The 115,343-nt window shown below is 53.8% G+C and carries 99 protein-coding genes and 1 other RNA gene (2 of these 100 only partly in view); 13 read left to right on the top strand and 87 right to left on the bottom strand.

Features of this window, described 5'->3' with window-relative positions; genetic code table 11:
* The 6 genes from MKY86_RS22630 to MKY86_RS22655 form a co-directional block, all read right to left on the bottom strand.
* Nucleotides 1-578 carry the 5' portion of an ABC transporter permease gene (locus tag MKY86_RS22630; RefSeq protein WP_076075891.1) on the bottom strand. The gene continues 370 nt to the left of window position 1, outside the view, so the window shows 578 of its 948 coding nt (coding positions 1-578); the start codon lies at nucleotides 576-578; its stop codon lies off the left edge, out of view.
* A 3-nt stretch (nucleotides 579-581) separates the two neighbouring features.
* The gene (locus tag MKY86_RS22635) at nucleotides 582-1,514 is read right to left on the bottom strand and encodes an ABC transporter permease (RefSeq protein WP_076076346.1); all 933 of its coding nucleotides are present in this window, start codon (nucleotides 1,512-1,514) and stop codon (nucleotides 582-584) included.
* Nucleotides 1,515-1,738: 224 nt separating this feature from the next.
* Entirely contained in the window at nucleotides 1,739-3,457 is a 1,719-nt protein-coding gene (locus tag MKY86_RS22640) for a peptide ABC transporter substrate-binding protein (protein ID WP_076075888.1), read from the bottom strand.
* Nucleotides 3,458-3,607: 150 nt separating this feature from the next.
* The gene (locus MKY86_RS22645; RefSeq protein WP_305954367.1) at nucleotides 3,608-3,967 is read right to left on the bottom strand and encodes a DUF3397 domain-containing protein; all 360 of its coding nucleotides are present in this window, start codon (nucleotides 3,965-3,967) and stop codon (nucleotides 3,608-3,610) included.
* A gap of 33 nt (nucleotides 3,968-4,000) precedes the next feature.
* Nucleotides 4,001-4,981 (bottom strand): ketopantoate reductase family protein, encoded by a 981-nt coding sequence (locus tag MKY86_RS22650; RefSeq protein WP_076075886.1) that lies wholly within the window; start codon nucleotides 4,979-4,981, stop codon nucleotides 4,001-4,003.
* Between the two features lie 137 nt (nucleotides 4,982-5,118).
* Nucleotides 5,119-5,766 (bottom strand): RsfA family transcriptional regulator, encoded by a 648-nt coding sequence (locus MKY86_RS22655; protein ID WP_036724294.1) that lies wholly within the window; start codon nucleotides 5,764-5,766, stop codon nucleotides 5,119-5,121.
* Nucleotides 5,767-6,112: 346 nt separating this feature from the next.
* Between MKY86_RS22655 and MKY86_RS22660 the strand changes: the two genes are divergently transcribed.
* Both MKY86_RS22660 and MKY86_RS22665 read left to right on the top strand, forming a co-directional pair.
* Nucleotides 6,113-6,349 carry a DUF2626 family protein gene (locus MKY86_RS22660; protein ID WP_036724295.1) on the top strand — a complete coding sequence of 79 codons (237 nt, stop codon included), beginning with the start codon at nucleotides 6,113-6,115 and terminating at the stop codon, nucleotides 6,347-6,349.
* A gap of 172 nt (nucleotides 6,350-6,521) precedes the next feature.
* Nucleotides 6,522-7,658, top strand: coding sequence for a coiled-coil domain-containing protein (locus MKY86_RS22665; RefSeq protein WP_340827521.1), 1,137 nt, complete (start codon nucleotides 6,522-6,524; stop codon nucleotides 7,656-7,658).
* On the opposite strand, the gene MKY86_RS22670 is transcribed toward MKY86_RS22665, so the two are convergent.
* Both MKY86_RS22670 and MKY86_RS22675 read right to left on the bottom strand, forming a co-directional pair.
* On the bottom strand, nucleotides 7,650-8,882 hold the full coding sequence (locus MKY86_RS22670; RefSeq protein ID WP_076075883.1) for an extracellular solute-binding protein: 1,233 nt from the start codon (nucleotides 8,880-8,882) through the stop codon (nucleotides 7,650-7,652). The genes MKY86_RS22665 and MKY86_RS22670 overlap by 9 nt on opposite strands.
* A 398-nt stretch (nucleotides 8,883-9,280) precedes the next feature.
* The gene (locus MKY86_RS22675) at nucleotides 9,281-10,612 is read right to left on the bottom strand and encodes a PhoH family protein (RefSeq protein WP_036724299.1); all 1,332 of its coding nucleotides are present in this window, start codon (nucleotides 10,610-10,612) and stop codon (nucleotides 9,281-9,283) included.
* A gap of 106 nt (nucleotides 10,613-10,718) precedes the next feature.
* Here MKY86_RS22675 and MKY86_RS22680 point away from each other — a divergent pair, with 106 nt between their 5' ends.
* Nucleotides 10,719-11,294 (top strand): YhcN/YlaJ family sporulation lipoprotein, encoded by a 576-nt coding sequence (locus MKY86_RS22680; RefSeq protein WP_076075880.1) that lies wholly within the window; start codon nucleotides 10,719-10,721, stop codon nucleotides 11,292-11,294.
* Nucleotides 11,295-11,328: 34 nt separating this feature from the next.
* Here MKY86_RS22680 and MKY86_RS22685 read toward each other — a convergent pair whose 3' ends face one another.
* The 6 genes from MKY86_RS22685 to MKY86_RS22710 all read right to left on the bottom strand — a co-directional run bounded on the left by MKY86_RS22685 (nucleotide 11,329) and on the right by MKY86_RS22710 (nucleotide 16,956).
* Nucleotides 11,329-11,781 carry a pyridoxamine 5'-phosphate oxidase family protein gene (locus tag MKY86_RS22685; RefSeq protein ID WP_036690242.1) on the bottom strand — a complete coding sequence of 151 codons (453 nt, stop codon included), beginning with the start codon at nucleotides 11,779-11,781 and terminating at the stop codon, nucleotides 11,329-11,331.
* Nucleotides 11,782-11,881: 100 nt separating this feature from the next.
* Entirely contained in the window at nucleotides 11,882-12,985 is a 1,104-nt protein-coding gene (locus MKY86_RS22690; protein WP_076075877.1) for an LCP family protein, read from the bottom strand.
* An 87-nt stretch (nucleotides 12,986-13,072) separates the two neighbouring features.
* A complete protein-coding gene (locus MKY86_RS22695; protein ID WP_036724304.1) occupies nucleotides 13,073-13,369 on the bottom strand; it encodes a YlaH-like family protein in 297 nt (98 codons plus the stop codon).
* Nucleotides 13,370-13,521: 152 nt separating this feature from the next.
* Nucleotides 13,522-15,366, bottom strand: coding sequence for a translational GTPase TypA (typA, locus tag MKY86_RS22700; protein ID WP_036724305.1), 1,845 nt, complete (start codon nucleotides 15,364-15,366; stop codon nucleotides 13,522-13,524).
* A gap of 255 nt (nucleotides 15,367-15,621) precedes the next feature.
* Nucleotides 15,622-16,134, bottom strand: a complete 513-nt coding sequence (locus tag MKY86_RS22705) for a hypothetical protein (protein WP_076075875.1) — start codon at nucleotides 16,132-16,134, stop codon at nucleotides 15,622-15,624.
* A 162-nt stretch (nucleotides 16,135-16,296) separates the two neighbouring features.
* Complete coding sequence (locus MKY86_RS22710) at nucleotides 16,297-16,956, bottom strand: TerC family protein (RefSeq protein WP_036724307.1); 660 nt, start codon at nucleotides 16,954-16,956, stop codon at nucleotides 16,297-16,299.
* 183 nt (nucleotides 16,957-17,139) lie between these two features.
* Here MKY86_RS22710 and MKY86_RS22715 point away from each other — a divergent pair, with 183 nt between their 5' ends.
* The gene (locus MKY86_RS22715) at nucleotides 17,140-17,829 is read left to right on the top strand and encodes a TerC family protein (RefSeq protein WP_076075872.1); all 690 of its coding nucleotides are present in this window, start codon (nucleotides 17,140-17,142) and stop codon (nucleotides 17,827-17,829) included.
* Here MKY86_RS22715 and thiI read toward each other — a convergent pair.
* The 6 genes from thiI to MKY86_RS22745 all read right to left on the bottom strand — a co-directional run bounded on the left by thiI (nucleotide 17,811) and on the right by MKY86_RS22745 (nucleotide 22,533).
* Nucleotides 17,811-19,052: a tRNA uracil 4-sulfurtransferase ThiI gene (gene thiI, locus MKY86_RS22720; protein ID WP_076076341.1), complete on the bottom strand. Its 1,242-nt coding sequence runs from the start codon at nucleotides 19,050-19,052 to the stop codon at nucleotides 17,811-17,813. The two genes, MKY86_RS22715 and thiI, sit on opposite strands and share 19 nt — an antisense overlap.
* Before the next feature lie 57 nt (nucleotides 19,053-19,109).
* On the bottom strand, nucleotides 19,110-20,261 hold the full coding sequence (locus MKY86_RS22725) for a cysteine desulfurase family protein (protein ID WP_076075869.1): 1,152 nt from the start codon (nucleotides 20,259-20,261) through the stop codon (nucleotides 19,110-19,112).
* Nucleotides 20,262-20,375: 114 nt separating this feature from the next.
* Nucleotides 20,376-21,086 (bottom strand): lytic transglycosylase domain-containing protein, encoded by a 711-nt coding sequence (locus tag MKY86_RS22730; protein ID WP_076075866.1) that lies wholly within the window; start codon nucleotides 21,084-21,086, stop codon nucleotides 20,376-20,378.
* Between the two features lie 154 nt (nucleotides 21,087-21,240).
* Nucleotides 21,241-21,651, bottom strand: coding sequence for a hypothetical protein (locus tag MKY86_RS22735; RefSeq protein ID WP_076075863.1), 411 nt, complete (start codon nucleotides 21,649-21,651; stop codon nucleotides 21,241-21,243).
* A 13-nt stretch (nucleotides 21,652-21,664) separates the two neighbouring features.
* Entirely contained in the window at nucleotides 21,665-21,880 is a 216-nt protein-coding gene (locus MKY86_RS22740) for a DUF1540 domain-containing protein (protein WP_076075861.1), read from the bottom strand.
* 155 nt (nucleotides 21,881-22,035) lie between these two features.
* Nucleotides 22,036-22,533, bottom strand: coding sequence for a YpuI family protein (locus MKY86_RS22745; RefSeq protein WP_036724316.1), 498 nt, complete (start codon nucleotides 22,531-22,533; stop codon nucleotides 22,036-22,038).
* Nucleotides 22,534-22,820: 287 nt separating this feature from the next.
* Between MKY86_RS22745 and MKY86_RS22750 the strand changes: the two genes are divergently transcribed.
* Nucleotides 22,821-24,692, top strand: a complete 1,872-nt coding sequence (locus MKY86_RS22750; RefSeq protein WP_076075858.1) for a S8 family peptidase — start codon at nucleotides 22,821-22,823, stop codon at nucleotides 24,690-24,692.
* A gap of 17 nt (nucleotides 24,693-24,709) precedes the next feature.
* Here MKY86_RS22750 and pdxR read toward each other — a convergent pair whose 3' ends face one another.
* Nucleotides 24,710-26,143, bottom strand: a complete 1,434-nt coding sequence (pdxR, locus tag MKY86_RS22755) for a MocR-like pyridoxine biosynthesis transcription factor PdxR (RefSeq protein WP_076075855.1) — start codon at nucleotides 26,141-26,143, stop codon at nucleotides 24,710-24,712.
* Nucleotides 26,144-26,239: 96 nt separating this feature from the next.
* Here pdxR and MKY86_RS22760 point away from each other — a divergent pair, with 96 nt between their 5' ends.
* Nucleotides 26,240-27,454, top strand: a complete 1,215-nt coding sequence (locus MKY86_RS22760; protein WP_076075853.1) for an aminotransferase-like domain-containing protein — start codon at nucleotides 26,240-26,242, stop codon at nucleotides 27,452-27,454.
* Between the two features lie 421 nt (nucleotides 27,455-27,875).
* Here the strand turns inward: MKY86_RS22760 and rnpB are convergent.
* From rnpB to MKY86_RS22945, 37 genes are all read right to left on the bottom strand, one after another.
* An RNA gene (rnpB, locus tag MKY86_RS22765) (RNase P RNA component class A) lies at nucleotides 27,876-28,291 on the bottom strand.
* A gap of 63 nt (nucleotides 28,292-28,354) precedes the next feature.
* Nucleotides 28,355-29,470 (bottom strand): Nif3-like dinuclear metal center hexameric protein, encoded by a 1,116-nt coding sequence (locus MKY86_RS22770; RefSeq protein ID WP_076075850.1) that lies wholly within the window; start codon nucleotides 29,468-29,470, stop codon nucleotides 28,355-28,357.
* Nucleotides 29,446-30,225: a tRNA (adenine(22)-N(1))-methyltransferase gene (locus tag MKY86_RS22775; protein WP_076075848.1), complete on the bottom strand. Its 780-nt coding sequence runs from the start codon at nucleotides 30,223-30,225 to the stop codon at nucleotides 29,446-29,448. The genes MKY86_RS22770 and MKY86_RS22775 overlap by 25 nt, the downstream gene beginning before the upstream one ends.
* Nucleotides 30,222-31,046 carry a hypothetical protein gene (locus tag MKY86_RS22780; protein WP_036724394.1) on the bottom strand — a complete coding sequence of 275 codons (825 nt, stop codon included), beginning with the start codon at nucleotides 31,044-31,046 and terminating at the stop codon, nucleotides 30,222-30,224. Before MKY86_RS22780 ends, MKY86_RS22775 begins: the two co-directional genes overlap by 4 nt.
* A 139-nt stretch (nucleotides 31,047-31,185) precedes the next feature.
* Nucleotides 31,186-32,319, bottom strand: a complete 1,134-nt coding sequence (gene rpoD / locus MKY86_RS22785; protein WP_036690273.1) for an RNA polymerase sigma factor RpoD — start codon at nucleotides 32,317-32,319, stop codon at nucleotides 31,186-31,188.
* A gap of 40 nt (nucleotides 32,320-32,359) precedes the next feature.
* A complete protein-coding gene (gene dnaG, locus MKY86_RS22790; RefSeq protein WP_245368119.1) occupies nucleotides 32,360-34,195 on the bottom strand; it encodes a DNA primase in 1,836 nt (611 codons plus the stop codon).
* A 24-nt stretch (nucleotides 34,196-34,219) separates the two neighbouring features.
* Nucleotides 34,220-34,699 (bottom strand): YaiI/YqxD family protein, encoded by a 480-nt coding sequence (locus MKY86_RS22795; RefSeq protein ID WP_076076338.1) that lies wholly within the window; start codon nucleotides 34,697-34,699, stop codon nucleotides 34,220-34,222.
* A 175-nt stretch (nucleotides 34,700-34,874) separates the two neighbouring features.
* Nucleotides 34,875-36,956 carry a glycine--tRNA ligase subunit beta gene (gene glyS / locus MKY86_RS22800; RefSeq protein WP_076075845.1) on the bottom strand — a complete coding sequence of 694 codons (2,082 nt, stop codon included), beginning with the start codon at nucleotides 36,954-36,956 and terminating at the stop codon, nucleotides 34,875-34,877.
* A complete protein-coding gene (gene glyQ, locus MKY86_RS22805; RefSeq protein ID WP_036724333.1) occupies nucleotides 36,949-37,836 on the bottom strand; it encodes a glycine--tRNA ligase subunit alpha in 888 nt (295 codons plus the stop codon). Before glyQ ends, glyS begins: the two co-directional genes overlap by 8 nt.
* Before the next feature lie 446 nt (nucleotides 37,837-38,282).
* Nucleotides 38,283-39,038: a DNA repair protein RecO gene (gene recO / locus MKY86_RS22810; RefSeq protein WP_076075839.1), complete on the bottom strand. Its 756-nt coding sequence runs from the start codon at nucleotides 39,036-39,038 to the stop codon at nucleotides 38,283-38,285.
* A gap of 36 nt (nucleotides 39,039-39,074) precedes the next feature.
* On the bottom strand, nucleotides 39,075-39,218 hold the full coding sequence (locus MKY86_RS22815) for a YqzL family protein (protein ID WP_076075837.1): 144 nt from the start codon (nucleotides 39,216-39,218) through the stop codon (nucleotides 39,075-39,077).
* 110 nt (nucleotides 39,219-39,328) lie between these two features.
* Nucleotides 39,329-40,219, bottom strand: coding sequence for a GTPase Era (era, locus tag MKY86_RS22820; RefSeq protein ID WP_036724337.1), 891 nt, complete (start codon nucleotides 40,217-40,219; stop codon nucleotides 39,329-39,331).
* Nucleotides 40,220-40,744: 525 nt separating this feature from the next.
* The gene (locus tag MKY86_RS22825) at nucleotides 40,745-41,059 is read right to left on the bottom strand and encodes a hypothetical protein (RefSeq protein ID WP_340827522.1); all 315 of its coding nucleotides are present in this window, start codon (nucleotides 41,057-41,059) and stop codon (nucleotides 40,745-40,747) included.
* A 215-nt stretch (nucleotides 41,060-41,274) separates the two neighbouring features.
* Nucleotides 41,275-41,694 carry a cytidine deaminase gene (locus tag MKY86_RS22830; protein ID WP_076075831.1) on the bottom strand — a complete coding sequence of 140 codons (420 nt, stop codon included), beginning with the start codon at nucleotides 41,692-41,694 and terminating at the stop codon, nucleotides 41,275-41,277.
* Nucleotides 41,695-41,873: 179 nt separating this feature from the next.
* Nucleotides 41,874-42,269, bottom strand: a complete 396-nt coding sequence (locus MKY86_RS22835; protein WP_076075828.1) for a diacylglycerol kinase family protein — start codon at nucleotides 42,267-42,269, stop codon at nucleotides 41,874-41,876.
* The gene (gene ybeY, locus MKY86_RS22840; RefSeq protein WP_076075826.1) at nucleotides 42,269-42,769 is read right to left on the bottom strand and encodes an rRNA maturation RNase YbeY; all 501 of its coding nucleotides are present in this window, start codon (nucleotides 42,767-42,769) and stop codon (nucleotides 42,269-42,271) included. The genes MKY86_RS22835 and ybeY overlap by 1 nt, the downstream gene beginning before the upstream one ends.
* Complete coding sequence (locus MKY86_RS22845; RefSeq protein WP_076075823.1) at nucleotides 42,741-45,020, bottom strand: HD family phosphohydrolase; 2,280 nt, start codon at nucleotides 45,018-45,020, stop codon at nucleotides 42,741-42,743. The genes ybeY and MKY86_RS22845 overlap by 29 nt, the downstream gene beginning before the upstream one ends.
* Before the next feature lie 17 nt (nucleotides 45,021-45,037).
* On the bottom strand, nucleotides 45,038-46,009 hold the full coding sequence (locus tag MKY86_RS22850) for a PhoH family protein (RefSeq protein WP_076075820.1): 972 nt from the start codon (nucleotides 46,007-46,009) through the stop codon (nucleotides 45,038-45,040).
* A 15-nt stretch (nucleotides 46,010-46,024) separates the two neighbouring features.
* Entirely contained in the window at nucleotides 46,025-47,206 is a 1,182-nt protein-coding gene (gene yqfD / locus MKY86_RS22855; RefSeq protein WP_076075818.1) for a sporulation protein YqfD, read from the bottom strand.
* Nucleotides 47,203-47,496, bottom strand: a complete 294-nt coding sequence (gene yqfC / locus MKY86_RS22860; RefSeq protein WP_036690297.1) for a sporulation protein YqfC — start codon at nucleotides 47,494-47,496, stop codon at nucleotides 47,203-47,205. Before yqfC ends, yqfD begins: the two co-directional genes overlap by 4 nt.
* Nucleotides 47,497-47,677: 181 nt before the next feature.
* Nucleotides 47,678-48,271, bottom strand: coding sequence for a hypothetical protein (locus tag MKY86_RS22865; RefSeq protein WP_076075815.1), 594 nt, complete (start codon nucleotides 48,269-48,271; stop codon nucleotides 47,678-47,680).
* Nucleotides 48,272-48,287: 16 nt separating this feature from the next.
* Complete coding sequence (gene floA / locus MKY86_RS22870; protein ID WP_076075813.1) at nucleotides 48,288-49,289, bottom strand: flotillin-like protein FloA; 1,002 nt, start codon at nucleotides 49,287-49,289, stop codon at nucleotides 48,288-48,290.
* A gap of 36 nt (nucleotides 49,290-49,325) precedes the next feature.
* A complete protein-coding gene (locus tag MKY86_RS22875) occupies nucleotides 49,326-50,663 on the bottom strand; it encodes an NfeD family protein (protein ID WP_076076335.1) in 1,338 nt (445 codons plus the stop codon).
* 202 nt (nucleotides 50,664-50,865) lie between these two features.
* Entirely contained in the window at nucleotides 50,866-51,309 is a 444-nt protein-coding gene (locus MKY86_RS22880) for a GatB/YqeY domain-containing protein (RefSeq protein ID WP_036724349.1), read from the bottom strand.
* Nucleotides 51,310-51,324: 15 nt separating this feature from the next.
* Nucleotides 51,325-51,498, bottom strand: coding sequence for a 30S ribosomal protein S21 (gene rpsU / locus MKY86_RS22885; protein ID WP_005547957.1), 174 nt, complete (start codon nucleotides 51,496-51,498; stop codon nucleotides 51,325-51,327).
* A 142-nt stretch (nucleotides 51,499-51,640) separates the two neighbouring features.
* Nucleotides 51,641-52,000: a histidine triad nucleotide-binding protein gene (locus MKY86_RS22890; protein WP_076075810.1), complete on the bottom strand. Its 360-nt coding sequence runs from the start codon at nucleotides 51,998-52,000 to the stop codon at nucleotides 51,641-51,643.
* A 1,047-nt stretch (nucleotides 52,001-53,047) separates the two neighbouring features.
* Nucleotides 53,048-56,740: an AAA family ATPase gene (locus MKY86_RS22895; RefSeq protein ID WP_076082527.1), complete on the bottom strand. Its 3,693-nt coding sequence runs from the start codon at nucleotides 56,738-56,740 to the stop codon at nucleotides 53,048-53,050.
* A 1-nt stretch (nucleotide 56,741) separates the two neighbouring features.
* Entirely contained in the window at nucleotides 56,742-57,923 is a 1,182-nt protein-coding gene (locus MKY86_RS22900; protein WP_076082528.1) for an exonuclease SbcCD subunit D, read from the bottom strand.
* Nucleotides 57,924-58,492: 569 nt separating this feature from the next.
* Nucleotides 58,493-62,683 (bottom strand): UvrD-helicase domain-containing protein, encoded by a 4,191-nt coding sequence (locus MKY86_RS22905; protein ID WP_076082531.1) that lies wholly within the window; start codon nucleotides 62,681-62,683, stop codon nucleotides 58,493-58,495.
* Nucleotides 62,680-66,240 carry a helicase-exonuclease AddAB subunit AddB gene (gene addB / locus MKY86_RS22910; RefSeq protein WP_076082533.1) on the bottom strand — a complete coding sequence of 1,187 codons (3,561 nt, stop codon included), beginning with the start codon at nucleotides 66,238-66,240 and terminating at the stop codon, nucleotides 62,680-62,682. Before addB ends, MKY86_RS22905 begins: the two co-directional genes overlap by 4 nt.
* Nucleotides 66,241-66,768: 528 nt before the next feature.
* Entirely contained in the window at nucleotides 66,769-68,754 is a 1,986-nt protein-coding gene (locus MKY86_RS22915) for an alginate lyase family protein (RefSeq protein WP_076082536.1), read from the bottom strand.
* Nucleotides 68,751-69,086 carry a cupin domain-containing protein gene (locus MKY86_RS22920; RefSeq protein WP_076082538.1) on the bottom strand — a complete coding sequence of 112 codons (336 nt, stop codon included), beginning with the start codon at nucleotides 69,084-69,086 and terminating at the stop codon, nucleotides 68,751-68,753. Before MKY86_RS22920 ends, MKY86_RS22915 begins: the two co-directional genes overlap by 4 nt.
* A 77-nt stretch (nucleotides 69,087-69,163) precedes the next feature.
* Complete coding sequence (locus MKY86_RS22925; RefSeq protein WP_076082540.1) at nucleotides 69,164-70,582, bottom strand: ABC transporter substrate-binding protein; 1,419 nt, start codon at nucleotides 70,580-70,582, stop codon at nucleotides 69,164-69,166.
* A gap of 145 nt (nucleotides 70,583-70,727) precedes the next feature.
* Complete coding sequence (locus MKY86_RS22930) at nucleotides 70,728-72,335, bottom strand: response regulator (protein WP_076082542.1); 1,608 nt, start codon at nucleotides 72,333-72,335, stop codon at nucleotides 70,728-70,730.
* A gap of 9 nt (nucleotides 72,336-72,344) precedes the next feature.
* Nucleotides 72,345-74,099, bottom strand: a complete 1,755-nt coding sequence (locus tag MKY86_RS22935; RefSeq protein WP_076082544.1) for a sensor histidine kinase — start codon at nucleotides 74,097-74,099, stop codon at nucleotides 72,345-72,347.
* A 64-nt stretch (nucleotides 74,100-74,163) separates the two neighbouring features.
* The gene (locus tag MKY86_RS22940; RefSeq protein WP_081751106.1) at nucleotides 74,164-75,045 is read right to left on the bottom strand and encodes a carbohydrate ABC transporter permease; all 882 of its coding nucleotides are present in this window, start codon (nucleotides 75,043-75,045) and stop codon (nucleotides 74,164-74,166) included.
* A gap of 21 nt (nucleotides 75,046-75,066) precedes the next feature.
* Entirely contained in the window at nucleotides 75,067-75,957 is an 891-nt protein-coding gene (locus tag MKY86_RS22945) for a carbohydrate ABC transporter permease (protein WP_076082546.1), read from the bottom strand.
* Nucleotides 75,958-76,031: 74 nt separating this feature from the next.
* Here MKY86_RS22945 and MKY86_RS22950 point away from each other — a divergent pair, with 74 nt between their 5' ends.
* The gene (locus MKY86_RS22950) at nucleotides 76,032-76,163 is read left to right on the top strand and encodes a hypothetical protein (protein WP_340827523.1); all 132 of its coding nucleotides are present in this window, start codon (nucleotides 76,032-76,034) and stop codon (nucleotides 76,161-76,163) included.
* A 572-nt stretch (nucleotides 76,164-76,735) separates the two neighbouring features.
* Here the strand turns inward: MKY86_RS22950 and MKY86_RS22955 are convergent.
* Nucleotides 76,736-78,139 (bottom strand): class I SAM-dependent rRNA methyltransferase, encoded by a 1,404-nt coding sequence (locus MKY86_RS22955; RefSeq protein WP_076082548.1) that lies wholly within the window; start codon nucleotides 78,137-78,139, stop codon nucleotides 76,736-76,738.
* A gap of 100 nt (nucleotides 78,140-78,239) precedes the next feature.
* Here MKY86_RS22955 and MKY86_RS22960 point away from each other — a divergent pair, with 100 nt between their 5' ends.
* Nucleotides 78,240-79,229, top strand: coding sequence for a Na/Pi cotransporter family protein (locus tag MKY86_RS22960; protein ID WP_076082550.1), 990 nt, complete (start codon nucleotides 78,240-78,242; stop codon nucleotides 79,227-79,229).
* Nucleotides 79,230-79,377: 148 nt separating this feature from the next.
* Entirely contained in the window at nucleotides 79,378-79,755 is a 378-nt protein-coding gene (locus MKY86_RS22965) for a SpoIIAA family protein (RefSeq protein ID WP_036732199.1), read from the top strand.
* 121 nt (nucleotides 79,756-79,876) lie between these two features.
* Here MKY86_RS22965 and MKY86_RS22970 read toward each other — a convergent pair whose 3' ends face one another.
* The 13 genes from MKY86_RS22970 to MKY86_RS23030 all read right to left on the bottom strand — a co-directional run bounded on the left by MKY86_RS22970 (nucleotide 79,877) and on the right by MKY86_RS23030 (nucleotide 91,902).
* Nucleotides 79,877-80,047 carry a hypothetical protein gene (locus MKY86_RS22970; RefSeq protein ID WP_340827524.1) on the bottom strand — a complete coding sequence of 57 codons (171 nt, stop codon included), beginning with the start codon at nucleotides 80,045-80,047 and terminating at the stop codon, nucleotides 79,877-79,879.
* A gap of 138 nt (nucleotides 80,048-80,185) precedes the next feature.
* Nucleotides 80,186-82,432: an Ig-like domain-containing protein gene (locus MKY86_RS22975; protein ID WP_076082552.1), complete on the bottom strand. Its 2,247-nt coding sequence runs from the start codon at nucleotides 82,430-82,432 to the stop codon at nucleotides 80,186-80,188.
* A gap of 210 nt (nucleotides 82,433-82,642) precedes the next feature.
* Nucleotides 82,643-83,992, bottom strand: coding sequence for a tRNA (N(6)-L-threonylcarbamoyladenosine(37)-C(2))-methylthiotransferase MtaB (mtaB, locus tag MKY86_RS22980; RefSeq protein ID WP_076082554.1), 1,350 nt, complete (start codon nucleotides 83,990-83,992; stop codon nucleotides 82,643-82,645).
* 3 nt (nucleotides 83,993-83,995) lie between these two features.
* Nucleotides 83,996-84,760 (bottom strand): RsmE family RNA methyltransferase, encoded by a 765-nt coding sequence (locus tag MKY86_RS22985; protein WP_076082556.1) that lies wholly within the window; start codon nucleotides 84,758-84,760, stop codon nucleotides 83,996-83,998.
* Nucleotides 84,761-84,923: 163 nt separating this feature from the next.
* Nucleotides 84,924-85,607, bottom strand: coding sequence for a site-2 protease family protein (locus MKY86_RS22990; RefSeq protein WP_076082558.1), 684 nt, complete (start codon nucleotides 85,605-85,607; stop codon nucleotides 84,924-84,926).
* A 2-nt stretch (nucleotides 85,608-85,609) separates the two neighbouring features.
* Nucleotides 85,610-86,668 carry a 50S ribosomal protein L11 methyltransferase gene (prmA, locus tag MKY86_RS22995; RefSeq protein ID WP_076082561.1) on the bottom strand — a complete coding sequence of 353 codons (1,059 nt, stop codon included), beginning with the start codon at nucleotides 86,666-86,668 and terminating at the stop codon, nucleotides 85,610-85,612.
* An 82-nt stretch (nucleotides 86,669-86,750) separates the two neighbouring features.
* The gene (locus tag MKY86_RS23000) at nucleotides 86,751-87,332 is read right to left on the bottom strand and encodes a DNA-3-methyladenine glycosylase I (protein WP_076082563.1); all 582 of its coding nucleotides are present in this window, start codon (nucleotides 87,330-87,332) and stop codon (nucleotides 86,751-86,753) included.
* A 111-nt stretch (nucleotides 87,333-87,443) separates the two neighbouring features.
* On the bottom strand, nucleotides 87,444-89,108 hold the full coding sequence (locus MKY86_RS23005) for a DUF4179 domain-containing protein (protein ID WP_076082566.1): 1,665 nt from the start codon (nucleotides 89,106-89,108) through the stop codon (nucleotides 87,444-87,446).
* Nucleotides 89,068-89,565: an RNA polymerase sigma factor gene (locus MKY86_RS23010; RefSeq protein WP_445669938.1), complete on the bottom strand. Its 498-nt coding sequence runs from the start codon at nucleotides 89,563-89,565 to the stop codon at nucleotides 89,068-89,070. The genes MKY86_RS23005 and MKY86_RS23010 overlap by 41 nt, the downstream gene beginning before the upstream one ends.
* A 248-nt stretch (nucleotides 89,566-89,813) precedes the next feature.
* A complete protein-coding gene (locus MKY86_RS23015; protein WP_076082579.1) occupies nucleotides 89,814-90,725 on the bottom strand; it encodes a methyl-accepting chemotaxis protein in 912 nt (303 codons plus the stop codon).
* A gap of 110 nt (nucleotides 90,726-90,835) precedes the next feature.
* Nucleotides 90,836-91,195 (bottom strand): hypothetical protein, encoded by a 360-nt coding sequence (locus MKY86_RS23020; RefSeq protein WP_076082581.1) that lies wholly within the window; start codon nucleotides 91,193-91,195, stop codon nucleotides 90,836-90,838.
* Between the two features lie 122 nt (nucleotides 91,196-91,317).
* Nucleotides 91,318-91,497, bottom strand: coding sequence for a YfhD family protein (locus MKY86_RS23025; RefSeq protein WP_036732220.1), 180 nt, complete (start codon nucleotides 91,495-91,497; stop codon nucleotides 91,318-91,320).
* A 45-nt stretch (nucleotides 91,498-91,542) separates the two neighbouring features.
* A complete protein-coding gene (locus tag MKY86_RS23030; RefSeq protein ID WP_076082583.1) occupies nucleotides 91,543-91,902 on the bottom strand; it encodes a hypothetical protein in 360 nt (119 codons plus the stop codon).
* Between the two features lie 574 nt (nucleotides 91,903-92,476).
* Between MKY86_RS23030 and MKY86_RS23035 the strand changes: the two genes are divergently transcribed.
* Complete coding sequence (locus MKY86_RS23035) at nucleotides 92,477-96,550, top strand: S8 family serine peptidase (protein ID WP_083685570.1); 4,074 nt, start codon at nucleotides 92,477-92,479, stop codon at nucleotides 96,548-96,550.
* A 420-nt stretch (nucleotides 96,551-96,970) separates the two neighbouring features.
* On the opposite strand, the gene dnaJ is transcribed toward MKY86_RS23035, so the two are convergent.
* The 4 genes from dnaJ to hrcA form a co-directional block, all read right to left on the bottom strand.
* Nucleotides 96,971-98,098, bottom strand: a complete 1,128-nt coding sequence (gene dnaJ, locus MKY86_RS23040) for a molecular chaperone DnaJ (RefSeq protein ID WP_076082587.1) — start codon at nucleotides 98,096-98,098, stop codon at nucleotides 96,971-96,973.
* A gap of 118 nt (nucleotides 98,099-98,216) precedes the next feature.
* A complete protein-coding gene (dnaK, locus tag MKY86_RS23045; RefSeq protein ID WP_076082589.1) occupies nucleotides 98,217-100,064 on the bottom strand; it encodes a molecular chaperone DnaK in 1,848 nt (615 codons plus the stop codon).
* A 73-nt stretch (nucleotides 100,065-100,137) separates the two neighbouring features.
* On the bottom strand, nucleotides 100,138-100,725 hold the full coding sequence (gene grpE, locus MKY86_RS23050; protein WP_076082592.1) for a nucleotide exchange factor GrpE: 588 nt from the start codon (nucleotides 100,723-100,725) through the stop codon (nucleotides 100,138-100,140).
* Between the two features lie 50 nt (nucleotides 100,726-100,775).
* On the bottom strand, nucleotides 100,776-101,807 hold the full coding sequence (gene hrcA / locus MKY86_RS23055; protein WP_036732236.1) for a heat-inducible transcriptional repressor HrcA: 1,032 nt from the start codon (nucleotides 101,805-101,807) through the stop codon (nucleotides 100,776-100,778).
* A gap of 211 nt (nucleotides 101,808-102,018) precedes the next feature.
* On the opposite strand from hrcA, the gene MKY86_RS23060 reads away from it, so the two are divergent.
* Nucleotides 102,019-102,735, top strand: coding sequence for a hypothetical protein (locus MKY86_RS23060; protein WP_076082594.1), 717 nt, complete (start codon nucleotides 102,019-102,021; stop codon nucleotides 102,733-102,735).
* Between the two features lie 100 nt (nucleotides 102,736-102,835).
* Here MKY86_RS23060 and MKY86_RS23065 read toward each other — a convergent pair whose 3' ends face one another.
* From MKY86_RS23065 to gpr, 6 genes are all read right to left on the bottom strand, one after another.
* The gene (locus tag MKY86_RS23065) at nucleotides 102,836-103,345 is read right to left on the bottom strand and encodes an N-acetyltransferase (protein WP_143803842.1); all 510 of its coding nucleotides are present in this window, start codon (nucleotides 103,343-103,345) and stop codon (nucleotides 102,836-102,838) included.
* A gap of 74 nt (nucleotides 103,346-103,419) precedes the next feature.
* The gene (hemW, locus tag MKY86_RS23070; protein WP_076082596.1) at nucleotides 103,420-104,604 is read right to left on the bottom strand and encodes a radical SAM family heme chaperone HemW; all 1,185 of its coding nucleotides are present in this window, start codon (nucleotides 104,602-104,604) and stop codon (nucleotides 103,420-103,422) included.
* A 143-nt stretch (nucleotides 104,605-104,747) separates the two neighbouring features.
* A complete protein-coding gene (gene lepA / locus MKY86_RS23075; RefSeq protein ID WP_076082609.1) occupies nucleotides 104,748-106,559 on the bottom strand; it encodes a translation elongation factor 4 in 1,812 nt (603 codons plus the stop codon).
* A 225-nt stretch (nucleotides 106,560-106,784) separates the two neighbouring features.
* On the bottom strand, nucleotides 106,785-107,282 hold the full coding sequence (locus MKY86_RS23080) for a hypothetical protein (RefSeq protein ID WP_076082611.1): 498 nt from the start codon (nucleotides 107,280-107,282) through the stop codon (nucleotides 106,785-106,787).
* 30 nt (nucleotides 107,283-107,312) lie between these two features.
* Nucleotides 107,313-108,686, bottom strand: coding sequence for a stage II sporulation protein P (locus tag MKY86_RS23085; protein ID WP_076082613.1), 1,374 nt, complete (start codon nucleotides 108,684-108,686; stop codon nucleotides 107,313-107,315).
* 195 nt (nucleotides 108,687-108,881) lie between these two features.
* Nucleotides 108,882-109,892, bottom strand: coding sequence for a GPR endopeptidase (gpr, locus tag MKY86_RS23090; RefSeq protein ID WP_036732245.1), 1,011 nt, complete (start codon nucleotides 109,890-109,892; stop codon nucleotides 108,882-108,884).
* A gap of 180 nt (nucleotides 109,893-110,072) precedes the next feature.
* Between gpr and rpsT the strand changes: the two genes are divergently transcribed.
* Nucleotides 110,073-110,345, top strand: coding sequence for a 30S ribosomal protein S20 (gene rpsT / locus MKY86_RS23095; protein ID WP_036732246.1), 273 nt, complete (start codon nucleotides 110,073-110,075; stop codon nucleotides 110,343-110,345).
* Between the two features lie 182 nt (nucleotides 110,346-110,527).
* Here rpsT and holA read toward each other — a convergent pair whose 3' ends face one another.
* The 5 genes from holA to MKY86_RS23120 form a co-directional block, all read right to left on the bottom strand.
* Nucleotides 110,528-111,547: a DNA polymerase III subunit delta gene (holA, locus tag MKY86_RS23100; protein WP_076082615.1), complete on the bottom strand. Its 1,020-nt coding sequence runs from the start codon at nucleotides 111,545-111,547 to the stop codon at nucleotides 110,528-110,530.
* 309 nt (nucleotides 111,548-111,856) lie between these two features.
* Nucleotides 111,857-113,113: a zf-HC2 domain-containing protein gene (locus tag MKY86_RS23105; RefSeq protein WP_076082617.1), complete on the bottom strand. Its 1,257-nt coding sequence runs from the start codon at nucleotides 113,111-113,113 to the stop codon at nucleotides 111,857-111,859.
* Nucleotides 113,110-113,661 (bottom strand): RNA polymerase sigma factor, encoded by a 552-nt coding sequence (locus tag MKY86_RS23110; protein WP_036690462.1) that lies wholly within the window; start codon nucleotides 113,659-113,661, stop codon nucleotides 113,110-113,112. Before MKY86_RS23110 ends, MKY86_RS23105 begins: the two co-directional genes overlap by 4 nt.
* Nucleotides 113,662-113,854: 193 nt before the next feature.
* Entirely contained in the window at nucleotides 113,855-114,115 is a 261-nt protein-coding gene (locus MKY86_RS23115) for a hypothetical protein (protein ID WP_076082620.1), read from the bottom strand.
* A gap of 168 nt (nucleotides 114,116-114,283) precedes the next feature.
* On the bottom strand, nucleotides 114,284-114,925 hold the full coding sequence (locus MKY86_RS23120) for a bifunctional 2-keto-4-hydroxyglutarate aldolase/2-keto-3-deoxy-6-phosphogluconate aldolase (RefSeq protein ID WP_036732253.1): 642 nt from the start codon (nucleotides 114,923-114,925) through the stop codon (nucleotides 114,284-114,286).
* A 340-nt stretch (nucleotides 114,926-115,265) separates the two neighbouring features.
* Here MKY86_RS23120 and MKY86_RS23125 point away from each other — a divergent pair, with 340 nt between their 5' ends.
* Nucleotides 115,266-115,343 carry the 5' portion of a sugar kinase gene (locus tag MKY86_RS23125; protein WP_076082622.1) on the top strand. The gene runs 876 nt beyond the window's last position, so 78 of the gene's 954 nt are visible here — the first part of the coding sequence; its start codon is at nucleotides 115,266-115,268; the stop codon falls past the right edge of the window.

A 115,343-nucleotide genomic window follows, 5' to 3' on the forward strand; every position in this document is an offset into this window, starting at 1 on the left:
CAGGACATCGTAATCCAGCCCGTTATCGTTAGCGCCAGGATAATGGTACCCAGACTTGGTTCAAGTACAACCAGCAACAGGATAACTACCAGCAGGTATGGAATGGAGTACAGAATTTCAGAGATTTTATTCATAATATTGTCTACACGGCCACCGAAGTAACCCATGATTCCGCCGTAGATAACCCCGATGAAAAGGTCAATGGCAGCAGCGGCAAGGCCGACAATCAGCGAGATACGTGCACCGTACCAGGTACGGACAAAGATATCGCGTCCCAGATCATCTGTACCAAACCAGTGAGCGGATGATGGGGGCTTATTCGTGTTGAGCAAATCGTTAGAGTAGTAATTGAACTTTGAGAAGAACGGCGCAAAAATTGCAGCCAGTACGATCAGTCCAAGAACCCCCAGCGCGGTCATTGCCATTTTATTCTGGCGCAGACGCTCCCAGGAATCCCGCCAGGCGGACAGACTTTCACGCTGAATGACTTCAGCCTGCCGTTCATCAACTCCGACCTTACGGAAATCTTCCGGTTTCAGGTTCGCATCCTGCGATACCAAGTTTTTGTCAAAAGCCACTCGTTAGCCCTCCTTTCCGCCAGATAGTTTGATACGCGGATCTATGAACACATAAGCAATGTCAGTGATAAACCGTGCTACCATAAGCAGTACACCATAGAAGATCGTAATCCCCATAATAACGGTATAATCGCGGACACCTATCGCTTCGACAAATTGCTTGCCGATCCCGCCGACACCGAAAATCTGCTCAATTACGACCGAACCGGTTACGATGTTAGCTGTCATAGGTCCCATATAGGTTACCACCGGCAGAATTCCGTTACGCAGCACGTGACGGCTCAAGATAGCTGCCCAGCTTAGGCCTTTGGCCTTAGCCGTCTTGATGTAATCCGCATGCAGGACCTCCAGCATACTGGAGCGCGTCAGCCTCGCTATGAAGGCTATAGGCTGCGCTGATAACGCGGTTACCGGCAAGACATAATACATCGGCCCTTTGAACCCGGAAACGGGGAACATGTGGAACTTGTAAGCAAACACATATTGCAGGAGCGAGGCGACTACAAAGCTCGGAACCGCAATCCCCAGCACCGCCAGCACCATTGCTGCACTGTCAATAAACTTGCGGTGATAGAGTGCCGCCATCATGCCGAGAAAGACTCCGACAATAACCGACACAAGAATTGCGATAAGCCCCAGCTTCAGAGACGCCGAGAATGTCTGGCCGATCAAGTGTGTTACATCCTGATTCAGACGCTTCATGGATACACCCAGATCACCCTGGGCAATTTCACCCAAATACTTGAAATACTGATGATAGAGCGGCTTGTCCAATCCATATTGCTCGTATAAACGCGCTTTTATTTCTGGTGGAACCTTCTTTTCAGAAGTAAACGGGTCCCCCGGAATAGCTTTCATCAGAAAAAAGGTCGCTGAAATCAGCACAAATAGCGAGACAACCATATAGAAAAACTTATTGGCAATATAACGAACCATCCCCATCAACACCTCCTTTAACTTTTTTGAGACACATAATTAGATTTTATGAAAAAATTGACCATTTGTCTAATTTCTTATTTTGTAAGTTCGTGAAATCTTTAACAAAAAGCCTGAAATGCAAAAAAAAGGGATATATATGGAATTCCACATATATATCCCGAAGTGTAAAACTCCCTTCAGACTATCACTATTCAGTTCATAAACTGAAGGTTTTGCATTTCTTAGTGCTCAAGCAGGTAAGCACGAGTGAAGTCAATAGCACCGCTGAAGTCAAGAGTTACACCTTTGAGGTACTCTTTAGTCAGGGAGTTGTTAGTGTAGTAGTAGAACGGAATCAGGATCATGTCATCCTGAATGATCATTTTCTCAGCCTGTGCAAACAATTCTTGGCGTTTTGCCAGGTCAGAGCTTGTTTTGGCTTCGTTAATCAGCTTGTCATATTCAGGGTTAGCGTAACCAGTATCATTGTTACCGCCGCCTGTTACCCACATATCCAGGAAGGTCATTGGATCATTGTAATCCGCAGTCCAGCCGGCACGTGCGATCTGGTAGTTCAGGTTCTGGCGGTTGTCGATGAATACTGCCCACTCCTGGTTCACAGTGTTTACAGTGATACCCAGAGCCTGTTTCCACATATCAGCTACAGCCAAAGCGATTTTCTTGTGGCCTTCACTTGTGTTGTAAGACAATTCAATTGGTGGCAGCTCAGTCAGACCTTCTTCAGCCAGACCTTCTTTCAGCAATGCTTTGGCTCCTTCAATATCTTCTTTGAAGTAGTCGTCTTTAACTGCAGTACGGTATTCACCGTCAGCGCCCGCGATACCTGGAGGTACATACCCGAATGCTGGAAGTTGTCCGCCCTGTGCTACGTTGTCAATCAGCGATTGACGGTTAATAGACATTGCAAGAGCTTTACGGATTTTTACATTGTCAAACGGTTTTTCAGTGATGTTGAATTCATAGTAGTAGGTACTTGCGATACCTTTTCTCTGGAATTCTTTAGGGAACTCTTTCTGTACGATTGGCACTTGTTCTTGCGGGATTTCACCGTGAGGTGCACCAGCGCGGTCAAGCTCGCCGTTCTTGTAGCTCAAGAGTTCAGTTGCTCCACTGTTAACCAGGGAGAAGTCGATTTTAGCCAGCTTGATGTTGGCAGCATCCCAGTACTTATCGTTCTTGCTAACTTGCAGGGATTGGCCGGTAGTCCACTCAGTCAGTGTGAACGCACCATTAGTGATCATAGTGTCTTTGCTTGTAGCCCATTTAGCATTACCCTCAACGGATTTGTGTACAGGGTAATAAGTATAGAAGGACAGAAGTCCAAGGAAGTAAGGAGTTGGTGCTTTCAGCGTAACTTCAAGAGTTTTCGCATCTACAGCTTTTACGCCCACTTGACTGAAATCTGTAATTTTCTTTCCATAATATTCTTCAGCGTTCTTCAGGTAGTACAATTGATAAGCGTAAGGTGCAGTAGGATCTGTGTTAGGGTCGAGCACGATTTTCCATGCGCGAACAAAGTCAGCAGCTTCTACAGGGTCACCGTTGCTCCACTGCGCATCACGCAGGTGGAACGTATATACCAGTCCGTCAGCGGAAATATCCCACTTCTCGGCAATTCCTGGCTCAGCTTGGCCAGTTTCATCATTCATGCGGGTCAAGCCTTCATACATTGTCTTCAGGACGGTGTTGGCTTGGCTGTCCTGAGCTTGTGCAGGGTTAAACGTAGGTGGTTCTGCAGTCAGGTTGACTCTAAGTGTCTGGTCAGCAGCCAGCTTCTCGTCACCTGTTGTTCCTGTGTTCGTGCCGCCCTCTGGTGCAGTCGTCGCCGCTGCATTGGTGCCGCTGTTCGCATTGTTCTTGTTTCCGCCGCAGCCAGCAAGCACTGTGCCGATCACCAGAACTATTGCGATCATGAGCAATAGACTTTTACTCTTCTTCATCTAGCAGTTCCCCCTAAATAGAATGTGGTATATGGTTTATGATTATACAACCAGTGGTCAAAAAAATCTAGAGCAATATTTTCTGAAAACGACTTTTTTTTAATTCTTTAAAATTTTGTGACGTTGACGCTTCACCGGAGCAGTGGAACGTTACATCGCTTGTGATATGTATTGAATGAGGCCTACAACCATAAATAATACGTAACCTACGCCCAGGAAAAAGAAAGAAAGCCGCCACACAGCACGAAGTAACCGTTTTCCGTCCACCCCTCCTTTGAGGCGGTTTTGCGCGCCGCCAATCAGTCCGGCGGATATTAATACAATAAGTAGTATAAGAAAGAATCCAAAGGTTGAGTCAAAAATAATATTAAAGAGTCCCGAAACTGACAGCAATAAAAATAAAGTAGTTACGTCCATCGCCAGCATCATCGTTTTCCTCTTATCATGCCTCAGCCCGATTCCTGCGAAATACACAATCAAAAAAGGAACAATCGGAATAACGCTTAACACGCCGAACGAATTCCGGAGAAATTCCAAACAGCTTCACCCCTCCCTCACAGTCATGCCTTCTACCAGTCCGCAGATCCAGCGGTGCAGCGGAGCCTGAACGCCCTGCCGCAGCCCCATATTCACAATGCTTCCGTTAATCCAGCGGATTTCCGTCTCCCTTGCAGCAAGTACATCAGCCAGCATCGATGATGTATTGCCCGAGGTCGCACGGCATACTTCAAGAATCGCTTCCCAGGCACCCTGCTCTAGGGTAATCCCGCAGGCCTCGAATATCCCGATTGCCTCTGTATACAGTTCCTTCATAAGGTGTACACGTGCAGAGGAGGCCAGCAATTCGCCGTTCTGAACCCGCCAAATGGCGGTTAAAGGATTAATTACAGCATTGATCAAGAGCTTCCGGTAAATGATGGTATCCACTTCTTTCGACAGAGAAGCGTGAAATCCTGCTGAGGCAAGAGCTTCTATGAAACTAATTATCGCCGCAGGCTCAGATGCCTGCCGGTCAATTTCATGAATATTTATAGGAGAGCTGCTCTTCCCTATACATATTTCCCCTTTGCCGGCATGAATAACCTCTGTTAATGTTTTCCTCTTCGCCGCCTCTGTCGTTACAGCCGCCCAGATGGATGATTGCGGCAGCAGCCCCCTGAGCAATTCCAGATGTCCGCAGCCGTTCTGAAAGCCTATGATTACAAGCTCCCTGTCTCTGAGCGGCAGGAGAATCTCAGGCAGAGCCTCATGAAGCACCTTCTGCTTGACCGTTAACAGCGTAACCTCCCCGGGCTCGGTGAGCTGACACTGTGTATATTCTTCTACCGGTGCAGCGGAGAAGCTCCCGCCTGGAAGCTGTGTTGCCTCCCTGCCATCTTCATAGCTGACAGTCAGCCCCCGTTCGGATAGTGCCCTGCTCTGCTCTTCCCCCCTGCACCATATCCGTACTTCAGCCCCACCGGCGATCAGCCGCCCTGCAAGCAGCAGCCCCAGTGACCCCGCACCTATCACATCTATTCTCACTAACCCTGCCCCCTGCCATGCCAAGCTCCAATAATTTTCCTAATTATATCCTGCTTGTCTCTGCAAAAGCAAAACAAAAAACCCTGCTAATCCGTTGCTGTTACGCACTCGGACGCAGGGCTCGCTGCATAATTCTTCTATTCAATCCGTTCCAGGTTTCCGTTCGCATCCATTTTGAAGCGGGGCTTCTCTTCATCCTCTTCATTAAGAAAAGCCAGCCTGCGGGCACGGTCCATAATCTGGATCAGTGCCTTGTAATCATCATTGACCACACGGTAATCGCTCTGGGCAAGATTAACCTCTCTGGATAAGCGTTCATTCTCCACTCTCAGCTCTGAAAGCTCTTCTTCCTTCTCCCGCAGATCGCGCTCCAGCATCTTAAGCTGTCTTCCAGCCTCCTGAAACGTTCCTTTCCATTGCCGCAAAAAGCGGATGACGGCATCGATGGACAAGCTGTTCTCGCTTAATCCTTCGCTGCGGCTGTAGTCTTCCTCAATGTCACCGAGAATCAGTCCGGCTACCTGCGCCCCGCGCGAAGCAGGCTGTTTTTTCAGATAGCTCCGTTTCTGGCGCTGGCCTTTGGCAATACCGATGGCATCCTCGTAGCTTTTGCGCACGCAGCTGTTCCAGCGGAAACCGCAGGCAGCCGACGTTCTGCCGATTTTTTCACCCACCTCTTCAAAAGCAGCAAGCTGTGTGCTGCCCTCGCGGATATGACGCAGCGTTATTTCTGCCAATATCAGATCATCTTCTGCACTCCAAGCATCCTGTCTAACGGCTGTCATAAAGCCTAACCCTCCTAACAACATCATGAAATAACCATCTTCAGAACCGGCAGCTCCGCCGGGTAGTGAATAGGGATAAAAGCTGCTTACTCCATTTCTATGCCTCTATTAGAGTTCATAGAATCTATTTGATACTAATTTGTATTGCCAATTTGTCTGCACCTCATACTACCTTTGCTATAAATTCTCTTTTTCGAAACAAAAGGCTTGTGTCAATAATAAAAATCATATTTTTTATGAAATTTTGTATTTTTTTCAATGAATTCGTTTACAGTGTTTTGGAGAGCCGTTATAATAAAGCTAAAGCAGCTGTTAGCCGGATTCATATTGGAAGGGGGACCCTCTCTTGGACCGCATGTTTCGCGTATTGGGATTTTTTACACTTACCATCGGACTTATGGCTTTTGCCGGCAATCTCACGGAAATGGCCCTGTTATTCTTTTTGCAAACCGCTTTTTTTGTGATTTTGGGGTACATGAAGTTTACGGAAAAGACCTACATCCTGCTCTTTTGGGGGTATATGATCCTGACGTTTACGGGCTTCAGCTATTGGACGATATTTGAGATGGAATTGCCGCTCTAACGCATATATATAGAAATGAACGGATATGCCTTCTTGATTAAGGGAGCATTTCCGTTCTTTTTGTTTGCAAAATTGTAGTTCGGGGAGATGCAAAACGGGGTATGATATTTTAACAGGCTGAAACATATTAATAGTACATACCTGTCTAACTCTGTTCAAGGTGGTGGTGCAAGTGTTATCCCGTAATACAGTTCGCCGGTTATTCGCAGCAATATTGATCCTCACCTGCATCGCTATGCCGCCGGCTTCTCCGGTCTATCTGTCCGCCGGTTCCGGCTCCACTTCAGGAGTTAGCGCTCCTCCGCCCTCTATGCCGGATGATGAAGAGACCCGCAAGCTGCTGGAGCAGACGCTGTCCTCTGCAGAGCTTGAACGTGAGATTGCCCGGATTACTGCAGAACAACAGACGCTGGAGCACAAAGCCGCTGAGCTGGAGGAGCAAGCTGCTGCCAAGCAGAGTAATATCGCGGATCAGCAGGAACGGGCAGGTGCTGTTGTGCGGGCCTATTATATGGGGGAACGGGATGGACTTCTTACCGCATTCCTCTCCGCCAAAAGCATCAGCAGGCTAATCGCTCTATTCGATTATTATGAGATTATTATGGGGCAAGACCGGAAGACGCTCACGGAATACGAGACGCAGTACAAGGATTTGAAAAGCACACTCACGGCCGCCCGGCGCAGCAGTCAGGAGCTGGCAGAGCTCAAAACGGCGCTCGAAGAGCAGCAGAAGCGTGTGCTTGCCTTAGATAAGGAGATTGCAGGCGGGATTCAGGCCAGTACAGATCCTCAGAGTATGGAGCGACTGCTGGAGGAATTCAGTAAATATTGGGAGAATATCGGACTGCATGAGGTGCGGAAGTATTTCAAAGCGCTGGCTTCTGCGATGAAGCAGCTGCCGGAGTTCGTCCAGAGCCGGGATGGCGTGCTGGTGCGCAAGGGGATGACCTATAATCTGGCCCTGTCCGAAAAGGATCTGAATGAGTTCCTGGTAACCCAGAACCCGCTGTTCCAGGATTTCCGGTTTGCGTTCAAGGACAATTCAGTCTCGGCAACGGGTAAAAGCGGGGGCTTGTCGCTGTCGCTGACCGGCCGCTATACCATACAGCAGGAGCCTGTCAACGGCTTGATGTTCCATGTTGATCATGTGGTATTCAATGGCCTGGAGCTGCCGGATACCACCCGCCAGGCTCTGGAGGAAGAATTCGATCTCGGCTTCTATCCGGCGAAGATTGTCTCCTTCCTGCAGGCCACCGAGGTCTCAAGCTCGGACGGCATTCTGCATGTGAAGCTGTCCCTCTCATTCTAAAGGAGACTTTACCACCGCTTCATAAGCAGCGGCATTCAGCTTGCCTGTTAACAAACCAAGCGCCGCCTCCGCCTTCCAGCTCCACTCTGCCTCAGAGCCGGAACTGGGGGTGTTATCCTCTGCAAGGAACCATCCGGCTTCCATTGGCAGCTTCCCAATCTTGGGCTGAGCTGAGCGGTACAGCTCATCCAGTGCCGGCAGACGGTCCGTGTTCTCCAGCCATTCCAGCTGGGCCGTGCTTGAAGTCACGTGGGCGAGCCATTTGACCGCAGCTTCCGGACTGCCGGATTGTGCAGGAAGGGCAAAAAAGCGGCTGTGAATACCCTCGTAGCTCGGTATGCCCTCCTGCTTCTTCGGCATCTGCACCGCCAGCGTCGAATTCCCGTGCTTCTCCCACTCCGAGAGCGGCACAGCTGCCACCGCAAGCTTCCCATCCTGCAGCAGTTCCCAGATCTCCTTATTGAACCGGCTGGTCAGATACAAATAGCTGCGCGCCGCTTCTGTCCACTGAGCCTGCTCAAGGCTGGCGGAGAGCAAACTGCTGCCCATGCTATGCAGCACGGCCGCATATCCGTACGGATTCTGCGTATCCATAGCCAGCAAATAACGCTTCTTCTCCGGGTCCTCCTTCAGCCGGCCTAGCAGCATATTCCACTGCTCCAGGCTTGCGGGCACCTCCGCAAAACCCATTCCGGCGAGCCGCTCCGGCGAATACACAAGGACATAGGGATCGATATCCAGCGGCACTCCCCAGTTATATCCGTTCCACTGCATCTGCGGAATCAGCATCGTAAGCGGCGTGCTCCCGGGAACACTTTGGTAGATATCTACAGGCAGCAAATAGCCCCGGGTCGCCAGATCATAAATGCTGTGGCCGTCCAGCATCACGATATCCGGGCTTGTCCCAATGGTTAGTTCATCACGCACCTGTGCTCCCCCGTCTTCCGCCTCTACATTCTTAAGGATCACGCTGACTCCGCTGGATAAAGCGTACTCTTTGCTAATCTGCTCCAATACGCTGAACTCCTCCGTACTGAGTGAGACGCGGATCTGGAGGCTCTCGATTTCTCCTGCTTCCCCTGAAGGAGGACGCTCTGATTGGTCCAGCGGCTGTCTGGGCGGATAGCTTCCATGATCCGTATTCAGCTCCATGCTGGGTGACAGGCTTGTCAGGGCCAGCAGCAGAACTGCAAACAGCAGCCAGTAATTTTTGCGTTTCAGCACATGCGCTCTCTCCTTCAGCGTTTCTTATTCCTCATTTTAGCAGAGATGCAGGCGCTTGTCTTGGGTTGTGAAACCGTTCTCTTTATATAGAAGGAAACGGCGGGATGGGAGCACCTAAGGAACATGGTAGCAAGTTGGCGGTAGCCGCACCTACGGTGATTATTTGGACTTCCGGCCGCTGTTGTATACAGATTTCTTGATCCAAACCGCTGTTCGCGGTTGAAATCCCTATACAAAGGCGGACGCTCCCGCTCCTACAGTTCCAAAATTCCCCTCCGGTGCTGTCGCCTTATTGCTTCAGCTAACCACAGAAACTCCCTTCCCGCCGTAAGGGGGAGGGCATACAAAAGCCGGGAGTGGTTAGCTCCCGGCTTTTAATGGTAGTTGGTTTCAGAAGGTTACAGCAGATCGGCTGCCAGCTGGGCCAGATGCGAACGCTCACCCTTCTCAAGAGTGATATGTCCGCTGATGCCCTGCTGCTTGAACTTCTCAACGATATAGCTGAGTCCGTTACTCGCCGCATCCAGATAAGGGTGGTCAATCTGCTCGGGGTCACCCATCAGGATCACCTTACTGCCCTCGCCGGCCCGGGAGACAATCGTCTTCACTTCGTGGCGGGACAGGTTCTGCGCCTCATCAATGATAATGAACTGCGACGGGATGGAGCGGCCGCGGATATAGGTCAGCGCCTCAACCTGGATACTTCCCAGCCCCATCAATATTTTATCGATATCCCCTGCCTTCTTGGTGTCGAACAGGAATTCGAGGTTATCATAAATCGGCTGCATCCATGGACGGAGCTTCTCATCCTTTTCTCCCGGCAGATAACCGATATCCTTACCCATCGGAACCACCGGGCGGGCAATCAGCAGCTTCTTGTATTTGTGCTCATCCTCTACCTTGAACAATCCGGCGGCTAACGCCAGCAACGTCTTGCCTGTTCCCGCCTTGCCCGTGATGGTCACCAGCGGAATATCATCATTCAGCAGAAGCTCAAGTGCCATCCGCTGCTGCGCATTCCGGGCGCTAATGCCCCATACCGCATCATTGCCCAGATAGAGCGGCTCCAGACGGGAGGCATCGCTGTTGACCTTCAGCAACGCTGATTTGCCGCTGCCGATCTCATCCTTCAGAATGACGAATTCATGCGGATACAGCGGATAGGAAAGCGCCAGCTGCTTCGTGGGCAGGAACCGGTGACTGTAATATTCATCAATCAGTGAAGGATGGGCCATCAGCGACTGGCAGCCGGAGTAGAGCTCATTCAGATCGCCGGTGCGGTCAGACAAATAATCCTCCGGCGTTATACCAAGCACATCCGCTTTGATGCGGACAAGAACATCTTTACTTACAAGCACCACAGGACTCGGGTCAGCCTTCTCGTTCTCCTCATGAAGATAATTGAGCGCGACAGCGAGTATCCGGTTGTCATTGGAGACTTCGCCGAACATCTCCTGTACCTTGACGAAGCTGCGGTGGTTAAGCTCCACCTTCAGCGTGCCTCCGTGGTCCAGTACCACCCCGCTATGCAGGTGGCCCAGCTCCCGGAGTCCGTCTAACAGACGCGATACGGTGCGGGCGTTACGGCCGATTTCATCGGCATTACGCTTCTTGGAGTCGATTTCTTCCAGGACTACAGCAGGAATGACCACCTCATTCGCCTTGAAAGCAAAAATCGAATTGGGGTCGTGCAACAGCACGTTAGTGTCCAGTACGAATATCTTTTTCATGTTATCCCCTCCACAGCGCCTGGTTTGATTGATCATACATAACTCTTTTCAGCAAGGGCAAGATAAGGTAAATCACTAATTCTCAGGCTGAAAGGAGTACGCACATATGAGAAAATCAATGTGTCTGTTACTGGTACTGCTGCTGCTGACAAGCTGCGGTATCGCTAATAAAGAGACATCACCCTCTCCTCAGGATAAACAATCAGCTGGCACTTTAAACAGCCAGGGGAACCGCGGAGTGCGGACATTGTCGGAAGATGGTACAGCCGTACAGGAGCCCACCCCGGATTCGGGACAACCTTCAGAAGGCAAGCGTGACAGCGATGTGGCACTCAAGGATCATTTTGAACAATTAGCGCGAAGAGTCCCAGGTGTGGAAGGCGTCCACTGTGTCGTCATGAACAACCTTGCCGTGGTCGGCATTGATGTGGACGGCGCCCTTACCCGTTCGCGGGTCGGAAGCGTGAAATATTCGGTAGCCGAAGCGATCCGCAAGGACCCGAGGGGCGTAAGAGTTCTGGTGACTGCCGACATGGACCTCAGCAGCAGGCTGGCCGAGATGGGCAAGCATATCTCCAAGGGCAACCCGGTCTCGGGCTTCGCCTCCGAGATGGCCGATATTATCGGCCGGATCATTCCGCAGCTGCCGGAGGATATTGAGCCGCAAGGCAATACCCGGTAGGAGCTAATTTCAAAAAAAGCCTAGTGATAGCACACTAGGCTTTTTGCATGGCGGCAAACACTTGTCCGTCCAGCTTCTCGGCCGCACGTGCATCGTATACCTTCGCATATTTCGGAGCAGATTCCAGGTGCGCACCATAGAACAGCGCATTGCGGACCGCTTCAATCTCAATATCAAAACAGCACATCTTAAACGGAACATCCGGCAACGGGTCCAGCCGAACCGCAGCATGACCGTTAATGGCATGCACCGTCCCTTCGCCAAACACAGTAATCGTTACCCTCGGGTTAACCTTCATATTGTTCACCAGTCTGGAGCGGTGGTCCACAGCCAGCCGGACAATGGAAGGGCTCACAGCATAGATCCAGGAGATCGCAGTCGACGTAGGTCCGCCGGATTCTGCATCCACAGTGTTAAGAAGAACAAACGTCTCCGATTGCAGCATAGCTAGCAGAGTTTCATTGAGCTGAGCAACGGCTTCAGACATAGTTACAGGCCCCCTATGCGGCAAGAATACATTCAATTTATTATATTATAGCACAGGACGAAACTTGCATTCAATTTACAGATTGTACCCTGCCTGCTGCTCAAGGCTGGCCTGAGACCACTGCGGCGGACACTCCGGATATCCGGTCCTGAAGGCTTTTCTTGGCTGCGTCCAGCTCCTTATCGTTAATATATACATAGGGGCTGCGCCAGGTTCCGGTTACCGGTACATATTCGACATTCTCCTTGGAAATATCCCAATACGTAGCGATCAGGCTCTTAATCTGCGCATTCTCAATATCGCTCTCCAGATTATCGTCCACCGCATCCAGCACCCGGCCGATTTTGAGAACACCGCCCAGCGACTGCATCTGAGAGATCAATGAAGTCAGTACCTCGTTCTGGCGCTTATTGCGTTCAAAATCATCCGAAGGCTTCGTCGCCGGCTTGCAGTTGGACTTGCGGTAACGCACATAATCCAGCGCTTTATCTCCGTTTAGCTTGGCCTCGCCTTTTTTAAGATTAATATTGGTGCCGTCCACACTGTCCGTGTAACACATATTGGCACTGATATTAACATCTACGCCGCCGAACTCATCCACAATATCGCGGAAGCCCTGGAAATCCAGCACGGTAGCGTAATCGACCTTAATGTCCAGATATTTGCCCATCATCTTCTTCATCTCATCCTCGGCCAGAGTCCCGGAGGTCTTCTCCTTGCTCTTGAAGCGGGAGTAAAAGGCATTGATCTTCGTCTTCTTGTATCCGCCAAGCTCGACATATGTATCGCGGGGTAATGAGACCACCGTAGCCGATTTGGTCTCCGGGTTCAAGGCCGCGACCATGATCACATCCGTCAGGTTGGACGGGTGCTTCGGACGGTTGTCCGTTCCAAGCAGCAGCATCGTCAGCGGCTTCTCCGAGGCGGATTGTCCTGCCGCAACCGGCTGGTCCACTCCGAATCCTCCGTGGTCCACCTTCCAGTACAAATATCCTGCGTAACCTAATGCTGCTATAACAGCAATCAGGAGAATGATGAGCAGCACTCTCATCAGCCGGGCGAAGAATCCGCGCTTTTTCGGTTTCCGCGCTTTTTTCTTTGCAGTTGTAGCTGAAGCAGCAGACCTCGGCTGCTGCCGGTTAGTAGTGGTGCTTCCTTGCTGGCTGTTCCTTCTGGGTGGCAAATTGCCCTTGCTTGTATTCATAATCCATTTAGTTCCTTTTCATTCAACTGGAGTTGAAGTAGATCACTTCGTAATAACTTAGACGAGCCCTGTCATCAAAAGTTGCGCCTACTGCCGTTTTGCAGCCGCTGCAGCCTTCCGCTTCTGCCGGGCCTCGACCAGGTAACGGACCCGCACAAGCAGCATCAGCCCGACCGCTACCAGCAGGCACTGAATGATCGGCAGCTTGTCATGCTGGAAGATCAGAAGCATGCCTGAGCCTGCCGCCATCATCACATACAGTACGATCTCTTTGCCGATCGGCAGCTTCTGATTGACGCGGAATACTCGATTATACACATAAGTCAGTAAGATAAAAATGACAATGTAAGCGATAACTGGATGCTCAGCGAACCAGCTTTGCATAGCCCGTCACTCCTCCCGGATCATAAGTTACGCTTACATTATATCACCCGCAGCCGTTTTATACTGCTATTAATCCCTGCAATTTGAAAGATCCCCGCCTGTAAAATGAGAAAAGCCGCCGGAATAATCCGGGCGGCTTCATTGTTATCAGCTTACGCTTGGCTGGCTTGCGCCGCCTTACGCTGCTTCTCTACACGCTCGCGCTCGCCCTTATTCAGGATCTTTTTGCGCAGACGTACAGATTTAGGAGTGATTTCACAATATTCATCATCATTCAAGTATTCAAGCGCGCCTTCCAAAGAGAAGGTACGTGGAGTCTTCATTTTTACAGTATCATCTTTGCCTGAGGTACGCATGTTGGTAAGTGCTTTTTCTTTACAAATGTTAACGATAATATCGTTATCACGGGTATGTTCGCCAACAATCATACCTTCATAAATTTCTGTACCTGCATCCAGGAAGAGAATACCACGATCCTCAACACCCACGATTCCGTATTGGGTTGTTGTGCCACTTTCACTTGCTACAAGCACACCCTGATGACGTCCGCCAACTTGGCCGCCAACCAGTGGAGCATAGCTATCAAAGGCATGGTTCATTACACCATAGCCGCGTGTCAGCGTCAGGAAGTGTGTGTTGTAGCCGATCAGGCCGCGTGCCGGAATCAGGAATTCCAGACGGACTTGGCCGGTGCCGTGGTTGATCATGTTGACCATCTCGGCTTTACGGCTGCCCAGACTTTCCATAACGGAGCCCATGCTTTCTTCCGGAATGTCAATCATGAGGCGCTCAAGTGGCTCGGATCTGACACCATCGATGTCTTTAATGATTACTTGCGGTTTAGACACTTGCATCTCATAACCTTCACGACGCATATTCTCGATCAGAATACCAAGGTGAAGCTCACCGCGTCCAGAAACGATAAACGCATCAGGACTGTCCGTTTCATCCACACGCAAGCTCACATCCGTTTCCAGTTCTTTGAACAGACGCTCACGAAGCTTACGGGAAGTTACCCATTTACCTTCTTTACCGGCAAAAGGACTGTTATTCACAAGGAAAGTCATTTGCATCGTTGGCTCGTCAATCTTAAGAACAGGCAATGCTTCAGGGTGCTGCGGATCAGCAATCGTCTCACCGATGTTGATGTCCTTGATACCGGCAATAGCCACGATGTCGCCTGCGCCGGCTTCTTCTGTCTCCACACGCTTCAGACCCTGGAAGCCGAACAGCTTCTCGATACGGGCAGTTTTGCTCTTGCCGTCACGCATAATGACTGTAACGGACTGGCCTTGCTTGATTACACCGCGGTTCACGCGGCCAATGGCGATACGGCCCAGGTATTCGTTGTAGTCCATCAGAGTTACCAGGAACTGCAGCGGCTCTTCAACCTTCTCGGTTGGAGCCGGGATATGCTCAACGATGGTTTCATAAAGGGATAGCATGGTCTCATCCTGCTTCTCAGCATTCATGCTCGATGTGCCGTTAAGCGCAGAAGCATAGACTACAGGGAATTCAAGCTGATCGTCACTGGCTTCAAGCTCAATGAACAAGTCCAGCACTTCATCAATAACTTCCTTCGGACGCGCAGCCGGACGGTCAATCTTGTTCACGACTACGATTGGGGTCAGGTGCTGTTCCAGCGCCTTGCGGAGTACGAACTTGGTCTGCGGCATACAGCCTTCATAAGCGTCAACAACGAGCAGTACGCCGTCAACCATCTTCATGATCCGTTCTACTTCGCCGCCGAAGTCAGCGTGTCCAGGTGTATCTACGATGTTAATCAGGAACTCTTTATAAGTGATTGCTGTATTTTTAGCTAGGATTGTAATTCCACGTTCCCGTTCGATATCGTTAGAGTCCATGGCGCGTTCCTGAACGTGCTCGTGCGCGCTGAAAATCCCGGACTGCTGGAGAAGCTGATCGACGAGTGTTGTTTTACCATGGTCAACGTGGGCAATGATCGCAATGTTACGGATATCTTTTCTTGAATGCATGATTTGTATCCAAATCCTCTCATTTATCAAATTAAAACTGTTTAAATTCTTAGCATGTCACGGCAGTCTCACAAAAGAAGCGCCAGGCAGAAAGCCGACGCTCCAACATTCCTTAATTTTATAGTGAAAGTACTATGAAAAGCAAGTCTTTTTCTGAAAAAAAACGTTGCCAAGTCCGCTTAAATTTTCTAATTTTGCCTCATGTCCGGCTCAGCGGTCTTGAATTGTCCTATCAGGGTGTGTAGACGATCTGTTCTACCAGCCACCGTTCCACTTCTTGCGGCTTCCCGGTCTGCCTCTTCCCAGCATCAGCCACAGTCCCGCCGCAACCAGCACAGCGCCGAGCAGATAGAGCGCACCAGTACCCAGCAGGGTGAAGATAACCAGCACTACACTAAGCAATCCAAGGATCACAGCGGCTGTAGTTAACCCTCCGGTTCTGCCTGAAGCATACAGCGAATATTCGTACAGTCCCACTGCGATCCCCAGCAGAAGAACAGGCCATAAGTATCTCATGAGGTCCCAGCCCCAGGTATTGCATAAGCCGAAGAGCAAGCCATACACCGATAGTATACCCGCAGGAATGAGTACAGATGCAGAAGCGCGGCGGGTGAAAAAGAGCACATGCAGGAACAGGCCCGGAACCAGAATGATGAGCGGCCATAAGGCCCGTCCCAGAAAACCGAACACCCCCAGCTTGCCCAGCAGAATCACGAGCCCGGCGGCGGCGATGAATACACCCAGTTTCATGTCATTTTTGGAAGACATCTTTCACCTATCCCTTCAAAATTTCGTGTCTTTATTTTATCTGATAAACGCATAAAACACCATCATTCTTCACACATCCCGGCGGGGCATTCTCGAAAAAAAAAGAAATAAGGCTGCACCAAAGCCTTCCAGCTTTTGGTACAGCCTTATTATTGCCGGTTATCAGCCTGCGGATACTTTCCTGTGCTTCAGCATGCCCGTGACAACCACAATAATGCCTAGCAGCATTGGCAGTATGGTATGAAGCGTCGGCAGCAGGAACGAAATCACCGGTCCGAATTTGGCATCCTGCAGCAGCATGTTCCCGGCGGTATATGCCAGAATATAGGCGCCGATGAAGACCAGCACCGGGAAGCGGTGCAGCCAGCCCACGATGATGCCGCTTCCCCAGACGACAATCGGAATGCTGATCGCAATCCCGATCACGATCAGCGCCAGATCCCCTTTGGCAAGCCCGGCAATCGCCAGTACATTATCCAGGCTCATGATGAAGTCTGCCAGCAGGATGGTGCGCACCGACTTCCAAACGCTGGGGCTTCCCTCAATTCTCAGCTCTTCCTCGTCCTCGAGCAGCAGCTTGAAGGAAATCCAGAGCAGCAGCATGGCCCCTCCGGCTTCAATATACGGAATCTTGAGCAGCAGCACTGCGGCGAAGGTCAGGATACAGCGCAGCGCGACTGCTCCAGCGGCCCCCCACCAGACTGCCAGCTTCCTGTGCTTCTCCGGCAGATTCTTGCTGGCCATCGCAATGACCATGGCATTGTCTCCGCTGAGCACCAGATTAATCATTAGAATTTCACCAAGCAGCAATAATGAATCCATCCACCTCAGCCTCCCTGAACTCCATGTATCTACATGTATGCCGGGGGGCGACAAGCTATGCTTCTTGTCCCGCTATTTTAAAAACTGCGCATGTACGGCCGGATTGCAGCGTATATCTATAGTCTCCGGCCGGAATGGCCGCAAGGGGAATGCAAGCCACCAAACCTATAGGAGTGACCCGGGATGAATACATCCGCTGCGGATTTCATATTATCTCTGCTGAATATCGTGTTCCTTGATCTTATTCTGGCGGGCGACAATGCCATTGTCATCGGCCTGGCCGCGCGGAACCTGCAAGGACAACGGCAGAAGCAGGCGATTCTGCTTGGCACAGGCGGTGCAGTGATCCTGCGGATTATCGCTACGATTCTTGTGGTGTGGCTGCTCAAGATTCCATGGCTGCTGGCAATCGGCGGGCTGCTGCTGATCCTTATTGCTTATAAGCTGCTGTCCGGCGGCAGTGCAGAGACAGATATTCAGGCCGGCGGAACGCTGTGGGCGGCTGTTAGGACAATTGTGATCGCCGACGCAGCCATGGGACTGGACAACGTCATTGCTGTTGCCGGTGCAGCGAATCATAATATTACACTAGTAGTGCTGGGCCTGCTCATCAGTGTGCCTATTGTGGTCTGGGGAAGTACCCTGTTTATCCGGTTAATCAACCGATATCCATGGATTATCTATCTCGGCTCAGGCGTACTCGGCTTCACAGCCTCCACTATGATTTCCGGCGAGAAGGTCATTGCCCCGTACTTCAAGTCACATCCGCTGCTGCATGTTCTGTTCATCGCCGCAGTCATTGCAGGTATTCTGGCTGCGGGACACTGGAAGCGCCGCCGGACACATTTTGCTGTTCAGAACCACTCTTCCTGAAGTCCTGCCTGCGCTGGCACTAAATCCTCCGGCTTCTCATTGCCATAAGGTGTAATGAGTACGGTCTCGGTTCCGGCAACCGCCGTATCGAGTAAGCCCTGATAGCCAGGCAGCGTCGCTTCAATTTTGTCTACAATCCGCAGGTTCGGATTCGTCGTCGGTGATTTGGGCACGAACAGTGTACAGCAATCCTCGTATGGCAGGATGGACAAGTCATACGTACCGATGGTCTTCGAAAGCTCCACAATCTCACTCTTGTCCATCATCACCAGCGGACGCAGCAGCGGCAGAGCCGTTGCACGCCCGATCACATTCATACTTGGCAGGGTCTGGCTGGCCACCTGGCCCAGACTATCGCCGGTAATCAGCGCAAGCGCCCCTTCCTTCTCCGCAAGGGCGGTAGCAATCCGCAGCATAGCCCGGCGCATGAGTGTAATAATCAGATTATCCTGCCCGATCCCGGTAAAAGAGGTCTGCACCTCCGTAAACGGAACCAAATGCAGCTTGATCACACCAGCATAACGTGACAAGATACGGGTCAAATCTACAACCTTCTGGCGGGCAAGCTCGCTCGTATAAGGATAGCTGTAAAAGTGGACGCACTCTACCTCCAGCCCCCTGCGCATGGATGACCAGCCCGCAACCGGACTGTCGATTCCGCCGGAGAGCAGCAGCATCGCTTTGCCGTTCGTTCCCAGCGGGAAGCCGCCGACTCCGGCAATATTCTCACAGAAAATAAGAGTATGACCTTCTCGAATCTCAATCTTCAGCTCCAGATCGGGAGACTTCACATCTACCAGCAGACCCGGATAACCCTGGAGCAGCGGTGTAGCTATAAGCTTATTCATCTCTATAGAGCCGTAAGGGAAGCCCTTCCACACCCGGCGCGCGCTAACCTTGAAGCTGGTTCCCGCCGCCGGAGCAATAAGGTGGAGGAAGGTCCGGCTGGCCGCAAGAATATCGCCGAATTCCGGCCGGGAGACCTTTACCGGGCTAATCGAGGCGATCCCGAATACGTTTACGAGCGCCTCTGTTAATTCTCCTGCCGGTTCACCGTTCAATTCGACGTAGATCCGCCCGAATTCCCGGGTCAGCTTCACGTTCGGATAAGGCTTCACCATCTCCTTCACATGCCGCAGTACGGTCTTCTCGAACCGGCTGCGGTTCTTTCCTTTCAGAATGAACTCCCCGAAGCGCAGGAGGAGCATATCGGCATAGTCCATGCTGCTTCCGTATCCGCCATTATGTGCTCCGCTACCTGTCTCTGTTGTTGTCATTGGTTATTTCATGCCTCCTTCTGCAATCTTCAAGGATTGAACGGCTGCCAGCAGCGCCTGCTCCAGCTGGCTCACATCCTGCTGCGTATGACTGTCCCCCAGGCTGATCCGTATGCCGCCAAGCGCAGCAGCGGTATCCCTGCCCATGGACAGCAGAATCCGGCTCGGCTCGGCTTGGCGCGAGGAACAAGCGGAGCGTGTGGCAACCGCCATCCCGAGCTCCTCCAGCCTGCGGGCCAGAACCTCCCCCTTCATGCCGGGGTAAGAGAAGTGGACAATATGCGGCGCCCCGTCCTCCATGCTGTTCAGTACAAGCTCCGGTATCCCTGCTATATAATTCTCCAGCTGCGCCTTGAGCGGACGAATCCGGTCGCTGAAGGCCTCCCGCTGTTCTCCGCTCATCCGCATGGCCTTGGCTGAAGCTACAATATTCGGCACATTCTCTGTCCCGGCGCGCTTGCCCTGTTCCTGGGAACCGCCAGTCAACAAGGGAAACAGCGTGACGCCTTCTCTGACATAGAGAATGCCCGTCCCGCGCGGCCCGCGTAATTTATGCGCGGACAGGCTGTACAGATCTGCCTGCCAGGCCTTCAGTGGAGCCTCAAGCTTCCCGTAGCCCTGCACGCCGTCTACATGGAAGAGCGTCCGGCGGTTCACCGCCTTGACCAGTTGTCCGATCTCACGCAGCGGCTGTACCGTGCCGATCTCATTATTCACATGCATCACACTCACCAGCACCGTATCCGGCCGGACCGCAGCGGCAATCCGCGAGGGTTCGACCACTCCCTGAGGGTCAGGTGCTACGAAGGTAACCTCCCAGCCCAGCTTCTGCAGCTGAAGACAGCTCTCGTAGACCGAAGGATGCTCCAGCTCCGTGGTCACAATATGCCGCCCTCTGCTCTGATACTGCAGCGCAGCACCTTTGACCGCCAGATTGTTGCTCTCAGTAGCACCCGAGGTGAATAGTATTTCCTGCGGCAGCACATCAAGCGCAGCTGCGCACACCTCACGCGCACGCTTGATCAGCTTGTCCGCCTCTTCTCCCGCCCGGTGCAGGGAAGAGGGGTTTGCGAAGTGCTTCCTCATCACCTGCTCCAGCGTCTGCACAACCTCCTCATAGGGAGGGGCAGCAGCGGCATAATCCCAATACAGCATATATCTGCGTTCTCCTTTGTTGATCAGAATTCATAACTGCTTATATGTTGCAAAAAGGATCAAACGGTCTGTCTCCCAAAAGAAGCAGGGGGCAGATTCCGTTTGATCCTTATATTATACCGCGAATTGCGCGCGGGCGCGTTCTATTTTGGCAATGTAGGCCTGAGTCTCCTTCGGAAGCCCGGAAATGTTCGCCATAAGCTCAGCATCGCTGCTGACTCCAAGCTTGTTCACCCGGCCCGGTCCGGCATTATAGGCGGCCAGCGCCATCTTCTCCTGTCCGTCATACCGCTTAAGCTGGTACGAGAGGTATCGTACGCCGCCGTCAATGCTCTGGGCAGGATCGAAGGGATCAGAGACACCCAGTCCGTTAGCCGTTCCGTCCATTAACTGCATCAGTCCCTTGGCACCGGCAGAGGATACAACATTGGGATTAAAGGAGGATTCCGTATCAATAACCGCCTTGATCAGATCAACCGGAACGCCATATTTCGCGCTGGCAGTCTGAATCAGCTGTTCATAATCCGTCGGCACGGTCTGCGTTATTTCCCCGGAAATGTCACTTTTGGGTTCTGCTGTTTCCCCAAGCTGCTGCCACAGCAGATTATCCATCGAAGAGGTACCTGCAAGAGCAACGTATGTGCTTTTATTGCTGCTGTCAGTGGCTTGAGACGTCCCGGCTGCCTGCTGAAGCATTGCAGTGAACGCCGCCGCCGAGGCACCGGTCACTCCGGGGTTCGATTTGGTATCCTCACGCTTCATGCTTGAGCTTCTCAGGTCTACCCATTTCAACTGACCGCTTGGCGCAGCGGCATTGATTGACATGCATTCATTCCCTCTTTCACGCGAAGTCTTATATTTGAACTTTACTATTTATTCACAGCAATTACTATATGCCTAAGCGAAAAAACAGACCTCAGACCTGCATAGTTAGGTCTGATAGCCTGTTTTGAAAATCGGATGTGCAGATTCAGCTGCTCTAACGGGCAAAAGGAATTAAGACAAAATAGCTTAAAGTAGATACAATCCCCAGCCCCATCGACCAGGCCCCGGCTGATTTTTGTCCTCTGGCATAGGCATAATACCCCAGAACAGCGGCAATCGGCCCCAATATAATGGACCAGATGAATAAGGATACTACACCGAAGCCCAGGCCGATATAGCCGATACTCCTGTCCTCTCCCTCTATTACGCGGCCTGTTGTCCGCTGAGCTTCGCCGCTCCGTTCCATAGTGCTCTGAAGCTGCGACGGGAGCGGACTGAGCTCGGCGGCATACTCCTCATTGTGGCTTCGGTCCCGGCGGGGGTAATCGACTCTGCTGCGCGGGCGCAGGATCACCTTTCTGCGGGCGGAACGGTCCACTTTGGGTTCATCATTCGGATTATCCATAAGGGCCTCCTTCTCAGGCGTTCGGCTTGAACGTCAGACAACAGGTTGCGGACGAGGTTCCGGCATGATCATGATGATTACCCGCCGTCAGCTCCTCTGCGTATTCCTCCATGTAACGGCTGCCTGCATGCTGATCGATCTCAATGACAATTTCCTCGGCACGGCACAGGTTCTGTTCTCCCCAAAAATGACAGTTGCTTACACTACACTTCACAAGCGGTTTTGTCATAATGATCACCTCGTCATGTATTATGCCCGCTGTGAATTCTGGATATGCGGCTAAGGGCTCCCTGCCTTAAGACGACAAAAAAGACCGCCCCAAGCAGCCATATCGGCAGTTGGGACAGTCTTTTACAGAAATAGAAATATAGACCGGAGAATGGATTACACCTGATTCTGCATCCGCTTCTCTGTCAAATAATCATTCTCATAATAAGTCAGATCATCGCGCAATTCTTCATAGACCTTGGTAATCTCCATAATGATATCGCGTGCCGGACGCACAGGCTTCTTACGGAAACGGATCGCATCCTGACCGGTATAAGCGTAACGTCCATCCTCCGAATAACTCTCATTCTTAGGATAGAAGAAGTTATTAACTCCTAGATGATATACATTATATAGCGCTTTTTGCGCGAAAGGTTCATCGAAGGTAGCGCGGCGCAATGCAAGCCCAAGCTTCTCATAAGACATTTCCGAGAACACCAGCAGATGGCGGAGATCGGACAAGAACCCCCGATAGAAATGCAGCGTTTCTTCATCCTCTTCGGTAACAAGCTGCGGAAGTGCATGCTCATTCAGGAACAGTTCCATTTTGTCGATAACGGATTTAAGCTTCTCTCTCGTCGATTCACACAATTTCTGCACACTTACTGCTGACATGGCGGTTGCTCCCCCTTATTGTTCCTTGCATTAGTAGTTGTTAATGACACTTAGACATTGCAGTTGTACTCTCTTGATAGTATCACAAAATCTCCTAAGCCTCCACCGTACGGATACCGGAAAAGAATCCTTCTTCTAAAAAGAAAAGTACAAGCCCCGGAAGGCGCTTTCTTTTTGATATTAACATAAAACCAAGGACGGCGGTAGCCTTTTCGTAAGATGAATAAAACCAGCTTCAGCTCCGAACCCTAACAGGTATATGAAACGACAAGGAAGGAGCGGAAATCATGTCACGTAAAAATCTAACCATCGCCGGTATAGTCACTGCCGCGCTGACCGTACTGCTGCTCACCTTCGCCCTGCGGCCGGAAGGCAGCGGCGGCACCCTTCGGCAAGCGTCTGTGCCTAATCCCGCTCAGGAAAAAGTGATCAAGAAAACCACCCTTGTGCAGGATGTAGCGGCCACTGACAAATTGAACCGAGTCGATGTGCACAGACATCTGAGCACACTGCTGGCCGATATGCATCATGCTTCCCCTGAAGCTATCTCAGCTTATGCCGAGAGCCTTCAGCAGGGGCACGGGCATATTACCATGCTGATGATGGTTGATTTCAACACCCGTAAGACAACCACCTTCAAATCTGCGCTGCCGGAAGGAACCGACCAGGAGAATAAGCAGCTGCTTCATTATCTGAACACCGCCAAATCTGCGATTAAAGGCCACCAATCCTATGAATCCCCCTCGTTCATCATCGGCGACAAAAAGTATTATTTCGTGGCCCAACGAAACCGGGAGGGACAAGTGGCTGTCATCGCTCTGATTAACCAAAAGATTCTGGACCGCGTTGCGCTGCATCAGCTGAAGAATCTGCGGCTCATTCCGTACCCGAAGGAAGGCAAGTACCGGGTAGAATCCGTCCATGCCGATACCTTGAAGGACATCACGGTCAAGACTGGACATGACAATGAGAATGCCAGCCATTACTACGAGAATGAGATCGTCGTCCGCTTCCCGAATGGACATCCCACAGCGGCACAGCTTCAGACCATCGCTGCCGATATCCGCTGCAAGGAGCCGCGCAAGCTGGGGTATGCCTATATTTTCCGGTCAGACAAGATGAGTTACTCCCAGCTCAAGACTTACTTCGCCAATAAGTGGCATCCGCTGTACGCAGAGCCTCACTATATGTACTTAACCAATGATACGGTCAGTGAAAATACGGGAGCTAATGTGATTACCCCTAACGACCTGCTCTTCTCAACTTACCAGTGGAATCTGCCGGCGATTGAAACCCCGCAGGGCTGGAACCTGTCCAAGGGCAGCAAGGAGATCGTAATCGCCGTTGTGGATACCGGTGTTCAAGCGAACCACCCGGATCTGAAGGGGCAGCTGCTAAAGGGCTACAATGCGATTACCAGCGGCAGTACGCCGGACGACGATGTTGGACATGGCACTCATGTGGCCGGCATCATTGGAGCGTTAACCAATAATGAAGAAGGGGTCGCCGGCATCAGCTGGTATAACAAGATCCTTCCGGTAAAAGCGCTGGATAATTCAGGGGCGGGCACCACCTATTCGGTGGCCGAAGGCATTATCTGGGCGGCAGATCAGGGGGCTAAGGTGATTAATCTCAGCCTGGGCAACTATGCCGACTCGCAGTTTCTGCATGATGCGATTAAGTATGCCTATGACCGGGATGTAGTGATTGTCTCCGCTTCCGGCAATGACAATACGGAGCGGCCGGGATATCCCGCAGCCTATGAAGAGGTGATTGCAGTCGCCGCAACGAATGCGGCGGGAGAGCGTGCTTCCTTCTCCAATTACGGGGATTACATCGATGTGGCTGCACCCGGGGAGAGCATTGCCAGCACCTATCCCGATAATCAGTATGCGGCGTTATCCGGCACCTCGATGGCCAGTCCACATGTAGCGGCGCTGGCCGGACTGGTGCGCTCCTTGAACCCTGCACTGACAAACAAGGAAGTTACCGCGCTCTTGACCTCTAATGCCATTGATCTGGGCACCGCCGGCCATGATAAGTATTACGGCTGGGGCCAGGTGGATATCTACCGTACCCTGCAGGCGGCAGGAGGAGGCCAGGTTCCGCTCCAGCTGTTCCCGCAGCAGGTCGGCAAACAGCTCGATTCCATACAATAAGCTGCGCACGTTAGCTGTTAAGAGCGCAGATGCCGTTCCAGCAGCAGCAGGAACCGGCGGAGTCCGCGCTCCATCCCCTCCTGCGTCAGCTGCGAATAGCTCAGCCGGATATGCCTGGAGGGTATATCCCCGGCATAGCAGACATCGCCCGGCAGGAAGGAGATCCCTTCCTGCTCGGCCAGAGCATGCAGCTGCTCAATCCCGGGGGATTCCGGCAGCTGCAGCCACAGATTCAGCCCGCCCCCCGGCAGCTGCCAGGTTACCCCGGCCGGAGCATTCTGCTTCAGCAGCCTCGCTGCCGCCTCCTGGCGGACACGCAGCGCTGACCGCAGCTTCGCTGCGTACTCGTCATACTGGCGCTCGATGAAGGGCAGCACTGCCCGCTGGGTCAGCAGCGGACTGCCCAGATCACTGGCCGACTTGGCGGCAATCAGCCGGGAAAGAATATTGCCCTCAGCGGCGACACAGGCGATCCGGCAGCCGGGGGCAAGGACTTTGCTGAAGCTCTTCATGTAGACTACATGCCCGGCGGTATCCAGCGATTTAATGGACGCCGGGGGCGGCTGATGGAAATACAGGTCACTGAACGGATCATCCTCCACAATGAGACAGCGGTAGCTGCGGGCAAGCTCCAGCAGGCGCTGTCTTCTTGGCATGCTCATTGTGACCCCGCTCGGATTCTGGAAGGTCGGATTGGTATAGATGAGCTTAGGCGGCCTCCGGTCACACATCGCTGTAAGCCGGTCCACGCGCATGCCGTCCCCGTCCATCGGAACGAAGATCATCTCAGCCCCCCGCCCGGCAAAAACATCAATCGCCCCCGTATAGCTGGGCGCCTCCAGATACACCGTATCCCCCGGACCGACAAAGGTCCGGGCGACCAGATCGATCCCCTGCTGGGCGCCGCTTGTGATCATCAAATCATCCGCGCCCAGCTGGATTCCCCGGTTCTGCAGGTGCCTGCGCATCACCTCGCGCAGCTCCGGGTCACCCTGGAAATTACCATAGGTGGCCATCAGCTCAGGCTGCTCCTTCACAAGTGCAGCCATGGTCGTGCCAATCGGCCCGAGCGGAAGCAGGCTGCTGTGAATGGAGGCCAGATGAAAGGGATAGTCCACCTCAGAATAATCGAAGTTACGCCAGAGCTGGGCCCGTGGCAGATAGTCATCATAACCGTCCTGCCACCTTGCTTCTGCCCCTTGCCTGCTCCGGTCCCGTTCTGCCACATAGCAGCCCTTCCCCTGGCTGCACAGAATATGTCCGCGCAGCTCCAGGTCAGCATAAGCCTTGCTTACCGTTACCTGGCTTACCTTCAAGGAGGAAGACAGACCTCTAACGGACGGTAGCCGCGTGCCCGGCTGGAGCAGTCCCGAGGTGATCCGCTGCGCGATCGTCTCACTGATCTGCCGGGGCAGCGATTTGTCACCGCTGCGGAGTAAATCAATATGCATGGTCCGTCTCCTCCCAACTGTTATATTTATCGCTTTACTGTTATACCGCTATACCGTTATGATACTACAAAATTCAGAATAGCAGGGAGCATGAATATGAAGATCAACTATGCGGATATAACGAACCATCTGGGGTCCTCCGCAGTCCGCGATATCCTTAAGATCACACAGGGTAAGGACATCATCTCGCTTGCTGGCGGGCTGCCTGCCGAAGAACTGTTTCCGGCAGAAGCGATCCGGGAAGCTTACAGCCGAGTTCTGAGCGGCGACAGTTCTGCGCTGCAATACGGACTGACAGAAGGCTATCTTCCGCTGCGTGAACAGCTTGCCGCCAGACTGGGGCAACAGGGCATCCCTGTCTCCTCCGATGAAATGATCCTCACTACCGGCTCCCAGCAGGCCATAGATCTGCTATGCAGAATTCTGCTTGATCCTGGAGACACCGTACTTGTAGAGGCACCGACCTATCTCGCCGCCTTGCAGGTACTGGGTTCTTACCGAGCAGACATCCAAGTTGTAAAGAGCGATGAGGAAGGGATGCTGCCGGAGCATCTCGAAGAGCAGCTTCGCACACACCGGCCTAAGCTCCTCTATGCCGTTCCCACTTTCAATAACCCTTCTGGCGCAACCTGGAGCAAAGTACGCCGTGAACAAGTGGTGGAGCTATGCCGGAAATACGGTGTGCTGATGCTGGAGGATAATCCTTACGGAGAGATTAGATTCGATGAATCCCTGCAAGCGTATCCGCCTACCCTCGCAGCCATCGACAGGAATCTGGGCGGGGATACCTGCGTAGTCTATACAGGTACTTTCTCCAAGATCGTAGCTCCGGGACTGCGGACAGGCTGGATCGCTGGTCCCGCCGGGCTGATCAGGATGATCGCCAGAGCCAAGCAAGCCGCCGATCTGCACTCCAGCACCATCGATCAGCGCGCCCTGCATGAGCTGCTGCTGTCCTTCGACCTTGAAGCCCATATCCGGCTGGTCTCCCGGGAGTACAAGTCACGGATGAAGCTGCTCTCGGCAGAGCTGGCTTCACAGAGCTGGCAGGATACATCCTTCCTGGAGCCGCGCGGCGGCATGTTCCTGTGGCTAAGCCTGCCTGCCCGGATACATACCGCCGAGCTGCTGCCGCTTGCTGTGGAGCAAGGGGTTGCCTTCGTTCCGGGCGAAGTCTTCTATTCGGAGCAGCCCATGAAGAACACGATGCGCCTGAATTTCACCCATACCCGGCCGGAACTGCTGCCGCTCGCGGTGCGGCGCTTGTCCACCGCGCTGTCCCGGTATGAGGAGCGTTTGTTGCCGTTGTAACGGAATCTGCTTAATGAACATGGGAACATCCACTCTGGCGGCGTCTGCGAAATGGCTTTTTCGCAGAGGTCGTCTTGTGCAGGAACTCCTCTTTCAAAGCCCTCATTTGTAACGCTATGTGGACTGAGAAGACGTTATTTTGCTAAAGATACACCTTTTCTACTCGTTACGGACTGAGGGGCCGCTATTGGGTCGCTGGGAACGCAAAATGAAGCAAAATTTGTTTGTTAAGGGCCACTGAGTCCGCATAGCTTACAAAATAGGCTCATTGCCCGAATTAACGGCTTTTGAGTCCGCGAGTGAAGAGGCTGAGGTATGATATGGACTTATGACAAAAAGGCGGCCCCCGAAGGAGACCGCCGTCTTATTGTCTGTATGTGTCATAATTAATTACTGCACTGTTCTTATAAAAGTTGTCAGTTAGGAAAGTTTGCCGTAAGCCGGGTTCTGTGCTCGTTGTGGTTCAGCCGGGAACTACCCTCCCACCATAAGCGACAATCATCTATCTAGGCCATACATTACTGCACAGCTCCAGCGACCAACCTAGACACGCCTCAGGCGAAGGCTGCGGCTTCCGTGAAGAAGACGCTGCGTCTCATTAGGTCTTGCTCCAGATGGGGTTTACCAGGAACGAAGTCACCAGCGTTCCTCGGGGTCTCTTACACCTCGGTTCCATCCTTGCCTGTGCCGCCCGAAAGCGGCCATCGGCGGTCCATTTCTGTGGCACTATCCTTCAGCTCGCGCCGACTGGACGTTATCCAGCACCCTGCCTTGTGGAGCCCGGACTTTCCTCCCGCATACGCTCTCACGCATACCGGCGATTGTCTGTCAAACTTTCCGAAACAACATTGTATATTATACAGGTATGCCGCCCAGCGCACAAGTGTAAATAATAATAGCCTACAGGAATGTAAAAGGCTCGGTATCCGGCTGCGAGGCATGCACCGCCGTGCCGTACTTATGCTCCGTCAGCTTGCCGGCCAGAAACTCCGCTACCTTCACCTTCATGATCTTCTCCGCATTATGGCCCGGATCGATCAGGGCGATTCCCGCGAGGTGCGCATCCTGTGCGGTATGGTAATCGATATCGCCGGTCACCAGCACATCCGCTCCCTTGAAGATAGCGCTGCTGTAGTACTTGGCACCGGACCCGCCCATGACTGCCGCCTTGCGGATCTTGCGGTCCAGATCTCCAACTACCCGCACGCTCTCCACATCCAGCCCGCGTTTGACCGTATCGATGAACTCACCAAGCGTCACCTGCTCCTTCAGCTTCCCCACTCTTCCAAGTCCAAGGCTGCGGCCTTTGAGGTCCATGGAATACAGATCATAAGCCACCTCTTCATACGGATGAGCCTTCAGCATGGCCTGTACCACCTTGTTACGGATCGTATGCGGCACAATCGTCTCGATGCGGACCTCTTCAGCCCGCTCCAGCTTGCCAGGCGTGCCGAGATACGGGTCCGTGCCCTCCTGGGGAATGAAGGTGCCATAGCCTTCGATATTGAAGCTGCAATGGCTGTAATTGCCGATCCAGCCTGCCCCGGCGTTCAGGATGGCATCCAGCACCTTCTGGTGATGATCCTTCGGCACGAATACAACCAGCTTGGACAGCTGCTCGGTATGAATATCCTTGATCGGTGCACCGTTCTCAATGCCCAGCGCCTCGGCCATCCAGTCGTTCATTCCGCCTTCGGCCACATCCAGATTCGTATGGCTGATATACACGGCAATGTCGTTTTTGATCAGCTTCTCATATAAGCGGCCTGCCGGGGTATCCGTCAGAATCCCTTTGATCGGCCGGAAAATCACCGCATGATGGGCAATGATCAGATTACAGCCCTTGGCAATCGCTTCGTCCACAATGCTCTCATTGACATCCAGCGCCACCAGCACCCCGGTAATTTCCTTCTGGAGACTGCCGACCTGAAGCCCGACATTATCCCATTCCTCCGCCAGATGCTTCGGGGCAAGCTGCTCCATATATCCAATTACGGTCTGTCCTTTGGCAAACATTCCAGCACCTCCGCAATCCGTTTAATCTGAAGTCTGATCTTGCTGCGCTTCTCCTCAGCCGCCTCCAGCTCCGAACGTGCGAGCGAGGCCAGGATGCTCTCCAGCTTGGATATTTCACCCTGCCATTTGGCAGCGAATACTTCATTCGGCGCTTGCAGCAGCAGCGGTCCCATCTCCAGCAGCAGCGCCTGATCAAGGGCTACCTTCCCTCCGGCAAGCAGACGTCCGCTGTACAACTGTTCATTTGTCCCCGCCGCTTCAGTGCCCTCGGGAACCGCAGTCAGGATCTCATAGATTTTGCCGTCTTCCTCCAAAATATGCTCCGAGACCAGCACCCAGCTGTTAGCCAGCAGCCAGCGGCGCAGAATATCTTCGCCTACATTGGGCTGCAGCGCAAGCGTCTTCACCCCGGCCAGCTTGCCCAGCTTCTGCCCGCGTTCCAGAATCGCCGCGATCAGTGAGCCGCCCATCCCGGCAATGGTAATACAGTCCGTTTCCCCCGGCTCCAGCACCTCCAGGCCGTCTCCGCGCCGTACAGCGATCTTTGCACCGAGTCCTGCTTCCGCAACACCACGACGCGCCGCTTCATAGGGTCCCGGATTTACTTCTCCGGCAATAGCCGAAGGCACCCGGCCGCTCTTCACAGCGGCGACAGGCAGCAGGGCATGATCTGAGCCGATATCGGCAAGTCTGCTGCCCGCAGGGACCTGCTCCAGCAGCAGCTGAAGCCGGTCAGATAATTTTACGTTGTTCATGAGGCCACCCACGTTATCCATTTTTTTCTGAAGAGGAACAGCAGCGCAAGGCCCACTGCAATCTTCAGTATTAATATCAGCGAGGTCCATTCCGGGAATCCCGCTCTGAGCCATAGCGCATCCACCTCCGGCATCAGCCAGAGGGCAGCACCCGCCCCCAGGTACACCCCAGAGACCCCGCTAACCTTGTGATACATCAACCAGCTCATCCAGATCATAAGCACACACAGCGGAAGCCAGAGCAGCTCCAGCTCCAGAAGAGAGGCATCCGGCCGGACATGTCCGAAGAATCCTGCATAGAGCAGAGCCCAGAAGGCATATCCGCAGAAATGAAGCAGCCCGATGCGCAGAAAAAAACCAAGCACACACCACAGCAGCCCGCAGGCCGCAATCAGCAGCGGTGTCCAAAAATCAGCATCCAGCTTATGCAGCTCAATGAGCCACAGTCCGAATCCCAGCGTTAAAATGCTGCCAATTCCCGCCAGCATCAGACTGATTGTCTTGTTGCGGTTCAGGTAAATCGCTGAATATCCATAACAAATAATTAGGACACTGAGCGCTGTTGCAAGTTGCAAAGGCCAGGGAAAAACGCTAAAATAAAGACTAATCAAGAAAATCAAGGAAATAATTCCAAAACCAAACAGCCAAATTTTGATGCTTCCCTGCTGGAGATTCCGTAACGATACCGGATTGCTGTCCTTCACCTCTGCCTGATCATCATACAGATTAGTCAGGAAGTCACAATATTGCTCGGGCAAAAGCTTGCTTCTTCTCCAGTATTGAATTTCTCTTAATATAGTATCACGTTTCTCCAGGTTCAACCGGCATCCCTCTTTCCAGAACTTGCCATCACTACATTATAAGCTCCCGCACACGGCGGGGCTCCAGCATTGGTGAATCCCCTTGACAACATAATAAGACCTCCTGCCACCGTGCAGCAGAAGGTCCAGGTTGTAAGGTCTATTCGAGGAAATCCTTCAGCCGCTTACTGCGGCTGGGGTGACGCAGCTTACGAAGCGCTTTGGCTTCGATCTGGCGAATCCGCTCGCGGGTTACGCCGAACACCTTGCCCACTTCCTCAAGTGTTCTCGTCCGTCCGTCATCCAGTCCGAAGCGCAGGCGGAGCACATTCTCTTCACGCTCAGTCAGCGTGTCCAGCACATCCTCCAGCTGTTCCTTCAGCAGCTCATATGCCGCTGCATCCGCAGGCGCCAGCGCCTCCTGGTCCTCAATGAAATCTCCCAGATGCGAATCATCTTCCTCACCAATCGGTGTCTCCAGCGATACCGGCTCCTGGGCAATCTTCATGATCTCTCTAACCTTCTCAACGGTAAGCTCCATCTCCGCTGCAATCTCTTCAGGCGACGGCTCGCGTCCCAGCTCCTGCAGCAATTGGCGGGAGACCCGGATCAGCTTGTTGATGGTTTCAACCATATGCACCGGAATACGGATCGTACGCGCCTGGTCAGCAATTGCACGCGTAATCGCCTGACGAATCCACCAGGTTGCATAAGTACTGAATTTGAAGCCTTTGTTATGGTCAAACTTCTCAACGGCCTTGATCAGACCCATGTTGCCTTCCTGAATCAGATCCAGGAACAGCATGCCACGTCCGACATAACGCTTGGCGATACTGACCACGAGCCGCAGATTCGCTTCTGCCAGTCTCCGCTTCGCTTCCTCATCACCATTCTTGATCCGCATCGCCAGTTCCACTTCATCGTCAGCCGATAACAGCGGCACGCGGCCGATTTCCTTCAGATACATCCGGACGGGGTCGTTGATCTTGATCCCCGGAGGCAGCGACAGATCATCGTCGAAGCTGAAGTCGTCTCCTTCTTTGTCCTCATTGTCTTCGCTTGGACGGAGGCTGTTCACCTCTTCATCGTTCTCATTGACAACCTCGATCCCCAGATCGCTCAGCTGCTCGTAGAATTCCTCCATCTGCTCGGGGTCTTGATCAAATGGCGACAATTTCTCCATGATATCTTTGTAATTAAGTGATGATCTTTTCTTCCCGTGATCAATAAGCTGATCCTTAACCTGATCCAGAGTAAATTCCGCTTCCAGTTCAGTGTGCTGATCGTTCGCCATAATTCGACTCCCTCCTCCCTAGGTACATCCTGTCAACAGCTCATTGTCTCTCTAGGGCTAAAATTTCACTTGCTATTTGTGCTGCACGCAAAAAGTCACCGGATTTCTCCGCCTGAATCATCTCTTCACGCTTGGGTTCAATTTTGCGCTGCAGAGGATACTTCCGCACTTCACGAATACAATCGTCCAGAACCTGGGTATTCCAGTCTGGAGGAGTATCCATCATGGAGATGGCCGTTGCGGTCTTCTCCAGACGGTCGTCCTGAAGCGATGATAGAAACCGGCTGATGCCGGGTGGTTTGCCTTGCGCATAATAAGCATATAGATAAGCAGCGATTGCCGCATGATCATCAATATTGAACTCTTCTCCGAGCCGTTCACCCACATAGGCCGCCGCTTCCGGATCTTGAATCATGAATGATAACAGGCGCCGTTCCGCAACATGGTAAGCAGGCAGTAAGGTAGGTGTCTGCACTTGCCCTTTTTTATGCCTACCATTATTCCACCTATTATCGTTATTATCCCCTTCGGGATTGTTTTTTTGCATGGAGGCCCGAAGTAAATTACAATCCTGCTTCAGACTGTCGTAGGACAGCTCAAGCTCGGAGGCGATTTCCCGCAGGTACACCTCCCGCTCCGTTGAAGAAGGGAGCCCGGCGATAATCTCCAGAGCCTCCTTGACATAGGCAATTTTGCCGTCTTCCTCTAGGAGTATATGGTTTTTTTTCAGATATATAAGCTTAAATTTGATGGAGGACACGGCAGAGTCAATCACTTGTTCCCTGAATCTGTCCCCGCCATGCCGGGAGATGAATTCATCCGGGTCCAGACCGCTGGGAAGCAGGGCTACCTTGACCCGCAGACCGCTGGCTTCCAGGATAGGAATGGCCTTAAGGGCCGCAGCTTGTCCAGCCTTATCTCCATCATAGGCAAGCACAATCTCATCTCCAAGGCTCTTCATCAAGCCCACGTGACCCTCGGTGAGCGAGGTTCCCATCGTGGCTACCCCGTTCTGCACACCTGCCTCCCAAGCCGAAATGACATCACCGTATCCCTCGAACAGGACGATTTGCCGCGTTTTGCGGATGGATGCTTTGGACTGGTGCAGATTGTACAGAATGCGGCTTTTGTTAAATAACCGGCTCTCGGGAGAGTTCAGGTACTTCGGCTGCCCCTCCCCGAGAATACGTCCGGCGAAGGCGATCGTCTTGCCCATGCGGTTCGCAATCGGAAAAATAACCCGGCCGCGGAAGCGGTCCAGATATCCTTTGCCTTCCCCTCTGGCAGACAATAGTCCACCCTTCTCCATCTCGGCGAGATCGAAGCTGCGCTTCTCCAGAAACTGCAGCAGCGTATCCCAGCGGTCCGGCGCGTAACCGATCTGGAACTGGTCAATCATTTTGTCGCTGAAACCCCGGGTTCTTAAGTAATCCATGGCGGCAGTGCCGTATTCCGTGTTTTTCAGCAAAAAATGATAAAACTTCGCCGATAATTCATACGCCTGAATCAGCCGGTCCCGCTCGGGATCGGGGGCAGCAAGCGCCCCGCCTCTCCCCTCAGGAACAGGGATATCACTCTCTTCCGCCATGATTCTGACTGCTTCGGGGAAGGATAATCCTTCGATTTCCATCCTGAATTTGATGGCATTTCCGCCCATACCGCAGCCAAAGCAATGAAAGACTCCCCGGTCAGGGGTGACAGTGAAAGAAGGGGACTTCTCCGAATGGAACGGGCAGAGGCCCCATAAATATTTACCCTGCTTGGACAAATGGACAACCTTGCTGACTGTATCGACAATATCATGCCGCGCCAGCACGTTCTCGATAACCTCTTCGGGAATAGGACCATGTCCGCTAGCCACTTCAACCACCTTCATCTCTTAACAGTTAAATATAATTCGCTATAGCTGGACATTCTCCTGCAAAATTGTTAAAAGTTTTGTCAGTTTATGTTGAAAAAGATTTTTTTCCTCTGCGGTAATCGCTTTGGGACCCTTGGAATAGTGCCCGCGCCTGCGTTCAACCGCCTTGGCATGCCTGCTCTCCAGCATAAAATCCATGGTAGAATTCTCATATTCCTGGCCCCGGTTCGAAAGTGCAAGGCAGCGTTTGCCCAGCGCCAGCGCCGCCAGTCCATAATCCTGCGTAATTACGATATCTCCTGCAGAAATATGATTGGCGATATAGAGGTCGGCACTGTCTGCCCCGCGGTCCACCTGAACCACCGTAACGCCTTCTTCCGCCCGCAGCACATGATCATAGGAGGAGACCATCAGCACCGGAAGCCCGAATTCGCGCGCCACGGTAATAATCTCCTGCTTAACCGGACAAGCATCCCCGTCCACAACAATCTTTCTTAGCCGGGAAGTTCCCAAGCTCACCTCACCAAATTCCTGTGTAATATATATTACGCTCAACCGTTCAAAAATCCTTCTTTGGTAAAGCATAAATACGGAACGAATGTCAACTTACGCATTGGCACCGTTCCGTATATTTATACCCTAAACCCTCGATCTATACCATAAAATCGTAAACATTACTTAAAACCTGCCTGAATTACCACACCAGCTTGCCGAAATCAGCAAACAACTTGGAGTCGGTATGAATGCCGGCCAGCAGCGCCAGACGGTTCGAGCGGACGGCTTCGTCTTCGGCCATAACCATAACCGAATCGAAGAATCCGGTAACGGCTGCTTCAAGTCCCGACAGAATCTGCAGGGCCTCAGCGGCATGTCTGGAAGCAAGGGCTGCGCGGTAAGGCTCATGAATACTCTGCCAAGTCGCGTACAGCTTCTGTTCCGCTTCTTCCTTAAGCAGGGCCGGGTCGATAACTGCATCCTCCGGAGCTTTGGCGGCCAGATTGCTGACACGGGTCAGGGAATCCACAGTAATTTTGAAATCAGCCTGATCGGTTACGGCATTCATCAAAGCCAGACTTCTGCTTACTACATCAACGATATCATCGAATCCAGCCGCAAGCGCTGCATCTACAACATCATAACGTACATTGTTGTCGGCTAACAGGCGTTTGACGCGCAGACCGAAGAACTCGTACAGAGTTATACGCAGTTCAGGGGTGAAATGTTTCTCTGTACGGAAACTTTCATGAACTTCCAGTGCCGCTGCAAAAATTTCCTGCAGGCTTAGGCTCAGCTGATGCTCCAGTACGATCTGGACAATTCCTGCCGCCTGACGGCGCAGGGCATAAGGGTCCTGAGACCCGGTTGGAATAATTCCGATCGAGAAGCAGCCGACAATCGTATCGATTTTATCAGCAAGGCTGACTACAAGACCTGCCTGTGTAGAAGGAACAGCATCTCCGGCGAAGCGCGGCTGATAATGCTCGAAGACCGCTTTGGACACCTGTTCTGCTTCCCCGGCCTTGCGGGCATAATCCTCACCCATCGTACCCTGCAGCTCAGGGAATTCACCTACCATCTGGGTTACCAGATCGAATTTGCAAATATCCGCTGTACGGCTCACTTCCGCAGCAGCCTCTGAAGACAGCTCAAGCTTCACCGCCAAGCGGTCAGCGATGGCACGGATGCGGCGCACTTTGTCACCTACACTGCCCAGCTCTTCATGGTAGACGATATTCTCCAGCTTGGCCAGAGCATCGTTAATCTGCAGCTTCTGGTCTTCTTCATAAAAGAATTTGGCATCCGACAAGCGGGCGCGCAGCACCTTCTCGTTCCCCTTGGCGATGACATCCAGCGATACCGCATTCCCGTTACGTACCGTTACGAAGAACGGCAACAGCTTGCCGTCTTCACCAAACACCGGGAAGTAACGCTGATGCTCACGCATCGAGGTGATCAGCACCTCCTGCGGAATATTCAGGAAGGCCGGATCAAACGTACCGAACAGCACAGTCGGCGTCTCTACCAGGAACAGGACTTCCTCCAGCAGATCCTCCTTGATCGCAATCTTCCAGTTCTTCTCTTCCGCATGCTTATGAATACCGCTTAAAATCAGCTCTTCGCGCTCCTTCACATCTACCAGCACATGCTGGCTGCGCAGAGCTTCAACGTATCCAGCAGGCTCTGCGATCACAGCTTCTTCACCGAGGAAGCGATGGCCGCGGCTCACATTGCCTGCTTTGACACCGGTGATCTCCAGATCAATAATCTCCTGGCCGAAGAGAGCTACCATCCAGCGGATCGGACGGACGAACTTGAAATCATAAGCGCCCCAGCGCATATTTTTCGGGAAGGTCATACTGCTGACAATGCCAGCCAGGCCTTCGGAGAGCAAGGAGGCTGTCTCGATGCCGGTGCTGCTCTTAGTCACATAGATGTATTCCACGCCAGCCAGTTCCTTGAACGTGAACTGCTCCGGCGAGGCGCCCTGACTGCGGGCAAAGCCTAATGCAGCCTTGCTCCATTCGCCGCTGGCATCCAGTGCGATTTTGCGTGACGGGCCTTTGACCTCTTCGCTTACATCCTCTTGGCGCTCTGCGGCATCCTTCACCAGTACGACAAGGCGGCGCGGTGTTGCATATGCACTGACGCCCTGATGACTGATCCGTGAGGCCTCCAGCCATTTCGCCGTTCTGTCCTTCAGTTGCTCCATCGCCGCGCGGATAAAGCGTGCAGGGATTTCCTCCAGACCGATCTCAAACAGAATATCCTTAGACATGGTCAGCACCTTCTTTCTTCAGCAGCGGGAAGCCCAGCTTCTCGCGTTCCTCCAGATATGTCGCCGCTACGGTGCGGGCCAAATTGCGTACTCTCGTAATGAAGCCTGTGCGTTCCGTTACGCTGATTGCGCCGCGCGCATCCAGCAGGTTGAAGGTATGCGAGCATTTCAGCACGTAATCATACGCCGGGAAAACTAAATGGTTCTCCATCGCCCGGCGGGCTTCCTCTTCGTAGGTGTTGAACAGGGTGAACAGCATTTTGACGTCCGAGACTTCAAAGGTGTAGGTGGAATGCTCAACCTCCGGCTGATGGAACACATCTCCGTACGTCATGCCGTCTACCCATTCCAGGTCAAATACATTTTCCTTATCCTGAATATAGGAGGCCAGACGCTCCATCCCGTAAGTGATCTCCACCGCTACCGGACTTGCTTCAATTCCGCCAACCTGCTGGAAGTACGTGAACTGGGTAATTTCCATACCGTCCAGCCACACTTCCCAGCCGAGACCTGCACAGCCCAGAGACGGATTCTCCCAGTTGTCTTCGACAAACCGCACATCATGCAGCAGGGGATCTACGCCCAGTGCCTTCAGGCTATCCAGGTACAGCTCCTGAATATTGTCCGGGGACGGCTTGATGATAACCTGGAACTGGTGATGCTGATACAGGCGGTTCGGGTTCTCCCCGTAACGGCCGTCGGACGGACGGCGTGAAGGCTCCACATAAGCAACCTTCCACGGCTCCGGACCCAAGGAACGCAAAAAAGTCATAGGGTTCATCGTGCCCGCCCCTTTTTCCGTATCATACGGCTGGACGAGAATACAGTTCTGGGCGGCCCAGAATTGCTGCAGGGTCAGAATCATCTGCTGAAAGTTCATAACTACCGGCTCCTTCGCTTTACAAGTGTGTACTGCCTCTTGCTTATGACTGGCTCTTGCTGCTGCGCGATGGAGGCGGCACCAGCTTCTATGTACCTGCGGTAAGTGATGGAAGAAGGATCTCCCGCACAGCCACAAGCCAAAAAGCTCCCGCCCCCATGCCTGATGAACAGACATAGGGACGAGAGCTCAAATATGTTCTCCCGCGGTTCCACCCTACTTGATTACGCAAAAATCACGAAATCCACTTTTGATGTCGCCGCTTCCGTACTCCCGGGTGCCCTGTTCATGAACGTCGTCCCGCCAGGCTTCCACTACCCCCGGCTCGCTGCTGCGACAATACCGCCCACTACTTTCCCGATCCACGCACTCTCTCCAGTTCTGGAGCAAACACGGCAATCTTATAAAAGAAACTGAACTTATAGTAACGGATAATTTGCGATTCGTCAAATATTGTATTTGTCGAGCTGGTCCAGGAAGCTCTGGGACTTCAGTCTGAGCCCCAGCTGCATATCCATGAATCCCCGCATGACGGTCTTCAGCTCCGCACGGGTCTCCGGCTTCACATCCACGTTCCCCAGCCTGGTCAGATCCAGCGCCGCGAAGATCCGCAGCAGCTTCAAGGCACGCGGAGAGATCTCCATGGCCGGGGGATCATTATGCCGGCAGCTACGGCAGAGGACTCCCCCCAGACGCGGACTGATTCTGAGCTCCTCATCCGGCTTGTTCTTGCCGCAGACGATACAGGAATCGAGCTGAGGCCCATAACCGGCAGCCTGCAGCACCTTCATTTCAAATACATTATTGATAATACCAGGCTCTTTGTCTTCCTCCAGTGCATTCAGGCAGGCGGTCAGCTGGCGGTACCAGAAGCTGCCTGTCTCTTCATCATGCAGCACCCGGTCCAACAGCTCGCAGGCATAGGATGCATACGCCGCCTTGACCAGATCCTCGCGCAGCGGATGATGGGACTTCGTGATCTCGCCGGCATTCAGTGTTCCCAGTCCGCCGTTGTTGCGGAAGAACACGAACTCACCTGTTGTGAACAACTGGATCAGGGCAGCATGACGGCTTTTGACCTTCTTGGCGCCCCGCACCAGAACCCCTACTTTACCGGCGTTCTCGGTGCAAAGCGTAATAATGGCGTTCCCTTCACCGTAGTCCATGCTGCGGATGACGATCCCTTCCACCCTGTATAGCATGCCTCTTCCCCCAACCACTCGGCAAGCAACCAGTCCTTATTGTGCTTCTTCATCGATGGCCATCTCTTCCTCCGCCGGCAGCGGTCCGCTGCCCTCGGGCGAATCCCCAGCTTCCCTGTACAGCAAATACGCATCGAGATCTCCAGTCATTGCAAAATACTTCCACGAAAAATTCCGCATTCGTATTCATCCTTTCTTCGGAAATACGATGTCTCTTCAGATGTAGGATGTGCGATGCCCCAGGATCTATCCGTGCAATTCCTGCCATGTTGAGGCGGCGGGAGAGGTGATCATTCTTTATGGAAGCCCAAATCCCGCAGGACGCGGTCCTGGTTACGCCAGTCTTTTTTCACCTTCACCCATAATTCCAGGAAAATCTTCGAGCCCAGCAGGTTCTCAATATCCGTCCGCGCGCGGCGTCCGACTTCCTTCAGCAGCGCTCCCTGCTTACCGATAATAATCCCCTTCTGGGAATCGCGCTCGACAAAGATAACCGCCGAAATATGCACAACCCCATTCGGTTCCACGCTCATATCCTCAATCGCCACGGCGATGGAATGCGGCACCTCTTCACGGGTCAGATGCAGAATCTTCTCACGGATAAGCTCCGCGCAGACGAACTGCTCGGGGTGATCGGTAATCTGGTCGTCCGGGTAATACTGCGGGCCTTCCGGCAGGTATTTCTGCACCTGCTCCAGCAGCGTGTTGACGTTATTGCCCATCTTGGCAGAGATTGGTACGATTTCGGCGAACTCATGCAGCTTGTTGTATTCCGTAATCATCGGCAGCAGCGCTTCCGGTTCAATCTTGTCAATCTTGTTCATGACCAGGATGACAGGAGTCTTAATGCTCCCGAGCTGTTCCGCAATAAAACGGTCCCCGCCGCCCATGCCCTCGGACGCATCGACGAGGAACAGTACAGCTTCCACTTCATGCAGCGTGCTCATAGCGGTCTGATTCATGTAATCGCCCAGTTTGGATTGTCTTTTATGGATACCCGGGGTGTCCAGGAATACAATCTGCGAATTATTCGCCGTATATACCCCGTGAATCTTGTTGCGGGTGGTCTGCGGCTTGTCCGACATAATGGCAATCTTCTGGCCGATTACCTGGTTCATGAGCGTTGATTTGCCTACGTTTGGTCTGCCGATAATGGCGACAAACCCTGATTTGAATTTCATATGATCCTCCTATTTATCTTACAACTTGGTCAAAAGCGTTTCGGTCGGTCAAAAGCGTTTCGGTCAAAAGCGTTCGATCCCCCTAAATCCCCCTTCGCCAAGGGGGACCCCAAGGGCCCCGGCCCTCTGGACACCCGGAACTGGCTTGGGCACAGCGGTTAGCGCGGTAAGAGACTCTGGAGCAGGAGCGCTTTTAGTTCCCTGCGGGAACACGCTTGACTGCGGCGCGGTTGATTGGCTGTGACCAGCATGCGGCGCGGGACAGGTAGCTGCGGAGCATGAACGCTTACCGTTCCCTACGGGAACACGCTTGACTGCGGCGCGGGAAAGATTAATTTGTTGAATACCTGAATCCTACCCACGCCCACTCGCAAAATCTAGCCCGGCATTCCCACAATAACTAGCCTGCCATGCCCACAACCAGCTTAGTTGTATTTTGTACACTTATTCTGCTCCAAAACAGAGGTTATTAGAGTGTAGTTGTAATTCATACATCTATTTTCTTCATCAAAGTCACTTTTGGCATTATCCGATGAATATAGTTGTACAAATTACACTTAAATCAACTTTTGGCGGGAATAGTGGAAAGTTAGTTGTACAATATACAGTTAACTCTGGAGCACGCTTGACTAAAGCGCGGATGATTCGTTGAATACCGGAACGCTCGCCTGGCCCATGTCCCAGCACCAGCACCAGCACCAGCACCAGCACCAGCACCAGCACCAGCACCAGCACCAGCACCAGCACCAGCACCAGCACCAGCACCAGCACCAGCACCAGCACCAGCACCAGCACCAGCACCAGCAGGCTTAATTGTATTTTGTACAACAGAATAAGCAAATCTAAGGCTCTTTAACGGTTCTATTGTATTTCATACATTAGATTTGCTGAAAACAACCCATAATCAGGTTATTATCCAAATTCTATTGTACGAAATACAACAGAAACCAGTTTTGCAGCAATAGTAGCATAATCTATTGCACATTATGCAATAGATTACCCAACCCAGCAGCCTTCGGGTCCCTGTCCCTATATTCTGCCAATTGTCCCTACGCTTATTCCGGAGCCTGCCCCTGCGTAAGATCCGCAGGACCGAAGGCGCCGGGGAGCAGGTCACGGACCGTAGTCTCCATAATATCGCCCTTCAGGTTGCCGAGAATGACTGGCATATCGGGGCCGCATAGCTCGACCATCACCTGGCGGCAGACGCCGCAAGGCGATACGGGGCCGTCTGTGTCGGCCACAACTGCGATAGCTTTGAAGGTACCAGGCTTATGGCCGTCCGCAATGGCGCGGAACATGGCCGTCCGCTCGCCGCAGTTGGTGGGACCGTAAGCAGCATTTTCGATATTGCAGCCGTGGTGGACTTTGCCATCCTGATCCAGAAGGGCTGCCCCTACCCCGAAGCGGGAATAAGGTATATATGCATTGGCTCTTGCCTTGATCGCTTCCTGAAGAAGTAGCGCATAATCCATAATTGTCCTCCTGAAAGTTTTATTGAGCACTCTCTTCATCGAATCTTCTTCGAAATAAAACTCGCTTCGTAAGCATAACCTTAGTTTTGGGAGCATGGCCCGAAAATATTATCCTAATTAAAGATGACGGAGCGCGCAAAGCGGGTCCGCCTCTTACACCAGCTGAAGTTGTAAACTGATTATGACATAAGACCTGTGATCCAGTCCATCATGGGATGATAAAAAACATAGATTCCGGCAATCACGGCAAACACCGCCGTAAGCAGCACGGCGCCTGCGGCGGTATCTTTGGCCTTCTTGGCCAAGGGGTGAACCTCAGGCGAAACCAGATCAATCGTTGCTTCAATCGCCGTGTTCAGCAGCTCGGCTGTCAGCACCAGCGTAATGGCCAGCAGAAGCAGCATCCAGCTTGACAGAGGAAGCCTGAATACAGCGGCGGCAATCACTACGATAACCGCAAGGCCGCTATGCACCTTCATGTTCAGCTCCGACCGGAATGCTGCCGCAATGCCGTGTGCGGCGAAGCGAAAGGAATGCCAGAATTTTTTGTGGCCCACCGCCGTATTCTTGACCATTAGCGTGTCAACCCGACCTGAGCCAGAGCCTTCTCCTGCTTGGACATCATTTCGGCCTCAGCCTCCGGCTCCTGATGATCATAGCCCAGCAAATGCAGGAACCCGTGGACGAACAGGAAGCCCAGCTCCCGCTCCAGCGAATGGCCGTATTCCTCAGCCTGCTCCTGCGCCCGGGTAACCGAGATGATAATATCCCCAAGCACATTCGGTACTTCCTCCAGCTCTTCGTCCTCATCTGCCAGGTCGTACCGGATCTCCAGCTCATCTTCTCCGGCCTCATTCATCGCGAAGGAGAGCACATCGGTCGGACGGTCAATGCCGCGGTACTCGAGATTCAGCTCGTGAATGCGTTCGTTATTGACGAAGGTCAGATCCACTTCCCCCGTGTCAATCCCTTCCGCTTCCCCTGCTGTCTGCAGAAGCCGCTCCAGCAGCTCGATCAGATCGCCGTTAATTTCATGTTCATCCTGTTCATTGTTCCAAACGACGCTCAGACTCATTTTTGATGGCCCCTTCCTCTTTTTTGGGCTTGCGCACATCCTCGGGATATTCAATCCGGGAATGGAATATGCCCATTACCGTCTCTTTCAATGTCCGCGAAATAATATCCAGCTCCTTGATGGTCAGATCGCACTCATCGAACTGATGGTCATCCAGCCGGCTTTTGATAATCTTCTCAATCATGGTCTCCACCTGCACCACGGTTGGCTTGCGGAGCGAACGGACTGCAGCCTCCACACTGTCAGCGATCCCGACGACTGCGGATTCCTTCGACTGTGCTTTCGGACCGGGATAACGGAAATCCTCCTCCGTGAAGTCCGGCTCTACACCCTTGTCCTCTGCAAGCTTCAATGCCTTATGATAAAAATAATGCAGGAACGTCGTGCCATGATGCTGCTCGGCAATATCGCGGATCGGCTTCGGCAGCTTGTATTCCTTCTGCATCTCCACCCCGTCCCGGGCGTGGGCCACAATGATCGACTTGCTCAGCTTCGGCTCAATCGTATCATGAGGATTCTCCATATTGTTCTGGTTCTCTATGAAATAGAACGGGCGCTTCGTCTTGCCGATGTCATGATAATACGACCCTACCCGGCACAGCAATCCGTCCGCACCAATCGCTTCGGCCGCAGCCTCGGACAGATTGCCTACCATCACGCTGTGGTGATAGGTTCCCGGCGTCTCTGTAAGCAGCTTGCGCAGCAGCGGATGGTTCGGGTTAGACAGCTCTACGAGCTTCAGGGCCGACAGAATGCCGAACGTTACCTCGAAGAACGGCATCAGGCCGATGACCAGCACTGCGGTAAGCAGCCCCCCGGCAAAGGAGAAGCCCAGGGCATATAACGTATTCGTCTCGTTCCATACGCCGCCGCTCAGCATGGTCAGTATGGCTACGGTCAGGCAGCCGAGCAGGGACACCATAATACCGCCCTTCAGCAGGGTTGAGCGCTGTCCGGCGCGGTGGGTCGAGAAGATGGCAACATAACTTACGATTAGGGCAAAGAAGCCGAAGGTGAAATCAAATATCGTATTCTGCTGAACATTCAGCAGGATACTGGCCAGAATGCTGAACAGAATGGAACAGAAATAAGCTAAAGTCATGTCCAGCAGCATGGAAATCAGCATCGCGCCGAGAGCCACAGGTGCCAGATAGCCGATATATGTCCGCACATCCGTTTGCAGGAAGGCTGTCAGCTTCATCATAACGATGGTAATGATAAAGACCAGTACCAGCATAAGCAGCTGGGAGTTATTGTATTTGAAGCCTGAGGCTCCGCCATTGTAGCGGATGAAGGTCATCAGGCCAAAGGACAGCAGTGCAGAGAGCAGCAGCAGGCCGAGCTGCGGCCAGTAATTAATCTCTTTGCTGAGCAGCCCGTTCTCATCCAGCAGCTTGTACAGCTCAGGGGTAATCTCCTGATTCTTGGCGACCAGCACATCCCCCTGCTCGATGAACACATCCGGCGTATTCTGACGGGCCTGCACCTTCGCTTCCTTCGTCGCATCCTCGTCATAGAATTTGTTAGCGGTGATCACCAGCCGCACCAGCTCCTGCACCACCTCGCGGGCGGTCCGCTGGCCCAGCGAACTGACGCTGACCTGCTCAGCGACCTTAGCGCGCGCACTCTGGGCGTCGGTAATCTGGTCATTCATCAGCTTGGTGACAATATCCCGGGCCACCGGCTTCATTTCGATGATATCCTGCTGAGTCAAGCGCGGAATCTTGATATAGGTCTCTTCCGGAATGACGTAGGCCTGGTCCTTGATGACAGACTGCATTTCATTCAGCAGATGCTCGGAGTAAGTCCCGGCCTTTTGGCTGGCAGCCACAAAATTAAGGATAAAATCATTGGCCCGCCGCGGAATCTCTTCCCGGTAAATCTCCGTCTTCTCACTCTGTGAAATCGTATCATCCTGATTCAGCCCGCCGATCCGGTCCAGCAGCAGAGTTACTAGATTCTCCGCCCGGATAGGAATAATGGCATAACGGTTGGTCACATTCTCTGCAGCAGTCTCCTGGGCCTTGAGCTTGGCGTTGGTGTCCAGGATTTGCTTGGGCGCTGTAATCTCCTTGGCACTGCGGGTTCCCTCTTTGATATCATACCTTTTGGGCAGCAGATCAGAGGACAGGCTGAGGTAGAAAACAACCGCGAGTAACAGGAAAAGAGCATAGCGCGACACCGCGCTATACTTCCATCCGCTGCTGCTATATACAAATCCGCTTAATTTCGATGGTTGCTTTGAGGCCATGAAGACAATCCCCTTTTTTATTGGAGGTTTTCGGCAGAGCGGTCATAGGCAACGATAATTTTCTGCACAAGGGAATGACGGACAACGTCCTGCTCAGCGAAGTAGACAAAGCCAAGCTCCTCAATACCGGAAAGAATCGTTTTGGCTTCGATCAGCCCTGACTTCTTGCCGCGCGGCAAATCGATCTGGGTCACATCGCCCGTGATGACCATCTTGGAGCCGAAGCCCAGACGGGTGAGGAACATTTTCATTTGTTCGGGTGTGGTATTCTGCGCTTCATCGAGGATGATAAAAGCATCCTCCAGCGTACGCCCGCGCATATAGGCAAGCGGTGCAATCTCGATCAGCCCGCGCTCCAGCGCCTTCGCCACCTGATCAGGCCCCATAACGTCGTACAAGGCGTCGTAGAGCGGCCGCAGATACGGATCTACCTTCTCCTGCAAATCTCCCGGGAGGAAGCCCAGGTTCTCCCCGGCCTCTACAGCCGGACGCGTAAGCACGATCCGTTTGACCGAGCCTTCCTTCAGCGCCGTCACCGCGAGGACCACAGCCAGATAGGTTTTGCCGGTGCCAGCCGGGCCGATGCCGAAGACGATATCACGCTTTTTGATGGTGCTCACATAATGCTTCTGGCCAATCGTTTTGACACGGATCGGCTTGCCGCGGAATGTTGTTGTAATCTCGCCCTTGAACAGGTCCAGCAGCTGGTCGGCACGGAAATCCTTCGCCAGCTCCACGGCGTACTGCACATCGCGTTCGCTCAATAGGTAACCCCCGCGTACGAGTGACAGCAGCACGTTGAAGAGCTGGCCCAGCATGTCCACTTCCCGCTCCGTACCGCGAATCGTGATTTCGGCTTCGCGTGAGTTAATAACTGCCGGAATTTCTTTCTCGATGATTTTCAGGAATCCGTCCTGCGGGCCGAACAGGGATTGCGCTTCTCCCGCATTGTGCAAAGATATTTGAATGCTTGCAGTCTGTTCTGACAAGTAGCCTCATTCTCCTCAATTGTTTACTATCGGAAGCTCTTCCGCGATTCTCTCTTCCACCTCAAACAGCACTTTCATATAAACTTTACCATTCTCTTTCTTCTCATGCAAAATTTTTTGACTTTTGATGACGCTATCAGCGCCGTAACGCGCGAAAATATCGCTCTTGGCCCGCGTCAGCCCTTCTGCACGCGCGGCTTCCGAAGTAAGCGCTTCAGTCGTATATTTAATCTCCAGCTCCTTCTCGGTCATCAAGCCCAGCGGCAGCTGAAAAGAACGCCACGACAGCATATCGGGCTCTGAAAGAGTACGTGACTTCGCAAACCCGGAGTCCCCGTAGCCCCACAGCTGAATCGCCCATTTGCCAAGAACGAGATAGGTGCGGTCCTTGCGTTCTCCTGTATATGCACTGCCCGTTCTTTTGAGCGGTACCTCCAGATTATATTCATGCCATACAAGGCCTTTGACCATGCCTTTGGCGACTACGAACTCTGTATTCTCCTCGTCACCCAGCGCTCCGGAGATGAGGATGTCCCCTTTCTTGACCCGCGAATTCCGGCTGACCACCGGTCTGCCCTGCTCCGCATAGATCTCAGTCACGACGGCATCGGTCCGGCTGATGAGATGGCGCTTGCTGAGCAGCGGTTTGTTATCCGGGCGGTCAGCTTCGACGACCTGTATGGTAATGCTCGTCCCGTTCCGGTGGAACCCGGCCCAAGTTAAGCCCGGAACCAGGGTGGTCAGCTCCCGGGACAGCTCGTCCGATTCCTGCATGCGCCAGATCCACTGAAACGGATAGACGCCCTCCTTGCGTGCGGCTTCCAGGATGTCCTCGGTCGGAATGCGGGTATTCCCTTCAACCTTGACGCTCCAGATCATCGAGGAGAGCAGCAGCAGGCCTACACCGAAGATCAGCATACCTGCGGCAAAAAACTTCCGTCTCCACAAGCGCGCGAGGCGAAACGGAAGTCCGTGCCTGGCTGTAACATGCATACGGCAGCCTGTCTTTTTGAGGAGCGGGCGAAGCCGGAAAAAGTCATCCAGCAGCAGATTCAAAGAAGCGCCGTCCCCGGCAGGCCTCACATCCCAGATGATGATGCCCGCTCCAGTTACAGCATTAATGAATTTCTCCACCTGCGGTCCGCTCACATGCAGTGTAACGAACCCCCGCAGTGATGACAGAGGCGGTTCTTTCATGGATTCTCCCCACTTTCCTTATATCTGATTTCACCGATTACGCCAATGACGGCAAGCTCCTGGCCCAGAATATTGCGGATAACCAGTCCTTCACCGGAAATCTCCAGCACCCCTTGGGTTAATGCCAGCCTGAGCTGCTCCGAAGAGAAGTGCAGCACGCCGCGGTGGTTCTCAATATACAGCTCCTTATTGCCGATCAGGGTGATCCGGGGCATCTCCTGCAGCACATCCTGCGGAAGATCCAGTACCCCGTTTGTCCATCCCCGCAGCCTGCGGCCGATACGGGTCATAAGTAGACGCTCCCCCTTCCTGCCTTCTGTACACCTTATGCGGCGGGGCGGCTGTTTATGAGAAGAACTCACACCCTTCTCCCAGGGAAAACAGCACATAAGCCTGAATCCCTTCCGGTTAAGGAATGGATTCAGGCTTATGTGCAGTATTACATGTTGATCAGGAGGCGGAGGCAAGGTCTTAGCGCCGCGTGGAATGCGGCTGGCGGGCACGGGGCGGACCCAGCACCTCCGCCCATACCAGACCGCTGCGCAGCGCGTCAGGGTCGCCTGTGAGCGGATGGGCAGCATATGCCGATGTTGCTGCATCTGCGTCCTCACCGCCTGCTTCGGAGCCCGCAGACGGGACCGCAGCCGCCATTCCGTCGAAGGCAGCCTGCAGCGCCTCCAGCTCCCGCTGCATGCGTTCTGTGCGGGCCTCCACGCTGTCCAGGTCATCGGCCTGTTCCAGAGACACCCCTTCGCCGTTCTCATTATCGGCAGCCGGCTGCTCAGCCTCAGCCCATGCTGGCGAATACGGGGCCTCCTGAGCATCCGGCGGCGGGGCAGGCTGGTTTGGGGCCGTCCTTGTCCCGGCAGGCGCCGGAAATCCGCTGCCCTGCTGCTGTGCGTGTCCGGCCTTCCGGCGGCGGGGCAGCATATTGCCGCTGCCCCCGCCGCCGCCAAAGGTAGGCATCCCTCCGCGCGGAGCCTGTTTGTCTTTGTCCTTTCTTTTGTTCAGATTGGTGATGATCGCTATGGCCGCCAGCACCAGGAAATAGATCACGCCGCTCATGGGAGCTCACATCCCTTTATTTGTGGGGCGGACGGCTGCTGTCGTCCCCATCGTTTAGTTTGCCGAGGGAACCGCGCATCTGCGTATCTGCCTCGATGTTTTTAAGATTCATATAATCCATCACGCCAAGCTTGCCTGAGCGCAGGGCTTCGGCCATCGCCAGCGGAACCCGGGATTCGGATTCAACGACCAGCGCCTTCATCTCAACCACGCGGGCCTTCATCTCCTGCTCATGGGCAACCGCCATCGCCCGGCGTTCCTCAGCCTTCGCCTGGGCGATGCGCTTATCCGCTTCGGCCTGCTCGGTCTGCAGGTACGCACCAATGTTCTTGCCTACATCCACATCCGCAATATCAATGGACAGAATTTCAAAGGCAGTCCCTGAGTCCAGACCCTTGGATAATACGGTCCGGGAGATGGAATCCGGATTCTCAAGCACATCCTTATGCGAATTACTGGAGCCGACTGTGGTTACAATCCCTTCGCCGACACGGGCAATAATCGTCTCTTCGCCCGCACCCCCGACCAGCCGGTCGATATTGGCCCGCACCGTTACCCGTGCCTTGACCTTGACTTCAATCCCGTTCTTGGCTACAGCCGCAACAATCGGCGTCTCAATGACACGCGGGTTAACGCTCATCTGAACCGCCAGCAGCACATCTCGTCCAGCCAGATCTATGGCGGCGGCACGTGTGAATTCCAGCGGAATATCCGCTCTCTGGGCAGCAATCAGCGCGTTCACTACACGGTCCACATTCCCTCCGGCCAGATAATGGCTCTCGAGCTGATTGATATTCAGTCCCAGCCCAGCCTTCGTCGCTTTAATCAGCGGATTGACAATCCGGCTCGGCGTTACCCGGCGCAGACGCATAGCTACCAGCGTGATAATGCTGATTTTGACCCCGGAGGCCCAGGCGGACACCCACAGCATGACCGGGAAGAAGCTGAAGAAGACGCTTAGTACAATAATCACGGCTACCGCGATCAGCAAAAAAGTAATCATAGATGCTTCTAACATACGCTTACCTACCTCCGATATTTTGATAGACAAAAATTATTTAACAGCTTCCTTCACTACCACTCGGCCGCCCTCAACCTTCACCACGGACACGGCCGTCTGCGCCTCGATGAACCCGCCTTCTGTCACCACATCTATCCGTTCGCCGCCAAAGGTGGCGGTTCCGGCCGGACGCAGCGGGGTTACACTCATGCCGGAAGCCCCGATCAGACGCAGCTTCTCCGGGACAGGCACGAATCCCTTCTCTCTGGTAAGGCTGTCCTGAAGGATGAACCGGTTCCAGATTCCCCGCTCCTTGAAGACTACGGCTACAATCACGATAACCACAGCCGCCGCCGAAAAAGCGATACCAAGGCTGAACAGAGCATGTGTAAAGCTGTAAGCAGCCCTTACAACACCCGCCACCAGACTGATGGACCCGAGGATTCCCAGAATACCGAAGCTCGGCACGAACAGCTCCAGAATCAGCATCACCAGTCCCAGAATGAACAGCAGCAGCGTCTCCGCCCCGGCGAAGCCGGCCACATAGTTGCCGAAGAAGTAGAGGGCAAATGCCAGCGTACCGACAATTCCGGGCACCCCAAAGCCGGGCACCAGCAGCTCGATGAACACACCGGCGATGCCCACAAAGAGCAGAATTGTCATGACTACCGGATGAGTCAGAAATTGCGACATTTTCTCCGCACCGGTATGTTCAATGCGAAAAATGTCGTCTGTCGAGTAGCCCAGCCAGGTAATCGCCTCCTGCTCCGTTCCAGCAATCCGGTCGGCGTAACCAGCCTGAAGTGCTTGATTGCTGCTCAGAGCGATAATCTCGCCCGCCTGCTTGTTCACGCCCAGTTCCGGGCGGTTAACTACCAGATGAACATCCATCATGCCGGCAGCCACTTCAGGATCACGCCCGTTCAGCGAGGCAGCCCCGATCATTTTGGATTTCCAGTACGATACCATCTTGGCGTCTTCCACGCTCTTCCCGTTCATGTCCACCAGCGAAGCGGCCCCGATCATGCTGCCCGGCTTCATGATAATGGCGTCCGCGTTCAGCGCGATATAGCTGCCTGCTGAAGCGGCGTTGCCTTTGATATAGGCTACTACCGGGATCTTGCTGTCTCTGACCAGAGTGCCGATTCGTTCGGCGGAATCCACCCGCCCTCCAGGTGTATCGATCTCCAGAACAATCAGAACTGCGCCGTAATTCGCCGCCTCCTGAAAGCCCCGTTCCAGAAAGCTCTGCAATCCGCGTTCGATTTCCTGGTCCACCGGAATGATGAAGACCGGGCCGCCGACAACTGTACCCGCCGCTGCGCCCGGTGCGCGGACCGCTTCATTATCCGCCTGAACCGTCCCCGCCAATGGCAGGAACAGAAGAACCATTAAGGCCGCGATACAGGAAAATATGATGGTGCGTAACTTATTCAAGCCTGCGCCCCCCCTTTTGTACGTGAACCATTTGCATTCTCAACTTATCATTTTATGTAAGTCTGCATATAATTCTTAGTATACCTTATACGCAGTTCTATCCAAAAAGCTCCACACAATGAAAAACACCCCTTATAAAAGGGGTGCTAGCGTTATATTATTGCAGAAATTGCTGAACCGCCTGGTTCACAAGTTTACCATCGGCGCGACCTTTGACCTTAGGCATCAGTGCGCTCATCACCTTACCCATTTCACTTTTCGAAGAAGCACCGGTTTCCTGGATGGTCTGCTGTACAATTACTTTAATTTCTTCTTCGGTAAGCTGCTCGGGAAGATATTTAATGATAATCTCGATTTCTGCCTTAGTACTCGCGGCAAGCTCATCGCGACCCGCTGCTTCAAATTCTTGGAGGGCATCTTTGCGCTGTTTGATTTCACGACTAAGGATATCAAGCACTTCGTTGTCGTCTAATGTTCTCTTCAAATCTATTTCAAGATACTTTATTGTAGAACGAACCATTCGAATGGTGGAGAGTGTGAACTTGTCCTTACTCTTCATCGCTTGCTTCATATCTTCGTTCAATCGTTCGCTAAGATTCATGCGTGGGTAATCCTCCTAAAACTTTCTCTTACGAGCAGCCTCAGACTTCTTCTTGCGCTTTACGCTTGGCTTCTCATAATGCTTGCGTTTCTTCACCTCAGCCAAGACACCATCCTTAGCAATGGAACGTTTAAAGCGACGAAGTGCAGCATCAATTGTCTCGTTTTTGCGAACTTTCGTTTCAGACACCAGTTTTCCCTCCCTCCGACCAGACCGTCCAAGAGCATAACAACACGGTTCATCACCTTTCATTATAGGTCAAACCTAAATAAGGTGTCAACCTTCGCGTTATTCTTTTTTCAGCCGGGCTGTACATAGTTGCATTGCTTACTTAGGCATGAGAGCTGGAGTTCCCCGTAAGGGCACCAAGCTTGGCTCCGCCCAGCAGATGATAATGCAGATGCGGCACTGCCATCCCGCTGTCCGGACCGCAATTATTAATCAGCCGGTAGCCGGTATCGGCAATTCCGAGCTCTGCGGCAAGCTGCTGTGCTACGGCATGAATCTCGCCAATCAGCGGCAGATCCTCAGGCGTAACCTCATTCATGGAAGCGATGTATTTCTTCGGGATAATCAGCACATGCACAGGGGCGGCAGGCTCAATATCGTGGAACGCCAGAATCCGCTCATTCTCGAACACCTTTTTGGACGGGATTACACCTTCGATAATTTTGCTGAATACAGTTTCCATACCACGCTTCCTCCCAAAAAATTTGTAATGCAGAAGCTTGCATCCGGCACTTTCCGCAGCACAGGCTGAGATAACAGACACGAACCTAACTGTTATTCGTGCAACGGCCACACGCCACTCACAGGCGATGATCCGTCAATACAGCTAGAGCTCTGCGGGGCGCACACGCCTGAAGATCATCGGGCTTCCGGCCTGATCGGCTTCGCGACAAATTTCAATTTATGGAACTAATCATACAGGAATTTGAGCAAATACGAAAGGCGGAAGGCTATATTCTGGTAAAACCAGATGTTTGGGGCGGCTTATGCTGGGATGGTAAGGGAAACTGGGCGGGCAGCGATGTGTTGTGGGGAACAGGGGTGGGAGTAGCAGAGAGTATAGGAGCAGGTAAACAGGCAGGGATCAGGATATCAGGTGGGGGCGGATCAGGGGAGCAGGGATCGAAGTGTCATGATAACAGAGGGTTATGGATCAGGGGCAGGGGGTGGATGATCACGATAACAGGGGGTGTAGGGAGGGCGGGCTGTATTATAACAGGGTGGGCGGCACAATGTGTTCGGTTTCTCGTCTACATTCGATCCGGGGAAACCTTCATTAGCCCAATTGGCCCTCTAACCCTTCGCTGTAGCACATTGTGTTCGGTTTTCCGCAAACATATGGTTCTGAAATACGTTCAATAGCACAACTGCTCCTCTAACCCTCGCTGTGGCATAATGTATTCGCTTTTTCGCATATATTTGGCTATTCACACGCCTACTAGCTCATTGTGTACGGTTTTTCGCATACGTTTTGTTCGATTGCCTTAAAGGAGGGTGCTCCCTCCTTGGGGTAGGACCGCTGCTAATTTTGAGTGTGGACCCAAAAAAAGACAAAAAAAAGGAAACACCCTTCACAGCTCATCTGAGCTGCTTCGGCGGCGGACGTATGAGAAGGAGTTCATTCCCTGTCATACGTCCGCCGAGGTGTTTCAAATAATGTCGGCTTAGCTGTATTATAACAGGGGGTTGGAGGTGTATCTGTGATTCTCATCACAACCAACCCCGGCTTTCACATTTTTTCCAAAAGAATGGTTGAACCCCCGCCGCCCTGCTCTGCAGGAACCACAATCAGCTTGCGCGGCAGGCGGGCCCGAAGCTCAGGAACATGGCTGATAATGCCCACAGACAATTGGTCATTATGCAGTCTCTCCAGTGAAGTGATGACGGTGTCGAGCAGATCCGGGTCCAGGGTGCCAAACCCCTCATCCAGGAAAAAGAATTGCAGCGGGTATTGTCCGCGCAGCTGAATCTGGGCTGACAGGGCAAGCGCCAGCGACAGGGAGGTCAGGAAGGTCTCTCCCCCGGATAACGTGGACACTGGACGTCTAACGCCGCCATTCCCGTCATCCCGGATGACGAAGCCCCCGCCTGAATCCACCTCCAATGCATAACGCTGCTTGCTCAGGAACCGCAGACGCTGTGACGCAGCCTGGCATACCTGCATCAGCTGCTCCTCTGCGATATACTCGACAAAGGCATTGCCGCGCAGTACGGTCTGCAGCTTGGATAGACGCTCCTGCATCGCCGCATGTCCGGCCCGCTTGTCCTCCAGCTCTACCCAGCGGATATGGCGCTGCTGCAGATCCTCCAGATCTCGCTCTGCCCGTGCACGGGCCTGAAGCGAGGCTTCATCATCCTCTTTGCACCTCAGCAGCGTATCCTGGCTCTCCTGCCATTCTTCACTGCTGAGCACAGCTCCAGCCAGCTTGTCTTCAATACCCCGCAGCTGCAGCAGGCACTCCGCCTCTTCTTCGCGGTAGGACTTCACCCGCTCAGCGGCCTGCGCCCGTTCTCCAGCCTCCAGCGAAGAGGCCTCGACCTCTGCGGCTGAAGCGAACGGCGAAGACTGCAGACTCTCCTCCCACTGGGCGGAGGCAGCGGTATAATGCTCCTGCGCCGATTCTGCCGCCTGGCGGGCTACCGCAGCTTCACGGGTCTGCTGCTGCGCCTTGTCCGCTGCCCGGCGGTGTTCCTGCCGGCTGCGTTCCAGCGCAGTCTGCAGCTCCAGCAATCTGCGTTCACATGCGACCAGCAGTTCCCCGGCAGGCTGGCCGCCGGTCCATTCGCGCAGTCGCTGCTCTTTATCACGGGCAAGCGCCTCTTTGCCTTCAAGCTGCGCATCCCACTGCGCCAGCTCCTTGTCCAGCCCGGCCAGCTGCTCGTTCAGCGTCTGCACGGCGAGGCTTTTCTCGTCCAGGAACTTGACGCTGATCTCCAGCCGGCTGCGGATCTCCTCGGCGCGTTCATCCTTGCCAAGCATCTCCTGATACGTTCTCTCCGCTTCCTCCGGGGCAAGCTGCGGGAAGAGACGGCTCCATTCCTCCCTTAGCTTGCTGGCTGAAGCAGCCAGCTCCTCTGCCTTGACAGACAGCCCCTGCAGCCAAGTCTTCTCCGCTTCGGCACCTACTGCTTCCTTGTGATACACCTGCTCCAGCTCCTGCAGGGAACGCTGCCAGTCAGCGGCCGCACGGCGCAGCTCTGCGGAGCGTCCTCGCAGCGCGGCCAGCTGATCATTCAAGGCAGACAACCGGCCATCCAGCGCGGATAAGGCTTGTTCATCCGGAAGCTGCGCGGTTACCATGGAGTCGTGAGACTCCGAGGCCGAGGTGCTTAAAGAATCAGGTTCGGCGTGGAAGCCGGAACTGTCCAGAGAGTCAGATGCTGTATAAGAGCCGGAACTGCTTGGGAAATTGGAAGCCTCAAGAGACTCCGAAGTGTTTAAGGAATCTGAAGCGGCGTGGGACTCGGAATTGCTGAGAGTGACAGATCCGGCATCCGAACCGGAACTGCTTGAGAGCTTGGGTGCGGGTGCGGCGTAGGAAGTAATGCTTGCCGTCTTGTCCGCAGCCGCCTCTGCCCCGGCGGCGCCAGCGGCGGACTGGTGCAGCGCCTCTTCGGACGCGGCACCCGCTAGCCCAGCAAGCCACGAGCTGTCCTGCTCCAGCAGGCTGCGCAGCAGATGGCGCGTCTCCAGCGCCTGCCGGGCCTGAGCGCGGACATGGCGGAGCCTATTGTCCAGCTCCGCAGGGTCCCCCTGCTTCTGAACAAGCGCAGGGGAGGGGTGATGCTCGCTGCCGCATACCGGGCAGGGAACCCCTTCCTGGAGTTCACCGGCGAGCGCCTGCGAGAGCCGGTGAACCTCCTGCTCCTTCAGCGCAGCCTCCAGCGCGCTGATGTGCCCCTCCAGGCGGCCGGCAGCGTCTCCCGCTGCCCCTTCGGCCGTCCGCAGCTCTTCCTGGTGCAGGGCGGCGGCGGCCAGCAGCTCCCCGCGCCCGGCATCCAGCGCCTGCCGCCGGGACCCGGCGGCGGCCAGCCGCACTTCCGCCGCTGCGAGCACCGCCGCGCGGCTCTGGCGCTCACGTTCTGCCGATTCCCGCTGGGCCTCGGCAGAACGCAGTCCCTGCAGTCTCTGCATGGCTTCCTGCAGAGACTGCCGCTCCTGGGAGCGGACCGCCAGCGGCTGCAGGCTCTGCTGCAGCTCGTGCTGTTTCTTTTGGCCACGGGCCAAAAGCTCACGCTCCCGGGCCAGGCTCTCCCGCCCGGCGGCCAGGCCCCGGGCGGCTTCCTCGCGGCGCGCCTGCAGCGCCGCCCGCTCGCTGTGCAGTGCACCGAGCTCGGCCTCCAGCTCGAGCGCGCGCCGGTACCGGCCCTCCTCCTCGCGGAGGGCCGGCTCGCCTGCGGACAGCGCGGCCTGGGCCGCTGCTTCCGCTTCCGCCCCGGCTGCCGCCTCCTGCACGGCGGCGGCGGCCAAGGCCTCAAGGCCCCCGGCGCGTGCCGCCCGGGCCTTCCAGGCCTCCTCCGCGCTGCGCCAGGCCTTCAGCGCGGGCAATCTGCGCTCGGCCTCGTCCGCCTTGCCGAGCTTCTGCTCCAGGAGGAGGATCTGCTCCTCCTGGGCCAGCAGAGCCTGCCTCTGCGACTCGCGGCGGGCCCGTTCCTCCTGCAGCTCGCGGATGCGGGCGAAGCGCTCGGCGCGCTCCGCAGCCTGCGTGAGCCGCCCCCGGCAATCCGCCGCATGACGGATCGCCTCCTGCACACGGACGGCGGCCGCTTCCACGTCTGCCTTGCCCGCGCTGCCCAGCCCCTGCTGCTCGGCCTCCAGAGCGCGCAGTGCCGCCTCGTTCTCCTTGACCCGGCGGCTCAGCTTCAGTGCCAGCCCGTCGCCGTACTGTTCCAGATGGAACAGACGCTGGAGCATCTGCCTGCGGTCCACGCCCCGCAGCGACAGGAACTCGGCGAATTTGCCCTGCGGCAGCACAACGGCTCGGGTAAAGTCGTCCATCTTCAGCCCGATGTGCTCTTCGACACAGCGCGTAACGTCTGCCAGCTTGTCGGCCATCACAAAATCCCCGTCCGCCTTGACCTCGATGAACCGGCTGATCGTATTGCTGACCGACTGCTCCCCGGTGCGTTTGAACTTCCGTTCCACGCGGTAGCGACGCGCCCCGGAAGAGGAGTTCAGCTCGAAGGTGAAGACCACGCTGAGCTGGTCCTCGGAATGGTTCATAATCCCCTGGGTTCCGTTCACGGCGCGCTCCACTTTACCGTACATCGCCAGTGTAATCGCGTCCAGCAGACTGGATTTGCCGCTGCCCGTCGGCCCGAAGATCCCGAACAGCCCCGTCTCGGTCAGGCTGGCAAAATCAATCTCCTGCTCCGCCCGGTAACTCTGCAGCCCTGATAATTTCAACAATATCGGCTTCAAATCAGTTCTCCTCCCCTTCCGCAGCTTCATGCCGCTCTTCTTCCGCCAGCTCCAGGAACAGCTCAATCAGGCTGTCATCCGGCTCCGCACCGCCGGTCTGGCGCTGATAGAACCTGCGGAACAGCTCCTGTACCGGCATGCGGGAGCGGGACATCTCTTCCAGCTCCTGCTCCATCTGCGGATAGATCGGCCGGATATGGACGATGCCTTCCCGTGACTTGCGCAGCCGCTGGATATCATTCATGGACATGGCCTCGGTCAGCCGCAGCTCCAGATCAATGAATGCTCCTTCATCCCTGCCCTCATCCAGCCAGCCATAGACCTCCTGCAATCCGCCCGCAGATCTCCAGTTCACCAGCGGCCGCCCGCAGGAGAGATAGATTTCCTCGAACACCGGCTCCCCGCCGGGTGCGACATCAATCATGGCCACCGACTTGGCCTGGCCTGCCTCAGAGAAGCTGTATGCCAGCGGGGAGCCGCTATAGCGGATCATCCCCTCGCCCTTGACCCGCTGGGCGCGGTGAAGATGTCCGAGTGCCGTATACTGCGCTCCGCAAGAGAGTGCCGAAGGATCAACGGTATAAGCGCCGCCGACCTGAATCGGCCGTTCGGAGTCACTCTCCACGCCGCCCAGCACATAGATATGGCTCATCGCCAGATTGACGGTCTGCGGGGTGAACTCGCGTCCAAGCAGATTCATCAGCCGCCCCACCCGGGCGCTGTAAGCCAGCCGCAGCTCAGCCTCTCCGCTGTCTCCGGCAAGCAGTTCGCCCAGCCGGGCTTCGGAGGGGTAAGGGAGCGCAGCGATTTTGGCAACCTCGCCGGTTCTGGCCGCATGCACCGTGACCGGTTCCGAAGTCGGCATTCCGACGAGCGTAATCCCCTGTCTGCGGACAAGCGGAGACACGGAAGCTACGCGCTCCGGCTGGTCGTGATTGCCCGAAATGACCACCAGCGGACGGCCTCCCGCCGTCAGTCTGGCCGCCGCTTCGTAGAACAGCTGCTCTGCCGCAGCCGGAGGATTGACCGAATCATAGACATCCCCCGCCATCAGAATCAGATCCGCCCCGGAGGAGTCGGCTATCATAACCAGCTCATCCACGAACTGCTCCTGCTCCTTCTGCCGGCTTCGGCCCTCCAGCGTCCGCCCCAGATGCCAGTCTCCCGTATGCAATATACGCATTTCCGCCCTCTTTTCCCCGCCTGTCTGCGGCAATTATAGATTCAAAGAATGTATGCTGTTTTTAACATACATTCGGTTCATACGCCTGCGCGCAAGCACAATGTATGCTGTTTTTCGCATATATTCGGACCATTCACCTGCGTGCGAGCACCATGTATACTGTTTTTCACATACATTCGGTTCATATGCCTGCACGCAAGCACAATGTATGCTGTTTTTCGCATATATTCGGATCATTCACCTGCGTGCAAGCACCATGTATGTTGTTTTTTAGATACACTCGGTCCATATGTCGCTGTTCCAGCCGGTTGCATTCGGCTTATAGCATACATTCAGCCTTTAACCGATGAGATTAGATACACTCTTGCTCTTCCCGGCGATCCTTCAGCCACATTCAGCCAGCAAAGCCACTCTACGAATCATTCATAGAACTCTTATCCATAAATATCATTTCAGTCGACAGCCAACGAACTTCAGACCGCAAGCATGTATTAGTCTAAAATACCGCGTAGCACCCTAGATCCGCCTCATCCTCATCCGCCGCAGCTACCGCAAGCCTTCCCCGCCAATCACAATTTCACAGCATGTCCCCCATCGAAAAAGTACAGCCATATCTCGCTGACCGGCTCGCCCAGAATATCCAGCAGCGCCTTGCTGTACAACTCCAGCTGGAAACGGTATTTGTCTGACAGCTGTGCAAGCCCTTCCCCGTGCGGAGGGATATGATCTGTTTTGTAATCCAGCAGAATCAGCCGTCCCTCTTCCCGGAACAGGCAGTCGATCACGCCTTGAATCAGTACCGTCTCCGCAAAATCACCACCGCCCTGCTCATCCGCAAGTCCGGCTGCCGCTTCATCCAGATAGTCAAGCCCCCGGTAGGCTTCACCGGCTGGCATCGTGTAACTGAAGGGCTGCTCTCTGGTCTTCCAGGCAGAATGGAATAGTCTGTGTCCCAGCTCACTCCGGCAGAACTGCTCAACTTCCTCCAGCACCACCGCATCCGCCTGTTCCCTGCTAAGGATAGCAAGCCTTACAAGACGCGCAATCGTAGCCTCCAGCACAGACCGGTCTACCGGCTCATCCAGGGGAATATGCTGCATTACCGTATGGTAAGCCGTTCCACGCTCGGCAGGCGTGAGTCCCCGCTTTTCCATGAATTTCGGCCGCTGGAGATGCAGGTTCTCCCTATACCCGCGTTCACTCCGTTCGTCCGGTCCACCCGGGAGCTTCCGCTCCTCCAGCTGGTCATAAGACGGCTGCTCCTGCATCGATAATAATCCCTTGAGCTCGGTAACCGAGGTCTTAGCAGGGATGCTTGACGCTGCCGCATACCGGTAAGTCCAGCCCAGTCTCTCTGCAATCTGCGCAGCTGCCGGGGTCTCAGGTGTTGACACCGTCTTGCCCCTGCGGAGCGCCTCCAGCATCACCCGGCGTTGTTCGTTTTTGTCCTGATCGCCGTCCCCGGCAAGAAAAGCGCCAGGGCTAAGCTCCGCTGCACCAGTCACCGTAATGCTCCAGTTCGACTCATCGCCATGCAGCACCGTGGATACCGGCCCCTCGCTGCCTGCCAGCTTGCGCAGAATAGCAGCGGCAGGGTGGCGGATCAGCGCCGGTCCCACCCAGTCCAGATAGCTGCGGCCCCGGGCCAGCAGGTGATCCGCCAACAACAGCTCTTCGCGGCCCTGCATCGCGGCCCAGCCCGAAACCGTGCGCGGCAGATCCCTGACCGTGCCTACCAGAATCATTTTGTCGCGCGGACGGGTCAGTCCGACATAGAGCACGCGCATCTCCTCAGCGAGCAGTTCCAGCCGCGAACGGCGGTTAATCGCCAGATAGGGCAGCGTCGGGTAGCTGACCCGGGTCTCCCGCTCCACGAAACGCGGCCCGAAGCCTAGCTCCTTATGCATCAGGAACGGAGAATGCAGATCCTGACGGTTGAACATTTTGGCCATACCTGCCAGGAAGACAACAGGGAACTCCAGACCCTTGGACTTGTGGATCGTCATAATTCTGACGCCCCCGGCCTCCTCGCTGCTTCCTCCGGCAACCCCCAGATCGCCGCCGTTCTCTCTCAGCCGTGAGATGAACACCAGGAAGCGGAACAACCCTCTGGCCGAGGTCTCGTTCTCGAATTGAACAGCCCGGTCATAGAGCGCCTTCAGATTGTTCTGGCGCTGAAAGCCTCCGGGAAGACCCCCGACCCACTCCAGATACCCGCTCTCCCGATAGATCCTCCAGATCAGCTCACTTAAGCTTCCTTGCCGGGCAGCATTTCTCCAGTTCTCCAGCCTATCCAGGAAGGACTTAAGCTTACGCTGCAGCGTAAGCGGAATATCCCGCAGCGCCGCCGAAGCATCGGTTCCGTCAGTTATACCTTCCTGTACACTCTCATTTCCTGACGATGGCGTAAGCTCTGACGCGGCGGCTGTCTCTCCGGCTATGTCACCGGTACCGGTACCGGCACCCTGCCCCGCCAGCAGCGCAGACTCCCGGAACAGGTCTGACGAATTATTCCGCAGTGCTCCCCCTGCTTCAGAGGCCGCAACCAGCGCATCGTAGAACGTCCCTCTGCTGCACAGCCGCACCTTCGCCAGCTCCTCCTCGCGAAGATTCACTACCGGTGAGCGCAGCACTCCGGCCAGGGGAATGTCCTGTCGGGGATTATCGACAATCTGCAGCAGAGAGAGGGCAATCTCTACCTCGGTAGCCTGAAAATACCCCTTGTTCTGGTCCCCGTATGCCGGAATACCTTCACCCCGCAGCTCCTCAATCATCAGCGGCGTCCATACCCGGGCCGAACGCAGCAGAATGACAATGTCGCCGTATACTACGGGACGCATGATCCGCAGTCCTTTATCATAGATCAGCAGCGGCTCACCGCCGGTCATTCCCGTCATCTGTGAGATACGCCGGGCAATGGCCCGTGCTTCCAGCTGCGCAGTCTCACTCTCGGCAGCCTCCAGCTCCAGAAGGGGCAGCTCATCGCCCTCTGCCGCTTCGTCCGCCGGACCCGGGACAGAGGCTCCCTTGTCGATCAACAGCAGCTCCGGCGCAAAATAAGTATCCGGACCTTTCTCCGCAGCTCCCGGAAAGTTCGCTCCGTACACCAGCTCTGCCCGCTCATCATAACTGATCTCCGCGACATTGCTGTCCATGATCTGCCGGAAGACCATATTCACCGCATTCACCACTTCCAGCCTGCTGCGGAAATTGCGGGCCAGATCGATGACGAGACCATCTTCCCGTTCCTCCTGTCCCGGATCAGCCCCCGCCCGGCCATCTGCCTCACCGGCATGCAGGGTGCTACCTGCACTGTCTCCGTAGGACGGATCATTACTGAACCTGCGGTATTTGTCCAGGAACAAGCCCGGCTCCGCCAGGCGGAACCGGTATATACTCTGCTTCATATCCCCGACCATGAAACGGTTGCCGGGGAATTCCCGGGAGATCAGCCGGACAATCTCCTCCTGCACACTGTTAGTATCCTGATATTCATCCAGCAGCACTTCGTCGAACTGGCTGCGGTACTCCATCGCCGCATCCGACGGCAGCGAATGCCCCGGCTGCGAGTCCGGATGGCGCAGAATCTGCAGGCAGTAATGCTCCAGATCACTGAAGTCCACCAGCCCCCGGCCCGCCTTCTCCAGCCTGTAGCGCTCGCCGAACGCGATTACGGTCTCCGCCAGCTCCTGCATCAGCGGAGCCGCCGTATGTAGTTCACTCAGGAAGGATTCCGACGGACGGCCGAACAGGGATTTTTGCAGCTCCAATAGACTCTTCTTCACCTGATCCCGGATCGCCTTCACACTCTCCTGAAGGAGGGGGTCGGTGGCATCCTTCTTGCAGGGCTTCAGCTTCCCGAAGGAGATCTCCATGAAGATATCATACAATCCGGCCCAGGGCTGTGAGTCCACCGCGTCCAGCAGGCCTTGCGCCATCTCCAGATCGGCAGCAAGATTCTCCGCGTAAGGCGCCGGACCGCCGGGTTGAAGCGCAATGTCACGCCCCTGCTCCAGCTGGCTGATCGCCCCCTTCAGCGTCAGCCTGGCTTCGGCAAGAATGCTCTGCACCCAAGGCGTATGGCTCAGAGCCTCAGCATCCGGCAGCGCAAAGTCGGCTGCGGTATCCCGCAGCCACTGCGCAGGCCAGGGATGGCTGCGCGCGAAATCATGCAGCCGCTGAATCAGCGAATGCACCGCATCATCGCTCCGTTCACCGCTGAACCAGTCTGCGAGCTGCACGAACAGGGTATCTTCCCCGTCCTCAGCAACCTCGCCGTATTTCTCTTCCAGCAGCTCTTCCAGCAGCTCCTGGCGCATCATCTCCGCCTCATGCTCATTCAGGATACGGAAGCCGGGATCGATCGGGATCATCTGGTAATACCGGCGGATTACTTCAAGGCAGAAGGAATGCAGTGTGGTAATGGAAGCTCTGCCCAGGAGGGCAAGCTGGCGGCGCAGATATTCATTCCCGCCTTCACTGTCCTCCTCCAGCTTACGCTCCAGCGCTTCCCGGATACGCTGGCGCATCTCGGAGGCGGCAGCCTTGGTAAATGTTGCCACCAGCAGCCGGTCCACACTGAAGCCCGCTTCCTCATTACTGATCTTGCGGATAATCCGCTCGACGAGAACCGCCGTTTTGCCGGAACCGGCTGCCGCTGCCACGAGAATATCGCTGCCGCTCTCGGCAATAGCGCGCCACTGGTCGTCACTCCACAGACTACCTTCCGGCTTCGTTTCGGGTACAGGTCTTGTGCTCACAGCTTCTCTCCTCCTTTGCGGGACAGCAGATCCCAGATCACTTCTTTGCCCGGCTTACTTAGAATGTTATAGCTATTGCCCTCCACCGCTTCATCGAACTGGCAGACGGGGCGGAAGGAGCAGAAGGTACAGGCCGTTTCCTGCTGGATGCGGTAAGGCTGTATCGCCACATCCCCCTCCGTAATGCTGGTCCCGATCTCCGAGATCGTGCTGCGCACCGAGGACCGCAGCTGCCCCCACTGCTCTGGGGTAGCTACAGATGCGCTGCTGTAGAAGCTGCCGTCACTCTTCAGCGCAACCGGAACAATAGAGGAATACCCTTTGTCTAGTGTGGTATCCATCAGCGAGACCACCTCGCGGTCGGCGGTCAGCAGGCCCTTCATCTTGAAGCGCTTCATCAGCTCCTGCTCCGCCTGCTCCCGGTTCATTCCGTTGGCTGAGGTCAGGAGCGGATCATGAACGTGGAAATAGAGCGCCCCGGCAGGCAGTGCTTCCTGGCCGAGCCATTGCTCGGAATAGGTCAGCAGCACATCAAGGTACGTTAACATCTGCAGCGACAATCCATAGTAGACCTCATGCAGCTTGAGATCCTTCTGGCTTGATTTGTAGTCGATCACCCGCAGCAGAATCCCCTGTTCCCCTTCAGCCTTATCCACCCGGTCAATCCGGCCGACCACCTCCATGACACAACCGTTGGGCAGTGTAATTCTCAGCGGAGGCAGCTCCTGCCCCGGGCCGAAATCCAGCTCCAGCCCGACCGGCTCGAAGCTCCCGCGCCGCGAATGCTCCCCGAGGATGACCGAAGCGCGGCCGACAATATTCTTCAGCTTGCGCGAGATATAGCCGTAGCGCTTGCTGCTCATCAGAATCTCTCCCTGTAACAGCGGAGACAGCTTATCCACTGTCGCCCCTGCCTCACGACGGCATTCCTCCGCAGTCATGCTGCCCCAGCTGCGGCCTTGCTCCTGCAGCCGCTTCGCCATTTCACTAAGGGCCGCATGGAAAAGCTGCCCGATATCTGGAGCTTGGAGCTTATAGAGCTGTCGCTCCTTCAGCCTCAGCCCGTAGGAAGCGAAATGAGAGAAGGAGCAGGCAACGAACCGTTCCATCCGTGACACGCTGCCGCGCAGCGTAGAGCCGCCATACAGGCGCAGGCTGGTCTCCTTCTTCAGCCGTATGCCTTCATTGCGGTAGAACAGCGAGCCGAGCAGCCGCTCCAGCTTCAGCTTCATGGACAGATCCGCATGGCGGTATTCCGCTGCCTGTTCATCCGCAGGCTTGTCTGCGCCCTGCTCCGCCGCAAACCAGTTATAGACCTCCCACCACATGCCGGGTATCTCTGCCCCTTGACGCCACTGGCGGAGCTGAAGCAGCAGCATGCGGAGCGTCTGCTCAGGATGGCCGATGAAGTCCATATGGACAGCGTCGTCATCATTGCCGCTCTGCGGGAAGCCGGAGAGGAATTGTTCATCTAACTGCTGCGGGAACATTCCCTGCAGCTGGCGGATGACCTCCGAAGGCAGCAGCGCCTTCCCCTCATCGTCAGCTACAGCATAGCTGATCCACAGCTTCCTGCTGGCCGTCGTAAGCGCATTGTAGATCAGGAAGCGCTCATCCAGCAGCTTCCGGGAGGAGCCCGGCGCAAGCTCCATACCGGACTTCTCCAGCAGGAGACGTTCCCCTTCTGAAAGAATGCCGTCTTCCTTGAACTGCGCCGGAACCACTCCTTCGTTGAAACCGAGCAGGAAGGCGTACTTCACCCCCGACACCCGGGTACGGTCCATCGTACCTACCAGCACCTGGTCAAGTGCCGGCGGGACGAGCCCCATCTTAAGCTCCGCCAGCCCGGTCTCCAGCACTCCGGCGAACAGGCTGAAATCTATCCGTTCCTTGCCCATCATCTCGGCAATCTGGTCCAGCAGACCCAGAACAGCGCCCCAGAGCTGGCTATGCTCCCGGGCGGCTTCCGGGCGGCCTTGCTTCAGTGACTCCGCTCCCATCCCTTCGAGCTTCCGTGCCGCTTCCGTATCCTCCAGCAGCAGATATACCGCCCGGCATAGCTCCAGACCGCTGCGGCTGGCTTTGATTCTCTGCTCAAATGCCTGCAGCGGTCCTGTAATCGCACTCCGGCAGGCTTCCATTCTGGATAGCATGGCTTCATCTACAGCCTCACTTCCCTCCAGGGAGAGGCGCGGAATCCCCTTCCAGGAGCGCCCGTTCGTCCAGCGCGAGCCGTGAATGCCGCAAGCCAGCACGTAGTTCTCCAGCTCATCCATATGCGCGCGGGTAATGCTTCCGTCCAGCGGCAGCAGCAGCTCGGTCTTCACGCAGCGGAACACATCTTCATAACGCCAGCGGCGGCGGACGACATCCAGGGCCGAGCGGATGAATTCCACCAGCGGATGATGCAGCTCACTCTGCTTCTGGTCCAGGAAGAACGGAACGCCGAAGTCCTGAAATAACGGGGCAATCAGCGGCTCATAATCAGCCATATTGCGCATGAATACCGCCATTTCCCCATATTTGGCTCCCGATTCTCTGGCCAGGGCCTGCATCTCGCGCAGCACGCCCTCCACCTCGGTGCGGCGTGAAGCCGCAGCCCGGATGCTGATGGCTTCCTTCACCTGTTCAGCCGGTCCCGTCCAGGAATGCCGGCGCTGTAATCCGCGCTCCAGATGGGCGAGTACGGGACTGTCCTTGAACCTTGGCAGGACGGGCAGAGCCAGCAGCTCATCCCATACGGTAAGTCCCATCTCCTCCGCTATTCCCCGCAGCTTAATGTAAGTAACCGCCGCCGGATGGAACAGCTCCAGCTCATGCGGGGCAACGCCCGGCGGATAGATCCGGTCCAGTGTTAGCGCAATGGTCATTGTGTCCGCGTACTGCATCAGCTCACGCAAGACGATGAATTCCTGGTTGCTGAAGCCGTGGAAGCCGTCCACCCAGATCTCGGCGCCGCGGATATAGGCAGAGTCCGCAATATGCTCAGCCAGTTCGGCCAGTCTGTCCTCTTCATCTATATAGAGCTGTGACATCTCCTGGTCCAGCTCGCTGAAGACGAGATGCAGATCATCCAGCTTCCCGGCCAGAATAGGGCTGCCCAGCGTGGCATCCCGCATTCTGCCGATCTGCTCCTCCAGGTCTCCGGCTCCCAGAGCGCAGCGTTTCAGCTCTGTATGCAGACTGCTGAGCCGCTCCACAAATCCCGGCCGGTCCGAGGAAGCCCCGAACAGCTTCAGCTCCTCCTTGCGCTTGCTGATAATCTTGTAGATCAGCATCTTCTTGCCTTCTTCACTGATAGGCAGACTTGCGCTGCCGCCGGTCTCCTGCTTCACCCGGTAGGCAAGCCGCGAGAAGCTGAGCGTCTGGGCGCGCAGACTTCCCTTCACGCCGCCCGCCGCCAGCAGGCCCCGTTCCGCTCCGAACGATCCCTGCTCGGGAACAAGTATAATGATTGGGGCCCCCAGCGGCTCTGCCTTCAGCCTGGAGGATACCCGCTCCCATATTGTAGTCGTCTTGCCGCTGCCCGAGCGGCCGATGATGAAGTTAACCGTCATTTCAGCAGACTCCTTCCGTTGAACCCTGGCACTCAATGCAATACCAGAATCTATGAAACTTCTCGTCTCAATAGTATAGCATACCTCCAACGCACGCTCCAGAACGTACGTTTGCCATTGTTTGCAAATGCAGAAATAAAGAAGACTCTCCCGGAGCCGCGCAAACGGCGGATGGAAGAGTCTGAATAAATCATGTAAATTAGGTCTCAAGCCTAACAGTTACTGCTGCAACTCCTCCCAAGTGAAGGGCAAGACAGGGATAGTTGTAGAATGTACACTTAAAAGCAGCGGAACAGCATACTTTTCTCGTATAGCTGTAGTCTGTGCAACTAAATCTGCCCAAAGAGGCAAGAACCGGCAATACGTGAATATTTTATTGTACGAAATACACCTAAACAGGCAATCGATTAGACATCGGATGTTTTAGTTGTACAAAGTGCATTTAAGCCTATCGCAGCCGGAAAACGGGCAACGGAGAAGTCTTATCTGTTAATATCCTTATCTTTAATAACTTCCAGCACAAAATGCTTATTCCTTCCGCTCCGTCCAGCCCAGGGTGTCCGGGCCGATTACAATTGTGCCGCTCGCATCTCCGTATACATAGGACAGCTCGACCCGCCGCCGCTCCGCATCCACCACGCAGGTGCTCACGTGCAGCGGACTGCTGCCGTCCGCCGTATCGCCAGGCAGGCACAGCGTCAGAATTCCAGCCTTGCCAGCCCAAGCCGCCCGGCCCTCTACTACCGGAATCTCCGATTTGGAGCCGTAGACCTCCGATACCCAGCCCTGCTCCTTACTCACCGTGAACTGTTCATCCTTCAGGCCGCTGGTCATCCAGCTCATATTCAGCTTCACTGTAGAGCCGGGATAGACCACGGTTGCTGTAGGCTGTGCGGCTCCGGCTGCGACTTCGGGTTCTCCGGCTCTGGTCACGGCTTCTCCAGCCGCTCCGGCTTCGGAAGACAGCTCCAGCACCGCCTCCGGGTGCAGATGGAACCGCTGCTCCAGCTCATGCTCGCCATCCGCCTCCAGCCAGTCGGCAATCAGCAGCAGCGGCACCTCCACGCCCAGCAGCACCCAGCGCCGGTGCATTACCGGACCGGGAAGACGGATGTATCCGTCATGCGCGGCATCAATGAAGTGGTAACGGCTGTTGCTCTCCCAGCGGAACGTGCTGGCCTTAGCCACAGGCTCGCCCCATTGCTGGGTAGAGATATACGGCGTCTGATCCAACCCGTCTATGGTAATAGTGTTGTGTGCCCGGGTGCTTTTGAAATAACGGCGCCATTCCCCTTCCTCATAGGTGTACCTCCCGGTATCGGTGAAGAGCAATTGCCCGTTCCACATCCACTCCAGATTCAGCGCATCGGCATGACCGTGCGCTCCGCCCATCTCTGCGGCATCGAAGAACAGATACTGCTGCGGATCCCGCATCACATAATACCCGGTCTGCACAAAAGCCACGCTGCTCACCGAAGGCGCAGACTCCGCCTGCAGCTGCACACACCGCTCATACGCCTCGGCTCCCAGCAGCCAGAGGCATTCTGCATTGCCCGTGCCGCGTCCAACCAATGCATCATCCTTCAGAATAGCACCCAGCAGCGTCAGCCGCTTGCGGCCGCTGCTAATCCAGTCGGAATCGCCGATCCCGGTGGACTGGTGATCCGGGCGGACCAGCGCTTCGGTGAACGCGGCCATCTTGCGGAGCTGCCCGCCGTACCAGGCGGAGAACGGGTGGCCGGATAACGCGCCCAGCAGATAAGGCGTCCCGAACATCTCAATGGCCGCATCATGATAATGGGTGGTCAGCTCAATCTGAATCCCTTCCGGCCCGACCTGATGCAAAAGGCACAGCTCCAGGCGCTCCCCGGCCAGCTGCCGCCAATACGGTGCGCGCGGATGCCCGTGATGGAAGACAGCAATCATATAGAGGCCCTGCATATGCATAATCGCATGATTGATCTCCGTGCTGCCCAGGTAGCGGGTCAGAAATTCAGCATGCTCCGCAAGCCCCTCCAGCAGCTCACTGCGGAAGTGTCCATCCAGCAGTGGGCTGTCCTCCATATATTTGTACGCAGAGATCCAGGACTGCACCCGCAGGCCGGTCTCCAGCAGACGCCATGGACCCAGCTTCTGGAAAAAGACCGCTTCCTCATACGACGGAATCACAGGAACCGGGTTCTGCTCGCGCCAGCTGCGGAAATGCTGCATAAAGGCCTTAACGTATTCCGGCTTGCCGTTCATCAGATAGGCCTTGCCCAGATCCAGCATATGCCAGTGGCGGTTGATGCCCCAGGTGAATTCGGGGTCGTTCGTAGGATTATGCAGCCAGTCTGCCACCGGCTTACCCAGCGGAATCCAGCGGCTCAGATCACCGGTATAAGGAATAATGAATTCATTGTTCACGGCATGCTCGGCAATCTGGACCGAGTTCTGCGCCTCGATGGGGAAATGACGGACATAATAAGCGGCAGCACTGCGCAGCTCAGGTGCACTCAGATAATAATCCTTCATTCCTGCTTCTCCAGGAAGTCCTCACGGAACGGATTGAACACATCCAGAATCACGGAATCCTCCAGTGCTTTCACACCATGCGGAATATTATAGCCGGCATAGAAGCTGTCGCCCGCCTTCAAAATACGCGTCTCCTCCCCGACCTTGACCTCAAAGCTGCCCTTCACAATATAGCTGATCTGCTCATGCGCATCATGGGAATGAACCTCCCCGATGCCGCCTTTGGCGAAGGTAACCTCCACCATCATCAGTGATCCGCCCCTTGCCAGCAGGGTGCGTGAACTGCTCTCATTCAGAACCGTCTTTGCGGCTTGGCTATTCTCTATAATCATTTCGGATCTGCTCCTCTCTATTAAGAAAAAAAGCGGCCGAATCTATCATGCATCGGCCGCCACCTGAACCTTACCTCTTATTCTTCGGTGGATAATTTACCCTGCAGCTTCGATGCGTCAAAGCTTGGATCGGCCACAATATCCGTTGCGCCGGAGGCTCTTGCTTTCTCTAATGAAGCATTATACCGGGTATCCAGGTCTTTGATAATGCTGTCCACATCGCCGCCGGTGAAAACGAATGCCGAAAACGCATCGCTCCATTTACTGCCTTCCAGTGACCCTTCTGTAATGGTCAGCGGGTTCGCCGGATAAATCGCGTCATAACGCTTCGGCAGGAAGCCTTCAATGCCGGGAATGCTTGGTTTTTTGCCGGAGCTGATCACTGTAGGGATCAGGGAGATGCCGTAGCCTTTTTCATAATACTCGCTCTGCAGGCTGTCGCTGTACACATACTCCATGAACTTCCACGCTGCTTCCTTATGCGTGCTGTCTGCGCTGATGCCGATGTAGGAGCCGCCGATGATCTGCGATGCACCCTTAATCGTTCCGTCCGTAGTCGGTACAGCAACGGCAGCCCAATTAGCGGTGGTCGGGAACTGGTCTTTGTAGACGCCGGGCTCTGCGGAGTGGTTAATGTACATGCCGATTTTGCCTTGGGCGAACTGCGCACGCAGCGGATCGATATCCAGGCTCTCTACGCCCGGCAGCATGCTGCCGTCTTCGTTCATCTGACGCAGCGCCAGCGCAATATCCTTGTACATGCTGAAGTCGAATTGTCCGGTCTTGTAATTGTAGCCGTCAATGCCGGTATTGTTGCTCGCGCCAGCTACGGTATTGGATGCACGCCAGAAGCCGCTTGAGCTCTTGAACGGGCTGGCGAAGCCGTATATGCCGTCCTTTTTGCCGGTTTCGGTAATCTTTTTGGCGGCAGCAACCATCTCGTCCAGTGTTTTCGGCGGATTCTCAATGCCCGCTTGCTTGAAGATATCTTTATTATAGATCAGTCTCCAGATCTGTCCGGTGTTGGGCAGGGTATAGGTCTTGCCGTCCACGGTATTCTTGTTCTCCAGCAGGCTGTCCTTGAAGGTCTCCTTCATCTCACTGCTCATATAATCATTGATCGGGGCCATGTAGCCTTTTTTGTAATAGGTCTGGAAGTCGTTGATCTGAAGCACATCAGGAGCCTGCTTACTGGCAAAAGCGATATCTACCGCCTGCGGATAATTGTCCCCCATCACGGTCATTTCCACTTCGATGTTATCCTTGTTCGTCTTGTTGAACTCCTCAATCTTGGATTTCATGAAATCGGCGTCGTGACGGTCGGGTGTCCAGTAAAGGATTTTGGTTTTGCCGCCGCTTGCTGCTCCGTTATCTCCCTTGGCGTCCGCCGGTTTGCTGTTACTTGCCGCGGGCTCCTTATTGCTGTCGGCAGCGCAGCCGGCCAGACTCAGTGCCAGCACTGTACTCATTGTTGCAACAACCCATTTTTTATCCATCGTTATGCCCCCTTGTGCTTGTCCTGACAACCTGCAATCGGCTATCTGTTAACGTAATCATAATGGTTCCGCTTTCAGTGGGGTGAGAGACATTCTAACTTTGTAAGGGGGGAAAAATGCTTGTCCCTGTTCCTTCAGCTCCTGCTTATTTCAGGTATTTCTGCCGGAACGCTGTGGGCGTAAGTCCGCAGTATTTTTTGAACAGGCCGCTGAAATACGGGCGGTCCTCATAGCCGAGCATCAGGGAAATCTCCTGCACCTGCGCCCCGGCAATCAGCAGCTCCTTCGCACGCTCCATCCGCAGCTTGGTAATATACTGAATCAGCGTCATGCCAGTCTCCTTCTTGAAGGCGCCTGCGAAATAGCTCGGGCTCAGATGGACGGCCTGCGCGCAGCTGTTCAGGGTCAGATTCTCCTCCAGATGCAGCCGGATGTATTCTCTGGCCCGGTTAATGGACTGCGTTACATCACGGAACTGCTTGCTATCGACGAATTCGCAGCCCATGCTGGCGAAGTGATTGATATAGCTTTTCCACCCGCCAAAGGTTAAAGAACGGTTCTCCTCCAGCGCCGTCAGGTCAGCCTCCAGCTGTATGCGCTCCTCCTCCGTGATTTCATCACAGAACGCCCGGTACATAGCGAAGGTCAGCCCGGACAACAGACGGACCATCGACAGCGGATCAGGATATCTGCCGGAGAGGGTCCACTGCCGGAAGATCTCGCCGATGATCTCATGACAGCCTTCTTCATTGCCGGATTTGAGCGCGTACAGCAGCTCCTTCACCTTCTCCTCAGGATAGTCCGGGGCTGCTCGGTTCTCCGGGTCCAGCTCCGTGAAGCGGAAGATACAATTCCCCTCACTGTAAAAGCGGTAGCCCAGCGCTTTGGCCGCATGCACGAAGGAGGCCCTGATCTCACGCGGTCCCCTTGCCGCTGTGCCAAGGCCGATCGAAACGGTATTCTTGCTGTATTTCTCCACATTCCCACGGCACAGCTCCAGCAGCTCTACCGTATCCACGGCCTCTGGCGGATTAAAGATCGCGGCCAGCCGCTGTCTGCTCTCGCGCAGTACAACGCCGCGCGTGTGCATTTTCAGCGTCTCGTCCAGGATGTTCTTGATCGCAAAAGGAATGATCTCACTGTCATCCAGATGCAAGGTGTACCCGTATTCGGTATAACAGTCCAGCTCAATAGCCATCACCAGCAGATTGCCGGCATCCAGGTCGATGCCGAGCTCCTGCCAGCGGCTGTCACTCAGGCTGATATTGGTCTCCTGGCGCAGCAGAGCGGTGAGATAATCCTGGCGCAGCTGCGAATGGCTGGCCATCATCTTCTGCTCCATTTGCTGTATCTGCTCTGCTCTCGTCCGCTCTTCTTCAATAGTCTGCTTCACCTTCAGCACAGCGGCCACAATCTCCGGCTGGGTGAACGGCTTCAGCAAATAGTCGGAGGCGCCCAGCTTGATCGCCTCCTGCGCATAGCTGAAATCCGAATACCCGCTGATGAATATGAATTTGGCCCGCAGCTTCGCTTCGGCAGCCCGTCTCATCAGCTCAAGACCACTGAGCTTCGGCATGCGGATATCGCTGATTACGATGTCGGGGTCCTTCTCCAGCAGCAGCTCCCAGCCCTGCTCACCGTTGCCGGCGGTACCCGCCACCTCGATTCCATGATCCGCCCACGGGATCGTTGAAGCAATTCCTTTGACGACAGTCTGAATATCATCCATTACGCACAAGGTCAATGGGTTCATGGCAGCCTCCTAGAGGATCGGTATCGTGACGGTTACAGTTGTAGCAATATCGGGAATGCTGCTGAAGGCAATCGATGCAGATTCACCGTAATGCAGGCTGAGCCTGCTGCGCAGGTTGGGTAAGGCATATCCCCTGCGCTCCGCTTCGGTGCCGTTCACCGCATTCGCAAGCTGAGCGGCATCCATGCCGCAGCCGTTGTCCGTGACCCTCAAAATCAGGAATCCGGCAGTGCGGTAGATGCGGATCTCAATTCTGCCTAGCTCCGCTTTGTCGCGGAAGCCATGCAGAATTGAATTTTCCACCAGTGGCTGAAGCAGAATCTTCAACATCCGCACGGACAGGCAGGCGTCATCCTCCACCTCAATCATATAAGTGAACAGATTCTCATAGCACTTCTGCTGGAGCTGCAAATACTGCCGGACATGCTGGACCTCCTGCTGGAGGGTCGTAATATCGTTCCCGTTGTTCAGCCCCAGGCGGAAGAGGAGCGACAAGGCGACGATCATCTCGCTGACATCGCTTTTCTCGCCATTCTCGCTTTTCCAGAAGATCGTATTCAGCGTGTTGTATAAGAAATGAGGGTCCACCTGCGCCTGTAACGCCTTGACCTCCGACTTGCGCTTCTCCTGCTCCGAGGTCCGCACCTCCTGAATCAGAACCTGAATCTGGTCCAGCATCCGGTTGAACTTATGGCCCACGGCGCTCACCTCATCCTCATACCGGCTCTGAAACCGTACATCCAGGTCGTTATACTCTACCTCTACCATCAGACGCTGCAGCTTGTTGAGCGGCCCCAGCAGTGCAGAGGCGAGCAGGTTAGACAAGGCCAACGCGACCACGGTACAGATCAGCATAATCCAGAAGATCAGCCAGCGGATCTGCTTCAGCGGCTGCAGCAGGTCCGCTTTGGACTGAATGCTGACCATGACCCAGTCCTCATTCATTGACAGCGTGCTGTAATTGACGAGCAACTCCTCGCTGGAGGCATTGATATAGTTGAAATCGCCAGCCGTCCCTTGGTTGAACCGGCTGACGAAATTCTGCTCCGTATTGAACGCGTAGGTCTGCGTCTCCGGCCGGATGACCATCGATCCATCCTTTTGCAGCAAAAAGAGCTGAACCTGATTATTCATCAGATCCTGCTCCAGGATGGACCTCATCGCCTCCTCCTTCATGTTCACAACCATATAGACGTCCGGGAAATTATGATTGTCAATTACCGTTGGCTTCAGCAGCAAAGAGAGCACCCGGCTCTTCGACTGAAACAGCTCGCTCTGATGCGCCCCCAGCCACAGGGTATTCCAGCCCGGCCGCTCCAGATAGCTCCCGTACTTCTCCTTGAAGTTAGTCTTCCGTTCGGGGAAATCCTTAGTGGAGTAAAAATCGCCAATCGGCGTACTGAGATAGGTCGTATCAATCAGCGGCTCCACCAGCTTAAGCTGGTCAAAAGAAGTCTGCAGCAGCGACAAATTCTGATAATAATGAGCGGAATTATTGTTGCTGACATCCTTCATCACTTGACCAAAGCTTTCGCCCAGCATCAGGGAAAAGGAAGAAACCACGATATGCCGGAGATGCTCGTCCATCACCTGAACCGATTTGTTCAGAATGCCTTGCTTCAGCTCAAGTGCACTGCCCTGAATGCTGCGCGCTGCGAAGAGATACGAGCCGACTCCGGTTACACTGATGCAGAGAATGGCGAGGAAGATGTACAGCACCTGAATTCTTTTCTTCAAAGACTGCTTGTAGAAACCGAGTTTCATCCGTGAACCACTCCTTGCCACCCATTGTAACAACAGTGCGGGCGGAACACTACTCTTTCCGGGACTACCCTTTGACGGCGCCGAGTGTGACCTGCATGAAGGATTTATTGGCGAACACATAGACCACCAGCAGCGGCAAAATGGACAGGCAAGCGCCGGCCATCATCAGCTGTACCTCTGACGCCGCTCCGATTCCGTAGCGCAGATTCGCCAGCCCGACCGGAAGCGTCTGGAGCTGGGGATTGCTCATCGTGAAGACCAGCGGCAGAATATATTCATTCCAGGACCCCTGGAACGCTCCCAGTCCGGCAACCGCCAGCGCAGGCCGCAGCAGTGGCAAGATGATACGCAGGTAGACAGAGTAGAAGTTGCAGCCATCGATCATCGCCGCTTCGTCCAGGTCGCGCGGAATGCTCTGGAAGAAGCCGATTAAGATGAAATAACAGGTGGCATGGGCGCTGATCAGGATAATAATGACACCCCAGAGCGTCTTGTTCAGGCCGAGCATAACCATCAGGTCAAATTGCGGACGCAGCACTACGGCCCCGATGGAGATGAACAGCGTGGAGGCCATGAGCAGGGAGTACGCTTTTTTGCCGATAAAAGACACCCGGTTTACGGCATAGGCGGACATCGAAGCCACCAGCAAAGTGCCGACAGTGGTGACCACGCTTACAAATATACTGTTCAGCGTATAGCGGGAGAAGTTGGCGTTCTTCCACGCTTCCAGGTAGTTCGAGAAATGCCAGCTTGACGGCCAGATGGTTGCACTGCCGGTCAGCTCCTGGTTCGTCTTGAACGAGCCCAGCACGACCATGATGATCGGGAACAAGGCCAGCAGGGCGGCCGCAATCAGAAAGATCCAGAGCACAGCCTTGCCGAGCAAGCGGGTCAGCAGCGGGGACATGACGGGACGGGTATGGGTATGAGTACGGGTGTTATTCATTCTGCTCTCCTCCTGTCGGTTCTAGTACACATCGTTTAATTTCTTGGAGATCCGGAAGTAGACCAGCGTCACGCCGCCCACAATGACCGCAGTGGTGAAGCCGACTGCGCTGCCATAACCGAGCTGCTGGATGGACTGTGCTTCCGCCGAGACCGGGAATAAGAGCTTGAACAGGTACAGGTACATGACTTCTGTTTTGCCGTACGGTCCGCCTTCGGTCAGCACCATAATACTCTCATAGCCCTTCAGCGAGATGGTGATCGCCAGCATGATAATCATCTGCATCACCGGTCCCAGCAGCGGGATGGTCACATTCTTCAGCTTCTGGAATTCATTCGCCCCGTCCAGCGAGGCCGCTTCGTACAGATCATTCGGAATGCCTTGGAGTCCCGCGAGGAACAACAGCATATAGTTACCGACCGCACCCCAGATAGCAATAATGATGGTGGTCATCATCGCATGGTCGGCGCTGAGCCAGCCAATCGGTTCGCTGATGATCTGGAAGCGGATCAGCAGCTGATTCAAGATCCCGTTATAGGAGTTGAAAATAATGAAGAAGACAATCGCCATCACCGAGGCGCTGAAGATCGTAGGCAGATAATAAACCGCCCGCAGGAAGGAACGCCCTTTCATTTTGCGGTTCAAGATAATCGCCAGCAGCAGCGACATCGGAATCGTCACCACGAGCTTGCCGAGCGCATAGATCCCGGTATTGCCGACAGAAGACCAGAACTGATGGTCGCGCAGCACCCGCCCGAAGTTATCGAGGCCGATAAATACAGGCGTCCCAAACCCCTGATAGTCATAGAACATATACCGCAAGGCCCACAGCAGAGGATAAATGCCGAACACCAGGGTCAGGAACAAGCTGGGAAATACGAAGACGTAGGCATGTATTTTTTTCTGTTTCATAAACGGCCCCCCTTAGAATCTGTACCTTGATTATAGAGGGTGCGCCTACGCTGCCGGGATAGGGAAATCAACTATTGAAAGGGGAGGATGTTACTGAGCTGGGGCGGCGGGGAGAGCCGGAGAGCAAGGCAATGGTGAATGGGGCGGGACTGGAGAGGGCGAGAGACGGGCGGCGCGCGGGGACGGGACTCCAGCGGGCGGCGTGAGACGGGTACGCCGTTGGCGGGACTAAGGCGAGTTTTGTGTTTTAGGTAGCTTTAGGTGTATTTGGTACAACTAAAAGCAGCCAAATTGGCGTGTTAACAGATTTAACTGTATTCTCTACAACTAAAAATCCGGTTTTCACCGCTTCAGTCACTCTAAGCCATTTTAATTGTACAGAATACAGCTATCACAGCTATTCTGGTTTTGAGCCATCTTTTAACTGTACCAAATACATTTATTTGTATTATTGCTAACGACCGTTCCCTCATCACACAGAACATTTGCCACCCCTCCCTTCCCCACTTGCATACTCGTCCCGTAGCCCTCCTCTCTGGACCCATTGTGTTCGGTTTTTCGCTATTCGGTTTCTCGCACACATTCGGCCGGTCGACTTTTGCGGCGTGGGCCAATAGACTACTTTCTTATTCCCCTGCCCAGCCTCACCACGGGGTGTCCACGTATGGTTGATGAAGATAGGACAACTGCTGATTTTGAGTCTAAACCCTATAAAAAAAGAGCCTCTATAAAAGAGACTCTTCCCGCAAAACCGGCTGGCCCGCCGGGTCTGACACTTCTATTTGCTGCGCACCTCGAAGATGGCGAACTTCAGATAATGCCCCTCGTCCACGCCGAGAATTTGCGGATGATCCTTGCCTGCGGCCCGCCATTCGATCAGCCTCAGCACCTTGCCGGCATCCTTAGCCGCCTCCATGATCGTATCGAGGAACAACTGCGGCTGCATGTGGTACGAACAGCTGGCCGTGACCAGATATCCGCCGTCATTCACCAGCTTCATGCCCTGCAGATTGATGTCCTTGTAGCCGCGTACAGCCCCTGCCACTGCACTTTTGGTCTTGGCAAAAGCAGGCGGGTCCAGAATCACGACATCCCACGTGCGTCCGCCCCCGGCGGTCATCGGCTTCGCGGTGTCCGCCTTGGCAGCCGGTTTGCTCCCATTTCTCTCTTCCGCCGCTGTGCCGCCCGTAGCCCGCTCAGTGCGTTCCTCCTGACCCTTGACCTGATTGCGCAGGAAGGCAAATGCATCATCTACCACGAATTCCACCCGGTCGCTGAACCCGTTGATCTCCACATTGGCCTTCGCACTCTCGATGGCATGCGCAGACACATCCAGGCAGGTTACCTTCTTGGCACCGTACTTGCAGGCATGCAATGTGAAGCTTCCCGTATGCGCAAAGCATTCCAGCACAGTCGCACCATCCCAGTACGGGAAGGTGACAGGCTTGCCGCTTTTGTTGACCGGCAGCGTCTGAAGTGAACCATCCTCGGCTGCTACGTTCTGCAGTGTAATTCCGCTGCGCCCGCCCCAGCCCTTCATCAGCGGAGCAATCGATGCTCTATTCTCCCGCTGATCGAAGAAGTAGCCGGTCTTCTGCCCCTCTTCAATATCAACGATGACCTTCAGCCCGTTCTCACTTACGGTAATGTGGCGCGGGCATTCGCCGTAGAGCACCCCCGTGGTCTGTTCCAGTCCCTCCAGCTCCCGCACACTGACATCGCTGCGCTCGTAGATGCCGCGCGGCGACATCACCTGCACCAGCGCCTCCACAATCTCAGAGCGGTGCTGATCCATAGCCAGTGTCAGCAGCTGCACTACAAGGACTTCACCGAAGCGGTCAATGATCAGCCCCGGCAGAAAATCCGCTTCCCCGTAGACCAGACGGTAAGCGTCCGCCCCCGGCAGGAAGCGTTCCCTGTGCCGCAGACAATCCGAGAACCGCTGTGCAAAAAACGCCGTGTCCATCGCCGCCAGCTTATGCTGCGACAGAATTCTTACCCGGATCTGCGAAGCCGGATTGTAATACCCCGTAGCCAGATACCGCCCCTGATGGGTCAGAACATCCACCAGTCCGCCTGCCTGCGGATCGCCGTCTACAGATGCTACTTCACTGGCGAAGACCCATGGATGGCCCTGCTCCAGTCTTTTTTTACGATTGCGATCAAGAATTACTGATGCCAATACCTTCAACTCCCTATTCTTGTTGCCAGATTAATATACATGTCCTATGCCTGGCGTTCATATATTGGTACAACCCCCGTTCAAAAAGGAGCCTGTCCTTATGATCCGTGAACTGTTATTCCCTGTCCTCTACGGTCTTGTCATATTCCTCGCCGGCATGAAGGTGATGGAAGCCTCGTTGTCGCGGCTGGCCGGTCCGCTGCTGAAGCGCAGCCTGCACAAGGCGACCTCCACACCAGCCAAAGGCTTGATAGTAAGCGCCCTGCTGTCGGCGCTGCTGCAGAGCAGCACCGCTGTAACGGTGCTGACCATCGGCATGGTCAATGCCGGGCTGCTGACCTATGCCCGCACGCTTGGCATTATTCTCGGCAGCAACATCGGCACCTGCCTGACAACGGAGCTGATCAGCCTGCAGATCAGCATGCTGGCCGCGCCGCTGCTGATCGCGGCGCTCTGTCTGTGGGCCGCCGCCGTGATGGCCGGCGAGCTGGCCCCGCAGTCCTGGCGTCTGCTTGAGGCCTGCCGCCGGATCTCGGGACCGCTGCAGTTCATCTGCCTCGCTGTCACCGGCTTCGCGCTCATCCTGTGGGGCATCGCGGTGATGCAATCCATCGGCCCCGCCCTGGAAGGCAGCGCCCTGTTCCGCTGGTTCCTCGGGCATGCCGCAACCAGCGCACTCTGGGGGCTGGCCGCCGGGGCCGTGCTGACGGCGATGGTACACAGCAGCGCCGCAGTCATCGGCATGGCGATGGGCCTCGCTGCCAGCGGCGTGATGCCGCCTGCACTTGGCATCGCCATCGTCCTCGGCGCGAATATCGGCACCTGCGTCACTGCCGTCATTGCCGCCATCGGCAGTACGCCTTCCGGCGTATTCGTCGCCTGGTCGCATGTGACGCTGAATATCGGCGGCGCCCTGTTGTTCCTGCCCTTCATAGGGCCGCTGCAATCCCTGTCCGCCTGGATTGGCGGCGGACCTGCCGCCCAGCTCGCCCATGCCCAGACTATTTTCAACGTCGTCTGTTCGCTTGGGGTACTGCCGTTATGCTATCTGCGCGTCTGGTCCAGGCTGGAGCAACGGCTGCAGTCCTGAGTCTTCCAAGAATCGTAACCGCAGTCCTCATTATACTTCAATCAGCCCTGCAGTACTAATCCAAAGCTTTATTGCATAAGGAATTTATCCTTATTGATTTTATAGGGATTTATACGCATAATTGTAACTAAGGGAGATGATTTCAAGGTTGAGTAAACAAAATATCAGCACAACAGTTTCAGGAGATTTAATTGTTACCCATCTAATTGGCAAGATTAACACAGATGATGTGAATGAATGGTTCCATGGATTCGAGCATGCTTGCCAGCAATTCATTTCCGAGAATCGGAAATACAAATTGCTGGTGGACCGAAAAGGATACACGCCAGATCATTTTTCTGTTCAAAAAGCATGGAAAGATAAGTTCTTCAATGAAACCCTATTGAATCACAGCAAGGCAATTGCGTTTCTCCTTGAAGAAGGGGAGATCATGAATTATTTACAACAATCCAACACCAAAAAATCCGTGAATTTTTTTGATAATTATGAACAAGCATTGATTTGGTTGAATGAGTATTCAATATAAAGCCTTACAAATTCCCAGTTCATTGTGAGTCAGCGCTCTGTCATAGTAACAATTTTATAGAATTACAGAAAAGATCCTAAAAAAAGACCCAGGGCCACCGATATTGGCTCCGGGTCTATATTTACATCAGCTTCTTAATCTTATCCAGTGGCAATTCAACGGCCTCGGATACCGCTTCCGGAGAAAATCCATTAAGCAGCAATTTATGGATGAGCTCCGCCTGACCTTCTTCTTTTCCTTCAGCTTTGCCCTCTTCATATCCCCAACGCTTCCAGGCTGGCATCAATTCCATAATGACTTCTCCCTCCTCCCTCCTTATTAATCTTGAGCATTCCGATTCCTCACCATAAACAAAAAAAACCTGCACACCATCCACATGGACGTATGTACAGGTCTTCTTGTTGCCGCTCAAACCTACAGCAGCATTACACTATTTCACACTAACATATACCGAGACTGTTTTAGTCCCCAGTTTTCCTTTAATAGATGCGCTCCCCTTACTCACTGCTGTAATCTGCCCGGCAGCATTCACCTTGGCGACAGCAGGCTTGGAGCTGGTCCAGGCCACGCTTCCTGTGACAATCGCAGTGCGGCCGGTATCATACAGCGCGGTTACCACTACGTTTTTGCCTGCGCCTGGTGCAAGACTTAGCCGGTTCTCACTGACCGTAAGCTTCATCAGCTTGGGAACAACCGTAATCTTAACCGTCGCCTGAATGCCCTGGTAAGAACCGGTCAGGGTAGTTGTACCCTCAGCCAATGCTTTGACGGAAGTTCCCTTAATAGTAGCCACAGCCGGGTTCGAAGATTCCCAGTTCATTACCCCCGAGAAGTTGGCAGATTTGCCGTTTGAAAAATATCCGGTGGCCTTAATGGACTTGGACGCCTTGATGTTCATTTCCAGCGTTGCCGGGTCCACCACCAGCTTCACGACCTTCTGTTCAATCGTTACCGGAACACTGATGGTCTTGTTGGAGTAGGTTCCCTTCAGGGTTGCCGTACCTTTGACCAGTCCCTTGATGGTCTTGGCGGCAGTTGTCTGCTTAAGAACCGCATTGCTGCCGCTCAGCTCCCATTTGATGCTTCCCGACACATCCAGCTCGTCGCCATTCTCCAGCACAGCCTGGACAGCGGGCAGTGGCAGCTCTTCACCAATCACTACTCCCAGAGCAGCATCGGGTCCGATCAGGACAAGCACTTTATTCTGAACCGTTACATTAAACTGAACGCTCTTGGAGCGGATCGTTGCAGCCGAAGCGGAGGTCACTTCGCCAGTCTTGAGCTTCCCGGTCAGGATAGCCGTACCTGCCTTCCCGCCGACAAACTTCCCGTCTTTGATGGACACAATCTCTTCATTCGCAGAGGTCCACTCCATCTCATCGCTGATATCCAGCTTGGTGCCGTCATACTTGGTTCCGGTCACCTTCGGCAGGCTTACTGCATCCGCCGTGTAGATTTCCTGCTCCGTCTTCTCCAGACCCAGCTCCGTCAGGGTTGGATAGACGGTGATCTTGAAGCTTTTGCTGATGCCCAGATAGCTGGCCTTAATGATTGAAGTTCCTACCGCTTTACCCGTAACAGTGGCATAAGCGTTGCTTGCATCCGCCGTATTGGCAGTTACTGTAGCATTCATCAGGTTATCTGAGGTCCAGACGGCGGACGCTGTTTCGTTCGAGGTTGAATTGACGGCATTACGCATTGCTGCAGTTACATTCAGACTCTCCCCCAGGAAAAGCGACTGGTCGCCGGAAGGCGTCAGCAGCAGCGCTTCATAGGGCGCACGCACATAGACATCCACCGACTGGGTGACACCCAGGTAGCTTGCGGTGATGACCGTTTTACCCACGCCCAGGATGGTAATCTCACCGTCTTTAACAGTAGCTACGCTCTCGCTGGAGCTGCTCCATTCTACCTCATTGCCCAGGGTAATCTCCGGACTTGCCGAAGTGGCTTTGGTCTTGGCGGTCAGCTTGGCCGGATGGTCCCCGACCAGCATTTCCATTTCCTTGACGATGGTGTCATTCTTGTCTTTCAGCACGATAGCGGCATAAGGAAGCTCTACCACCGCTTTGATCGTTTCGGTTAACCCTTTATACTTGGCGGTAATGGTAGCTTTACCTTCACCGACCAGCGTAATCTTGCCTGCAGCAATGGTCAACACGCCCGTATTCGAGCTGCTCCATTCCGCATCCTTCGTGACATCCTTCTCCGCAGTGGCCGAAGTTCCGCCGATGGCGGTGGCCGTAACAGACAGCAATTCCTCTTTGTCGCCTAATTTATAGCTGCCCTCTGTGCTGCGGGTCAATTTCAGTTCCTTAAAGGCATGGGTGACCGACACCTCTACAGAGGCTATCGCATTATTGAGAGTTGCTGTAATTACCGCCGTTCCGGAATTCACCGGTGTAAGCTGGCCATTTAATACTGTAACTACTTCTTTCTTGGAAGAGGTCCATGTTGCGGCTGCCGTCACATCCCTTTTGGAAGCGGAGCCCTCTACATTGGCATATAGCTTAAGCTGCTTCGGTGACTGGCCCACGGTAAGCTCTACCTTGGCTGAGCTGTCGAATTCAATAGAGATAGTGTCTCCAGCAGCGGCAAAGACGTTTACCGGAAAAGCGGCCACAACGAGCAATATCATAATGAGGAGCGTTTTTGTCATTTTCCTGTACACGGTCATCTGTTCTCTCCTTAGACGGTCTGATTATCGGTGGACTTTTTGCCACTCTCTTCCACTATATCGACAAATCCGGCCCAAGTCTTTACCCCATTTTCAGTATTTCACGATTCCCGGGCAAATTCAGGTCTTTATAACTATAGAATCCGTACTTATGAAAAAAGGATGTCTCCCTGCCAGCAGTGGCCCGGAAGACATCCGTATACGTCTGTTCTAGCGGACGCTTTCACGCAGTCCAGCTGCCGTCCGGCTAACACTAACAAGCTCGCCGCGGCATTCATTCACGCCGGCTTCGGTTACCTTCACCTGGCACAGTTCGCCCTGCAGCGAATCGTCGCCGCCGAACAGCACCTGGAGATAGTTGTCGCTGAAGCCGTGCTGTACGCTGCGTCCCGCCGAGCCTTTGGCTGCACGCTCCGGAATGACGGACAGTGTCTGGCCCACGAAGCGCTTGGCATAAGCCAACTGCATCTCCTCAGAAAGATCGATCAGCTCCTGCACACGCGCATTCTTGATCTCCTCATCGACCTGATTGAGCATCCGTGCAGCCGGGGTTCCGGTCCGTTTGGAATACGGGAAGACATGCATCTCCGAATAGTTGACCGCCTTCATGAAATCATAGCCTGCCCGGAACATCTCATCCGTCTCGCCCGGGAAGCCGACGATCACATCCGTTGTGATCCCCACATCCGGCATAGCCTCTCGGATCAGCTGCATTTTGGCGTAATACTCTTCCGTGGTATACTTCCGGCGCATCGCCTTCAGCACCTCGTTATGGCCCGCCTGGAGCGGAATATGCAGATGACGGCACATCTTGGTGCTGCGGTTCAGCACCTCCAGCAGCTTCTCGTCAATCTGGCTCGCTTCAATGGAGCTGATGCGGACTCGTTCCAGCCCGTCCACCTTATCAAGCTCCCAGAGCAGGTCAGCGAGGCGGTAGTTGTCCAGATCATCCCCGTACCCGCCGGTATGGATGCCGGTCAGCACGAATTCCTTGTATCCGGCCTCCACCAGCTGATGCGCCTGGGCGACAATCGATTTCGGATCACGGCTGCGCGACAGACCGCGCGACCAGGGAATAATGCAGAAGGTACAGAAGTTGTTGCAGCCGTCCTGTATCTTCATGAACGCCCGCGTCCGGTCAGCGAACCCGGGCACATCCATCTCCTCGAACTCACGCGTCTTCATAATGTTGCGGACGGCATTCACCGGCTGGCGCGACTCCTGAATATTCTTCACATGGGTCATAATCTGTTCACGGTCCTGGTTGCCGATCACCAGATCGACTCCGGGAATATCGAGAATCTCTCCAGGTGAGGTCTGCGCGTAGCAGCCGGTAACCGCTACGATGGCGTCTGGATTGCGGCGCACTGCGCGGCGGATCATCTGCCGGCTTTTTTTGTCGCCCGTATTGGTCACTGTACAGGTGTTAATCAGATAGACATCGGCGGAACCCTCGAAATCTACCTGCTCGTATCCATCATTCTTAAAGAGCTGCCAGATGGCCTCGGTATCATAGAAATTGACTTTGCAGCCCAGTGTATAAAAAGCTACAGATGGCATGGTTTAAGCTCCTCCCATTTCTCCGGATTCATATAAAATGCAGGCGGCGGCAACCATGCCTGCGGTTTCACAGCGCAAAATACGCGGCCCCAGCCCGACAGAGACGGCTCCGGCCTCCTCAGCCAGTCGGCATTCCTCCGTACTGAAGCCGCCCTCCGGCCCTACAACAATCATTACTTTAGCCGCAGCCTCCTGTGGAAGCGATGCCAGCCATGGCGCGGCTGCGCTGCGGAGCTGGAGTCCCTCTTCCTTCTCATAGCAGAAATAGACGGCATCATAGCCGTTGAAGCTCTGGAGCAGCTGCTTCCAGCTGAGCGGCGAATGCACCTGCGGAACAATATTCCGGTGCGCCTGTTCGGCAGCCTCCTTACAGATTTTGCGCCAACGCTCTAGCCGCTTACTCTCCTTGCGCTCATCGTACTGCACAATCGTCCGCTCTGAGAGGAACGGCGTGAAGGCTACAGCCCCGATCTCCGTGCATTTCTGAATGACTGTCTCCAGCTTGTCCCCTTTGGGCAGGCTCTGGGCGACAGTAATCTGAATGCGCGCTTCATGAGTCATAGCCAGAGGCTCCAGTATGTTCACGGTGACGAGGCCAATCTCTATGTCAGCAATCTCGGCCAACGCCTCGCGGGCCACGCCGTCGCTGACGATCAGCTTGTCCCCGGCCTTGCCGCGCATGACCTTGGCGATATGGCGGGCGTCTTCACCGTCAATGCTAACCTTGTCTTGTCCGAACTGTGCCGGAGTTACGAAATAACGCTGCATCTCTCAACCTCATTCTGTCCGTTATTCAGCGTAAAAGCGGCGTAGTCCCCGCCAAATCAGGTCCCGGCCGCCGCTTCACACGTATCATTCATCTACTTAATAATCACATTATATTCTACAACGTTTGCCGGGCACTGAACAGCCCCCGTCCTTACTGACGTTCTCAGACTCCGAACATCCTTAGGAACAGCTGGAAGAAATCATTACCCGTACGTGTCGCCCAGTAGCTAAGCGGTTCTATCGTATAGGCGCGCAGACCCGGAATGAAGATGATCAGCAGGAACAGGAAAACCGTATACTGCTCATACTGCTGAAGTCTTCCACGGATCGGACGCGGTGCGATATCCTCTACGATCCGGTAACCGTCCAGCGGCGGCAGCGGAATCAGGTTGAACACGAAGAGGAAGAAGTTGAAGTGAATGAACATTCCGAAGAACCAGATCAGCGCCCGGAGCACCTGCTCGTTCTTAATCGAATCCATCGTGCCCGTTCCCACAAGAATCGCATAGATCAGCGCGCCCAGAATACCGAGCAGCAGATTGCTGATTGGCCCGGCGGCCGATACGATGACACCCATCAGGCGGGGACGGCGGAAGTTATCCCGGTTCACGGGAACCGGACGCGCCCATCCGAAGCCCGCAATCAGCAGCAGAATGATGCCGAAGAGGTCAAAGTGCACCGCCGGATTCAAGGTCATACGGCCCAGCAGGCGTGCTGTAGGGTCCCCGAATTTATTGGCAAAATAGGCGTGGGCGAATTCATGCACCGTAAACGCAATAACAATCGTAATCAGAAAAAACGGAAGCTGCTGTAAAGGATATACTAAAAATTGATCCAGGGAACCCATGTCTACCTCTTTCCGGCTGTGAACGCCACCCAATCTTCTTCGCGGGTTACTTCTAAAATCTCGAAACCGGAGGACTTCAGCGCTTCCGCGACTAGCCCTTCCTTATCCTTATAAATCCCCGAGGTAATATAGATCCCCTCCGGCTGAAGCGCACGGTAGACATCGTCCGTGAACAGTACAATAATCTCGGCTAGAATATTCGCCACGACCACCCGGACCGGCAGAGTCACTCCCAGCCCGTCTGCCGCCGGGGCAACACCAGGAACGGCCTCTTGGTCAGCCGTATTGCTTGGCCGGGCTGAAGGCCACATCTCTCCGGCTGCGGTATCCGCCGCCCCCTCACCGCCCAGCAGCGAGAGCAGATCGCTCTCCTTCACGGTGATCGCTGAATCCAGCCGGTTCAGTGCCACATTCTCGCGGGCACTCTCCACGGCGACCGGGTCCAGATCCAGCGCCAGGACAGAGGCGGCACCGAGCAGCATCGCTCCGACAGCAAGGATACCGGAGCCCGTACCTACATCGATGACCTCGTCACCGCTGACAATATGCTTCTCAAGAGCGCGAAGGCACAGCGCCGTTGTCGGATGCGTCCCGGTTCCGAAGGCCATGCCGGGGTCGATCTCAATAATTTTTTCATCCGCAGAGGCCGGGGTATATTCTTCCCATGTCGGCTTAATGGTCAGCCGCTCCGAGACGCGCAGCGGCTTGAAGTACTGCTTCCAGGCATGGGCCCAATCCTCCTCATCCACTGTCTTCCAAGAGATCTGTGCCAGCCCGGGGTCGATGCCGAACTCTCTCAGCTCTTCCACCCTTGGCGTCACCTCGGACACAACCGCGTCCATGTCCACCGATTCCGCATAATATCCTTTAATGACCGCTTCCCCTTCGGGGATGTCATTGAGCGGTTCATCGTATAATTCACCGTAACGTGTATCCCGGTTTTTATTCAGCGTCCCGGATTCTTCAATAGAGACTCCGCCCGCTCCGGCCTCAACCAGCAGATTGGATATCATCTCCTGTGCTTCCTCGGTTGTATGTACCGTCAATTCTTGCCATAGCATGGTAATGAATCCTCCTAAAAGTTTTGCAGCATAGTTTCTAGGTTAGTATAGCATTTCTTACCCGTTCAGCGCCAAACTGCGTTCAACTCTCTACGGCAGACGAGGTGCTGCGGCAAAAACAATCCAGCGCATGGTCATCTACCATCCCGGAGGCCTGCATAAAAGCGTAACAGATCGTCGAGCCGATAAACTTCATCCCTTTGCGCTTCAGCGCCTTGCTCATCTGATCAGACTGGGGAGTGGTCGCAGGGACCTCCGCTCTGTTCTTCCAGTGATTCACCACCGGCGTCCCGCCGACAAAGCTCCACAGATAACCGACAAAGCCCCCCTCTTCCTCCCGGCAGATCTGCTGGTACACCTGTGCATTGGTAATCACTCCCTTAATCTTCAGACGGTTGCGCACAATCCCCACATTTTGCATCAGCTTTTCGACCTTGTCCTCCCCATACAGCACGATTTTCTCCGGATCAAAGCCGTCAAAAGCCTCGCGGAAGCCCTCCCGTTTCTTCAGCACCGTATACCAGCTCAGTCCGGCCTGCATGCCCTCCAGCATCAGCAGCTCGAACAGCTTCAGGTCATCAACCAGCGGCTTGCCCCATTCTTCATCATGATAAGCTATATATACCGGGTCCGAGTTTACCCAGTCGCAGCGCTTAATTTCCATAGTTAATCTCTCCTTTGTCTTATAATTCTGGCAGCTATTCATAGCCATATCTTCTAACTGTATACGAAAAAAAGAGAAGAACACAAGGTTCTTCCCGTTAAAATAATGTTACTATTGTCCTTGCAGCTGTACCCGCGTCTCTTTGTCCGGCTCATTTGTAGTGTAATAGAACATGTATATTGAAGCATCTGTGCCTTTGAAATCCTTGTACTTATTAATACTATGGTTCTTTCCTTCTCCTCTGAAATTCGTGGTTAAAATGCTGCTGATGAGCCGGTCTTTGCCCTTACCGATGTAGGTCTGATTCACACCGCCAAAATTCGGATCATCACTCTTTGTCTCCACATAGAGGTCTGCCCCCTGCATATAATAGGTCCACTGTACCGGGTAACCGCCGGTTTGCCGGATCAGCGTCTGCTTCTCGCTGGAGATGTTCTTTAATTCAAGCGGCGCCTTGTCATCATCATGCACGGTTACTTTATATTTCCCCACAAGCGTCATTGGTGTGTCTTTGGTAATCTCAAGATTTGCCGGCCGCTCGAAGCGCAGCGTTATCAGCTTACGGTCCTTAGAGCCCGTATACCATAATCCGCCATCCAGCTTCTGACCATTCACCTCGAGAGTATAATTAATATACGGCAAATCAGGGAACGGCTCTGTATTACTCCGCACAGCCACTCGGATCTGGGTCGGCGTTACCACCATCTGCTCAATCGTATTCAACGAGTCTCCAGCCTCCAGCGGCAGATCCAGGGCTGTCTTCATCGTCGCACCAGCCATTTGCTTCTTGCTCAGCTCGAAATCGAAGGTCCATGGACCATCAATATTGCGTTCAAGCTTGGTGTAACTGAGTTTATACGTGGTCTCATCCTTCGGCACATCAGCAGGCTTGTAGTACTCAAGGGAAGTATATTCTCCGTTATCTCCCGGCTTGCCCATTACGCCTGCCTGAGAGTTCTTGACTTGCTGTCCGCCCCGGTAAGCAATAATTTGCGGGGATGCCAGCTTTCTAGCTTCAGGATCGGAAAAAATAGTATCCGTGGACAGCATCAGGCGCTCATTCCCTTCCTTAAAGGGCTGTACACCGAAGGACTCCAGTCCATCCTGGTTGACCGGGAAGCTTTGCCGCTCCGGTGAGTCTGTATCCAGCTTCAAGTCTACCTCCTGCTGGGAGTAGGACTGAATCCCTTTTGCAGTCAGACTTACTTTGACCGTATCCTGGTCCGGACTCCAGTCTGTCTCGAAATAGCCGTTGTACCGCTTGGTTTTCTCGTCCCACTGCTGGTAGTTGGATTCCATGTCATTGCCGTTTCCTTTGGCATCCTTAAGAGACATTCCGTTCACGTTCCAGTATCCGTTGCCCTTATCTCCCCCGACATCCAGGCTATACAGAATCACCGTCCGGTTCTCATCGGTGAGCGCCGTATGTAGCGTCAGGGTGACTCCATCCTTGGTGATCGTCTGGCCCAGCGGCTGGCCCAGGTTCTGTGACAGCGCCGCCTCCACCCCGCTCCGGTGGTTCAGCAGGCTGCCCCAATCATATTGCACGGCGGCATACACAGGAACGGCCATTAGCACTACACTGAATGAGGCTGCTACAGTGACCTTGCGCCAGTTGCGGTGGCGGACGCGGCTCCCTGCTCCGGTATGGCTGCTTCCCTTGGAAGAAACATATCCGGCCTGCTCAATCCGGCCCCACATCTGCTCGAAATCCGGATAGATCATCTCCTGATCCTCATTTAAGCGACGCTTTAACTGCACTTCGGTTCTGTCCATATTCTTCGTCCTCCTTCGTGATCGGCTCAATACCTTCTTCTTCCAGAATATTCCTCATCATGCGCAGCCCCTTATGCTGTCTGGACTTCACAGTTCCCAGCGGGATATCCAGCATCTTGCGGATTTCCTCCAGACTGAAATCATGCATATACCGCAGCGTCAGCACCGCCCTGATCTTCGCCGGGAGCCGGGACATGTATCCCGCCCACTCCAGCTTCGTCTCCTTCTGCTCCACCAGCTTGTCAACCGGCGGCTGCGGATTCTCCCTGAACATATGAAGGTGGTCTGCCAGCTTCTGCTGCAGGCTGCTCCGGCGCTTCAGATGATTCAGGCAGGTGTTGACGGTGATTTTCATAATCCAGGCCTTCAGATATTCAATGCCCTGCCACTCGCTGCGGAAGAGAGTGATGAATACCTCCTGACACAAATCCTCAGCATCGGCAGCATCGTGCACCATATAATAGCAGGTACGATATACCTCCTTGCTGTAGGTTTGGAATAATTCCCTGTTGCCCACTTGAGCATGCCCTCCTTTCTTGTTTGAATTACCTTTATAACAACCCCGGGCTTCAAAAGGTTCATTTTCAGCAGCATATCCAGCTATATGTACTAAAAAAGCAGCATGTCCACCTGAAAAGCACAGGCTGCATACTGCTTACAATAGATTGTCCGGGAATAACTGCTCAACTTCAGAGCAAGCACAGCTTAGATAATATTCATGACCTCTCGCGCCTGGTTGTCCAGTTCCTGTGCAGAGGTAGCGATCAGCGTGAATTCATCCAGCGCTACTTGAATCTGCTGCTGGCTGAGCTGTACATTATCCTGCACCTGGTTCAGTCCCGTGGATATTCTGCCGACCTCTTCCGTAATGGCCTGGACACTGTCCCGGACTTCGGTAATCTGATCCTGCACCATCGCAGACAGCTTTCTTACCTCCTTGGCCACCACATCGAATCCCCGGCCGAATTCTCCGGCATGTGCAGCCTCAATCGCTGCATTCAGGGCAAGCAGATGAGTCTGGGAAGCAATATCACGGATGGTCTGCACTACGCCGCGGATCGCCGCAGCCTGCTTTTGCAGACTTAGCAGTGTTTCGGTATTCTCGGTCGACACCTCGGCAATCCTGTCAATACTCAGCAGCAGCTCCTGACTCCGCTCAATTCCTTTGTCCGCACGCTGATTAAGGCTATCCGCCATGCCCTGCATTAGCTCCACGACATGGCTCATGTTGTTTTGTCTCTCCGTAATGTTAGTGGCCACCTTGGATACGCCGATAACATGGGTATTTGTCTCATCAAACACCGGCATATATGTAGCTTCCAGCCAGACCGAATTCCCCTCTGCGTCCATCCGTTCAATTTTGTCCTGGAAGCTCCGGCCAGCCATTAAATTCTGCCAGAACAATTCATAATCGGGACTGTTCACGAATGAGGGGAAGCACAGCTGGCTGTGCTGCATGCCGTACATGTCCTCCGCTTTGTATTTCACTGACTGGGCAAAGATCTCATTGACATAGGCGACACGCCGATCCAGATCAAAGCGGATCATGGCAAGGTTTTTTTCCAAGGCTTTGACAACCAGTTCGTCTGTAACTGCTTGGTCTGCTAGATTTTCCATGTTGACTGCTCCCTATACATCTCAATTTTTAACTGATATGCGGACGACTCTCGCTTATTTCACTTTACTCTTATTAACGGCTGTTTCGGCTTTTAAAATGATAAGATTTTTTAATTCCCTATCTTAATTCCCCACACGCTGTCCTTCCGGTAGGCAGCCGCTTCCTGCAGCTCTGGAAGTCTCGTATCCTGCGGATAATGCCGCTCCAGATACTGGACGAAGGCCTGGCGCAGGCCGATCTCCTTATCCAGCTTGTTGAATTCATTGGGGTGCTTTTCCATTTCGGAGATGGAAGCTTCCCAGCCTAACAGATCTGCCGCCTCCGACTGCTCTGAGCGGACCTTCTCTGCAAGCCTTCTTAGCTCCCGGTAAGCTCGTTTCACTTTCGAGGAATAGACCTGCTTCTGGTTCATGAAGGTCAACAGCGCTACCAGCAGCGCCAGCCCTATCCACATTATCACTGTATTCACTTATGTATCCTCCCGGCCTCGCATATCACTCCATTATACACGCCAAAACACAAAAATACCCCACTTACGCAGGGTATCCGTAGCAGCAATTCGTCTGCTCATCTCTTCTTGACTTCACCGAATTATTCTTTCTTCATAATCTCTCCCAGCTGCCGCTTATCAGCCTCACGGGAACGGTCCATGGCCTCTATATCATCCTGATCTGCTTCAGCTGCTGAGAATTCAACATCCTCGGCCTTCGCCTCATAAAGCATTTTCATTTTTTCGGTTTTGGAAAAGATCTTCGAGTTCTCTCTGTCCATAGCTTGCCATCAGCCTCCAATGTACTTAATCTGGTTGTCTTAGCTTCAAATCATTCCGCCGGCTTCCTCAATCAGTGACATCGCCTGACCATGAATAGCTGCATCTACAATAACCGTCAGCAGAATATTTCTGCCTGTAGGCCCGCCATCCCCGCCATGGCTCATTCCGCTCCCGCTCGTATGCGCCGCAGCTAATATGCCCGTATGGTCACTGACGGCCGTCATCGAATCCATGCTCGCCAAATTGCCGGTCACCGGATTCACTCCCGGCTCCTGCCCGCTTCCCCCAAACCTGCTGAACCGGTCAATGGAAATCTCCTCAGCACGCAGTGCCTGCAGCTTACGGGAGACCCCTTCCGCTTCCTCCGGGGTTTTGAAGTAGGCCAGTATACTTTTTTCAGACATGGGAATTCCCCGCTTTCTGCCTGGTGTCCATAACGTACAAGCTTACTTGGCTATTTTGGATTTTTGAACGGGAATTTATACATTTAGGGTTGGCTGTGACTCCAGCGAAGTTTTGGACTTTCACCCGCTGTTGTCCGTAGATTTCATTATCCAGAAGCCACACTTCTAAATTTCAGCCCTGTTTTTCCAACCAACATTCATGTCAGTATTCATGACGAAAATTGTTTTTTCCTCTGTTATTTTGTATTTTTTTGTCTTTTAATTTCTTCATAGTAGTTTTATAAGTCTATTTGTGTCATATAACATTCCGCATAAAATGAAAACATTCTCAAAACTCTATAAATTTTGTGTAGATTTTACAAATAACCAGTGGTAAAATCTTCTTAATATTTTCCCTAGTAATCTTGACGGAAATAAACCGGATTAATAGAAAAGGAGAATCCGACTACTGTCTGTAGCAGGAGAGATGTAAGCCAGAACCAATATCATATTGTGGAGGGGATTACATTTGGAGTGGACAAAATTACCTCGTAAGCTATCATTACTAACTTTATCATTAGGTGTGGCTGCAAGTATGATTCCAGGCGCGGCATTCGCCGCCAGCAGCTTGAAGACACCCGTATCAGGCAATCATCTTCCAGCCTTGATTCCAGCGAATCAGCCTTATATTTCTCCACAGATTAACACCAAATCCTCAAATCTTGTCCGGGTTATCGTTCAACTAAGCGGTCAGCCTGCCGCCGTAGGCAAGTATGCTGCCAGACAAGGAATTACAGCGCTCGCCAATTCAGCGACAGAAGCTGCGGTGAACAACCAGCAGGAAGAAGTACTGGATAAGGCTGAAGCCAAGAAGATTGACCTGACCGTCAATTACAAGTACGACACGATTCTGAACGGCTTTGAAGTCACCGTTCCGGCTGACAAAATCCCTGAACTGGCGAAGATCTCCGGCGTGTCTTCCATTTATCCGAACAGCACCTGGTATGCTCTCCCTGATCAGACAGTGACCGAAGTGACTTACAGAAACGACAATGCTCCCCTGAAGCAGATTCATGCCGATTGGGCGGCTGACCAAGGCCTCACCGGAGCTGGACTGAAGGTCGGTGTAATCGATACCGGTGTCGACTACACGCACCCGGATATTGCCCCGGCTTATAAGGGTGGTTATGACTCCTTCTATCAAGACAATGATCCCTATGAAGAAGTTCCGCTTACTCCAGAAGAAGATACCGAATATGGTGTAGGCTATGCAGGAACTTCCCACGGTACGCATGTATCCGGCACCATTATCGGGCAATATGCAGCTAAGGGTGATGTGGCTCAGAAGGGTGTCGCTCCCGGGGCTGACCTGTACGTCTACAAAGTGTTAGGGCGCAATCTTGATAAACCGGACACTTCCTCCGGATCTTCCGCCCAAGTCATTGACGGGATTGAACGTGCGGTGAAGGACGGCATGGATGTCATCAACCTGTCGCTCGGCTCCGATTCCGAGAAAGATGTGAATTCCCCTGACTCCATCGCGATTAATAATGCTGTACTCTCTGGGGTAACTGCTGTCATTGCGAATGGGAATAACGGGACCACTGGCCAGTACTTCTCAATGGGTTCTCCAGCTGCTTCCCAATTGGCCATTTCAGTAGGCTCAGTAACCAGTCCTATTGATGCTTACTCAGGGAAATTCAAGGCTGAAATCGCAAACTCGGTTACCTCTGTTACTTATGATACTTATTTTCCATTTCATATGATGGCGTATGAGTTGGGTAAATCTGATTTCTCCAGTCCAGATGTTATTGGTACTGATCCTATCCAGGTCGTTTATGCCAACCTTGGAGCTGATGAAGATTATCCTGAAGGTGATCTCAGTAATACAGTTGTTCTGATATCCCGCGGTGATCTTTCTTTTCAAGAAAAGGTGGAAATTGCCAAGGAACATAATGTAAAAGCACTCGTGATATTCAATGGTAATGCTAAGAAAGTTGGCGATAAAAGTGTAGCAATTCTTGACGAAAGCTACACAGACCGTGCAGGATTTATCGAAGTTAATCTAGGAAGTGCATACCAGAATGCTCCTACATTCGATATTGAAGGATCTAAAGGCCGCAAGTTAGCCAGAGCAATTATAGCAAATGGAGACAATCCAACTTACTTCACTTTTGATTCAGAATATAAGCATGAAATGACAACTGGCGATACTACGAGTACTTTCTCTTCATTAGGACCGAACTTTGACGGTAATCTAAGCATCAAGCCGGACATTGTTGCTCCTGGTGACGGAGTCTTATCTACATGGCCGGCTTATGGCAAAGATCATCCAGAAACAGATTATTCCAAAGCATACAATCGCATTAGCGGCACCAGCATGGCTACACCTCATGTTGCAGGTTTGTCCTTGCTCATTAAACAAGCCCATCCGGACTATACACCTTTCGATATCCGTGCGGCACTTGCCAATACCGCAGTAGGTCTAAAGGTTAATGGTCAACCACAAGATCTTTATCGTCAAGGTCCAGGACGCGCCAATGTAGAAGATGCCATCAACACTCCGGCACTGCTGCAAGCGGTCGAGCCAATCTCCATTCTGGACAAGAACTTTATTCCTCAGAATGTGATCAACTACAATCCGTCCACAAGCTTTGGCACATTGCTGCCAGGTTCTGAAGCTACGAAAGTTCTGCAGTTGAAGAATATGAGTGATAGCACGCTCACCTATTCCACTTCTGTGGAATGGAACTATGGTGATCCTGAGCATGTATCTGCGACTCTAGACAAGTCATCGGTAACTGCTGCTGCGAAAGGTGCTTCCACGTTCAACCTGAAGGTTAACGTTGCTGCTGATACCGAGCCACAAATGCTGCAAGGTAATATAGTACTGAAAGCAGACGGACAGCCAACACTTCACTTGCCTTTTGCAATCAATGTAGATAAGACTACAGAACAGCCTAGCTGGGGTACAGGCATTCAGGAGGCTGCACTGAGCCAGCCGATCGTCTACACCAATTCAAGTGCTGTTCTGAACTACAAGCTCAAAGCTAAGGATATTAACTACTATGAAGTGAATCTGATTGGCTTGGATGATACCAAAAAAGGCTCATTCCAAGTATCCACTACAGGATCACCGGATAAATTCTTTGAGCCTGGCAACTACAGTACAGTTATATCATCCACCTATCACCCTTATGACCACAATGGTGATCCAATCTTGGATGCTTACGGCAACCCTGCGGTGACGGGTCTGACCGATGGAGTCTACAAGCTTGAGGTTCTCGGCATTAAAGCCAAAGATAACACCAAACCGATCAAGATTGACTATAACAAAGACTCATACTACAGTGCCTACACCTCTTTCCGCTTTATCACAGTCTCCGACAGTGGCAGTAGCGGCGGCGGTGGTGGCGGTGGCGGCACAGTAGTAACGCCGACGCCTATAGTAGTTCCAGGCCCTGTGAAATCCCTTGTGGAAGAAGGAGTTCAACAGGTAACGGTAACACCTCTAACCGCATCGAAGGATGGGGTAACGACAGTAACCGTCAGCGACAGCGATCTGAAGGCCGCTCTGGCCAAAGCCGCTGCTGCCAAAGCGGCCGTTGTCATCTCTGTCAGCAGTATCGCTGACAAGTCTGCTGAACTGAGCCTGACGGCAGAGCAGTTGAAATTGCTCGCAGGCATGCCAGCAGGCAGCACGGTTATTGTAAATATTGCGGGATCTGCTGTATCCCTGCCGGTATCCTTACTTGCTGCTTCCCCTGCAGGCCAGAGCTTGAAGCTAGTAATTAAGCAAGAGCCAGACGCAGCCAGCAAGCTGATTGCAGGTACTCCGGGTGCCCAGGTTATCGGAACCCCGGTATCCTATGAAGCTTCATGGACTACAGCGACAGGCAGCACTTACTTGAACGTTCCAACCAACGTATTCATCAAGCGTACCTTTACTGTACCTGGCAAGATTGAATCCAAGACCGCAGGCGTACTGTTTGAGAAAGACGGACTGGTGACCCCGGTTGCTTCTGTCTTCACACCGCAAGCCGATGGAACAACCCTTGTGACCGTAAGCCGTCCAGGCTTCTCCGTGTATGCAGCAGTCAGCAAACCGGCAGCAGCCTTCACAGACATCGCGAATTCCAAATCAGCGGTTGCCATCCAGACGTTGGCCGACAAACTGATTATCCAGGGAACCTCGGCAACAACTTTTGCGCCGCAGAGCAATCTGACCCGCGCTGAGTTCACAGCACTCTTAACCCGTGCACTGGGTCTGCGTACCGATGCTGGCGTAACCTTCTCCGATGTGAAATCAACGGACTGGTACGCCAAGGATGTCGCCGCAGCCTCCAAGTCTGGTCTGATTCTGGGCATAGGCAACGGCAAGTTTGCACCCACGCAAAAAGTAACCCGTCAGGAGCTCGCCGTCATTCTGGACAGAGCGCTGAAGCTGACAGGCACTGAACTGAAGGCTGTAGCCAATCCTTCGTTCACAACCTACTCCGATAGCGCTAAGGTAGCTCCTTACGCCAAGGACAGTCTGCAAGCCCTGACCAAAGCCGGCATCTTCGCCAGCGAAACGGGCATTGCCTTCAATCCAACAGCTCCGGCAACCCGTGAGACAGCAGCCGCTGCACTCTATGAATTGCTGAGCAAGAGCGGATTGATCGAGTAGTAGAATAAGCTTAAAAGGCTGTCCCAGTAGTTGTTACATGACTACTCAGGACAGCCTTTTTTGTTTGGTTGAGACCCGTTTGAGCACTTGAGCAGACGCTGCTGCACATAATGTGCATACTACCTCTGATTGCATTTACTACATTAGAATCCCCTTTAATTCGTCCCAAAGGAGATTCTGTTGTATTTCATACATTTGATTCTTAGATATCTGTTTAAAAATGCCCATTTAAAGAATTTCTACTGTACGTTGTGCAACAGATTCTCTTTTTGGTGAATTTCAGAAGCATTCTGTTGTAGCAAATACAACAGAACCACAAAGACAATAAAACCAGCAAAAAACAGCGCCCCGCCTCCACTTAATGGAGATGGGGCGCTGTTTTACAAGCTCTTCCATCCTTATTTCATATTACCTAAAAGTTCAGTCCCCACGGAACGCCCGCTTCACACGATCAAAGAACGACTGTTCCTGCTCATGCGTGTTCTCTCCGTTGAAGGAGGCGAACTGGCGGAGCAGGTCCTTCTGCTCATCGCTGAGCTTGCTAGGTGTGACTACGATGACGCGGACATGCTGGTCGCCGACGCCGTTGCCGCGCAGATGCGGAACTCCTTTGCCCTTGAGGCGGAAGAAGGTACCGGTCTGGGTGCCTGCCGGGATCTTGAGCTTCACCTTCTCGGTCAGCGTTGGGATCTCAATCTCGTCACCCAGTGCCGCCTGAGCGAACGTCAAGGGAACCTCGCACATAATATCGTTGTTCTCGCGCTCGAAGAAATCATGATTCTTCACGCGAATCACAATGTACAGGTCTCCGGCCGGGCCGCCGCGTGTGCCGCCTTCGCCTTCACCGGTCATGCGCAGCTGTGCGCCGTCATCGACACCGGCAGGGATACGCACATGGATCTTGCGCTGTCTCTTCACCTTGCCCTGGCCAGCACAGGTGGTGCATTTCTCTTTGATGATTTTGCCTGTGCCGCTGCAATGGGAGCAGGGACGGCGGTTACGCATCTGTCCAAGCGGTGTATTCTGCACGAATTCCTGCTGCCCGCTGCCGTGGCAGACGGAACAGGTCTCCGGCTTCGTACCCGGCTTGGCTCCGGAGCCGAAGCAGGTATCGCAGGTCTCCGTGCGTGGAATGGTAATATCGGTCTCTTTGCCGAACACCGCTTCCTTGAACTCAATGGTCATCGTATACTGCAAGTCGCCGCCGCGCTGTGGGGCATTCGGATCACGCCGTCCACCGCCGCCGCCGAAGAACATATCGAAGATATCACCAAGACCGCCGAAATCTCCGCCACCGCCGCCAAAGCCGCCGCCCATTCCCTGATTAGGGTCAATATGCCCATATTGGTCATACCGCGCGCGCTGTTGCCCGTCGCTCAGAACGTCATAGGCTTCCTTAACCTCTTTGAACTTAGCCTCAGCATCACTGGCCTTATTCACATCAGGATGGTACTGGCGCGCCAGCTTGCGGTAGGCCTTCTTCACTTCGTCTTCTGAAGCATCTCTTCCGAGGCCCAGAACCTCATAATAATCACGTTTATCTGCCACTGCTTTCACCTCCGCACATCGTCAATTGTCCCTGTATACATGGTAAAAGGAAAGTCAAAACACGGGATGCCCCGGTATTGACCTTCCCTCTCACCACATTAAAACTTATCGTCTAAGGTTACCCTTGATTCTTCTCATCGTCAACCACTTCGTAATCCGCATCTACCACATTATCCTTCTTGGCATTGCCTTCAGAAGCATCCTGACCCGCTTCAGCGCCCTGCTGTTCCTGTGCAGCCTGCTCATACAGCTTCACGGACAACTGCTGTACAATCTCATTCAGCGCCTCTGTAGCGGCAGTGATTTCTTCCAGGTTGTCGGTTTCAAGGGCAGCCTTCACTTTGTCCTTGGCTTCATTGGCTTTGTCGATCTCGGAAGCATCGACCTTGTCGCCCAGATCCTTAATTACTTTATCTGTGGAGTATACGAGCTGGTCAGCACCGTTCTTGGCTTCGACCAGTTCTTTACGCTTGCGGTCTTCCTCAGCGTGCAGCTCGGCATCCTTCATCATCTGTTCCACTTCCGCGTCACTCAGACCGCTGGAAGAAGTGATGGTGATCTTCTGGCTCTTGTTGGTGCCTTTATCTGTTGCAGAGACATTAACGATACCGTTGGCATCGATGTCGAAGGTAACCTCGATCTGCGGTACGCCGCGCGGTGCTGGTGGAATCTCGTTCAGCATGAAGCGTCCCAGCGTCTTGTTGCCGTTCGCCATCTCGCGTTCACCCTGCAATACGTGGATTTCCACGCTAGGCTGGCTGTCTGCGAAGGTCGAGAACACCTGCGATTTGCTTGTAGGGATCGTAGTGTTGCGCTCGATCATCTTCGTGAACACGCCGCCTGCAGTTTCGATACCGAGGGACAGCGGAGTTACGTCAAGCAGAACTACGTCTTTTACATCGCCAGTCAGTACGCCCGCTTGAACAGCAGCACCCAGGGCTACTACTTCATCCGGGTTAACGCCCTTGTGAGGGTCTTTGCCGGTAAGCTTCTTGATCGCATCCTGTACGGCAGGAATACGGGTGGAGCCACCGACCAGTACGATTCTGTTCAGATCCGCAGGGGTCATTCCGGCATCCTTCAGCGCTTGACGTGTAGGTCCCAGCGTGCGCTCAACCAGGCTTGCAGTCAACTCGTCGAACTTGGCACGGGTCAGGTTGATCTCCAAGTGCTGAGGCACTCCGTCAACTACCGTGATGAACGGAAGCGATACTGTAGTTGTAAGTACGCCGGACAGCTCTTTCTTTGCTTTTTCCGCAGCATCCTTCAGACGTTGAACAGCCGCCTTGTCCTTGCTCAGGTCAATGCCCTGCTCTTTCTTGAATTCAGCTACGAGGTAATCCATCACCAGTTGGTCAAAATCATCTCCGCCCAGACGGTTGTCACCGCTGGTAGCCTTTACTTCAAAGAAGCCGTCGCCCAGCTCAAGGATGGATACGTCGAAGGTACCGCCGCCAAGGTCATAGACCAGGATGGTGTGATCTTCCGATTTCTCCAGACCGTAAGCAAGAGCTGCTGCTGTTGGCTCGTTAACGATACGCAGCACTTCAAGGCCGGCGATTTTGCCTGCATCCTTAGTAGCCTGACGCTGGCTGTCATTGAAATAAGCAGGAACTGTAATAACCGCCTGAGTTACAGGCTGGCCCAGATAGGCTTCAGCATCGGATTTCAGCTTCTGAAGAATCATTGCCGAGATTTCCTGTGCAGAATAGTCTTTGCCGTCAATGCTTTCTTTGTGGCCTGTACCCATGTGGCGCTTGATGGAAGCGATGGTACGGTCCGGGTTCGTAATGGCCTGGCGTTTTGCCGTTTCACCGACGATGCGCTCGCCGTCCTTCTTGAAGCCTACAACCGATGGGGTTGTACGCGCGCCTTCCGGATTCGGGATAACGACGGCTTCGCCGCCTTCCATAACGGCAACGCAAGAGTTCGTGGTTCCTAAGTCAATACCGATAACTTTACTCACAGTAATGTGCCTCCTCAGAAATAATGTGAAGCCCGGGGCTTCATCCATTTTTATTATCTTATATAGAACAGATCTACATGCTGACTTTGACCATGGCCGGACGAAGAACCTTATCCTTCAGGAGATAGCCCTTCTGGACCTCTTCCGTCACGATGCCTTCCTCGTACTCCTCGCTCTCCACCTGCATGATCGCCTGATGATATTCAGGGTTAAAAGGCTGTCCTACCACTTCCATGGCTGTAAGCCCTTCAGTCTTAAGGACTCCCTCCAGCTGACGGAAAATCATATTCACGCCTTTGATGAACGCTTCAGCGTCTGCACCTGCTGCAGGAGTCGCCAGTGCGCGTTCAAAGTTATCCATTACCGGAAGCAGCTCGGTTACAAGCTTGGACGTTGCGTACTGCGCCAGCTCTTCCTTTTCTTTCTGGGTCCGGCGGCGGAAGTTATCGAAATCAGCCTGCACACGCAAGGTGCGCGCCTGATGTTCATCTGCAAGCTCCTGCAGCTTTCTGTATTCCTCATTGCCTGAAGCCGCCTCGCTGGCCTCTTCAGCCGTGAATGAGCCGCTATCTGCTGTGGTATCAGCCTCTTCAGCCGCGTGATTATCATTCACCGAGGGATCATTCTTCTCATTCATTTCCTGAACCTCTTCCTCTTTCAAGTTGTCTTCACCTCCTTAATATCATTCACGAATGGACTAGTATACTCTGTTCACTTATACCAGTGTGCCAGCATCGCTGTCAAATCCCGGGACAAAATCCCCAGAATACCCATTACACGTGCGTACTCCATACGGGTCGGACCCAGGATACCAATACTCCCCAGCGGCTTGCCGTCCAGCGAATAGGTGGCGGTAATCAGACTGCAGTTGGCAAAAGCCTCATGCTTATTCTCTGTACCAATGCGCACCTGCATTCCTGCTTCGCTGCTGGCCGGGGTGAGCATCTTGAGCAGCGTAGGCGTCTCCTCCAGCAGATCGAGAATCGTCTTCACCTTGTCGACGTCCTTGAACTCCGGCTGGGTCAGCATATTCGTGGCTCCGCTTAAGTAAATCCGCTGATCATGGTCGCTTTCCAGCGCCTTATCCAGCACCTGCATTAATTCTTCATAATGGGAGATGTGGCGCTGCATTTCTTCGCCCAGCTCGGAATAGAGCTGACTCTTCAGCTTGTAGAGCGGTACATTGACCAGCTTGCTGTTCAGCAGATTCACGACCTTCTCCATCTCGGAGACAGATATCTCCGGAGGAAGACTCACGGTTCGGTTCTCTACCTGCCCGGTGCTGGTAACGATAATCGCCACAGCGGTCTTGTCATCGAGCGGGAGCAGCTGGAAATGGCGCAATGAAGTATGAAAAACCTCCGGTCCCAGCAGGATGGAAGTATAATTCGTCATATTGGACAGGATCATTGCCGCATGTTGGATAACCTGCTCTGTAGCATTCAGCTTCTCGGCGAAAAAAGCGCGGATCGTGCCCAGTTCGGCCGTTTCGGCGGAATTCCACGGTACCAGATGATCCACATAATAGCGGTAGCCCTTATGGGACGGGATTCTCCCTGCCGACGTATGAGGTTGCTCCAGATAACCCAGATCCTCCAGATCGGCCATTTCGTTGCGGATCGTGGCTGGACTGTAGCCTACATCCCCGCGTTTCGAGATACTGCGCGAGCCCACCGGCTCAGCGGAAGAAATATAGTCATCGACAATGGCATTCAGTATCATTCTCTGGCGTTCAGTTAACATGTTATTCCCTCCTATCCGGCTGTGGCTCCGATTCGTTAGCACTCTAGTGAGATGAGTGCTAACCACTAATACAAAAATACCAAACTGACCTCTGCATTGTCAAGTGAGTTCAGCAACTTGATTGCGCCTATTTTAGTCAAAGCAAGATTTTGTATATTTCACCGCAACCATTTCCCGGACAATGCCGTCCAATACTCAGGGAGTGATAAAAATGCGTTTAAAGAAAACAGCATTATGGGCCATAATTGCAGGCCTCTTAACTGCACTGGCACTTACGGGCTGTACAGGTAAAATCTTACCGGTCAAGTGCATCGGTGTGGATGCGGATTATGCATCCATCCTGCAATGGGACGGCGTCATGTACTACGATGATACCGGTCCTGACCCCGCCCCACTCGGCAAAGGCAAGGAGATCGGCAAAATTACCTACAGCAAATCCGAGCAGAAGTGTCCACGCGCTGAGCTGCAGGATGGAGATGCGACAAATCTTAAGACAGGCACACTGCTCTACGAGGTAGAAGGCTATAAGACATCCGCGAGACTCTGGGCGGGAGACCGGCTGTATGAAGCACGCAACAACCCTGACGCCAACACCCTTAACGATCTGCTGGATATCGAGGGAAAAATACAAACTGTCCGTTTTGTGAGCGGCAATGACGGTTCTGACCTCATGGACTTTACCCCGGAGGCCAACGCCGTGTTCATCCGCGAATTCCCCAAGCTGGAATACATCCCGTTCGAGCAGCTCTACAAGCAGACCAAGGGTTGGGTGGGAGACAAATACTGGCTGGAGATTGAGATGACGGACGGGTCCAGCATCGGAATTACTTATAATACACTGTCCCCTTCCTTTAACCCTTCCGCATATGCTACACCGGAGCTTGCCGAACTGGTAGAGCAACAGCGCAAGCTTATCTACGCACAATAAACCTGTATCTGCAAAAAACCACTGTCACCCTGAAGCATCAGCGTCCGGGTGAACAGTGGTTTCTTATTATATAGTTTACCGGGGGCTAGAGCCCGCCGGATTAGTCCAGTCTCTTCAGCACGGCGATCTCGTCGCAGGCATACTGCTTCTTGCAGTTCACACAATCGGTCCAGACCTTCTCGGGGAAAATCTCCTTCTGCACCACATCGAAGCCGTTCTTAAGGAAGAAGTCCACGGCATAGGTCAGTGCCATAATCTTCGGAATCTGCTGGCGTCTCGCTTCTTCAACCAGCTTCTCCAGGATCATCGTTCCTACACCTTTGCCCTTGCCAGCATCATTCAAGCCAATCGAACGGACCTCCACAAGATCACTTCCGAGCCGGAACAAGGAACCGCAGCCGACAAACTTGCCGCCGATCTCGGCGATCACGAACTGGTCGATCTGGCGGGTCAGTGCTTGCCTTGAACGGGGCAGCATAATCCCCTGCCTGGCATACTCCTCTATCATCAGATACAGCGGCTCTACATCCTCCACCGTAGCATTTCTGCATATCACTTGCTGCTCTCCTGCTGGAGAAGCCTCTTGGAAATGATCCGTTTTGACAAGCACCTTGACTCACCCCTTGTTGTTAATATGAATAAATATACAACAAGGTGAATTACAATTCAAGAGGTATTTCAAAATTAAACCTCTGTCAAAGCACCGACAAATTCCCCGAAAACATCGTTGCCGAACAGGATTCCCTGCTTGCTCAAACGATAGGTGTCCCCGGCCTGCTCAAGCAGCCCGGCCTTCAGCATTTTATGCAGCGGCCCTGCAAAAACAGCCTCCAGCGGCTTTCCGAATTGTGAGCGGAACGCCGCATCCGACACCCCTTCGCGCATCCGCAGGCCTACCATCATGAAATCCTCCATCGCCTCCTGCTCGGAGATTTCAAAGCTGTCCAGACGCGGCAGCCCGCTGCGCGAAGCCTCGTTATACGGGTTCACGCCCTTGATATTCATGTGCCGCTGCCGGCCTACATATCCGTGCGCCCCTGCGCCCAGTCCGTAATAATCCTCGTTGCGCCAGTACGTTATATTGTGGCGGCTCTCCAGCCCCGGCTTGGCAAAATTACTGATCTCATACTGCGTATAACCTGCGGCCTCCATAGTAGACATCAGCAGCAGATACATCGCCAGCTCATCCTCTTCATTCGGCAGCGGAAGCTTGTTCTTGTTGAACAGGGTGTGGAACAGCGTATTCTCCTCCACCTTCAGACTGTAGATGGAATAATGGGGAAGATCCAGCGCCAGCGCCTTGTCGATACTCTCTCTGAGCATATCCACCGTCTGGTTCGGCAGGCCGAACATCAGATCCAGCGACAGGTTATTAAGCCCAACCGCACGGGCATTCTCCAGACTGCGGTATACGTCATTCACATCATGAATCCGGCCGATTCCGCTCAGCAGCTCATTCTGGAACGCCTGCACCCCGAAGCTGACCCGGTTGACGCCGCCTTCCTTCATGACTCTGAGCTTATCAATATCGGTAGTTCCGGGGTTAGCTTCCATAGAGAACTCAATATTCTCGTCCCACTGCGGGAAATGCCTGCGGACCGACTGGAGGAAATACGCCATCTCATCCGGCTTGAGGACAGTAGGCGTACCCCCGCCGACAAAAATCGTCTTGATCACACCCGGAGGCGTGTGCTGCACGGTCAGCTCCATCTCGCGGTCAAGCGCATGGAGATAGTCCATCACCGGCTGGTCCTTCAGCACGTAAGAGTTGAAATCACAATAGAAGCATTTATTGGTGCAGAACGGGATGTGAATATATACGGCCTCAGGGGGACGGCCATGGTGTGCAGTGCTCGTAGCTGTATTCATTAGCTGTCTCCTTTGTTCTATTAATATACAGGCCTGCCACACTACCTGCTGCTAAAAAGCAAGAAGAAACGGCTGCACCGCCCTGCGTAGGACGGCACCCGTTTCTGCGATAAACCGAAAGCTCCGGGGGAGCTTATATGCTGCTACTCAATCTGAAGCACGGCCATGAACGCTTCCTGCGGCACCTCGACGCTGCCAACCTGCTTCATGCGCTTCTTCCCTTCCTTCTGCTTCTCCAGCAGCTTCCGCTTACGCGAGATATCGCCGCCGTAGCATTTGGCTAATACGTTCTTGCGCATGGCCTTAACGGTCTCACGCGCAACCACCTTCGTGCCGACGGAAGCCTGAATCGGCACCTCGAACATCTGGCGGGGGATAATGCCGCGCAGCTTCTCACAGATGACCCGGCCGCGGTTATAAGCGCGGTCGCGGTGAACGATGAAGGACAGTGCATCGACCTGCTCATTGTTCAGCAGGATGTCCATCTTGACGAGATTGGACTGGCGGTAACCGGAGATCTCGTAATCATAGGAGGCATAACCCTTCGTGCCGGATTTCAACTGGTCGAAGAAGTCGTAGACGATCTCGGACAACGGAATTTCGTACGTAATGGTTACACGGTTGCTGTCCAGATACTCCATGTTGACGAATTCACCGCGTTTGTTCTGGCACAGCTCCATAACGGTTCCCACGAAGTCGTTAGGCACGATAATAGCTGCTTTGACATACGGCTCTTCGATGAAGTCAATCGTCCCGATCTCCGGATAATGCGACGGATTGTCGATCTGGATGGTCTCCCCGTTCGTCAGCTTAATACGGTAAATAACGCTCGGCGCAGTAGTAATCAGCGGCAGATTGAACTCGCGTTCGATCCGCTCCTGAATAATCTCCATATGCAGCAGCCCCAGGAAGCCGCAACGGAAGCCAAAGCCGAGGGCGCTGGAGCTCTCCGGCTCGAAGCTCAGGGAAGCGTCGTTCAGCTGCAGCTTCTCCAGCGCTTCACGGAGATCATTATAATCGGAAGTCTCAATCGGATAGAGACCGCAATAGACCATCGGATTAATCCGGCGGTAGCCCGGCAGCGGTTCAGGGGTCGGATTCTTGGCATCCGTCACCGTATCCCCGACACGGGTGTCGCCTACATGCTTGATCCCGGCCACAATGAAGCCGACATCACCGATGTTCAGCTCCGGCACAATGGTCATACGCGGCATGAAGGCTCCGACCTCGATCACCTCAAAGGTTTTGTCGGTGGCCATCATTTTAATCTTGGAACCGGCACGGATACTGCCGTCCATTACGCGGACATAAACGATTACGCCCTTGTACGGGTCATAATGGGAGTCGAAGATCAGCGCCTTAAGCGGTTCTTCCGAGCTGCCTGTCGGCGCCGGAACCTGCTTCACGACCTGCTCCAGAATCTCCTTGATGCCGATGCCTGCCTTAGCGGAAGCCAGAACGGCTTCGCTGGCATCCAGCCCGATGACATCCTCAATCTCCTGCTTCACCCGTTCAGGATCTGCATTCGGAAGATCGATCTTGTTGAGTACCGGAAGAATCTCCAGATTGTTATCCAGAGCCAGATACACGTTAGCCAGCGTCTGGGCCTCAATCCCCTGCGCCGCATCCACGACCAGCAGTGCGCCTTCACAGGCCGCCAGACTGCGGGATACCTCATAGGTGAAATCGACATGCCCCGGTGTGTCAATCAGATTCAGATAATAATCCTGTCCGTCATCGGCACGGTACGTCAGACGTACGGCCTGCAGCTTGATGGTGATGCCGCGCTCGCGCTCCAGGTCCATCTGATCCAGAACCTGCTCCTGCATTTCACGCGTAGTCAGCGCACCCGTATACTCCAGAATGCGGTCAGCCAATGTCGATTTGCCATGGTCTATATGTGCAATAATCGAGAAATTGCGAATTTGTTGTTGTCGTTTCTGAACGTCAGTCATTCCTTACCCCCACAGACAGCCTAATGTTAATCCACTTATTATAACAGTACGGGCTCCGCCCATCAATCCCGCCAGCCGCCGGAAAAGAAAGAAAACGCCCGGACCCTCTGCATTCGCGAGTTGAATCCTGCAAAAAAACACAAAAACGGGTGCGGGCTTCCATCATCCGCAGCCGTTTTTGTCCTCAACCTCATTGCAGCCCGGGAGGTTCCGGGCAGTTCCTGCTCACTCCTCCGAGGAGTCGAAGAGGGAGACCACCCAGCGGATGCCCTTCTGCGAAGCCTGCTGGAGCAGCCCGGCAGTCTTATCCGCCAGCACATCCACAGTCGGCTTCTGCTCCTCTGGAATCAGAATCTGCTCGGGACTGAGCGCAGAGTAGTCCTTCACCTCCTGTTGCGGGAGGCTGCCCGTGCCGCCAGCCGTCTGCGCCTGTGTACCTGCAACCGGCTGCTTCATGGGCAGCATGGTGTAAGCGCCCGTTACGGGATCAATAGTCACGGGCACATATACATAAGCCTGGCCGCCCGGGGTTGTACTGGCAGCCGGAACGTACGCAGTTCCGGCCGTAACGTTCTGTCCAGGCGCGCTGCTCCCGGCTGGCTTACTCCAGTCCGGCAGTATACCGGAGACTCCCGAACCGCCGCCGCCGAACTGCAGTCCGATCAACAGCCCCACGCCCGCCCATATTCCGACCATTACCAGCTTTTTACCGAACCGTGTCATATTCTCCGCTCCTTTTCAGCTATAATCCGTTCAGGAACCTGTTGATGTCTCTGCCCCGGTGCCTCCAGATTGCGTACTGCCCTGATCTGGCGCAGCTGCCTTCTCGGCATCCCGGCTGCTCCAGTACACATCAGCGATGGCATCCGCCAGAATATCCGCCGTCCGCTTCAGTTCATCGGCGCTGTTGTCAATTCCGCCTACCTCAATCAGCACACTGTTCGGGGACAACGTCTGGTTATATTCCCCATTATTCCCGTTTCCGGACGATTTCCCCCATATCCCGCGTGAAATTCCAGGATAATTTTTCTCAAGCAGCTGATGGATCTTATTGGCGAAGGCCTCGTTTTGTTTCCAGTTTTTATTCGCATGCCCCAAAATAAAATAGACCTGAGCATAATTTTTCCCGTTAATCAAGGCTGTTGTTTTGCCGTGCCGCTGCGAATCGCGGTGGATATCAATCAGCTCACTCATGTTCTGATTGGAGGCCATGGCCGATTTCACAGTCATACGTGAATATTTATAAGAGAAGTTCCAGTTGTAGCCCGGTACCTCTGTAGCATAGTCCTCCTGGGCATGGACAGTTCCGATCCCCCGCTCTTCCAGCCTCTTGGCAATATAGGAGCCTACCAGCATGACATTCTTGGAAGGGACTGCAGAGCTGGGGTTGTCGCTCTGTGCGCCAAGCAGCGGATTATAGGCCTCCCGGGGATGGGAATGATAAACGAGAATACGCTTGACCGAAGTATCTCCGGTGCCGTTCTCGGCATCTCCGCTTCCGGAGTAGCCCTCGTCAGGTTCTGTACCGGACGGGTCAGGGACAGGCGAAGCCTCGGGCTCTGCCACGCCTTCCCCCGGACTGTCATGGCCATTCCCAGCCTCAGTACCGTTCCCTGAATCCGGCGGGGCTCCAGGATCGCCCCCTGCTCCGGGATCTTCCCCGGTGGCCAGTTCATCGCCCCCCGGATGATAATCGGCCGGCGCCCCTGTACTTCCCCCTGAGCCTTGCCGCAGCAGGAAGGGATCATCGGCAGCAAGTCCGGGCATCTCACGTGAGACCAGACTCTTGGGATCACCAGGATCAACACTGGTAAGCAGCCGGAATACGAAGGAGGTCACCTTGTCCCCGGAGAAGGCTGAAGGCTCCTCGCCCTTCGGCAGATGGGGGACCTCCATGCCCAGCAGCTCCATGAAGAATCCGCTGGAGAGCGAGGCCGCCAGACCTTTCATGGAAGGAATGGGCGAAGAATTCAGCTTCTGCCCGGCCAATCCGCCGGCTCCAAGCAGCATGAACAACACAAGCGAACCTCCGGCCAGCAGCAGCATCGTCCTTCCCAGCGACAGAATATCCATCAGCCGTCCGCGCAGCCGCCCTATATTCCATAGCTGAAACCATTTTCTGTTCATGATTGTTATGTCCTCCTCTAAGCCCTCTGTAATCTCTCATACTCCAAATCTATGAGCGGAAGAGTTGTGCTAGAACCACAGAATGAGAGATAGCAGGGAGCATCGATAGAGAAGTGAGGGGGCAACACAGACAAAGAGCCCGCGACCAGTTCTGCGTTACGGCAGGACGGTGCGGGCGAGGTGATAAGTGACAGATCAGTGAGTGTAAGCTCCGACATTGCCCGGATCTACCGCTTCATGGAGTGCAGCATTCAGTCCGCTTGCCACAATGTTGGCGATCTCTTCAATGAATTCATCGATCTCTTTGGGGGTCACAATCAGGTCATGCCCCAGCGGCTCAAGCACTTCCTTCACCAGGGCGAGACGCTCCTGCTCAGATATATCGTCAAGGAGACCCATAATTTCTTTGGTGTGAGCACCGCCATCCGCCATCTGCCCGAAATGGGTCCGCATCATCTCCAGCACATTGTTGACGATGGTGGAAGCATAGCAGACCGTTGGGACGCCGATGGCGATGCAGGGCACGCCCAGCACCTCCTTGGTCAGCCCTCTGCGCTTGTTCCCGATCCCTGAGCCGGGATGAATGCCGATATCCGCAATCTGGATGGTGGTATTGATTCTCTCCAGTGAACGGGAGGCCAGCGCATCAATAGCTATAATGACATCCGGGCTGGTGCGGTCCACAATCCCCTGCACCACTTCGCTGGATTCAATCCCCGTCAGGCCGAGCACTCCGGGAGCAATAGCACTGACATTCCGGTACCCGGGCGAAATCTGGTCGGGTACCAACTCATAGAACTGGCGGGTAATCAGCGCATTCTCAACGACCAGCGGGCCGAGCGAGTCGGGCGTCACATTCCAGTTGCCCAAGCCTACGATAAGGACCTTGGAATCGCGGTCAATGCCGATTTCATCCAGAAAGTGCTCGAATTCCCGGGCAAACACTGTGGAGACCTTCTGCTGCAGCCCGGTGTCCCCTCCGCGCAGCCCAGGCACCTCCAGGGTCACGTAATTGCCGATAGCCCGTCCAATCGCCTGAGAACCGGCAAGGTCTGCTACAGCAAGTCTCGTGACCTTGATGCCGTCCGCTTCTTCCACTTCCTCATTGACACCCGGGATCGGCGTATTGGCGTGCCGCTCTGCCATTTCCTTCGCTTCCACCGCCAAGTCTGTACGTACCGAATACAGCTGAAGATCCAGTTCCATTCTTAGTTCAGCCTCCTTTTGCATATTGCTGATAGTGTGCGAGAGAAAGCCTCCGTTTATACAAACCGCTCTCAGGGAATTACAAAGCTTTTTATCTTGCTTTTTGCTACCCTTCATGCTAAACTATTTTAAGTTGTGAATCATTTGTTGATTTCGAATGTCTTTCAGGAGGTGAATGCAATGCCAAATATCAAATCCGCGATAAAACGCGTCAAGACGATCGAGAAACGCCGTGCACTGAACGCTTCCCAGAAGTCCGCTCTTCGTACAGCTGTGAAAACTGCTGATGTAGCAGTGACTGGTACGGAAGTTGAAGTAGCTCAGGCTGCTTTCCAAGCGGCTTCCAAAAAGCTGGACAAGGCTGTAACTAAAGGCCTGGTTCATAAAAATGCGGCTGCCCGCAAAAAATCCCGCTTGGCTAAGAAATTGAACGCTCTCAAGGCTCAAGCCTAAGCCAAGGGCGACAATCATAACGAGCACTGAAGAACCTGACCGCTATGCTGCATACGGTTAGGTTTTTTTATGCTCGTTAACTTCCTTCATTGAATTCCGCTGTACCATCAAAGAGCCTGTCCATCCCATGATACACGCGGGTGGACAGGCTCTTTGATTCGTTCCATGTAAGGCCGCTCTATTCAGGCTCCAAGGCGCAGCATGAACATCTCCAGCCCCAGCACCTTATCAACAGCTCCCGTCTTCATCTGATAGTCCAGATCCGCCAGAATACTCAGGATCTGCCGCAAGCGCTGGCTTCCGAACTTATGAGCCTGCTCTCCGGCAAGCTTCACTGCATACGGATGCAGTCCGAGCTGGGAGGCAATCTGTCCCTGCGAATAGCTAAGGGCTGACAGATCCTTGACCTGCAGGATGATTCTGAACTGCCGGGCAATCAGCGAAGCGATCTTGATCGGCTCCTCCCGCTGCTTGAGCAGCTCATAGAGCGTATTCAGCGCCTTGTCCAGGCGCAGATTCGCAATATCCTCCACCAGCGTGAAGATGTTCTGCTCCGTCCCCCGGTGGACCAGACTCTCCACCGCTGTCGCATCCACCCGCCCGCCAGTACCGGCGAACAGACACAGCTTGTCCATCTCTGCAGACAGACCCTGGAGTCCGGTTCCGCTGCTTGCAATCAGAACCTCCGCTGTCCCCGGCGCAAGGGAGCAGCCGCGTTCGCGGAAGCCTTTCTCCACCCAGCGCAGCAGCTCCTCCGCACCCAGGGGATTGAAGGCCAGCACGGTGCCGGCGGTCTTGATGCTTTTGACGATTTTTTTACGTTCATCCAGCTTGTCGCCGTTCACCATAAATACAATCACACTGAACTCGGCAGGGTGCTGCATATATTCGCTCAGCATCTCCACGTTATGTTCCAGCTTCGCCTTCTCCTTGCCTGCCGTGAACAGAGCCGCATCCCGTACCAGCAGGAGCTTGCGTTCTACCATGAACGGAACCGTCTCTGCCTCTTCAATAACCGCCTGAACCGGAGTTTCGGAGAGATCGAACGGGATCACCGCGAAATCGCGGTCTTCTTTGGGGATCAGGTGTTCCTCCAGCATGGCCGCGAATTCATTCATCCGGAACTTCTCACTGCCGTACAGCAGGTACAGCGGAGAGACCTTTCCTTGCTTGATGTCTTTGGCCGCCGTTTTGGCATCCATCCCGCCACTTCCTTTTTAATTTATCTGCCTGGTCCGTATCAGACACATACATTCGTACATTTTAACAAAAAATCGGCTGAAAACATAGGTATCATTATCACTTTGTCCTGACCGGGGCGCAAGCCAAAACGGAGCAACCTCGGCAGCCAGGGCCAAAGTTACTCCGTTTCAGCGGCGCATCTATATAAACGACGGAGGGAGCAGCTCTAGAAACTCTCCCGGCCGCCGGTCATACCGATGATACTCGCAAAGCCTGTAATTCATGTCCTCTTGCCTTAGCATATTCCGCAGGCCGGAAGAACGTTCCGGTTATTTATCGGACGTTGCCGCGTCCGGGGTAATAGCCGGGCTGGTGACCGGTGAAGCAGACGCCGCCGGAGAAGCGGTAGGCGCTTGAGAGTTAATAGGAGCCGGAGAAGCAGATGGGGCAGGTGTCGCACTCTCTGCCGGAACCGTGTATACCTTCGTCGTCTGCGTACCGTCCTCAAGCTGTAGCACATAAGTGAACTGGGTGCCGTCTTCCGACCACACACCGGAGACCCAGTTCCCCTCCAAAGGAAGCGAGGTTAATACTGTCCGTTGTTGTTCTTCTCCTTCTGCGGTTAGGCTGTAGATTACAACATGCTGGCCAGTCAGCTCAGCCGTATGCTGCCCGTCCGGTGAAGTCCACGAGGAATCTGCGACCATCAGCATGGCTCCTGCCTCGTTAGCGGCTGGAGTCGGCGCTATCCGTGCATCCCCCTCAGCCGCATTATCGTCCGCTATATTCTCTTGTGTTGGCGCACTCGACTTCGTGCTTTGGGGTTCCGCTGACCGGCTATCCGCTTTCTTGGTGCTCTTGGGGCGATCCGCCGGAGGCGCAGTAGCGGCGCGATTGCTGATCGGAGCTTCGCTTACCGCAGGCTCCTTGTCTGAAGCCATACCGCCGCCGGCTGCGACTGGTTGATCAGCCCCCTCACTGGGAGCAGGCGATGCAGAATTCATATCGCCGTCTGCAGTGTCACTAGGCGTGGCCTGGTCCATCTTATTAAGATCACTGCTGCTGCCGCTGTTATTCTGTCCGTCCGCCTGCGGGGCGTCCGCACTGTTCTCTGTGCTCACGCTGGAGTTCGCCGCTCCGCCGCTCATTAGCTTGGATGACATATCCAAGTCTGCGCCCGGCAGACTCTTCGGCATATTGAATACGGCGATTAGCAGAATCACCGCTGCCGCCGCAGCACCAATGCCTGTCCGCGCAGCCAGTGAAGGGCCCTTGGACTTCTTGCCCCGGTTATTTGAACGGGAGAAGGGAATAACCTTCGGATCTTCCGGCTCCATTACGGCAGGCTCTTCCGGGACACCGCGGTCCAGCTGTTCAAGCTGAGGCAGGATAGAGTCAACCAGACTGAAGGGGGGCTTCACGTCGGGAAGCTGCTCCAGCTGCTGGGAGAGCAGCGTCAGCCGGTCCAAGACTTCCGCGCAGGAAGGACAATCGTCGATATGACGGAACATTTCAAGCATTTCTTCCTGACTGAGATCATGATCTAAATAGCGGTGCATCCATTCCATCACCTCCGCGCACTTCATCCTGACACACCACCTTTCTGATACTCCTGAAGTCTATTCTGCAGCTGCTGCCGCGCCCGGAACAGGTACGATTTGACCGTGTTCAGAGGCAGATCCAGACAGTCTGCAATCTCGTTGTAAGAAAAATCCTGTAAATAGCGGAGCACGATTACCGTCCGGTGATGCTCCGGAAGCTGGTCTATGGCCTCACGGATATCCTCCGCCAGATAACCCGACATCACTTCGCGCTCTACGTTATGTTTTTTATCCTGGAACACCATTTCGTGTTCATCGATAGAAACGGTAGGCTTCGTTCTCCGGAATTTGTCTATACATATGTTGGTTACTATTCGCTGAACCCATGTTTTGAACTGCGCCTTCTCCTCATAGGAGCCGATCTTGGTGTACACCCGGATCAACGCTTCCTGGGAGGCATCCAGTGCATCCTGTTCATTATGCAGAATGTAGAAGGCCGTCTTATATACATGCCCTTCAATTTCTCGCAATAGGGTGATTAGAGCGTCGCGATCGCCCGCTTGAGCGGCTCTGATGAGTCCCTGCTCCACCACGAAGGTTCCCCCTCTCTATGCAATCTTACTGACGCGCAAGACTGCGAATTTGTTGCAAGCCTGTAATGATTATTTTATAGTCCACAATCCCTACTAAGCATACAAGGGATGCTGCTATCATTCAAATACTCTTTTTATAGAAGTTAGTTACAGAAATGACATGAGAAGCAGACCGTCCCATACCTGACTTATGCTACGACCGGGACGGGTCCTCTAATGTATATAATGTAGTTGCGCACACCAGGAGCACCGCATAGTTCTCCCTGGAGTCATCATCAAGCACATATACTTCTCCCTGCTCAAAAAGTTGCGGATGATTATAGTTACGATACAGTTTATAGATGGCTCCCGCGCTCACCCTGCAGCCGTGGACTGCAGTTCGAATCTCCACATAATCGGCTTCTTCCACTACCAGTGTCGGGTACAGCTTGCTGCGAAGATCGTCGCCAGTCATGGCATCACCTTTCAGGTATACTTCTCAATGTCCGCAGGCGCCTCTGCACTCTGCCTCTATTATAAGTATTGCCCGAAGCGGCAGCAATTCCATCATTTAGGCATATCTACAGTCAACAAAAAAATGCCCTGCCCCATAGAGGCAAGACATTTCTGTTGTACATGTATTTTACTTGCCTTGAATCTCCTTGAACTTCGCTACATACTGAGCAGCCAGCTCTGTGATCTGGTCATAGCGGCCTTCCTTGGCCGGTGCGGTCAGGTTGCCGCCGATGCCGACAGCGATGCAGCCGTTCTTGATCCATTTCTCCATATTGTTCAGATCCACGCCGCCGGTAGGCATAATGTTGACATGCGGCATTGGCCCCTTAACCGCCTTGACATAGTCCGGTCCGAACGCACTGCCAGGGAACAGCTTCAGCACATCCACACCCAGCTTCAGGGCTTCCTTCATCTCATTCAGCGTCATGCAGCCCGGCATGTAAGGAATGCCGTACAGATTACACATCTTAGCAGTATCCTCTTCAAAAGACGGGCTGACCACAAATTCCGAACCAGCCAGAATAGCTATTCTTGCCGTCAGCGGATCAAGTACAGTACCGGCACCAATCACGGCGCGGCCCCCGTATTCTTCCACCAAGCGCTTAATCGCTACTTCGGCTCCCGGAGTCGTGAAGGTCACTTCGATATTGTTCAGTCCGCCCTCGATACAAGCCACCGACATGGCATAAGCATCATCGGCATTATCCGCGCGGATAACGGCTACTACGCCAACAGAGGTGATATTCTGTAATACTTTAATTTTCTTCATGATTGTTACTTCCTCTCTGGTTATATATTCATAAGAATAATAATTTAGATAAACTAATTTATCTATTTTACTAACATCAGGCTTTATCCTTCTAAGAAAATAGTAATAACATTGCCGCTAACAGTCAATATATATTTATTCAAGAAGCGTTATCAATCCTTCGAAAATATTCAAAAACGCTTATGTAACAAGGACAAACGAATGTCTTCCCCTGTTTCCTTTACAAAATAAGCCCGCAGAATGAGCATTGCTATATTGTACAAAACCGTTTTATGTGATAATTTCAACTTATATTCTATTCCAAACCATAATAACGTGTTCATTTTAGGAGGAACTATTCATGAATAAACAGCTGGATGCAGTCACCTTCGGGGAGCCGATGGCCATGTTCTACGCCAATGAAGCCGGCCCCTTGCAT

The sequence above is a fragment of the Paenibacillus sp. FSL R7-0333 genome, from assembly GCF_038000365.1.
Taxonomy (GTDB): domain Bacteria; phylum Bacillota; class Bacilli; order Paenibacillales; family Paenibacillaceae; genus Paenibacillus_AQ; species Paenibacillus_AQ silagei.

Excerpts from the sequence above, each read along its gene's own strand:
- pdxR (WP_076075855.1), bottom strand. The coding sequence starts at position 26,143 with ATGCATATTGATTTACTCCGCAGCGGTGACAAATCGCTGCCCCGGCAG.
- MKY86_RS23010 (WP_445669938.1), bottom strand. The coding sequence starts at position 89,565 with ATGGTGCACGATGCTGCCGATGCTGAGGATTTGTGTCAGGAGGTATTC.
- MKY86_RS23060 (WP_076082594.1), top strand. The coding sequence starts at position 102,019 with ATGCGTTTAAAGAAAACAGCATTATGGGCCATAATTGCAGGCCTCTTA.
- glyQ (WP_036724333.1), bottom strand. The coding sequence starts at position 37,836 with ATGAACTTTCAGCAGATGATTCTGACCCTGCAGCAATTCTGGGCCGCC.
- MKY86_RS22925 (WP_076082540.1), bottom strand. The coding sequence starts at position 70,582 with ATGGATAAAAAATGGGTTGTTGCAACAATGAGTACAGTGCTGGCACTG.
- MKY86_RS22740 (WP_076075861.1), bottom strand. The coding sequence starts at position 21,880 with ATGACAAAACCGCTTGTGAAGTGTAGTGTAAGCAACTGTCATTTTTGG.
- MKY86_RS23080 (WP_076082611.1), bottom strand. The coding sequence starts at position 107,282 with ATGACACGGTTCGGTAAAAAGCTGGTAATGGTCGGAATATGGGCGGGC.
- MKY86_RS22640 (WP_076075888.1), bottom strand. The coding sequence starts at position 3,457 with ATGAAGAAGAGTAAAAGTCTATTGCTCATGATCGCAATAGTTCTGGTG.
- MKY86_RS22750 (WP_076075858.1), top strand. The coding sequence starts at position 22,821 with ATGTCACGTAAAAATCTAACCATCGCCGGTATAGTCACTGCCGCGCTG.
- recO (WP_076075839.1), bottom strand. The coding sequence starts at position 39,038 with ATGCTATACAGGGTGGAAGGGATCGTCATCCGCAGCATGGACTACGGT.
- floA (WP_076075813.1), bottom strand. The coding sequence starts at position 49,289 with ATGTTAGAAGCATCTATGATTACTTTTTTGCTGATCGCGGTAGCCGTG.
- MKY86_RS22940 (WP_081751106.1), bottom strand. The coding sequence starts at position 75,045 with ATGAATAACACCCGTACTCATACCCATACCCGTCCCGTCATGTCCCCG.
- MKY86_RS22675 (WP_036724299.1), bottom strand. The coding sequence starts at position 10,612 with ATGAAAAAGATATTCGTACTGGACACTAACGTGCTGTTGCACGACCCC.
- MKY86_RS22770 (WP_076075850.1), bottom strand. The coding sequence starts at position 29,470 with ATGTTTGCCAAAGGACAGACCGTAATTGGATATATGGAGCAGCTTGCC.
- MKY86_RS22685 (WP_036690242.1), bottom strand. The coding sequence starts at position 11,781 with ATGTCTGAAGCCGTTGCTCAGCTCAATGAAACTCTGCTAGCTATGCTG.
- MKY86_RS22830 (WP_076075831.1), bottom strand. The coding sequence starts at position 41,694 with ATGGATTATGCGCTACTTCTTCAGGAAGCGATCAAGGCAAGAGCCAAT.
- glyS (WP_076075845.1), bottom strand. The coding sequence starts at position 36,956 with ATGTCTAAGGATATTCTGTTTGAGATCGGTCTGGAGGAAATCCCTGCA.
- MKY86_RS23015 (WP_076082579.1), bottom strand. The coding sequence starts at position 90,725 with ATGGAAAATCTAGCAGACCAAGCAGTTACAGACGAACTGGTTGTCAAA.
- MKY86_RS22990 (WP_076082558.1), bottom strand. The coding sequence starts at position 85,607 with ATGGGTTCCCTGGATCAATTTTTAGTATATCCTTTACAGCAGCTTCCG.
- MKY86_RS22865 (WP_076075815.1), bottom strand. The coding sequence starts at position 48,271 with ATGAGCGGCGTGATCTATTTCCTGGTGCTGGCGGCCATAGCGATCATC.
- ybeY (WP_076075826.1), bottom strand. The coding sequence starts at position 42,769 with ATGAGTCTGAGCGTCGTTTGGAACAATGAACAGGATGAACATGAAATT.
- MKY86_RS23115 (WP_076082620.1), bottom strand. The coding sequence starts at position 114,115 with ATGACTGGCGACGATCTTCGCAGCAAGCTGTACCCGACACTGGTAGTG.
- MKY86_RS22815 (WP_076075837.1), bottom strand. The coding sequence starts at position 39,218 with ATGCGGAATTTTTCGTGGAAGTATTTTGCAATGACTGGAGATCTCGAT.
- MKY86_RS22985 (WP_076082556.1), bottom strand. The coding sequence starts at position 84,760 with ATGCAGCGTTATTTCGTAACTCCGGCACAGTTCGGACAAGACAAGGTT.
- MKY86_RS22635 (WP_076076346.1), bottom strand. The coding sequence starts at position 1,514 with ATGGTTCGTTATATTGCCAATAAGTTTTTCTATATGGTTGTCTCGCTA.
- MKY86_RS22655 (WP_036724294.1), bottom strand. The coding sequence starts at position 5,766 with ATGACAGCCGTTAGACAGGATGCTTGGAGTGCAGAAGATGATCTGATA.
- MKY86_RS22875 (WP_076076335.1), bottom strand. The coding sequence starts at position 50,663 with ATGGTTCTTCTGTTCCTGCCATTGGCGGGGACGGTTCAGGCGGATAAT.
- MKY86_RS23035 (WP_083685570.1), top strand. The coding sequence starts at position 92,477 with ATGATTCCAGGCGCGGCATTCGCCGCCAGCAGCTTGAAGACACCCGTA.
- typA (WP_036724305.1), bottom strand. The coding sequence starts at position 15,366 with ATGCATTCAAGAAAAGATATCCGTAACATTGCGATCATTGCCCACGTT.
- rpoD (WP_036690273.1), bottom strand. The coding sequence starts at position 32,319 with ATGGCGAACGATCAGCACACTGAACTGGAAGCGGAATTTACTCTGGAT.
- hrcA (WP_036732236.1), bottom strand. The coding sequence starts at position 101,807 with ATGTTAACTGAACGCCAGAGAATGATACTGAATGCCATTGTCGATGAC.
- MKY86_RS23005 (WP_076082566.1), bottom strand. The coding sequence starts at position 89,108 with ATGGACAGAACCGAAGTGCAGTTAAAGCGTCGCTTAAATGAGGATCAG.
- yqfD (WP_076075818.1), bottom strand. The coding sequence starts at position 47,206 with ATGAAAGAACCGCCTCTGTCATCACTGCGGGGGTTCGTTACACTGCAT.
- MKY86_RS23085 (WP_076082613.1), bottom strand. The coding sequence starts at position 108,686 with ATGAACAGAAAATGGTTTCAGCTATGGAATATAGGGCGGCTGCGCGGA.
- rpsT (WP_036732246.1), top strand. The coding sequence starts at position 110,073 with ATGCCAAATATCAAATCCGCGATAAAACGCGTCAAGACGATCGAGAAA.
- MKY86_RS22745 (WP_036724316.1), bottom strand. The coding sequence starts at position 22,533 with ATGTCAGCAGTAAGTGTGCAGAAATTGTGTGAATCGACGAGAGAGAAG.
- dnaG (WP_245368119.1), bottom strand. The coding sequence starts at position 34,195 with ATGAAGGTGGTTGAAGTGGCTAGCGGACATGGTCCTATTCCCGAAGAG.
- MKY86_RS22845 (WP_076075823.1), bottom strand. The coding sequence starts at position 45,020 with ATGGCCTCAAAGCAACCATCGAAATTAAGCGGATTTGTATATAGCAGC.
- MKY86_RS22710 (WP_036724307.1), bottom strand. The coding sequence starts at position 16,956 with ATGGATTCATTATTGCTGCTTGGTGAAATTCTAATGATTAATCTGGTG.
- gpr (WP_036732245.1), bottom strand. The coding sequence starts at position 109,892 with ATGGAACTGGATCTTCAGCTGTATTCGGTACGTACAGACTTGGCGGTG.
- MKY86_RS22735 (WP_076075863.1), bottom strand. The coding sequence starts at position 21,651 with ATGGATAATCCGAATGATGAACCCAAAGTGGACCGTTCCGCCCGCAGA.
- MKY86_RS22725 (WP_076075869.1), bottom strand. The coding sequence starts at position 20,261 with ATGCTGTATTGGGATTATGCCGCTGCTGCCCCTCCCTATGAGGAGGTT.
- MKY86_RS22775 (WP_076075848.1), bottom strand. The coding sequence starts at position 30,225 with ATGAACAACGTAAAATTATCTGACCGGCTTCAGCTGCTGCTGGAGCAG.
- MKY86_RS23030 (WP_076082583.1), bottom strand. The coding sequence starts at position 91,902 with ATGTCTGAAAAAAGTATACTGGCCTACTTCAAAACCCCGGAGGAAGCG.
- lepA (WP_076082609.1), bottom strand. The coding sequence starts at position 106,559 with ATGACTGACGTTCAGAAACGACAACAACAAATTCGCAATTTCTCGATT.
- MKY86_RS22705 (WP_076075875.1), bottom strand. The coding sequence starts at position 16,134 with ATGTCTTCCAAAAATGACATGAAACTGGGTGTATTCATCGCCGCCGCC.
- MKY86_RS23025 (WP_036732220.1), bottom strand. The coding sequence starts at position 91,497 with ATGGACAGAGAGAACTCGAAGATCTTTTCCAAAACCGAAAAAATGAAA.
- MKY86_RS22835 (WP_076075828.1), bottom strand. The coding sequence starts at position 42,269 with ATGGTCAAGAATACGGCGGTGGGCCACAAAAAATTCTGGCATTCCTTT.
- MKY86_RS22915 (WP_076082536.1), bottom strand. The coding sequence starts at position 68,754 with ATGAAGGATTATTATCTGAGTGCACCTGAGCTGCGCAGTGCTGCCGCT.
- MKY86_RS22960 (WP_076082550.1), top strand. The coding sequence starts at position 78,240 with ATGATCCGTGAACTGTTATTCCCTGTCCTCTACGGTCTTGTCATATTC.
- MKY86_RS22920 (WP_076082538.1), bottom strand. The coding sequence starts at position 69,086 with ATGATTATAGAGAATAGCCAAGCCGCAAAGACGGTTCTGAATGAGAGC.
- MKY86_RS22900 (WP_076082528.1), bottom strand. The coding sequence starts at position 57,923 with ATGCGTATATTGCATACGGGAGACTGGCATCTGGGGCGGACGCTGGAG.
- MKY86_RS22680 (WP_076075880.1), top strand. The coding sequence starts at position 10,719 with ATGAGAAAATCAATGTGTCTGTTACTGGTACTGCTGCTGCTGACAAGC.
- thiI (WP_076076341.1), bottom strand. The coding sequence starts at position 19,052 with ATGGACTATGCCGATATGCTCCTCCTGCGCTTCGGGGAGTTCATTCTG.
- MKY86_RS22975 (WP_076082552.1), bottom strand. The coding sequence starts at position 82,432 with ATGACCGTGTACAGGAAAATGACAAAAACGCTCCTCATTATGATATTG.
- MKY86_RS22690 (WP_076075877.1), bottom strand. The coding sequence starts at position 12,985 with ATGAATACAAGCAAGGGCAATTTGCCACCCAGAAGGAACAGCCAGCAA.
- MKY86_RS22880 (WP_036724349.1), bottom strand. The coding sequence starts at position 51,309 with ATGAATCTTAGCGAACGATTGAACGAAGATATGAAGCAAGCGATGAAG.
- MKY86_RS22945 (WP_076082546.1), bottom strand. The coding sequence starts at position 75,957 with ATGAAACAGAAAAAAATACATGCCTACGTCTTCGTATTTCCCAGCTTG.
- mtaB (WP_076082554.1), bottom strand. The coding sequence starts at position 83,992 with ATGCCATCTGTAGCTTTTTATACACTGGGCTGCAAAGTCAATTTCTAT.
- MKY86_RS22890 (WP_076075810.1), bottom strand. The coding sequence starts at position 52,000 with ATGGAAACTGTATTCAGCAAAATTATCGAAGGTGTAATCCCGTCCAAA.
- MKY86_RS23000 (WP_076082563.1), bottom strand. The coding sequence starts at position 87,332 with ATGGAAATTAAGCGCTGCGACTGGGTAAACTCGGACCCGGTATATATA.
- MKY86_RS22760 (WP_076075853.1), top strand. The coding sequence starts at position 26,240 with ATGAAGATCAACTATGCGGATATAACGAACCATCTGGGGTCCTCCGCA.
- era (WP_036724337.1), bottom strand. The coding sequence starts at position 40,219 with ATGAAATTCAAATCAGGGTTTGTCGCCATTATCGGCAGACCAAACGTA.
- prmA (WP_076082561.1), bottom strand. The coding sequence starts at position 86,668 with ATGCTATGGCAAGAATTGACGGTACATACAACCGAGGAAGCACAGGAG.
- MKY86_RS22970 (WP_340827524.1), bottom strand. The coding sequence starts at position 80,047 with ATGGAATTGATGCCAGCCTGGAAGCGTTGGGGATATGAAGAGGGCAAA.
- MKY86_RS22930 (WP_076082542.1), bottom strand. The coding sequence starts at position 72,335 with ATGAACCCATTGACCTTGTGCGTAATGGATGATATTCAGACTGTCGTC.
- holA (WP_076082615.1), bottom strand. The coding sequence starts at position 111,547 with ATGGATGCCAAAACGGCGGCCAAAGACATCAAGCAAGGAAAGGTCTCT.
- MKY86_RS23105 (WP_076082617.1), bottom strand. The coding sequence starts at position 113,113 with ATGAAGTGCGCGGAGGTGATGGAATGGATGCACCGCTATTTAGATCAT.
- MKY86_RS23120 (WP_036732253.1), bottom strand. The coding sequence starts at position 114,925 with ATGAAGAAAATTAAAGTATTACAGAATATCACCTCTGTTGGCGTAGTA.
- MKY86_RS22730 (WP_076075866.1), bottom strand. The coding sequence starts at position 21,086 with ATGTCAATCAATGCCGCTGCGCCAAGCGGTCAGTTGAAATGGGTAGAC.
- MKY86_RS22695 (WP_036724304.1), bottom strand. The coding sequence starts at position 13,369 with ATGCAAAGCTGGTTCGCTGAGCATCCAGTTATCGCTTACATTGTCATT.
- yqfC (WP_036690297.1), bottom strand. The coding sequence starts at position 47,496 with ATGACCCGTATCGGCCGCAGGCTGCGGGGATGGACAAACGGGGTACTG.
- MKY86_RS22935 (WP_076082544.1), bottom strand. The coding sequence starts at position 74,099 with ATGAAACTCGGTTTCTACAAGCAGTCTTTGAAGAAAAGAATTCAGGTG.
- addB (WP_076082533.1), bottom strand. The coding sequence starts at position 66,240 with ATGACGGTTAACTTCATCATCGGCCGCTCGGGCAGCGGCAAGACGACT.
- MKY86_RS22715 (WP_076075872.1), top strand. The coding sequence starts at position 17,140 with ATGAATACATCCGCTGCGGATTTCATATTATCTCTGCTGAATATCGTG.
- hemW (WP_076082596.1), bottom strand. The coding sequence starts at position 104,604 with ATGAATACAGCTACGAGCACTGCACACCATGGCCGTCCCCCTGAGGCC.